Source organism: Cellvibrio sp. GW822-FHT04B05 (assembly GCF_058800985.1).
Window position 1 is genome coordinate 112822 of the sequence record NZ_JBXAMU010000003.1, and the last position, 115343, is coordinate 228164.

Annotated in this window: 91 protein-coding genes (2 of these 91 only partly in view); 50 read left to right on the forward strand and 41 right to left on the reverse strand. The window is 46.7% G+C overall.

The genetic code is table 11. The features are described 5' to 3' along the window. Positions 1–191, forward strand: partial view of a RelA/SpoT family protein gene (locus AC1RJL_RS10490; protein WP_492913675.1) — the 3' portion only. Its footprint begins 1924 nt before the window's first position; only the last 191 of its 2115 coding nucleotides appear in the window; its start codon lies off the left edge, out of view; the stop codon is at positions 189–191. Between the two features lie 62 nt (positions 192–253). Then, positions 254–637: a RidA family protein gene (locus tag AC1RJL_RS10495; RefSeq protein ID WP_492913677.1), complete on the forward strand. Its 384-nt coding sequence runs from the start codon at positions 254–256 to the stop codon at positions 635–637. A gap of 73 nt (positions 638–710) precedes the next feature. Here the strand turns inward: AC1RJL_RS10495 and lpdA are convergent, their stop codons facing one another. The 5 genes from lpdA to def form a co-directional block, all read right to left on the reverse strand. Continuing rightward, a complete protein-coding gene (lpdA, locus tag AC1RJL_RS10500; RefSeq protein WP_492913679.1) occupies positions 711–2132 on the reverse strand; it encodes a dihydrolipoyl dehydrogenase in 1422 nt (473 codons plus the stop codon). A gap of 336 nt (positions 2133–2468) precedes the next feature. Then, positions 2469–3854, reverse strand: coding sequence for a Trk system potassium transporter TrkA (trkA, locus tag AC1RJL_RS10505; protein WP_492913681.1), 1386 nt, complete (start codon positions 3852–3854; stop codon positions 2469–2471). Between the two features lie 108 nt (positions 3855–3962). Beyond that, a complete protein-coding gene (rsmB, locus tag AC1RJL_RS10510) occupies positions 3963–5261 on the reverse strand; it encodes a 16S rRNA (cytosine(967)-C(5))-methyltransferase RsmB (protein ID WP_492913683.1) in 1299 nt (432 codons plus the stop codon). Continuing rightward, a complete protein-coding gene (gene fmt, locus AC1RJL_RS10515) occupies positions 5255–6226 on the reverse strand; it encodes a methionyl-tRNA formyltransferase (RefSeq protein WP_492913685.1) in 972 nt (323 codons plus the stop codon). The genes rsmB and fmt overlap by 7 nt, the downstream gene beginning before the upstream one ends. A gap of 80 nt (positions 6227–6306) precedes the next feature. Beyond that, positions 6307–6816: a peptide deformylase gene (gene def, locus AC1RJL_RS10520; RefSeq protein WP_492913687.1), complete on the reverse strand. Its 510-nt coding sequence runs from the start codon at positions 6814–6816 to the stop codon at positions 6307–6309. A gap of 155 nt (positions 6817–6971) precedes the next feature. Here def and AC1RJL_RS10525 point away from each other — a divergent pair, with 155 nt between their 5' ends. From AC1RJL_RS10525 to AC1RJL_RS10555, 7 genes are all read left to right on the forward strand, one after another. Continuing rightward, entirely contained in the window at positions 6972–8024 is a 1053-nt protein-coding gene (locus AC1RJL_RS10525; RefSeq protein ID WP_492913689.1) for a LysM peptidoglycan-binding domain-containing protein, read from the forward strand. Between the two features lie 53 nt (positions 8025–8077). After that, a complete protein-coding gene (dprA, locus tag AC1RJL_RS10530) occupies positions 8078–9232 on the forward strand; it encodes a DNA-processing protein DprA (protein ID WP_492913691.1) in 1155 nt (384 codons plus the stop codon). Between the two features lie 95 nt (positions 9233–9327). Further along, positions 9328–9897, forward strand: coding sequence for an L-threonylcarbamoyladenylate synthase type 1 TsaC (tsaC, locus tag AC1RJL_RS10535; protein WP_492913693.1), 570 nt, complete (start codon positions 9328–9330; stop codon positions 9895–9897). A 123-nt stretch (positions 9898–10020) separates the two neighbouring features. Next, complete coding sequence (gene hemF / locus AC1RJL_RS10540; RefSeq protein ID WP_492913695.1) at positions 10021–10941, forward strand: oxygen-dependent coproporphyrinogen oxidase; 921 nt, start codon at positions 10021–10023, stop codon at positions 10939–10941. Between the two features lie 45 nt (positions 10942–10986). Continuing rightward, positions 10987–11817, forward strand: a complete 831-nt coding sequence (aroE, locus tag AC1RJL_RS10545) for a shikimate dehydrogenase (protein WP_492913698.1) — start codon at positions 10987–10989, stop codon at positions 11815–11817. A 62-nt stretch (positions 11818–11879) separates the two neighbouring features. Continuing rightward, complete coding sequence (locus AC1RJL_RS10550) at positions 11880–12308, forward strand: YqaA family protein (RefSeq protein WP_492913700.1); 429 nt, start codon at positions 11880–11882, stop codon at positions 12306–12308. Positions 12309–12472: 164 nt separating this feature from the next. Further along, a complete protein-coding gene (locus tag AC1RJL_RS10555) occupies positions 12473–13153 on the forward strand; it encodes a hypothetical protein (protein WP_492913702.1) in 681 nt (226 codons plus the stop codon). 215 nt (positions 13154–13368) lie between these two features. On the opposite strand, the gene AC1RJL_RS10560 is transcribed toward AC1RJL_RS10555, so the two are convergent. Continuing rightward, entirely contained in the window at positions 13369–14295 is a 927-nt protein-coding gene (locus tag AC1RJL_RS10560; protein ID WP_492913704.1) for a LysR family transcriptional regulator, read from the reverse strand. A 113-nt stretch (positions 14296–14408) separates the two neighbouring features. On the opposite strand from AC1RJL_RS10560, the gene AC1RJL_RS10565 reads away from it, so the two are divergent. From AC1RJL_RS10565 to AC1RJL_RS10585, 5 genes are all read left to right on the forward strand, one after another. After that, positions 14409–14849, forward strand: coding sequence for a PACE efflux transporter (locus tag AC1RJL_RS10565; protein WP_492913706.1), 441 nt, complete (start codon positions 14409–14411; stop codon positions 14847–14849). 126 nt (positions 14850–14975) lie between these two features. After that, complete coding sequence (gene ccoG / locus AC1RJL_RS10570) at positions 14976–16385, forward strand: cytochrome c oxidase accessory protein CcoG (RefSeq protein WP_492913710.1); 1410 nt, start codon at positions 14976–14978, stop codon at positions 16383–16385. Positions 16386–16462: 77 nt separating this feature from the next. Beyond that, the gene (gene mapR, locus AC1RJL_RS10575; RefSeq protein WP_492913712.1) at positions 16463–17872 is read left to right on the forward strand and encodes a GntR family transcriptional regulator MpaR; all 1410 of its coding nucleotides are present in this window, start codon (positions 16463–16465) and stop codon (positions 17870–17872) included. Positions 17873–18318: 446 nt separating this feature from the next. Then, positions 18319–19635, forward strand: a complete 1317-nt coding sequence (locus tag AC1RJL_RS10580; RefSeq protein ID WP_492913714.1) for a peptidoglycan DD-metalloendopeptidase family protein — start codon at positions 18319–18321, stop codon at positions 19633–19635. A gap of 104 nt (positions 19636–19739) precedes the next feature. Further along, positions 19740–20156 carry a septal ring lytic transglycosylase RlpA family protein gene (locus AC1RJL_RS10585; protein ID WP_492913716.1) on the forward strand — a complete coding sequence of 139 codons (417 nt, stop codon included), beginning with the start codon at positions 19740–19742 and terminating at the stop codon, positions 20154–20156. A gap of 162 nt (positions 20157–20318) precedes the next feature. Here the strand turns inward: AC1RJL_RS10585 and AC1RJL_RS10590 are convergent, their stop codons facing one another. Beyond that, complete coding sequence (locus AC1RJL_RS10590; protein ID WP_492913718.1) at positions 20319–20909, reverse strand: hypothetical protein; 591 nt, start codon at positions 20907–20909, stop codon at positions 20319–20321. Positions 20910–21023: 114 nt separating this feature from the next. Here AC1RJL_RS10590 and AC1RJL_RS10595 point away from each other — a divergent pair, with 114 nt between their 5' ends. Continuing rightward, positions 21024–25337, forward strand: a complete 4314-nt coding sequence (locus AC1RJL_RS10595; protein ID WP_492913720.1) for an RHS repeat-associated core domain-containing protein — start codon at positions 21024–21026, stop codon at positions 25335–25337. Further along, positions 25324–25677, forward strand: coding sequence for a DUF1493 family protein (locus tag AC1RJL_RS10600; RefSeq protein ID WP_492913722.1), 354 nt, complete (start codon positions 25324–25326; stop codon positions 25675–25677). The genes AC1RJL_RS10595 and AC1RJL_RS10600 overlap by 14 nt, the downstream gene beginning before the upstream one ends. Positions 25678–26484: 807 nt before the next feature. Here AC1RJL_RS10600 and AC1RJL_RS10605 read toward each other — a convergent pair. Next, positions 26485–27417 (reverse strand): LysR family transcriptional regulator, encoded by a 933-nt coding sequence (locus AC1RJL_RS10605; protein ID WP_492913724.1) that lies wholly within the window; start codon positions 27415–27417, stop codon positions 26485–26487. Between the two features lie 384 nt (positions 27418–27801). On the opposite strand from AC1RJL_RS10605, the gene AC1RJL_RS10610 reads away from it, so the two are divergent. Beyond that, on the forward strand, positions 27802–28806 hold the full coding sequence (locus tag AC1RJL_RS10610) for a hypothetical protein (RefSeq protein WP_492913726.1): 1005 nt from the start codon (positions 27802–27804) through the stop codon (positions 28804–28806). 167 nt (positions 28807–28973) lie between these two features. Further along, positions 28974–29585 (forward strand): 2OG-Fe(II) oxygenase, encoded by a 612-nt coding sequence (locus AC1RJL_RS10615; RefSeq protein ID WP_492913728.1) that lies wholly within the window; start codon positions 28974–28976, stop codon positions 29583–29585. A 41-nt stretch (positions 29586–29626) separates the two neighbouring features. Here AC1RJL_RS10615 and AC1RJL_RS10620 read toward each other — a convergent pair whose 3' ends face one another. Then, positions 29627–30775, reverse strand: a complete 1149-nt coding sequence (locus AC1RJL_RS10620; protein ID WP_492913730.1) for a PA0069 family radical SAM protein — start codon at positions 30773–30775, stop codon at positions 29627–29629. Between the two features lie 246 nt (positions 30776–31021). Between AC1RJL_RS10620 and AC1RJL_RS10625 the strand changes: the two genes are divergently transcribed. Next, positions 31022–32185: a family 16 glycosylhydrolase gene (locus AC1RJL_RS10625; RefSeq protein WP_492913732.1), complete on the forward strand. Its 1164-nt coding sequence runs from the start codon at positions 31022–31024 to the stop codon at positions 32183–32185. Between the two features lie 100 nt (positions 32186–32285). Beyond that, positions 32286–33314, forward strand: a complete 1029-nt coding sequence (locus tag AC1RJL_RS10630) for a family 16 glycosylhydrolase (protein WP_492913734.1) — start codon at positions 32286–32288, stop codon at positions 33312–33314. 23 nt (positions 33315–33337) lie between these two features. Here the strand turns inward: AC1RJL_RS10630 and lpxL are convergent, their stop codons facing one another. The 7 genes from lpxL to AC1RJL_RS10665 all read right to left on the reverse strand — a co-directional run bounded on the left by lpxL (position 33338) and on the right by AC1RJL_RS10665 (position 39318). Then, positions 33338–34294: an LpxL/LpxP family Kdo(2)-lipid IV(A) lauroyl/palmitoleoyl acyltransferase gene (gene lpxL, locus AC1RJL_RS10635; protein WP_492913736.1), complete on the reverse strand. Its 957-nt coding sequence runs from the start codon at positions 34292–34294 to the stop codon at positions 33338–33340. A gap of 106 nt (positions 34295–34400) precedes the next feature. Then, on the reverse strand, positions 34401–35579 hold the full coding sequence (locus AC1RJL_RS10640) for a helix-turn-helix domain-containing protein (protein ID WP_492913738.1): 1179 nt from the start codon (positions 35577–35579) through the stop codon (positions 34401–34403). A 44-nt stretch (positions 35580–35623) separates the two neighbouring features. Continuing rightward, positions 35624–36976, reverse strand: a complete 1353-nt coding sequence (locus AC1RJL_RS10645) for a hypothetical protein (RefSeq protein WP_492913740.1) — start codon at positions 36974–36976, stop codon at positions 35624–35626. 46 nt (positions 36977–37022) lie between these two features. Continuing rightward, positions 37023–37349 carry a YnfA family protein gene (locus AC1RJL_RS10650; protein WP_492913742.1) on the reverse strand — a complete coding sequence of 109 codons (327 nt, stop codon included), beginning with the start codon at positions 37347–37349 and terminating at the stop codon, positions 37023–37025. 23 nt (positions 37350–37372) lie between these two features. Continuing rightward, positions 37373–37729 (reverse strand): helix-turn-helix transcriptional regulator, encoded by a 357-nt coding sequence (locus AC1RJL_RS10655; protein ID WP_492913744.1) that lies wholly within the window; start codon positions 37727–37729, stop codon positions 37373–37375. A gap of 526 nt (positions 37730–38255) precedes the next feature. Continuing rightward, positions 38256–38915 (reverse strand): RES family NAD+ phosphorylase, encoded by a 660-nt coding sequence (locus tag AC1RJL_RS10660; RefSeq protein ID WP_492913746.1) that lies wholly within the window; start codon positions 38913–38915, stop codon positions 38256–38258. Further along, entirely contained in the window at positions 38908–39318 is a 411-nt protein-coding gene (locus AC1RJL_RS10665) for an MbcA/ParS/Xre antitoxin family protein (protein ID WP_492913748.1), read from the reverse strand. The genes AC1RJL_RS10660 and AC1RJL_RS10665 overlap by 8 nt, the downstream gene beginning before the upstream one ends. A gap of 198 nt (positions 39319–39516) precedes the next feature. On the opposite strand from AC1RJL_RS10665, the gene AC1RJL_RS10670 reads away from it, so the two are divergent. The 10 genes from AC1RJL_RS10670 to AC1RJL_RS10715 all read left to right on the forward strand — a co-directional run bounded on the left by AC1RJL_RS10670 (position 39517) and on the right by AC1RJL_RS10715 (position 50607). Then, the gene (locus AC1RJL_RS10670) at positions 39517–39882 is read left to right on the forward strand and encodes a hypothetical protein (RefSeq protein ID WP_492913750.1); all 366 of its coding nucleotides are present in this window, start codon (positions 39517–39519) and stop codon (positions 39880–39882) included. Positions 39883–39973: 91 nt separating this feature from the next. Continuing rightward, positions 39974–41236 (forward strand): TolC family protein, encoded by a 1263-nt coding sequence (locus AC1RJL_RS10675; protein ID WP_492913752.1) that lies wholly within the window; start codon positions 39974–39976, stop codon positions 41234–41236. Then, positions 41233–42471: an efflux RND transporter periplasmic adaptor subunit gene (locus AC1RJL_RS10680; protein ID WP_492913754.1), complete on the forward strand. Its 1239-nt coding sequence runs from the start codon at positions 41233–41235 to the stop codon at positions 42469–42471. The genes AC1RJL_RS10675 and AC1RJL_RS10680 overlap by 4 nt, the downstream gene beginning before the upstream one ends. Before the next feature lie 12 nt (positions 42472–42483). Continuing rightward, the gene (locus AC1RJL_RS10685) at positions 42484–45609 is read left to right on the forward strand and encodes an efflux RND transporter permease subunit (protein ID WP_492913756.1); all 3126 of its coding nucleotides are present in this window, start codon (positions 42484–42486) and stop codon (positions 45607–45609) included. A 194-nt stretch (positions 45610–45803) separates the two neighbouring features. Beyond that, positions 45804–46418, forward strand: a complete 615-nt coding sequence (locus tag AC1RJL_RS10690; protein WP_492913758.1) for a cation efflux transmembrane domain-containing protein — start codon at positions 45804–45806, stop codon at positions 46416–46418. A gap of 140 nt (positions 46419–46558) precedes the next feature. Continuing rightward, positions 46559–46810, forward strand: a complete 252-nt coding sequence (locus AC1RJL_RS10695; protein ID WP_492913760.1) for a hypothetical protein — start codon at positions 46559–46561, stop codon at positions 46808–46810. Next, the gene (locus tag AC1RJL_RS10700; RefSeq protein ID WP_492913762.1) at positions 46803–47129 is read left to right on the forward strand and encodes a type II toxin-antitoxin system HicB family antitoxin; all 327 of its coding nucleotides are present in this window, start codon (positions 46803–46805) and stop codon (positions 47127–47129) included. Before AC1RJL_RS10695 ends, AC1RJL_RS10700 begins: the two co-directional genes overlap by 8 nt. Before the next feature lie 28 nt (positions 47130–47157). Next, positions 47158–47835 (forward strand): YkgJ family cysteine cluster protein, encoded by a 678-nt coding sequence (locus AC1RJL_RS10705; RefSeq protein WP_492913764.1) that lies wholly within the window; start codon positions 47158–47160, stop codon positions 47833–47835. A gap of 215 nt (positions 47836–48050) precedes the next feature. Beyond that, positions 48051–49424 (forward strand): pyridoxal-dependent decarboxylase, encoded by a 1374-nt coding sequence (locus AC1RJL_RS10710; RefSeq protein ID WP_492913766.1) that lies wholly within the window; start codon positions 48051–48053, stop codon positions 49422–49424. Further along, on the forward strand, positions 49417–50607 hold the full coding sequence (locus AC1RJL_RS10715; protein WP_492913768.1) for a ligand-gated ion channel: 1191 nt from the start codon (positions 49417–49419) through the stop codon (positions 50605–50607). Before AC1RJL_RS10710 ends, AC1RJL_RS10715 begins: the two co-directional genes overlap by 8 nt. A gap of 53 nt (positions 50608–50660) precedes the next feature. On the opposite strand, the gene AC1RJL_RS10720 is transcribed toward AC1RJL_RS10715, so the two are convergent. The 20 genes from AC1RJL_RS10720 to dmeF form a co-directional block, all read right to left on the reverse strand. Then, positions 50661–51695, reverse strand: a complete 1035-nt coding sequence (locus AC1RJL_RS10720; protein WP_492913770.1) for a hypothetical protein — start codon at positions 51693–51695, stop codon at positions 50661–50663. A 185-nt stretch (positions 51696–51880) separates the two neighbouring features. After that, on the reverse strand, positions 51881–52828 hold the full coding sequence (locus tag AC1RJL_RS10725) for an eCIS core domain-containing protein (RefSeq protein ID WP_492913772.1): 948 nt from the start codon (positions 52826–52828) through the stop codon (positions 51881–51883). 71 nt (positions 52829–52899) lie between these two features. Further along, positions 52900–55926: a hypothetical protein gene (locus AC1RJL_RS10730; RefSeq protein ID WP_492913774.1), complete on the reverse strand. Its 3027-nt coding sequence runs from the start codon at positions 55924–55926 to the stop codon at positions 52900–52902. Next, positions 55927–57282 (reverse strand): ATP-binding protein, encoded by a 1356-nt coding sequence (locus AC1RJL_RS10735; RefSeq protein WP_492913776.1) that lies wholly within the window; start codon positions 57280–57282, stop codon positions 55927–55929. A gap of 23 nt (positions 57283–57305) precedes the next feature. Beyond that, positions 57306–61616, reverse strand: coding sequence for a contractile injection system tape measure protein (locus AC1RJL_RS10740; RefSeq protein ID WP_492913778.1), 4311 nt, complete (start codon positions 61614–61616; stop codon positions 57306–57308). Positions 61617–61619: 3 nt separating this feature from the next. Further along, positions 61620–64166, reverse strand: a complete 2547-nt coding sequence (locus tag AC1RJL_RS10745) for a baseplate wedge protein (RefSeq protein WP_492913780.1) — start codon at positions 64164–64166, stop codon at positions 61620–61622. Then, positions 64163–64510, reverse strand: coding sequence for a hypothetical protein (locus AC1RJL_RS10750; RefSeq protein WP_492913782.1), 348 nt, complete (start codon positions 64508–64510; stop codon positions 64163–64165). Before AC1RJL_RS10750 ends, AC1RJL_RS10745 begins: the two co-directional genes overlap by 4 nt. Before the next feature lie 16 nt (positions 64511–64526). Beyond that, entirely contained in the window at positions 64527–65306 is a 780-nt protein-coding gene (locus tag AC1RJL_RS10755) for a hypothetical protein (RefSeq protein ID WP_492913784.1), read from the reverse strand. A 12-nt stretch (positions 65307–65318) separates the two neighbouring features. Further along, positions 65319–69140 (reverse strand): baseplate J/gp47 family protein, encoded by a 3822-nt coding sequence (locus AC1RJL_RS10760; protein ID WP_492913786.1) that lies wholly within the window; start codon positions 69138–69140, stop codon positions 65319–65321. 48 nt (positions 69141–69188) lie between these two features. Then, on the reverse strand, positions 69189–69596 hold the full coding sequence (locus AC1RJL_RS10765; RefSeq protein ID WP_492913788.1) for a GPW/gp25 family protein: 408 nt from the start codon (positions 69594–69596) through the stop codon (positions 69189–69191). A 43-nt stretch (positions 69597–69639) separates the two neighbouring features. After that, positions 69640–69930, reverse strand: a complete 291-nt coding sequence (locus AC1RJL_RS10770; RefSeq protein ID WP_492913790.1) for a PAAR domain-containing protein — start codon at positions 69928–69930, stop codon at positions 69640–69642. Positions 69931–69974: 44 nt separating this feature from the next. After that, positions 69975–71765 carry a type VI secretion system tip protein VgrG gene (vgrG, locus tag AC1RJL_RS10775; RefSeq protein ID WP_492913792.1) on the reverse strand — a complete coding sequence of 597 codons (1791 nt, stop codon included), beginning with the start codon at positions 71763–71765 and terminating at the stop codon, positions 69975–69977. A 4-nt stretch (positions 71766–71769) separates the two neighbouring features. Continuing rightward, on the reverse strand, positions 71770–72447 hold the full coding sequence (locus tag AC1RJL_RS10780; protein ID WP_492913794.1) for a CIS tube protein: 678 nt from the start codon (positions 72445–72447) through the stop codon (positions 71770–71772). Between the two features lie 3 nt (positions 72448–72450). Continuing rightward, positions 72451–72639, reverse strand: a complete 189-nt coding sequence (locus tag AC1RJL_RS10785; protein WP_492913797.1) for a DUF5908 family protein — start codon at positions 72637–72639, stop codon at positions 72451–72453. A gap of 36 nt (positions 72640–72675) precedes the next feature. Continuing rightward, positions 72676–73158: a phage tail protein gene (locus AC1RJL_RS10790; protein ID WP_492913799.1), complete on the reverse strand. Its 483-nt coding sequence runs from the start codon at positions 73156–73158 to the stop codon at positions 72676–72678. A gap of 22 nt (positions 73159–73180) precedes the next feature. Continuing rightward, the gene (locus tag AC1RJL_RS10795; protein WP_435783885.1) at positions 73181–73639 is read right to left on the reverse strand and encodes a phage tail protein; all 459 of its coding nucleotides are present in this window, start codon (positions 73637–73639) and stop codon (positions 73181–73183) included. A gap of 127 nt (positions 73640–73766) precedes the next feature. Beyond that, a complete protein-coding gene (locus AC1RJL_RS10800) occupies positions 73767–75413 on the reverse strand; it encodes a phage tail sheath family protein (protein WP_492913803.1) in 1647 nt (548 codons plus the stop codon). A gap of 17 nt (positions 75414–75430) precedes the next feature. Then, the gene (locus tag AC1RJL_RS10805) at positions 75431–76240 is read right to left on the reverse strand and encodes a hypothetical protein (RefSeq protein ID WP_492913805.1); all 810 of its coding nucleotides are present in this window, start codon (positions 76238–76240) and stop codon (positions 75431–75433) included. 15 nt (positions 76241–76255) lie between these two features. Continuing rightward, positions 76256–76831 (reverse strand): Pvc16 family protein, encoded by a 576-nt coding sequence (locus AC1RJL_RS10810; protein ID WP_492913807.1) that lies wholly within the window; start codon positions 76829–76831, stop codon positions 76256–76258. Between the two features lie 171 nt (positions 76832–77002). After that, positions 77003–77935, reverse strand: a complete 933-nt coding sequence (dmeF, locus tag AC1RJL_RS10815) for a CDF family Co(II)/Ni(II) efflux transporter DmeF (protein ID WP_492913809.1) — start codon at positions 77933–77935, stop codon at positions 77003–77005. 172 nt (positions 77936–78107) lie between these two features. Here dmeF and AC1RJL_RS10820 point away from each other — a divergent pair, with 172 nt between their 5' ends. Together AC1RJL_RS10820 and AC1RJL_RS10825 are read left to right on the forward strand one after the other, a co-directional pair. Further along, the gene (locus tag AC1RJL_RS10820; protein ID WP_492913811.1) at positions 78108–82733 is read left to right on the forward strand and encodes an RHS repeat-associated core domain-containing protein; all 4626 of its coding nucleotides are present in this window, start codon (positions 78108–78110) and stop codon (positions 82731–82733) included. Positions 82734–82754: 21 nt separating this feature from the next. After that, on the forward strand, positions 82755–83234 hold the full coding sequence (locus AC1RJL_RS10825; RefSeq protein ID WP_492913813.1) for an Imm50 family immunity protein: 480 nt from the start codon (positions 82755–82757) through the stop codon (positions 83232–83234). 253 nt (positions 83235–83487) lie between these two features. Here AC1RJL_RS10825 and AC1RJL_RS10830 read toward each other — a convergent pair whose 3' ends face one another. Next, positions 83488–85032 carry a pectate lyase family protein gene (locus AC1RJL_RS10830; protein ID WP_492913815.1) on the reverse strand — a complete coding sequence of 515 codons (1545 nt, stop codon included), beginning with the start codon at positions 85030–85032 and terminating at the stop codon, positions 83488–83490. 326 nt (positions 85033–85358) lie between these two features. After that, positions 85359–86249: a LysR family transcriptional regulator gene (locus AC1RJL_RS10835; RefSeq protein ID WP_492913817.1), complete on the reverse strand. Its 891-nt coding sequence runs from the start codon at positions 86247–86249 to the stop codon at positions 85359–85361. Between the two features lie 165 nt (positions 86250–86414). Between AC1RJL_RS10835 and AC1RJL_RS10840 the strand changes: the two genes are divergently transcribed. From AC1RJL_RS10840 to AC1RJL_RS10855, 4 genes are all read left to right on the forward strand, one after another. Beyond that, on the forward strand, positions 86415–86852 hold the full coding sequence (locus AC1RJL_RS10840; RefSeq protein WP_492913819.1) for a DoxX family protein: 438 nt from the start codon (positions 86415–86417) through the stop codon (positions 86850–86852). A 75-nt stretch (positions 86853–86927) separates the two neighbouring features. After that, positions 86928–87620, forward strand: coding sequence for a pirin family protein (locus tag AC1RJL_RS10845; protein ID WP_492913821.1), 693 nt, complete (start codon positions 86928–86930; stop codon positions 87618–87620). A gap of 164 nt (positions 87621–87784) precedes the next feature. Next, positions 87785–88759 (forward strand): hypothetical protein, encoded by a 975-nt coding sequence (locus AC1RJL_RS10850; RefSeq protein WP_492913823.1) that lies wholly within the window; start codon positions 87785–87787, stop codon positions 88757–88759. Beyond that, on the forward strand, positions 88747–92961 hold the full coding sequence (locus tag AC1RJL_RS10855) for a RecQ family ATP-dependent DNA helicase (RefSeq protein WP_492913825.1): 4215 nt from the start codon (positions 88747–88749) through the stop codon (positions 92959–92961). Before AC1RJL_RS10850 ends, AC1RJL_RS10855 begins: the two co-directional genes overlap by 13 nt. 46 nt (positions 92962–93007) lie before the next feature. Here the strand turns inward: AC1RJL_RS10855 and AC1RJL_RS10860 are convergent, their stop codons facing one another. Continuing rightward, positions 93008–93703 (reverse strand): fumarylacetoacetate hydrolase family protein, encoded by a 696-nt coding sequence (locus tag AC1RJL_RS10860; RefSeq protein WP_492913826.1) that lies wholly within the window; start codon positions 93701–93703, stop codon positions 93008–93010. Positions 93704–93731: 28 nt separating this feature from the next. Continuing rightward, on the reverse strand, positions 93732–94298 hold the full coding sequence (locus AC1RJL_RS10865; protein ID WP_492913828.1) for a gamma carbonic anhydrase family protein: 567 nt from the start codon (positions 94296–94298) through the stop codon (positions 93732–93734). Positions 94299–94379: 81 nt separating this feature from the next. Between AC1RJL_RS10865 and prlC the strand changes: the two genes are divergently transcribed. From prlC to AC1RJL_RS10925, 12 genes are all read left to right on the forward strand, one after another. Further along, a complete protein-coding gene (prlC, locus tag AC1RJL_RS10870) occupies positions 94380–96446 on the forward strand; it encodes an oligopeptidase A (RefSeq protein WP_492913831.1) in 2067 nt (688 codons plus the stop codon). Beyond that, positions 96446–96697 (forward strand): YheV family putative zinc ribbon protein, encoded by a 252-nt coding sequence (locus AC1RJL_RS10875; RefSeq protein WP_492913833.1) that lies wholly within the window; start codon positions 96446–96448, stop codon positions 96695–96697. Before prlC ends, AC1RJL_RS10875 begins: the two co-directional genes overlap by 1 nt. A gap of 492 nt (positions 96698–97189) precedes the next feature. After that, positions 97190–100237 (forward strand): TonB-dependent receptor, encoded by a 3048-nt coding sequence (locus tag AC1RJL_RS10880; protein WP_492913836.1) that lies wholly within the window; start codon positions 97190–97192, stop codon positions 100235–100237. A 95-nt stretch (positions 100238–100332) separates the two neighbouring features. Then, positions 100333–101094 carry a SapC family protein gene (locus AC1RJL_RS10885; protein ID WP_492913838.1) on the forward strand — a complete coding sequence of 254 codons (762 nt, stop codon included), beginning with the start codon at positions 100333–100335 and terminating at the stop codon, positions 101092–101094. Positions 101095–101096: 2 nt separating this feature from the next. Then, positions 101097–102116, forward strand: a complete 1020-nt coding sequence (locus tag AC1RJL_RS10890; RefSeq protein WP_492913840.1) for a cupin-like domain-containing protein — start codon at positions 101097–101099, stop codon at positions 102114–102116. A 24-nt stretch (positions 102117–102140) separates the two neighbouring features. Beyond that, positions 102141–103622 carry a tryptophan halogenase family protein gene (locus tag AC1RJL_RS10895; protein ID WP_492914731.1) on the forward strand — a complete coding sequence of 494 codons (1482 nt, stop codon included), beginning with the start codon at positions 102141–102143 and terminating at the stop codon, positions 103620–103622. 8 nt (positions 103623–103630) lie between these two features. Then, the gene (locus AC1RJL_RS10900) at positions 103631–104368 is read left to right on the forward strand and encodes a DUF6445 family protein (RefSeq protein WP_492913842.1); all 738 of its coding nucleotides are present in this window, start codon (positions 103631–103633) and stop codon (positions 104366–104368) included. A gap of 235 nt (positions 104369–104603) precedes the next feature. Continuing rightward, positions 104604–105095 carry an RHS repeat domain-containing protein gene (locus AC1RJL_RS10905; RefSeq protein ID WP_492913844.1) on the forward strand — a complete coding sequence of 164 codons (492 nt, stop codon included), beginning with the start codon at positions 104604–104606 and terminating at the stop codon, positions 105093–105095. 18 nt (positions 105096–105113) lie between these two features. Beyond that, positions 105114–107144 carry a hypothetical protein gene (locus tag AC1RJL_RS10910; protein WP_492913846.1) on the forward strand — a complete coding sequence of 677 codons (2031 nt, stop codon included), beginning with the start codon at positions 105114–105116 and terminating at the stop codon, positions 107142–107144. A 10-nt stretch (positions 107145–107154) separates the two neighbouring features. Then, positions 107155–109692, forward strand: a complete 2538-nt coding sequence (locus AC1RJL_RS10915) for an RHS repeat domain-containing protein (RefSeq protein WP_492913848.1) — start codon at positions 107155–107157, stop codon at positions 109690–109692. A gap of 18 nt (positions 109693–109710) precedes the next feature. After that, positions 109711–109989 (forward strand): hypothetical protein, encoded by a 279-nt coding sequence (locus AC1RJL_RS10920; protein WP_492913851.1) that lies wholly within the window; start codon positions 109711–109713, stop codon positions 109987–109989. A gap of 243 nt (positions 109990–110232) precedes the next feature. Then, positions 110233–110634: a hypothetical protein gene (locus tag AC1RJL_RS10925; RefSeq protein WP_492913853.1), complete on the forward strand. Its 402-nt coding sequence runs from the start codon at positions 110233–110235 to the stop codon at positions 110632–110634. Positions 110635–110796: 162 nt separating this feature from the next. On the opposite strand, the gene treS is transcribed toward AC1RJL_RS10925, so the two are convergent. After that, positions 110797–114081, reverse strand: a complete 3285-nt coding sequence (gene treS / locus AC1RJL_RS10930; RefSeq protein WP_492913855.1) for a maltose alpha-D-glucosyltransferase — start codon at positions 114079–114081, stop codon at positions 110797–110799. Positions 114082–114608: 527 nt separating this feature from the next. Between treS and AC1RJL_RS10935 the strand changes: the two genes are divergently transcribed. Together AC1RJL_RS10935 and AC1RJL_RS10940 are read left to right on the forward strand one after the other, a co-directional pair. Then, positions 114609–115175: a DUF4142 domain-containing protein gene (locus AC1RJL_RS10935; RefSeq protein ID WP_492913857.1), complete on the forward strand. Its 567-nt coding sequence runs from the start codon at positions 114609–114611 to the stop codon at positions 115173–115175. A gap of 116 nt (positions 115176–115291) precedes the next feature. Continuing rightward, on the forward strand, positions 115292–115343 hold the start of the coding sequence (locus AC1RJL_RS10940; RefSeq protein WP_492913859.1) for a termination factor Rho. It continues 329 nt past the right edge of the window; only the first 52 of its 381 coding nucleotides appear in the window; it begins with the start codon at positions 115292–115294; the stop codon falls past the right edge of the window.

Consider the following 115343-nt stretch of genomic DNA (forward strand, 5'->3'; position numbering starts at 1 on the left):
TCGCCACCCTCGCCACGCGTATTACCGAGCAGGGCGCGAGCATTGAACACATCAATGTACACGAACGAGATGCGCACAATAGCGTGATCCATTTGTGTATCGGCGTGCACAACCGTATCCACCTCGCCAACATCATGCGCCGCATTCGCAACCTGAGTTTTGTGATCCGGGTAAATCGCAGTAAAAACTAGCGATAATCTTTTATACTCTCGCTCTTCCTTTTTTTTGATAACTACTCAGTAAAGGTTTTCCCATGACCAATAAAGCCACCATCCACAGCGACAATGCCCCCGCCGCCATAGGCACTTATTCGCAAGCCGTTAAAGTGAACAATACGGTTTACCTGTCCGGCCAAATTCCACTGGACCCGAAAACCATGCAATTGGTGGATGGCGATTTTGCTGTGCAAGCGCATCAGGTATTTAAAAACCTGCAAGCGGTTTGCGAAGCTGCTGATGGTGGTTTGAAAGATATCGTTAAGCTAAATATCTATTTGACCGATCTGGCAAATTTCCCGATTGTAAATGAGGTGATGGGACAATATTTCCAACAGCCTTATCCGGCCCGCGCCGCGATTGGTATTAGCCAGTTGCCGCGTGCATCGCTGATTGAAGCGGATGGTGTGATGGTTATTTAATTCATTCTGCATGCGCAAATAAAAAGGCCGATTAGTATCGCTAATCGGCCTTTTCGTTTTCAGGGCAAACGAATTACTTTTTCAGTGTTGCCTTGGGGTTGGGCAAGTCGGTAATGGTGCCTGCGCCCAATTCCGCTGCCAGTCCGACGGATTCGTGTAGGGTCGGGTGGGCGTGGATGGTGAGGGCGATGTCTTCCACGCTGGCGCCAAATTCCAGTGCCAGTGTCAGTTCACCGAGCAATTCACCGGCGTGGACACCGACCAAACCGGCGCCGAGTAAGCGATCAGTCTTGGCATCATAGATGAGCTTGGTTTTGCCTTCACTGCGGTCAGAGGCGATGGCGCGGCCGCTGGCGCTCCAGGGAAAGGCGGCGGTTTTATAGTCCAGGCCTTGTTGCTTGGCTTCTTTTTCGGTCAGGCCCACCCAGGCGATTTCCGGACTGGTATAGGCGATAGACGGGATTGCCAGTGGCGCAAACGCATGTGGATGCCCCGCGACACCTTCGGCGGCGGCGTGGCCTTCATGGGTCGCTTTGTGGGCGAGCATAGGTTGGCCGACGATATCGCCAATGGCGTAGATGTGTGACACATTGGTTTGCAGGTATTGGTTGACCGGGATAAAGCCGCGCTCGTCCACATTCACACCGGCTTTTTCGGCGCCGATCAATTTGCCATTGGGGGTGCGACCCACGGCGACCAATACGGCATCAAAATCACTTGGCGTTGCCGGTGCTTGCGCGCCACTAAACGCAACCTGGATCGCATCGGTTTTAGCGGTAACTGCCTCGACTTTGGTGGACAGCAACACTTCAAAACGGTCTTTGTTGTACTTGTTGTAAATCGTAACCAGGTCTTTATCTGCGGCGGGTACCAGTTGGTCGGCGAATTCCACGACGGTCACCTTGCTGCCTAATGCTTCATAGACTGTTGCCATTTCCAGACCGATAATCCCGCCGCCAATAACCAGCAAACGCGCCGGCACCGAGCGCAATTCCAGCGCGCCGGTCGAATCAAAAATACGCGGGTCTTCGGGGATAAACGGCAGTTTTACACTGCGTGAACCCGCCGCAATAATCGCGTGATCGAAGTCGATCAAGGTAGTTTCGCCACCATTGACCACTTGTAACTGGCGATCGCTGGTAAAGCTGCCGTGGCCTTCCACTACTTTCACTTTGCGGCCTTTAGCCATGGCACCAACACCGGAAACCAGTTTGCTGACGACCGAATCTTTGTAGGCGCGTACCCTGTCCAGATCATGGCTGACCGCGCCGATGCTCAGGCCGAGATTGCCGGCGTGTTTGGTTTCATTGATCACTTCCGCAACATGCAGCAGTGCTTTGGAGGGGATACAACCCACATTCAGGCAGACGCCGCCGAGGCTGGAGTAGCGCTCAACCAGCGTAACATCAAGGCCGAGATCGGCAGCGCGGAAAGCAGCGGAATAGCCGCCGGGGCCACTGCCGAGGACGACGAGTTGGGTTTTGATATTTGCCATGCGATGCTCCTGTGCGGTCTTGGGAAAAGGCGAAGCCGCATCATAAGGGATTCATTCGCGATAAAGCAGTAGTCGATTGTTTTTGTGCGCTTTTCACTACCGGGCTTTTTCCTCCGCCCGGAAGGCGATTGGCATACCCGGGATCGGTCGGCAAATGGCAGGTTTTTGGCGAGGCCAGGGATAAATTCGAGGTCGGGGGTGATCTTGCGCGGCGTGGTGCAACAGACTAAAGCGATGGATCTCACTCCCATACTCGTTCGACCCCCCGCCTGTTTTATCACCGTCTGTCACTCCCCTCAAACCCGCTGCCAATGTTGATCCGCAATCGCGCGCGTTTTAGAAAAAGCTGAAGCCAACCTGGAAGAGTTTTTCCACGTCGCGGATATGTTTTTTCTGCAGCAAAAACACAATCACATGGTCGCCCGATTGCACCACAACATCGTCATGGGCAATCACCACTTCATCGCCATCCGGCCCCTGCCGCACAATTGCGCCGATATTGGCTCCCTCGGGTAAATCTATATCTTCCAGCGCTTTGCCCACTACTTTGGACGACTTGGCATCACCGTGGGCGATAATTTCAATCGCCTCGGCCGCGCCGCGCCGCAATGAGTGCACGTTGACGATATCGCCGCGCCGCACATGGGTGAGCAGGCTGCCGATGGTGGTGGTTTGCGGGGAAATCGCGATGTCGATATCGCCGCCCTGCACTACATCCACATAAGCGGGATTATTGATCAGCGTCATCACTTTGCGCGCGCCCAGCCGCTTGGCGAGCATGGACGACATGATATTGGCTTCGTCGTCATTGGTAAGTGCGAGGAACACATCGGTATCTTCGATGCTTTCTTCCAGCAGCAAATCCTTATCGGAAGCACTGCCCTGGATCACTATCGCCCGCTCCAGTTGGTCAGACAAGCGGATACAGCGCGGCTTGTTGTACTCAATCACACGCACGTTGTAGCGACCCTCGAGCATCTTTGCGAGGCGCAGGCCGATATTGCCGCCGCCGGCAATGGTGATGCGTTTGTAAGCGACTTCCAGCCGGCGCAACTCGCTCATCACTGCGCGGATATCAGCCTTGGCGGCGATAAAGAATACTTCGTCATCGGCTTCGATCACCGTCATTCCGGTCGGCATAATGGCGCGATTGCGGCGGTAAATAGCCGCGACTCGCGTATCGACCGAGGGCATATGCTCGCGCAAAAAACGCAATTCCTGTCCGACCAACGGGCCGCCGTGATAAGCCTTGACCGCGACCAGCTGCACCTTGCCATCGGCAAAATCCAGCACCTGCAAAGCGCCGGGTTGTTCGATCAGGCGGAAGATATATTCGGACACCAATTGCTCCGGGCTGATCAATACATCGACCGGAATCGCCCCGGATTCAAACAGTGGGTGATGGGTCAGATAGGAGGTGGCGCGTACCCGCGCAATTTTGGTGGGAGTGTGGAACAGGTTGTCGGCCACTACGCAGGCAACCATATTGATCTCGTCGTTGCTGGTCACTGCCACCAGCATATCAGCGTCTTCGGCACCGGCTTGGGCAAGTATATCGGGATGCGAAGCTTCGCCGGTGATGACACTGATGTCGAGCCGGTCGCGCAGCTCGCGCAGGCGTGTTTCATCGGTATCCACTACCGTGATGTCATTGGCTTCGCTCGCCAGATGTTCCGCAAGGCTACCGCCGACTTGTCCTGCGCCGAGGATAATGATTTTCATAGTTCGCCTATTATTGGGTGTCGCGCTGTCTGCTTTTCTATCGTTGTTGTATGTTTTTCGCTGTTAAACCTGGTTTTTATTGCCGCAGCTTGCCTTTAGGCGATACTACTACCCGGCTTTGCGCAAGCGCGCGTAATAAAAACCGTCGTAACCATCCAATTGTGGTAACAATTGCCTACCCCGGGGCTGCGCCAAGCCCCATTCAACATCAAGTTGATCGCAGCTTGCGTCTTGCTGGCGTGCCAGAAAGGCCTCAATAATCCGGGTGTTTTCCTTGGGCATGATCGAGCAGGTGGCGTAGAGCAAAATGCCGCCCGGCTTGAGCAATGGCCAAAGGCTTTTTAACAGTTGCTGTTGCAGTTCGCCCAGCCGGTCGAGCTCCTCTGGTGTGCGCAGCACTTTGATGTCCGGGTGACGGCGGATAATGCCAGTCGCCGAGCAGGGGGCATCGAGCAGGATGCGGTCGAATTGCTCATCATCCCACCAATCGGCAGGTTTGGTGCCATCGCCACAGATGATGTCTGCCTTCACGTTGAGGCGCCCAAGGTTTTCGCGTACGCGATTCAGGCGGCGCTCGTCGGCATCCAGTGCCGTCACCGCCAGACTCGGCTCCAGCTCCAATAAATGTCCGGTTTTACCGCCGGGTGCGCTACAGGCGTCCAATACGCGCAGATTGGGCGACAACTGCAGCAAATCACTACTCAATTGCGCCGCTTCATCCTGCACGCTTAGCCAGCCTTCAGCAAAATGTGGCAGTTTGCGCGGGTCGGTCGCATGTTCAAGTGTGATGCCGTAGGGGCTATATTGGGTTGGTCTGGCATTTATACCCGCATCATTTAACAGGGCGATATAGTTTTCGCGGCTGATCTTGCGCGTATTCAGGCGGATGCTGAAAGGCGGATGCTGATTGTTGGCGGCGATCAACTGCTCAAACTGCTCCGGCCAGCATTTGCTGATCATCGCCTCCATCCACGCCGGATGATTGCTTTGAAAAGCGCGGTTCGTGCTAAGAAAGTCGTTAATTTTGATGTTATCACGCTGAAAGCTGCGCAATACGCCATTGACCAGTTTAGTGGCCCAGGGTTTATTGATATAGCGTGTGACTTCTACCGTTTCACCGATCGCAGCATGATCGGGAATACGCGTGTACAGCAGCTGATAGAGGCCCAGCAGCAACAGCGCTTGCACATCGCCATCTTTGGCGCGCAGTGGTTTGTCCAGCAGGCATTCGGTATAGGCCTGTAATCGGGGATAGAAACGGCAAGTGCCAAAGCACAGTTCTTGCAATAGTGCGCGGTCATTCTCAGCTATCTTTGCGGAAATAGCTGGTAAAAGGCTGGATAGTGAGCCTTTCATCGCGAGAATCTGCGCTATCACCTGCGCCGCCGCCGCGCGTACGGTTAACATGCTGGTTGTTCCAGTTGATCGCCCACTTTAAATAAGTCCGGGTGGCCGCGCAGGATCTCGCCTGCGCCCATGGCTTTTTTGCCGGGCAATTGCAGTTGTTCAAGGATAAGCTGCCCCTGAGCGCACGCAATCCATAATCCGTCCACTCCTATTTGGGTAATGCTGCCGGGTGCGGCGTTCGCGGTTTTGTTACTGGTTTTTGCTGCCCAGACGCGGATGCGTTGGTCATCGTCCGTACCTGCAGGTTTGGTGTGTGCCACCGGGAAGGGATTAAAAGCGCGGACTTTGCGCTCCAGTTCAAATGCCGGTAATTGCCAGTCTAATGCGGCTTCTTCTTTGCTGAGTTTGGGGGCGTAATTGGCTTGGCTGTCGTCCTGTTTTTCAGGGTTCAGCTTGCCGGCTGCGATTTGCTCGAGCGCTTCGAGCAATGCGGGAGTACCTATGGTGATGAGCTTATCGTGCAGGCTTCCGCCGGTATCATCGGCTAATATCGGACAAAATGCTTTAATCAGCATGTCGCCGGTATCCAGCCCCACATCCATCTGCATGATGGTTACACCGGTTTCACTATCGCCCGCTTCAATCGCGCGCTGGATCGGCGCCGCACCGCGCCAGCGCGGCAAGATAGACGCGTGGACATTAATGCAGCCGAGGCGCGGCGTATCGAGTACGACTTTTGGCAGGATCAGGCCGTAAGCAACGACTACCATCACATCAGCATTGAGTGATGCCAGCTCGGCTACGGCCTCGGGACTTTTGAAATTGAGTGGCTGGTAAAGTGGAATACCGTACGCAAGCGCCACTTCTTTTACCGGGCTGGCACTGAGCTTTTTGCCGCGGCCGGCAGGGCGATCGGGTTGTGAATAGACCGCAATAACGTGATGGCGGCTACCCAACAATGCTGCTAAATGCTCGGCGGCAAACTCGGGGGTGCCAGCGAAAATGATGCGTAAACCCTGGGTCATGCAAAAACCTTGTGAAAGTGATGCTGGGCATTGGCCCAATAAAAAAGGCGCTAAGCAGCGCCTTGTTATCGCCTCAAGCCTTAACGCGCTTCGGCTTTATGTTTCTTTTCCAGCTTGGCGCGGATGCGCGTGCGTTTGAACGGCGAAATATGGTCCACAAACAACTTGCCATTCAAGTGATCCAGCTCATGTTGGATGCACACGGCAAGCAGCCCTTGCGGTTCAATTTCAAACGGGCTGCCATCGCGATCCAGTGCCTTTACGCGGATATGCTGCGGGCGTACTACTGTCTCGTAAAAGCCGGGAACTGACAGGCATCCCTCATCGTATTCACTAACTTCGGCATCCAATACCTCAATTTCCGGATTAATAAACACCAGCGGCTGGGATTTATCTTCACTGACGTCTATAACTACTACGCGCTTGTGGACATTCACTTGCGATGCAGCGAGGCCGATGCCGGGAGCGTCGTACATGGTTTCGAACATATCGACGACCAACCGGCGAATATTGTCATCCACTTCTGTGACGGGTTTGGCGACAGTACGCAGCCGTGGGTCTGGAAATTCAAGGATAGGTAACAAGGCCATAGTGTTTGTGACAAACTTCTAGTAAAAAGGTAATAACCGCTGCTAACATGATGATCGCACAGGATTTATGCAGTGCAACCGGAAACAGCATGGGCTTTTAATTAACTATTATACGTCTATCTGCCTCAGGACCGAATAAAACAGGATCGGTTTCTATGAAAAAAATATTATTGGCCGTTGCGGCGGCTTCCCTCATCAGCTTCTTTTCATGGGCTGATGATGCACTGCTTAAAACAGGTCACCCCGACGAATATACCGTTAAAAAGGGCGATACCCTTTGGGATATTTCCGGCACCTTTTTGAACAGCCCCTGGCTGTGGCCAGAGATTTGGCATGTTAACCCCCAAATCGAAAACCCTCACCTGATTTTCCCCGGCGACCTGATCAAGTTGATCTATCTGGATGGCCGACCTCGCCTCACTGTTGAGCGCACCCTGAAAATGGTTCCCGGTGCGGGTGGTATTAGCGGTACCACCAAACTGAGCCCAAGCATCCGCGTGCAACACACAGATGATGCAATCAGCGCTATTCCGCTCGATAAAATCGATGCGTTTCTGTCGCGCAGCCGTATAGTTGAACCTGGGGAACTCGAAAAAAGCCCGTACATACTGGCTGGACAGCAGCAACATGTAATTGTGGGGGCCGGTGATCGTGCCTATGCGCGCGGAAACCTTGGTTCGCAGTACTCTAACTATGGCATTTATCGTAAAGGCCAATCATTTAAGGATCCGGTAACTAAAGAGTTTTTGGGCGTATATGCGCAAGGTATAGGTACTGTTTCTGTTGTAAGCAAGGGCAATGATGTTGCTACATTGAATGTGGTGCGTACTTATGAAGAAGTTCGTCCTGGCGATAACTTGCTTCCCAGTGAAGACCGTTTAGTCGACTCCATATTCTTCCCCAGTGCTCCTGATACTGACATCGATGCACAAATTATTGCAGTAGAGGGTGGTGTCACGCAGATTGGGAAATTCAATGTGGTGATGATCAATCGCGGCGACCGCGAAGGTCTGCAAATTGGCAATGTACTGGCGATTTACAAGGCCGGCGAAATAGTTACTGATCGCATCAAAGGTGGCAAAGTTGCCTTACCTGATGAGCGTGCAGGCCTGCTGATGGTTTTCCGCACTTTTGAGAAAATGAGTTTTGGATTGGTGTTGGAAGCTGATCGCGCATTGGCTATTAACGATAAGGCTCGTAATCCGTAGATTGGTTTTGTTGGCTGCCCAACTGCGGGCAGCCTGTTTCAAGGATGATGTCTATGCTCTCCCCGCTTGCTGCTACCCTGCTTATTTTGCGTCTCCCCGATACTGGCGTCGCCGGTTATTGGCGACTGCAAGAATTACTTGACCATCCGCTCCAACTTCTCGATCTGCCGATGCAGTCCCTGCGCTCCTTATTGAAGCCTGCTGCGGCCGATATGCTGGGCCAATTTCGAAACAATCCAGCGTCGAGTGAAATTGGTCGCAAGTTGGCCGCTGATCTCGCATATATAGAATCCCAGCACAACCTGCATTGTCTCGTATACGATGATCCGCTCTATCCACGCCTGCTGCGCGAAATCCCCCGCCCACCGCCGCTGATGTATGTACGCGGCGATCCAACTTGTCTCAGTCTGCCGCAATTGGCTATTGTGGGCAGCCGCAACCCCAGTGGCGGCGGAATCGAAAATGCCGAACGGTTTGCGCATTATCTGGCCGAACGCGGTTTTGCGATTACCAGCGGGCTGGCGTTGGGGATAGATGCAGCGGCGCATCGCGGCGCATTACGCGCAAAAGGCAAAACTATCGCTGTGATGGGCACCGGTATCAATTTGGTGTATCCATCCCGCCATCGTCAATTGGCGCAAGAGATTATCGATAGCGGCGGCGCCCTGGTTAGCGAATTTCCATTGGGTACTGCCTCCCACGCCTGCAATTTTCCCCAGCGCAACCGTATTATCAGCGGCTTGAGCGGCGGCACTTTAGTGGTTGAGGCGGCGGTGCAAAGCGGTTCTTTGATTACTGCATCTTACGCACTACAACATGACCGCGAAGTGTTTGCGATTCCCGGTTCGATCCATAACCCGCTCGCTCGCGGCTGCCACCAATTAATCCGGCAGGGCGCAACCCTGGTGGAAACAGCCCAGGATATTGTCGATCAATTGGCCGGGCTGTTCAGCTACAAGCGGCAGGAGTTGCGAGCTGCAGCACTGCAAGAAGAACTATTCGCCACGCCCACCGAAAAAAGTGTCGCCGAACCGCAATTGGATGAGCGTGAACAACAGCTGCTACAAGCGCTTGGTTATGATCCGCTGCCCATGGATCTATTGGCGGAGCGCACCGGCCTGGCTATCGGTAATGTATCGGCACAGCTAATTGGCTTGGAAATCAAAGGTCTGGTGCAGCAGATAGGCGCATGCTACCAACGCATCTGAGAGGATGCGAATCAGTCGTGTCCCTGGCCGATGAATGGTTGAGCTTGGATGATAGCTCGGGTAGATTGGCGGCAACTGGATAATAGGTATCACCCATGCTCGATTGGTCGCTCAACCCCCGTATTCAATTTGCCGCTCACCAGCTCAAGCTTGGCGGCGTCATTGCTTATCCCACCGAGGCAGTCTGGGGATTGGGGTGCAATCCGTTTGACGAAGGCGCGGTGCTGGAATTGCTGGCACTGAAACAGCGTCCGGTTGCGAAAGGGCTAATCCTGATCGCGGCCAACATCAAGATGTTCGCACCTTTTATCGACCATCTGGATGATCTGCAACGTCAGCGTTTAAAGAATACCTGGCCTGGACCGATAACCTGGTTAGTGCCCGCCAATGATTTAATCCCCCACTGGATCAGCGGAGATTTCAGCAGCGTTGCCCTGCGAGTGACCGATCACCCGGTTGCTGCGGGACTTTCGCGCGCCTTTGGCGGCCCTGTGGTGTCAACTTCCTGTAATCCTCAGGGCATGCCGCCGGCTACTTCGATCCACCATGTGAGACGCTATTTTGGCGATGAACTGGATGCAATCACCTCAGGTCAGGTGGGTCAGCGAACCAGTCCATCGGAAATCCGCAATTTACTCACCGGCGAGATAGTGCGTCCCGGTTGATTGGCATCAAGTTAGCGGCAGAATCCACCAACTTGTTTTCCCCTTTCAAAGGGCGCCGCGTAAAATAGCCATTGCTCTCATCAGCCGCTATTCACGCACTTAACGCATAGCCAAGGTAATCACATGACACACACCCATGGGCCGGATAAGGCCGCCGTAAAAGCCTATTTGCTCGATTTACAGGATCGCATCTGCAACGCGCTTGCTGCCGAAGATGGCGGCGCGCAATTTATTGAGGATTCCTGGACGCGCGCCGAAGGTGGCGGTGGCCGCTCGCGAGTATTGGCGAATGGCGCGGTGATCGAAAAAGGCGGTGTCAATTTTTCCCAGGTGCAGGGTACGCAAATGCCCGCCTCCGCGACGGCACATCGCCCTGAACTTGCCGGGCGCGCGTTTGAGGCGATGGGTGTTTCGCTGGTTATCCATCCGCACAACCCCTACGTGCCCACCAGTCACGCCAACGTGCGATTTTTTATCGCCGAGAAAGAGGGGGCAGCGCCAGTCTGGTGGTTTGGCGGCGGTTATGACTTAACCCCCTATTACGGCAATGAAGCTGATGTGATCCATTGGCACCAGACCGCGAAAAATGCCTGTGACCCACTGGGCGAGCATCTCTACCCGCGTTTTAAAAAATGGTGCGACGATTATTTTTATTTGAAACATCGCAATGAAGCGCGTGGTGTGGGCGGATTGTTTTTTGATGACTACAACGCAGAAAGTTTTGACCACAGCTTTGCGCTAATGCAAGCCGTGGGCGATAGCTATATTCCCGCTTACCAGCCAATCGTAAATGCACGTAAAGGTACGTCCTTTACGGAACGTGAGCGCGATTTCCAACTCTATCGTCGTGGCCGCTACGTAGAATTCAACTTGGTTTACGATCGCGGCACGCTCTTTGGTTTGCAGACCGGCGGCCGCACGGAATCGATTCTAATGTCGCTCCCGCCACTGGTGCGTTGGGAATACGACTGGCACCCCGAAGCAGGCAGTGCAGAAGCGGAACTCTACGAAAATTTTTTACCGCATCGCGACTGGCTGAAATAAATTTCCGCTAGCCTTTAAACTGTTTTAATTTTATCTGGATGATCCATGACCGATTTATATGCCGTGTTCGGCAACCCGATTAACCACAGCAAGTCGCCCCATATTCATCGCCAGTTTGCCGAACAAACTGGTCAGGATATGCACTACACCAAGCAGTTGGTCAATGAAGGTGAGTTCAAACAGGCAGTACAGGTTTTTTTTGCGCAAGGCGGCAAAGGTTTAAATATTACTGTCCCCTTTAAATTAAATGCGTTTGAGTTTGCGCAAAAGCGTACCGCACGTGCCGAGCGCGCCGGTGCTGTGAATACTCTCGCGTATTTAGCCGATGGCACTATTCTTGGCGACAATACCGATGGCATCGGCATGATTCACGATATGCATAACCTCGGGTGGGAACTCGAAGGCAAGCGCGTATTGGTCCTTGGCGCAGGCGGTGCAGTGCGCGGTATTTTGCAGCCATTATTGGAAGAAAAACCGGCTCAAGTGGTAATTGCCAATCGCACCAAAAGCAAAGCAGAAGAACTGGCAAAAAACTTTCACGACCTGGGCGATGTACAAGCAAAAGCCTTTGAGCAATTGGATGGCGAAATATTTGATATTGTTATCAACGGCACCTCGGCGAGTATGCAGGGTGAATTGCCACCGCTGCCGGATAATTTACTCGCTGCAAATTCCTGTTGCTACGACATGATGTATGGTTCAGAGCCAACAATATTTTTGCGTTGGGCAAAAGAGCGTGGTGCAGCGCAAACGGCAGATGGTTTGGGAATGTTGATTGGCCAAGCTGCAGAAGCATTTTATTTGTGGCGACAAATCCGTCCGGAAGTTGTACCGGTGATTACCGCAATGCGTCGCCAAATCGCTGAGAAAAAATAATTTTTTATCGCTCCCGTATTGTTTGGGAGCAAACCAGCCTAAACATTTTATCTCGTGGCGCTATGGTGTATCTCTCGCTGTTTTTTACCGCGCTTATCGCCGCCACGCTTTTTCCGCTTTCATCCGAAGCGCTGCTCGCTGCATTGCTCTACCAACAATATTCACCAGTGTTACTGTGGCTGGTTGCCATCAGTGGAAATACGTTGGGTTCCTGTATCAATTGGTATTTAGGAAAGCAGTGCTTGCATTGGCAAGATAAAAAATGGTTTCCGGTTAAACCTGAACAGCTTGCACGCGCGCAGCAACAATTCCAGCGCTATGGCGTATTTTCGCTGCTGTTTGCCTGGGTACCAGTCATTGGTGATCCGCTAACATTTGTCGCGGGTGTAATGCGAATGTCTTTCTGGAAATTTTTGCTACTGGTTTTTATCGGGAAAAGTTTGCGCTACATCATTGTTATCCAAATTGCCCTCGGCGTTTTAAATACTTAAAAAGAATGCCCGCCATAATCGCGCATAAAAACCCGCATGAAGCTTATTAAAATGATTTATATGAGTGTATATTTTAACGATAACTAACAGTTGCTCCTAAATTAACTGAAAATTATTTTCATTCTGATATGCTTTATGTATAACTTGAGAAAGGTGCTTTCGGGATGAATAAAATAATATTTGCATTATCAATCATTGTATCCGCCAGTGTGGGTTATTGGGTGGGGAAAAATAACCTGATTTCAGATGCTCCCTCATCTTCTTCAGTAATTTTTGAGCCGGAAAGTGTAAAAGTCTCCGCTATTGCGAAAAGCTCGCAAACGATAGCTGAAAAAAATATTCATTCCGATGTGGTCGCACCTGTTAAAGCAGAACCTTCGCTAAATCCCGAGCAGTCGGTTTTAGACCAGTCTGTACAGCAGCAAATTGATACCATTAAGGCCGGATACGAATTTGAGCAGCGTTCTGAAAAATTTACGAATTGGCTTATTAAAAATCAGAAAGAAAAATCCTGGTTTGATTTGGGGGCGGAAATGAGCGGACGATTTGAAGCGGAGGAAACTGATTATAATTGGGCTGCTGCAGAGGAGGGATATTTCCAAACGCTTTTTATCCAAGATCCATCCTTGGCTGGTATCGCACTTAAATCTACAGCGTGCAAATCTACCCAGTGTCAAATCACCGTTAGTGTGATGGATCAGGATCACGCGAATGAAACTGTAATGGCAATTAGTAAAGCCATCGGTAGTAATAAATCCACACAAATTATTGTCGATAACAAAGCCGAACAAGGCGAAGCAATTTTTTATGTCTCGCGCAATGAGAAAGGTTTTGAATTTAACTGATAATTTTTTATTGATTATTTCAATCACCTGATTGAGATATCAGATGCAAAGGTAAACCTGGGTGCTACATGGTGGTGGAATACAAAGTCCTTATTTAAAGGCATACTGCCAGTGAATGAACATCCCGCTACTGCATTGCAATAGCGGGTTTGTTATTTCTCAACACTCATTTCTGCGTATTGTTTGCGATGTCAATATCATTGTTATCCACCACGTTAACGGGTTTTCCGATACTGCTCCGCCATCAACGCAACAAATCGCTGCGCGCCTAACCCCAATGGGCGTTCGCGTGACCATACCAAATCGATCCATAATTCCTCGCCGTTGGTGAGATTTTCCAGCGGCAATTCCAGCACCATTCGGCCGTTGATCCAGGGTTGCGCCAGGGTACGGGGCAACCAGGCCCAGCCGAGTTCGGCGATTACCAATTGCAGGGCGACTTCCGGGTTATCCACTCGCCAGGAGTGTTCGGAGATAGTACAAAAGCTATTGAGGCTGCTCTCACGGCGCGGGGTTTCGCTGTTGCGGCTGCTGACTACTATCTGTCGTACCGGGCGCAATTGGCTGTCGTTGAGATTACCTTCGGCGGAGACTTGCTGCATCAGCGGATGGGTGCGGGCGATCACCGCTACCAGCGTTTCCTGCCCGACTTCCTGAAAGTTTTCCCGGCCATCGGCGGCGGGGCGTTCAAATACGAGGGCAAGCTGCGCGCTGCCGTTATGCAGTAGTTGCAAGGCGTCAGTTTGCGGAGCGGTAATGACCTGGATATCCAGCAGCGGATGCTCTTGTGCCAGCGTGCGCAACGGCTCAACCCAGGGCGTGGTTTGCAGCTCCGGCGCAATCACCAGCGTCAACCGCGTCTCCAGTCCCTGACTCAGCTCCAGCGCCTGGGTATTGAGTTGCTGTAGCTGATTCATCAATAAACGGGCTTGCGGTTCCAATGCGCGCGCGACGGCAGTGGGTTTGGGTTCGCGGCCGTTGCGATCAAATAATTCCAGCCCCAATTCGGCTTCCAGATTAGCGATCGCCATGCTGATTGCTGAGGGCACGCGCCCTAGCTGGCGGGCGGCAGCAGAAAAGGAGCCGCTATCCAGCACCGCCAGGAATATACCGATGTTCTCGGAATTAAATACTGCGCTCATGCAGCTACCACCTTTGATCTGTTTTCAATCTATCAATAAAACTGATACTAGCTAACTTTTTCTATCAATACAAAACATAGAAACTGACCTCAATCGATGTTGAGGAGGTCAGTATGCAAGGGTTAAAACGCCGCTTGGTCTATGTCGTGCTGTACGAATTTATCGCGATAGTGCTGTCAGCACTGTTGTTAAAGCTGATTAGTAGCGCCGATACCGGGGACTCGCTCGGTATTGCTGTGGCCGCATCGGCAATCGCAATTCTGTGGAACCTGGCATTCAACTACGGATTTGAGCGCTGGGAGAAATATCGTCAGTGCAAAGGGCGCAGTATCGGCGTGCGTATCCTGCACGCGCTTGGTTTCGAAGGTGGATTGGTCATATTTTTGGTACCGGTTATTGCGCTTTGGCTGGATATCAGCTTTATGGCGGCGTTGGTTTTGGACTTGGGCTTGCTGGCCTTCTTCCTGTTTTATACCTTCACCTTTAACTGGATATTCGATGCCGTATTCGGCTTACCGGCAGCGGTAATACCTGATCCTGCTCGCTGCCATTGATAATCCACCCGATTGGGCTGTTTTACCCCACATCATCTGCTATGGTTTTTTATCAATTATCTGAGTCTGTTTTTAGTACAGATGAGCATCCATAGTGAACAGTATCACTGTGGATGAGACACTATCATGAGCAACACCAGTAGCCCTCCGTTAATTCCCGCCAAAAACCTGCTCTCACCCAAAGCGGCGACCAAAATTGACGGCAAGATTTTTACCCGCAGCTTCAGCGGACGTTTCCGCAATTGGCGCCGCGGTGCTGCCGGAGTATTGGCGCTGCTGTTTTTCGGTACCTCCTGGATTAACTGGAATGGCCATCAAGCGGTGTTGTGGGATCTGGACACCCGCCAATTCCATGTATTCGGCACTACCTTCTGGCCCCAGGATTTCTTATTGCTCTCGCTGTTCATGCTGATCGGCGTGTTTTTATTGTTCGCCGTCACCATGGTTGCCGGCCGCGTCTGGTGCGGTTACACCTGCCCGCAAAGTGTGTGGACCTGGGCGTTTATGTGGGTCGAAAATATCACCGAGGGCGATCGCAACCAGCGCATCAAATTAAATGCCGCGCCGAATAATTTATCCAAACTTGCTAAACGTACCGGCAAACACGGCTTGTGGTTGGCGATGAGCCTTGCCACCGGTATCGCCTTTGTCGGCTACTTTATTCCGGTGCGTGAATTAACTGCCAATTTGCTGCAACTGGAATGGTTTACCACCAGCGCTGCCTGGGTATTTATTGTCGCCGGCCTCACTTATATCAACGCCGGTTGGGTGCGTGAAAAAGTCTGCTTGCATATGTGCCCTTACGCGCGCTTCCAAAGCGTGATGTTTGATCGCGATACATTAGTGATCGCCTACGATAGCGCACGCGGCGATGCACGCGGTGCGCGCAAAAAACACGAAGATCCCAAAGCACTCGGCTTGGGTGATTGCATCGATTGTTATATGTGCGTGCAAGTCTGTCCGACCGGGATTGATATCCGCGATGGTTTGCAAATGGATTGTATTGGTTGCGCTGCCTGTATCGACGCTTGCGACGATGTGATGGATAAAATGGGCTATGCCAAAAGCCTCGTCAGTTATACTTCAGAAGCCGCACTTGCCGGTGAACCGGTACGCATTGCACGCCCTCGCCTTTGGGCTTATAGCACGGCGCTGGTGATTATGATTGGCGCATTATGGTTCGCACTGGATGCACGCGAGCTGGTAGATATGAGCGTGGTAAAAGACCGCACTGTGTTGTATCGCAAAACCAGTGACGGCGAGGTAATGAATGTGTACCGGTTGAAAATTACCAACAAAACACAAATGCCTGCGCGTTACGAATTGAGTATCGATAAAGACGCGCGTTTATCATTGGCACGTACCTATGAAATTGCATTAAAACCAGGTGAAATTTTTGATATGCCTATCAGTGTCACAATGAAACAGGGTAGCGAAACTTCCGGCATGACCCACTTTGATTTTGTGTTGGTTGATCATGTACAACCGACTTCATCGACACGTGTGGATGCGAATTTTATTTATCCAGCGTTTTAAATGCAGGATTTGGTGGCGAGGATAAATTGAACGCAGTAATACATCGGTAAATATGCAATGAAATTCTATGACCGCTTATGAAACTCTATGAAAAGTTTGCCGATGAAATTGCGCAATTAATTCGCACCGGTGTGTTAGCCGCCAATGAAAAAGTCCCTTCGGTACGCACTGCAAGCCGCACCTACGGTGTGAGTCAGGCAACGGTTTTCCAAGCCTATTATTTATTGGAAAGCCGCGGCTTGATTCAAGCGCGCGCACGCTCCGGCTATTTTGTGCGCGCGCAAGCAAAACATGCACTGGCCGAACCGGAAATGAGTGCGGCGATTGCCGACAGCACCGATGTGGATGTCAGTGAATTGGTGTTTTCGGTGTTGGGATCAATTAGAGATCCGGACATTATCCCGCTGGGCTCCGCGTTTCCCAGCCCGGATTTATTTCCGCTCGCGCGTCTTGCCCGTTCCATGGGCAAAAGTATCCAGCAATTACCCGCGCGCGCTATTCTCGCCGATATGACCTACGGTAATCCGAACTTGCGCCGCCAGATCGCACGGCGTTATATGGTGAACGGCGTAATGAATTCGCCCGACGAATTAGTCATCACCAACGGTGCATTGGAAGCCTTGAATTTATGTTTGCAAGTAGTCACCAAACCGGGTGATCTGGTGGCAATTGAATCACCCACTTTTTATGCCGCACTGCAAATCCTTGAGCGCTTGCAATTAAAAGCGGTTGAAATTCCAGTGCACCCGCGCGATGGGATTCACTTGCCTACCTTAGCCGATAGCTTGCAGCGTTTGCCAATCAAAGCCTGCTGGTTTATGAGCAGTTTCCATAATCCGCTCGGCGCTTCCATGAGCGATGAGAAAAAGCAATCGCTTTACGAATTACTGCAACAACATCAGGTGCCATTAATTGAAGACGATGTTTATGCGGAGTTGTATTTTGGTGCTACTCCACCCAAACCGGTGAAATTTTTTGACCGTGGTGGACTGGTCATGCATTGTGGATCTTTTTCCAAAAACCTGGCGCCCGGTTACAGAGTGGGCTGGGTTTCTGCCGGGCGTTACACCGAGCAAATCCATCGCCTGAAATTAATGACGACCATTTCGCCCTCGGTGCCCGCGCAAGTTGCCATCGCCGATTATTTACAGCATGGTGGATACGACCGGCATTTGCGCAAGTTGCGCAATACACTGGAGCATCAACAACAATTAATGCTGCATACGATTGCAAAATATTTTCCTAAAAATACCCGCGTAACCCGTCCTGATGGCGGCTACTTTTTGTGGGTGGAATTGCCGCCGCAAGTGGATAGTTTGCAATTATTTTCCATGGCGCTTGCGCAAGGCATCAGCATCGCACCCGGCCCGATTTTTTCTGCCACACGCCGCTATCAGCATTGCATCCGGTTAAATTATGGCTGCAATTGGAATGCGGAAATGGATGCGGCTATGGCGACACTGGGGAAATTGATCGCCGGTTTTTAATACTGGTGAGCGTGCTATTCAGGCGCGCAAATAATTCAAAGATTGTGCAAAACCCGGCGTCGAAAAAAATCATTGAGGAGCGCTTGGATTAACGCACTGCTGATGCAGTGCGCTATATCCAAGCTGTATTTTTTCATCGACCCTAAATATAACAAAAGTCACAGAAGTTTTTACTTTTCTGACGTTGGAGATGAAAGCAACCAGATTGCAAACAAAGAAAATAAGGCAAGTGCTAAAAGTCCCATAATCCCCCCTGGAAAATTTCTGAGAAAAGCTGCTTCGTTAACCAGACTCAATGTCTGGCAGTAACCCACTCTAATGATTTTGCCGATGCCCTGAACAGGCGCTTGAAAACATATTTTCTAAGAGACCTATCGCACATAACGCGAGTATCTCGAATGAATGTCGCGGATGAATTAATTCTTTGTCGCACAGTCTTAATCAGCATGAAATATGTTCTGATAATATTGATTGTGCTTCTCGGTGCGGCCGCTCTGTACTTTAAAGACCAGGTGCTGCTGTCGCCGCACGATTCCTATTACTCCGCATTGCTGCGTGAAAATCTCAAGGCTACCGCCGAGCGTTGGAGGATGGAAGCAGAGGAATCCTTGGCCGCCCCATTACGAATATCCTTGCCCTACAGCGAGCGACACCTGCTTGAAATTGGCTATCTACAACCAATCACATTTGCGTTTGATCTTAAAATGGATGAGCTTATCCAGATCAATATTTTTCCATCAATCAATACGCGCGCGGAGGTTTTCGTGGATGTGTTTCATGTAAAGGACCCAACAACCAAACCAATGCGTATTGGTAGCATGGCGGCGAAAGAACAACAATTCCAGATAGCGGCCGACCATGCTGGCCAGTACCTGGTGCGCATACAACCATCCCACGCAGCGCAAGGATTAATGGATGTCGCCATAACGTCACCGCTACGTTATGGCTTTCCTGTTGATACCGAGCGTGAAAATGCCGTGCAGAGTTTGTTTGGTGTTGATCGCGATGGTGGTACGAGACGGCATGAGGGCATCGACATTTTTGCACCGCGCGGTACTCCGGTAATTGCGGCTGAGACAGGTCAGGTTACTCGCGTGGGGGATACACCACGTGGCGGAAAAAATGTGTGGGTCCGAAGCGACCAGCGTTCTTTTTATTATGCACATCTCGACTCAATTGCGGTTTCCCCTGGCAGCCGTGTCATGCGTGGAGAAGTTCTCGGCACCGTAGGAAATACCGGCAATGCAGTCACTACCAGCCCGCACTTGCATTTTGGGGTATACAAATTCGCGCAGGGAGCGATTGATCCTTTGCCGCTGGTTGGTCGAAAAAAATCGGTAACCACTTACGTTCCACCCCTCGTTGAACTGGCGCCGCGTTGGTTGTCGATTAGAACAGAGAACGCAAATCTGCGTAGCGGCCCTTCACTAAACACCACTACCGTCGCTTCTTTAATGCGTGCGGAATTAGTACAAGTGGATTCAATCGCCGGGGATTGGTTACGGGTTACAACAGGCGACGGCACAAAAGGATTTATTGTGCGGCGTTTGACGGAGACGCCGTCCGAATCGATATTAACGCTCACTGAAAATTACGTAGCTTTTTCTTTGCCTGATGACACTGCGCCAGTTGTCGGTAATTTTTCTGCGGGCGATAAATTAACAACCTTAGGTCGGTTTGGCAGTTTTGGGTGGGTCAAAATGCCGGGCGGAGTTTACGCTTGGGCTAAAGTGGCGAAGCAGGAAACCCCCGCACTGGATTAAAAGCTACGCACATGCAGTTAGCAGTAAGCTTCCGAAACACGCCGTTGCGAGGTAGCCGGGTCTTTTCAACGGTTTGTACAGCATGTAAGAGACGGGGGAATAACATGAGATTCGCTTTAAAAGCATTAGTTGCGTTACTTATCTCTACTTTCATGTGGGGCTGTAGCTCAGTTCAATCTACAGTTCCCTCGGCCCAACCCACGGGGACAATTAGTGGGGATCGGCCTGGTTATGTAGAAACAGGTAAAGCCTCATTCTATGCTGATGTACATCAATCTAAGAAAACCGCTAGCGGAGAAATTTACGATCATAAACTGAATACGGCAGCTCATAAGACATTGTCCTTTGGTACAAAAGTCAGGGTTACCAATATGGAGAATGGGAAAACTGTTGTTGTAAAAATTAATGATCGCGGCCCGTTTGTTAAAGGTCGAATTCTGGATCTTTCGCAATCTGCATTTAGCAGCATAGCAAGTGCATCGCCAGGTATCATTGAGGTGAAAATTGAAGTTATTGAATGAGACAAACCAACAAAATGTTATGCAGCTTCGTCCAATTTTTGTGTTTTTGTTTAATGAGACAATTCCTGATTCAAGGCCGGGTTCGGCCAAAAGCGGACATTAGTAACATCTACTGTTCATGGGTAACTCGGATGTATAACGCCACCATAAATTGCGGCTTTGTTAAGGCATAGCTTGACTAATAGCAAATTTTCTTACCGAAATACTTGATAGACGCATACCCTGAAGCCTTGTTTCCATCTCTTCAATTACAGCTGTCGAATTCTCGATAGACCACTCACTTTTCTTAAGTCTGGCTTCTCTAAGGTTGTCCTTCGCAGAGTGAAGCGCTATTAAATAAGATAAATTATGCAAAAGGTGGTTTTGTAAATGCTTTCCAAGTTCTATGTCTGACGACCGTAGTATGTTGTGTATTTCTTTAACCCTAGATTCAATGATAGAGGTTAGCGACAAGATTTCTTTATTCGCTTTTTCATACTCTTCGCTTTCTATTTCTTGAAAGAGGACCAACATCTCTAAGTAGTCTTTCTTTCGCTCAATTTCTTCAAGTTGAAACCGATACTTATCTAATAAGAGCGCATACCCTTCATATTTATTGACCACCGCATCTACTGATTTAAGACTTTTTACATTTATTGATTTACGCTCATCTGCAATCAGATTTCCTATTATTGTTGCGGCAACTACGATCACACCAAATATAAGCTTATCCCAAATAGACAATTTCAAACTTTGCTTATAGGTCATATTCATTTTGTTTTTGTGGAATGTAGCCGATTACACACTATTACAACGCATTGAAATGAGAGCCTATATCAAGCGACAATCTTTTCTTTTGGGTGGTCGTTAAATTAATAAGGAGCTGGCGTGTCATCATTAACTGGATCTTATAAAAAAATTCGTTTGCTAAACATTTCTGCCATTCGCGCTGGAGTGTTTATTCTGTTTGTTTCAAAGGGGGCGTTGGCGTTTGATACTCTTCACGAATGCCAGCAAGCTGTTCAATATGCGTGTGCGTTTACGTGGGGTGACTCTGAATTTGGATCTCACGCAAATGAATCGGATTGCTTAGCAAACGACTTACAGTATTGCCTAGGGTTGCCCGTAGTTGTAGAGGCCACGCTTGACGGTGAGTGCGAGGGATATAACTGGTACCCAGGCTGTAAAGATAGGTTAGGCGGCGACTCTGGATGGTACGCGGGTGGTGGAAATGGTTCGGGCAATGGTGGATCACAGCCATCAGAACCGCCACCTCCTCCAGAACCAGAACCGAATCCAGATGATGCATGCAATACAGCAGGAAACCCTGTAATTGTTTCTTCAGGCCAAAAAATACAGACAGAAGTTGATTTTACTGACGGTAGCGACGCAGAAATGCCTTTGGACTTTATTCGCTATTACCGAGCCGGGCAAAACGGGTCGCGAGGGATGGGAAGCATCGGTACAAGCTGGCGACATAGTTACAGTTATCACCTGAATATTACATATGAGCACGCCAATGTCATAGGAGGGAAGCTAACTCACTGTGGACCCGGTTATGGAGAATGCTACGAATGGTTTGAGGATTCCGATGATATATTCCCTGTAGAGATCGAGCGCAGGGCACCCGATGGAAGCACAATATCAGGATCAGTGACACCTTGGCAGGATTACGACTTTAACACTAGAAAATGGACGTATTGGTTGGATGATGGGGGCGTTGAGGTATACAGTCAAAATGGCACAATTTTAACAAAACACAATGCGCAAGGTGTCGGCTGGACGTTTACTTACACCAATAGCCAGCTTAACCGGGTAACTCACACCTCAGGTCGTTACATCCAATTTACCTGGAGCGGAAACAATATCGTAGGCGTTACAGATTCGGGCGGTAATTATTATTCGTATGGGAATAATACAGTCACATATCCCTCTAATACGGGCACTCGCACATACCACTACGGTGAAAACGGAGCTATCGGCAATCTTTTAACGGGAATCTCATATAACGGGATTCGTTATAGCAATTATCTTTACAGCAGTGGGCGAGTGGTCGAAAGCGCTAGAGCGGATGGTTCCTTTTCCACAACCTTCGAATACGATCCAAAATACACCATCGTGACAAATTCGAAGGGAGCACGTAGTAAATACATTTACGAAGTTGAATCGGGAATACGCAACTTAAAGCGTGTTGAGCGAAGCGGTGTGCAATCGTGTCCCGATGCTGCGGCATTGACAACTTATAATTCCTACGGTGCGATCCTTACACAAACTGACTGGAACGGTGGGCTCACAAGCTACACTTACAATCAGGGCGGCCTTGTTTCTGAGAAACGGGTCAGCAATCCAAATGATTCTTCCTTAACTCGAATTACTCAATTCTCATACGTATACCAAAATGGTAGCAAGCTAACTAATGAAAAAAGATTTGGTGCAAGTCTTTCTGATCCGATAGATGAAACCAACTTTGTTTATTACCCAACTAGCCACGCTTCAAAAGACTTATTGCAAAGTGCAACCATTTGCAATCGCCGCTCAATCGGTATTCTTAACCAATGCCAGACAACCAATTTTAGTTACAGCTTCCACAGCAACAAAGTAATGTCTCAAATGGTTGTGAGTGGAGCTGCTGGCGGTACGCGCTCATGGAATTCGCAAGGCTATCTCACCAGCTCTGCCAACTCGGCGGGACACACTACGACCTACAGCAATCACACTTCGTCAGGTTTACCTGGCACAATCACAGATCCAAATGGTTTAGTGAAAACGCTGACATATGATGCAAGGGGACGCGTTACTCAGGAAGTCATTACTGGAAGCGGTTCACCACGGACTAATTCATTTGAGTATGGTCCATTTGGAATGACCAAAAGCACAATAAACGGCGTAACGGAATACACTGATTATTCCAGCAATGGTTCAGTCAGTGGTATCGCTAAAGGAACAGCAACCTCGCGTTTTATATCGAAGTCATACACTCGCACCACTGATGGTGATGTTAGCTCTATAAGCAACTACACGGGCAGCGCACTTCAATATTATCGAAGCTACGTACGTGATGAACTTGGTCGCGTGCTCAGTGAAAATGGTAACTCAGGGCAGAGCAAAGGATTTCAGTGGGACAACAACAACAATTTAATTTCCGAAAGGGATTCGCTCAATCGTTACAGCTATCACACATACGATGTTCACAATCAGCACACCAGTATAACCAATCCGATTAATGCTTACATTCAGAGCTTTTACGATTCTGCGGGTCATGTAAAGCAGGTTATTGATGGTAAAAATAAGTCAACAAGCTACGAGATAGATGGTTTAGGTAACCATGTAAAAGTTATTAGCCCTGAAAGCGGCGTTAGTAATTATGTCTTTGATAATGCCGGAAGAGTGACGCAGATGACTCGTGCTAATTCTGTTTCAACCTCTTATACCTACGACTCATTAAATCGCGTGACAAGTGCAACGTCAGGATCCGGCTCTGGCACCCAGTCTCTGACGTGGACTTATGACAACTGCACAAATGGAAAAGGGAAATTGTGCTCAGCATACAATGCAACAATGGGCCCCGGAGCTGGCAGCAACGGTGCACCTGTCACAATCGCCTTTACCTATAACAAAGATGGTTCATTAAGCACGCAAACAACCGGTATTCAAGGCATCACAAGTTATTCAACAAGCTGGTCATATAATGCTAATGGCCGTGTATCCAACATGACTTATCCGAGCGGCAATAGTGTCGCCTATGAGTATGATAATTTGGGGAGAGCTAATGCGGTAAAAGTAACCATTGGCGGGACGCAGCAAACGCTTGCAAGTAACATCAACTATTACTCATATGGGCCAATTGCAAACTGGACTTATGGTAATGGCACTACCCGCTCGCTGACGTACGATTTGGATTATCGTTTGACCAATATCAGTAGTGGAGGAGTTCAAACGATAAGCTATGGCTATGATAGTAATAACAACATCACTAATTATACGTACGGCCCGAATTACACCGAATATTTTACATACCAATATGATGCGTTATCACGTTTAACGAACGTTAGCGGGTACATGGTAAATGATAATTACACGTACGATCTGAACGGTAATCGGTTAACAGCATCAACGATGTATGCAACTAGTAACTATGTGACCTCATCCGGATCTGATCGCCTCGGAAGTATCACCGGAGCATCACCTCGAAGTTTTCAATACAATTCTATCGGTAACCTTATTTCTAAATCGGGCTCTGGGTCATTTACCGAATACACTTATGATGCATTCAATCGAAAGTTCGCAGTGACAGTAGGCGGAATGACGAATGTATACTGGTATAACGCGCTGAATCAGCGTGTTAGAAAAACCGGCTCAGTGAACGTCAATTATGCATACACACCTGATGGATTTCTGCTGGGTGAAACCGCTAACAATTCACTTTCTTTTAATCGTGAATATATCTGGTTAAATGGGAACCTAATCGGTTTGATTCACAATGGACAATTGTATTACGTTCACACTGACCATATCGGTCGCCCCCATGTAGTCAGCAACACAAGCAACGTAGTAGTTTGGAAAGCATACAATAAACCATTCGAAAGAAGCGTAGGGGTAAGCCAAATTGGTGATTTGAACATCGGCTATCCAGGGCAGTATTACGATAACGAAAGTGGCCTCTGGTACAACTGGCACCGTTTTTTTGATGCAACAACTGGCCGATATACGCAGAGTGATCCAATTGGACTTGCGGGTGGGATGAATACTTATGCTTATGGAGAAAATAATCCAGTGATGAATACTGATCCGACAGGCCTTTTATCAAATTATGGAATACCTGATATCTATAACACAAATCAGTATGGCCCTACTGATGCGGATCCTTGTGGTTGTCTTGTAAGTGCTATAGGCCTTGATACTCTTTTAGGGGCTGGCGCAGTTGGAGGTGGTCAACCAATTTTAGACAAGCGCTTCACTCAGGTTGGAACATCACAAGGAACATCCCCGATTTCAAAGGGATTATCTAACGCTTTTCCGCAGAGAATGCCGTTCAAAGTATGGGCTCCTACAACTAATAACCCTTATGCAAGTTCGAATAAAGTTGGGCGCGTTGCTGGTCGGTGGGTTCCTTTTGTTGGTTGGGGAATCATTGGTTCAGATGTTCTAGGCTATTCACAATGTATAGAAAAATGTATGGAGAACGAATGTGGAAAAAAATAAAACTTATTCAAGTGAAGACATAAAACAGTTTGTATCAAAAAGCCTTTCGATACCAACTCATAGAATATCCGATGAAATGAGCTTGCATCACGATTTAGGCGTTGATGGTGATGACGCTGAAGAGTTTTTAGCCGAATTTTCAAAAGAATTTGATGTTAATTTGAAAGAATTCAATTTTGTCGAATATTTCGGTGGTGACTCCTCACCGACCCCATGGAAATTTGTTAAAGAAGTAGTAACAAAATCGAATCTTGCTACGAAGAAAAGACTAGAGATCCGTCACTTGTTACTAGCTGTAATTAATGGAGAGCTCAGCCCCAAAATAATTAGCCATAATTAGTATGGCGCTATCAAGAAAATCTGTTGTAAAGGGGCGTGTGGAATGATTCAAAAGAACAAATAATTCTTTCATCCTTCCTAAATTAACTGCATTTTTTGCATTAAGTGCCCCATCTAATAATTATACAGAATCATCCTGAAAGGGATTTTTCAATGCGTTAGATGGGGCAAATTTTGCCATCGAAATAGCAAGTCTTTTATTGCAAATCAACATAACAATAAGCAATGGCGCTCAGGACGCTGTATTGCTGTTTGCTTTAATGCCGATTTGAGATAACGGTAACGTATGGCAGTCACTATTGGAAAATTATTTTCGCTAGTTAGTACAGAAAAAATATCATGCGTTACCTGAATATAAGGCGTTTCCCCAATCAGAATTAACTTGGCATCGCGAAAATCGTCACCGTGAAACTTGAGTTGTCACAGATTCAATCAATAAACTGAAACTAGATCTTCACACTGAACGAAGAAGCTACAACTCATGAAAATAATTACCATACTGAGAGGGTCAGGCACCTAGATATTCTGCTTTCATGTATTAATAGTTAATTCAAGACTAATACTTAATATCCGCTTTGGGCACAAAGCAGTCCCAAGCACTGGCATTTTTAAATTTCTTTTATTTCTTTATTGAAAAAGAAAACCCCCAATGCATCAGCACTGAAAAACGCTCGGTGTGACGAGAACGTTAATTAAAGATCATGGCGTGTGTTGCGCCAGCTTGTATTACAGGCCGTTACTGCATTCTGGTAATGGTTAAGATAATGCTGCTCGGGTAATTATCAGTAGAGAGGATTAGCGCTGGGATTCAGCGCTTGGAATGCGGTGCTTGATAAAGATATTGGTTGTGATCCACCAACCACAGCTCGCGGTCACGGCAAGTGTCTACCAGGTAATCAATAAACCGGCGCACATAACCTGGCATGTATTTATCTTTCTGGAATACCAGGCTGAGGGTTTTGGTTTCCATGCATTCTGCGAGTGGCAATGTTGACAGCTCGCCGGATTGCAATTCATCGCAGCACATAAATAAAGGTAAATGCACCAGCCCGAAACCCTGGCAGGAAAATTGTTTGGCAAGGATAAATTCATTTACCACCAATTGCCGGCATTGTTGCAAAGGCCAATCGCGTCCGGTATTGGCCAAACTTTTACTGACCATAATGTAAGTGTGATGTTGCAGGTCATCAGCAGTTTGCGGCGGGCTGATTTTTTTCAGATAGCAAGGGCTGGCAACCAGCCCGTAATTAATTTCACCCAAGCGCCGTGCGACCAGCGATGAATCTTCCAACTCCCCCAAGCGAAACGCCAAATCAAAACCATCGCCTGCCGCAAAACTGCTGCGATCACACAGGCTGATATCCAGCTTGATGGCCGGATGCATTTCCATAAACGTCATAAAGTAATTGCATAGGGCTTTGCTGTTGCACTCGTGGGGCAAGCTTATTTTAATATGGCCTTCCATCACCGTTTGATGCTCTTGAACCTGGGCATTGGCCAATTCGATTTGCTGGATAATCTGGCAGCAATTTTGGTAGTAGGTTTGCCCCGCACTGGTCAGTTGGAAATGGCGGCTGTTGCGCGAAATAAGGGTTACCCCTAGCGCGGCTTCCAATTGCGCTAGTTTGCGGCTGATGGTTTGTTTGCTGCTATTTAACTGCTTGCTCGCTGCAGTGATGCTGCTCAGTTCAGACACTGCATGAAAAACATAGATGTCGTTTAAATTAACGCTGGATGCCATAAACCCCTCAACAAAAGTTGACGCAGAAAATAAAAGTACTGCTCTACTGAGTCCTGTAGAACCCGCTGCTTGCTGAGGAAAAGCCTTAGGTTGGTATTAATGACACGTAAATAGTCGAGCCAATAAATCCTGTTTCCAGAGAATGGTGCGTTGGTGTTAGTGGTGACTTGGGTTGCTTAATTCCATTTTTATTTTTAATTGTTCGACCGATTTATGATTAGCCTTTTGGTCACGGCTTATTTAACACAGCTTTTCTTTAATTGACAGTCAGCTTTCGTGTTAAAGCTGCAACTTAATGTCCCGATTATTTTACTCATCAAACTCTATTTCAGCGAATAGTATCTGCTCCTTGCTATTGAATAACAAATAAATGGGAGCATTGTGATGCAATACCAACGACTTTTATTGCTTATAGCCGGTATTTTTCCTGCTGGTGCTAATGCACACGTTAAATGGTTTGTGGAAGAAAATCACGCATTTACTGAAGCAGGTTACGTTTTTGATAGTCTTTTTGCATTTATCTTGCTGGGTGCATTTTTATTTATTGCAGGCGCCAGCCTGATGCAGTGGCAAGCCAAATATAACGCGCGCATTCATTGCTGTTTATATGCGCCCATCAATAAACACTGGATGAAAAACCCATCGCATTACATTAATGCACTATTAAAGTTTTCATTGGGTCTATTATTTCTTGCTAATTTGGTGCAAGGACATTTTATTGCGCCCAATTTTGTTGCAGACGGCAGTATTTTTAAATATGTACTCATTCAGGCGTTGCTGATTTTACTCCTGATTGTGAGCGTAAAACTGTTTGCAATTGCGCTGTTTGTTTTTTCATTATCCTTGTTTGCCTTTTTTCCTGTTACCAATGCTATCGATTACGCGTCGGAATTAATTGCTTTGAGCATCGCTCTTTTCTTTACCAGCCCGGGTTATGCCGATGGTAATTTGAAAATAAAATGGTTGCGCATGGAGCATCGCTCTTTTGCATTGGTCATTTTGCAATTGGGTTTGGGAATCCAATTAATTATTCTCACCTTCCACGATAAGTTATTGCATCCGGGTTTTGGTTTGGCGTTTTTGCAAGATTATCCGATGTTTAATTTTCCACATTATTTTGGCTGGCACAGTTTTACCGACACCCATTTTGTTTTCGGTGCAGGCATGGCCGAGTTGTGTTTTGGTTTATTGCTGGTGACCAATATTGCACCGCGAATTGCATCGCTATTGATTGCGATTATTTTCACATTGACAGGATTTGTATTGGGGCCGGAGGAATTGCTCGGCCATGTACCGATTATCGCAATGGCATTGGTTCTGTTGCTAACACCTGCGCCGGGTTCGGTAACACAGGAAGAGCAATTGGCTTCACAGTTATTGCCTGATTGATTAGCTCGATCAACCAAAAATATCCAATAGATGGCTGGAGCAATCAAAAAAGTCGCCATCTGTCTTTATTTTGCAATTAGCCGTCTCGGCGAAGAACACTTTAATAGACAGATGCCAACCGCTATCTTAATCTGCCCCAATCATTCGCCAGCGACTTATTTTTAATAATGGAAACCTCCCGAAATACCGCTGATAGCCCTTCACCTGAAGTGATACACGATCAGGAATTTATCGTTGTTTACCGTGGTCTTGATGCAGACTTATGTAAAGTAGTCATTGATTTGTTCGATCAGGACAGCAGCAAGTGGCGCGGAAAAATCGGCCGCTCTGATGGGGTTAACCATCAGGAAGAAACCAAAAATTCCTGGGACCTGGAAATAACGAACGAAGGTAAATGGCAAGATCTTTTCCAGAAAATCCATCCGCAAATCCAGGCGTGCATGGCGGACTATTTGTCACGCAGCCCGGTATTAACATCATTCCCTCTACAGGTGACGGGATACAAAATTCAGATGTATCCAAAAAATCAGGGTTATTTCCGCTGGCATGCAGATTCGTTAGGGCGCAATGCGCGCAGTCGCGTTGCAGCCATGGTGTTGTATTTGAATGATGTGGAGCGAGGGGGCGAGACAGAATTTTTCCACCAGCACATCAAGATCGCGCCAAAAGCCGGTTACCTTATGATGTTTCCTGCCGGTTGGAATTACATGCACTGTGGGCATGTACCTGAATCAAACGATAAATATATTATTTCGTCGTTTATCAAGATTAACGACTGATCTTGCCGGCTACCAAAAGCTGCACATTGTCCTCCGTCATCTCAACCAAAAATATCCAGTTGTCCGTCCGGTTTTTTCACTGCCGGGATGCTCAAAGGTTTGCGGAACAGGCTGCAATCCAGTTCGCCGTAGCGACGGCTTTTATCCAGGCCGTAACGCTTTAACCCTTTTATAAAACGTTGGCGGATCATATCGGCCCATAAGCCTTGGCCGCGCATACGGGTGGCGAAATCAGCGTCATAATCTTTTCCGCCACGCATGTCGCGGATGCGGTTCATCACCCGTTCGGCGCGTTCAGGGAAATGGGTTTGCAGCCATTCCTGAAAGAGCGGATTGATTTCCCACGGCAAACGCAACACAGTGTAACCTGCCGCTGTTGCACCGGCATCGGCAACAGCGCTCAGTACTTTTTCAATTTCCTGCTCGGTGATAAACGGAATTATTGGCGCTACGCTCACCATGGTCGGAATTCCCGCTTTTGCCAAACGCTCGATCGTCTGCAAACGCCGCGTTGGCGATGCCGCACGCGGTTCCAGAATGCGCGAAATGCGGTGATCCAGGGTTGTGATAGTGATCGCCGCTGCCGCGAGATTTTTTTGCGCCATCCCCTGCAATAAATCGATATCGCGTTCGATCAGCGCTGATTTGGTAATCATCCCCACCGGATGATCGCATTCATAAAATACTTCCAGGCACTGGCGAGTGATCTTTAACTCGCGCTCGCACGGTTGATAAGCATCCGTATTTACCCCAAAGGCGATGGGGCTCGGTTGATAATTTTTATGCGCCAGCTCGCGCCGCAATAATTCTGCTGCATTGGTTTTGGCGTAAAGGCGGGTTTCAAAATCCAGCCCCGGTGATAACCCAAGATAGGCATGGGTCGGCCGCGCAAAACAATACACACAGCCGTGCTCACAACCCCGATAGGGGTTAATTGATACGCTGAACGGGATATCCGGCGATTGGTTGCGACTCAGGATCGTTTTGGCCAGCTCGGGCGTGATACAGGTCTTCAATTCGGGATGAATATCCATGTCATCCTCGTAGGGTTTCCAGCCATCGTCCACGGTGTCGATTAATTGCGTCTCAAAACGGCCGGCGATATTGCTTATCGCCCCACGCCCCTTAAGCGCTTGTGGCTTGGCGGCAACCCAGGGAGCGGGGTCTTCGAGGAAGTCATCGTCTGCCATGAATTGCACCACGGTACTGTATGTAAATACAGTATTCTAGACTAAGGGCTGTGGTTAGGAAAGCCTTTTGACCAAGACCGGATTTGATCCATTTTATATAACCTGCACCATTTTGCGTTTAGTGCGCAAACTGGTGCGACCGGGTTTGGCAATTTGTCGATTATGGAGTGGTGGCAGCCTTGAGCCGCCACACCACAACAGTCTGCTACAGACATTAAGCGTCTAATAACGATAAAGGTATCCGCTATGTTCAAACTCAATCGCGCTATCGGCGTGCTCTTTGCGCTCGCCACCCTGATCGGTTTTACCACACCCGCTATCGCCAAGCCGTACAAGGCGGCGGAAATCTATTCGAAGCAAACCTACAAATACGGTCGCTACGAGATGCGTATGCAGGTCGCCAAAGGCAGCGGCGTGCTATCCACTTTCTTCACCTACAAGAATGGGTCGGAACAGCCGGGAGTTTTCTGGGAGGAAATTGATATAGAGATATTCGGCAAGAACAACGCCACCCAATGGCAGAGTAATGTCATTATCGGTACCAATCGCCCTACCACCAAAACCGAAGGTGTGCACACTATGCCCTATTCATTAGGCGATGGTTATCACACTTATGTACTCGAATGGACGCCAAGCTACATCGCCTGGTTTGTGGATGGCAATCAGGTCCGCCGCATTAACGGTGGGCAATTTGTCACTGGTTTGACCAGCCCGCAAGACCTACGCTTTAATCTCTGGGCCGCGAATATCGCCGAATGGGTGGGCGCATGGAATCCGAATATCCTGCCGGTGTACCAGTTCGTGAATTACATCGAATACAAACCTTACGTGGCAGCGACCAACAGTTTCGGCACCGGCTGGCGCGATGACTTTAACAGCTTCGACACCAATCGCTGGAGCAAAGCCAACTGGACCTTCGGGGAAAACCTGGCTGACTTCGAACCCAACAACGTGGTAGTTAAAAACGGCACCCTTATTCTCGCATTAACGCGTGAAGGCCAGACGGGTTACACCGGCACACCACCTGTTGATGGCGGTTCAACACCTGCGCCAAGTGTATTTATCGAAGCGGAAAGCTTTAACGAAGTCGGTGGCAGTGTGACCGTTGCAGGCGGTACTGTGGGTTATATCGATGCGGGTGAATGGTTCAAATACAACAATGTGAACATCCCGCAAACCGGTACTTATAAAGTGGAATATTTTGTCGCCTCGGCGTTGAACACGGCGCAATTTACGCTGGATAAAAACGGCGTCGGCCTGGGTACCATCAGCATACCTAACACCGGCGGCTGGGGAACTTATCAGGTGATTTCACACAATATTTACTTGACTGCCGGTGCACAAAGTTTGGCGATTTATGCCAACAACGGTGGCTTTAATATCGATTGGATCAAGCTGACCAAAATCTAGTAGTGTTTCCGCTTTGGGGTGCGGGTGACTCCCGCCCCTGTTTTTATTCTGTCGTTTTTACTTTCTGATTATTTTTGTTTTTGTTAATGAGGTAAAACTTATGCGTCGTTTGTTGTATGTGTTTTTAGCGATCACTACGGGTTTGGCTGCCCAATTTGTCCATGCCAAGGCATACAAGGGGGCAGAAATTTATAGCAACAATACCTATCTCTATGGCCGCTACGAAATACGCATGCGCGTCGCCAATGCCAGCGGTGTTTTATCCACTTTTTTTACTTACAAAAGCGGTTCGGAAATCGGTAATACGTTTTGGGAAGAAATTGATATCGAAGTGTTCGGTAAAAATAACGCAACACAATGGCAGAGCAATATTATTCTCGGTAGCTCGCGCCCGACTATCCACACCGAAGAAACGCACACCGCGAACGCATCACTTGCCGATGCTTATCACACTTATGTTTTGGAGTGGACGCCCGATTATGTTGCCTGGTTTCTGGACGGCATCGAAGTGCGACGCATTACCGGCACCAGTACAATAACAAGCCTTACCAGCCCGCAAAGTTTGCGCTTTAATATCTGGTCATCTGAATCAGTGCCTTGGGTAGGCGCGTGGGACGATTCCGTGTTACCGGTTTACCAATTCGTAAATTATTTTGAATACAAAGCTTACAACGCAACGACGAAAACGTTTGAAGGTGGCTGGCGCGATGATTTTAACAGTTTAGATACCAGCCGCTGGGGCAAGGCCAACTGGACTTTTGATATGAACCGCGTCGATTTTGTCCCGGAAAATGCGCTGGTGAAAGACGGCATTTTGATTCTCGCGCTTACCAAAGAAAACGCCACCGGTTTTAGCGGCACGCCACCGGCCGATGAACCGAGCAGCTCAAGTGCAAGTTCCGCTAGCCTTTCCAGCTCAGCAGCAAGCCTGGCGAGCAGTGGTGGTTCAAGTGCGGCGGCCAGTACAGCGGCAAGTTCGGTTACAGCAGTCAGTTCAACCGCTGCCAGTTCAAAAGCAGCCACCGGTAATTCCGGCGGTGGTGGAGGCGGTGCATTGCATTATGGATGGTTATTGGTGCTGGGTGCGTTGGTATTTGTACGCAGCGTGGGCAATCGTCATCTGCGTTAATTATTTGCGCCGCGCACAAATCATCACACTGATGGTCGTGCGCGGCGTTTTTTCTTGGGCGGATAAAAACTTGCTTCGCCGATAGGACGGGTTTTGAAACGGCGATGTACCCAGAGGTATTGGTCTGGCGCCTGGCGTATTGCATCTTCAAGGATTTTATTAATGCGCGTTGCATCAGCAACATCATCGTCGGTGGGAAAATTTTCCAACGCAGGCTGGATTTCCAAACGGTAGCGACCATGTGGTTCGCGAAAACAAAAAAACGGAATCACCGCGCAGTGGGAAATTTTTGCAATGCGCGAGGTGGCGACTACCGTTGCGGCCTGCACGCCAAAAAATGGCGCGAATATACTTTGGTCGCGACCGTAATCCTGATCCGGCGCATACCAGACAATATTTCCCTTGCGCAAATTTTTAATCAGCTGACGTGTATCGTTGCGATGAATAGCACCGTCGTTCACACGGCTGCGCGCTTTCATAATCGCATAAGACATTAACGGATTAGGATCGGGGCGATAAAGCACATCGGCAACAACGTGATATGCCATGATGCGGCCGCTGATATCAATCGTGGTCAAATGGCTGCCACACAATAAAATCCCTTTGCCGTCGGCGCGTGCTTTTTCAATATGCTCAAGGCCGGTAATGCTGTAGCGATTGCGCATTTTGTTTTGCTGGCCCCAGAGCCCCATCGCTGTTTCAGCAATACTGAGTCCGCAAGATATAATCACCCCGTGCACCATCTTTGCTTGTGCCTCTGCATCCAATTCGGGAAAACAGAGCGCGATATTAATTTCCGCATAGTGCTTGCGCGACTTGGCAACCCAATAGAGTAGCTGCCCCAAGCCGCGGCCGATTGCCTGATTAATGGCAACGGGCAGCTGTGCAATTACCCAGAAAAAACCCAGCGCCAGCCAGGTAGACCAAAAGCGGGGCAATAAAAAACTGCGGTGAAATTGGGGAAGTTTTGATTTATCCAACGTGAATACTCTTCCGTTGTGGACAGTAAGTGTCGATGCTCGGTTGGTGATTATAACAAGCCAGCGCGCTTCCGTCCCGCGCATAAATAGGCAAATACCGCAGTCGCTAGTCAGTACTCTTGCCATGGCTGCTATTTTGCGCACTGGCCGCCGCATTCTGCTTACGGAATTCTGCTGCGGACATACCTGTATAGCGTTTAAAGAAACGGTGAAATGCAGATTTGCTGTTAAATCCGGACTCCAGCAAAATATCCAGAATCGTCATCTCAGCGCACGCCGGATCAAGCAACATTACCTTGGCTTTATTGACCCGATACTCGTTTACAAATTCAAAAAAATTTGTATTAAAGTGCTTGTTGATAATGCTCGACACTTCGCGGTAATGAATCCCCACCTGCTTGGCAAAATCCTCGATATTCAAATTTTGTTTTAGATACAGCTGGTGTTTCTCCATGGTATTGCGAATGCGCGCAATCGCATCGGGTGATATTTCCGTTGCGGCTATCGCCTCTTTTTCTTTCGGTTTATCCTGCGTCTCTAATAATTGGTGCGCATATAACAAACTGTACACGAAAAGTGCATTGACCAATAAGAACGTCAGGTAATTATCAACGATACCAAAAATATCGGCGACGTTAATGCCAACTGTTTGCCCCAGCAAATGTACAATCAGCGACCAAAGCCAGTTGAACGCAAAGCCCAGTGTTAACAACATCAACCAATAAGGACCTTGCAAACTCAAACTGGAATAAAATTCTTTCAATTGTTGTTTGTAGCGATAAATTTCCAGCGCCGCCGCAAATGCATACGCCACTGGTAGAAATTTCAGGTAATGCCATAAATAATTGGTAAGTTGGATAGAATTTTCTGTATGTATGTTCGCCAAAAAGCGCAAGCGATCGCTATCCAGGCTGCCAAAAGTGACAAAACCAACAACTATAACCAAATTCAACAAATGCACTGCATCTTTTGCCCGCAGTGAAAAATTCGCTCGCGTAATCGCTATCACATATAAATATAGAAAAATGCTTTTGCCAGCTACCGCTGTCACTAATCCCAGTGACAACGCCATTTTCGAAAGCTCGCTATGCAAACCTATATAGTCATTCCACAATAATAAATTGCATAGCGCACTTGCCCCCACGCAGACAAAAAATCCCGATAACAATTGCGATGCAACGGCTTTTTGCTTGGAGAGTAACCACTGGAAAATCACCAGCAGCACGCACACTGCTACAGTGAGAATAAGAATGAGGTCGTGGATATTAAATATAGGCATTTTCATTTTTATAATTTAGCTTCAGTTGTAGTAGTGAAGAACATCCATATTTAATAAGAATAAACCAGCTGCGCATAAGTACCTTTGCTGAGGCCACTAACCGTTATTGAGCGCTCTTCCTGATTTATCACAAACGGCCTGCTCTTGTACGGGCTGGTATAGGTAGTATTCGCATCAGGTTCGTTATCCATATATTCAATGCTTGCTAACAAGCCGCTTCGGAATGCTTCCAGATCCTTGGTGCGTGTTACGTAGTTGTCATAAGCGGGAACAGCTAGCGCCAATAATATTTTTCCGACAGGATTGTAGGGATTCATGATGTAGTAGACAAACGAGCCATATTGTGAATCCTTTTGCTGATTAGATTCTTTTTGCACTGCGAATGCAGCTTCAAATTCAACTATTGGAATATCCTGTTCATCTATCAGTTTTTTAAATGTTGTTGCCGATCTATTTACCGTGTCCTGTTTTTTGAATAAGAGATTATAGGCCAACTTCTCCGGGAACTTATTGTGGTTCATTTTCTCAGTCTCATCATAAGCCTTGGACGTGAAAATCCACTCTCCGGTAAAGCAGCGCCTCATTGACAGCTCTTCATCTGTGAATATCTGCTTCATTACTCCGGGGATTGCAGCAATGCGTTCATTTTGGTCAAGTGATAGCAGAAAATGATTAGTCCATAAAAAATTATTTTTGATTGCAGCTGTTGCAACCATTTTTGCGATTAACATATCGGTATCGCGCAACACCATTCTCCAGAAGCGCAGGTCTGCATCGAGCAACTCCGTCAAGCGCGTAGTTTCACCTGGTTTTGACGCGGCAAATTCGTACATAAATGTGAGCCGCTGCGCCTTCATTACCAATCCGAAGTTCGGAATAGGCAAACTGATATCCACAGGTGCTAGCTCAAGCCAATGTTGGTGTGCAATTAATTGCGCATAGCGCTTGCCAATTAAATCTTCTGCTTGTGACCACTCGATAATTCGCGCTTTATTTTTTTCAATTCCTGCAACGCAATCTTTACTGATTATCCCGCATTGGTCGAATACTGTTTTGATTTCCTTGATAAAAGCTTCTTCAAGATGATATTCGGTGCGAAAAAGATCCTGATTGTTAGATGCAGAGCCTTTCACTATATCGTTTGACAATTGAATGCGTTTCGCTCCAACAATTTCAGGCTTGTCGTCACTTGCAGCATCAAACCCGGCTAAATAAATATAGCCATTATCAGCTGCATTAACCGGTTTCCTGTTATCCCAAGCCTGTTGGAATTCGATTGCTATTTCCGATGGGGGCCGGTCTTTACTATTAATCACAATAAAAGCCACAGCCAGGACAATGATCAACACAACAAGTGTAACAATTGTATTTCCCAGCAGTTTCAATGGTTTGCTAATCACCATAATCCCTCAATTCAGTTACACAGTTTTTGATATTGATCGTAAGCAATTATTCACTCCGCCAACCCATCACAATAATGGTCATACCCAGTAGCGCAACACTCGCGCCCACCCAATCGTAAACCGATAGTTTTACACCATCGACAAAATATAACCACAACAAGGCCACCGCGACATACACACCACCATATGCAGCATAGACGCGTCCGCTGGCAGCGGGATGCAGCGTGAGCAACCAGACAAACAGGGCGAGACTTGCTGCGGCAGGAATTAATAATAGAATCGATCCACCTTTGCGCAGCCAGAGATAAGGCAAAAAGCAGCCGATGATTTCTGCCAGTGCGGTCACGACATATAACAAGGTAATTTTGAGCATGAGTGGCCTATAGGATAAAAAGTTTAGCGCTGAAACCCTACAATTTTGCGTGAGCTATTTACAGCAGGCAGATTGTTTACGGTGTCGACCAACAGGTGCTGATGCGTCGGTAACAAGCCCAATCTTAAACCAAAGGGTTTAAACGCAGCATTTACTACACTCAGGCTTTGATCGCCTGAATCGTTTTCAATATCCGATAAAGTACGGCGACTTAAGCCTACCAATGCAGCGTAATCATTTTGGTTCATGCCGAGGATTTTTTTACGCAACCGGGTGAGGATTTTCCCCTCACTTGTTTCGCCGTTTAATAATTCTTGCAGGCAGCCGCGCAAAAAAGCTTCGCGTTCCAGAGGATCGAGTTCTTTCATAGGTAGGCTCATACCAATTGCCATCGTTTTAATTTTTCATTGAGAAAATCAAAACCAAATGTGGTATGGTGATTCTCAGATGATTTATTCAATAACGGCGTCTGATATTGGCGCGCATGATGCCATCATTGAAGCCGAGCCAGAATTCACTGTAGTAGATTGCTCATTAATAAACGGAAAAATGCAATTTAAAGGTCGGAAATCATCGCTACTCCTGTGTTCCAATTCATTAACTTGAACTTGTGTGCACTCGCATAATAGGTTCACAAATCTCTATGAGCAAAATACTGCTCAATAATAAGCTCAACGGTAAATTTTGAGCAATATATTTCTCAATTCCTTTTTCCAATCGTAAATTTGAGAAATTTTTTCCACAACATCAGATATCAGCTAGAAAGATTTTGCGCCCAGATTTCTGGGGCTAAAGGTAATTCATTGAGTTCCTTTCTCGCCTCTATCCACGTTGGGTAATGTTTATCCTATTGATTTGAATCAGGTGCGCGGGGTTAATTGTTCGTGACTAATGCCATCTCCAAGCTCAACCCACCTCCGTCACAGCAAGTACATGTGCGATCGAATTCCCATCCCAATGAAACTGGTAATGCCCCGCTTGCATAGCGGGTGGTGTTAATGCTTTCGGACGCAAGGCGGCGATACATTCACCATCGGTATGACGGACAGATTGATACAAAATCCCCATTGCATTTTGCGCTTTTAGTTGTCGGCCTATCGCTTGGGCATAAACAAAACTATCCGGGTTGTGCGCTTGCGGATCAGCGCGCACATCAACTAATGGTGCATGCACTTCGCATTGGTAACAGCGCATGGTAAGAATCTGCGGCGCTTCATTGGTGGCCTGCAAAAACCGACTGCGGCTGAAGCGCGATTCCACAATAGCGGTTTCCAAACCCAAAGCGGCGTAGTAGATGCCAAAGCGGCCATCGGTAAAGCGGCTGGCAATCCCTGTATGCGTAAAGGCTGCCATTATTGCGGTAGTGCCCGGTCCGGCAACCCTATCTTCTGGTGCGACCAATGCAATGTTGCCTGCCTGATCTTGCAGTCGATCATTAGTCAGGCTTTCGAGTGCATAAGCGGCTTCCAGCTCGTTTGCATCAAGCAGATTTTCAAACAGGGCGATAGGTGGGAAATGGCTGGGGATCAGGCGGTAAGTATTGCGGTGAACTTCCGTATTAAACATAGACCTCACCGCGCCATGCATCCAAATAGCGACGCACATCGACCAAATCCACCACGCGCCCGGCCAACATACGCTCCAGTGCCGAGGCCCCGCCAAAATCGCGGTTGGGTTTGCGCACCCAGTTTTTCCATTGGGTCGGGTCAGAGAACAGTAGCTGCACAGCTTTGTAGATTCCGGCGAGGTAAGACAAGCGCTCCAATGTGTCTTTGCCTAACTTGATCGGTTCGCCCGCCGCTAATTTTTGCCGCCAATTGTGCAGTGTGGTGCGCGTGCCGAGTCCGGCAAGGGTGCAGCGTTGCTCATCGGTAAGGCTCCATTCTTCGGCGATACCAAAAAATAATTTCACTGCGACACGGCTCAGCTGCGCTTCATTAATGTTGGGAACGGGGTGGAGGGTATTCATAGTCACACCTCTGAATTTTAGCTTTCTTTAATTGTATGTTCAAAAATGAACAAAGTAAAATAGAAATATCCCAAGTGAACATTTTATTGGTTGATGCAACGTGCTAGCTGATTTAACAAGGGATAAATCGCGCAACTGGTTTGCCGAATCATCAAGCTGCCTTTATGCTTGCTCACATCCTTATTGCAAAGAGTTCTCATGTCCAAACGCTCCTATCAATTCGCTTTTGTAGCACTCATGCTTTGGCTGCTCGGCAGCTGGCTGGGTGCCCATGGGCATTTTTGTTTTGATGGGCAGGAGCCGCCGGTATCGGTGCATATGCATATACTGGGTGATCACCCCGCACATCACACCGATGAAGACCATCAGGATGCCGATGTCGAGTTGCTGCAATCCGCTATCGCCAAATTGAAGCTGGACCAAAGTTTAATCCTGCTGGCAGTTGTCGCATTGTTGCTGGTATTCAAGCTTGCGCAAGTAATGGTCTGCCGCTATTCCCCGTTCATCCCCACCCATACTCCCTTTATACGGCCGCTATTGCGCGCACCGCCATTCACTGCCTGACGTTCGTGTGAATTGTTCTTTCTGGTGAGCTGCGAATGTAGTTCTGATGAATAACTTGCGCCTGATATGCGCAAAAGTGGCAGGATTTGTTATGAAACCCTTGGTATCTGCATTGGTATTGCTTGCCAGTGCGACTGTTGCCTGCGCGTCTGCGCAGGATGAGATCAACCTGCAGCAGGCATTAAGCCTTAGCTTGCAAAAAAACCCGCAATTAGCGGCTTATCAGTTTCGCCGTACAGCCTTGGCGGGTGAACAAACCACCGCTGGCCTGAGGCCGGAAACCCGCCTCCAACTGGAGGCGGAAAACCTTGCCGGTTCCGGCGATTATAGCGGGGCAGATGCGGCCGAACTGACGCTCTCGTTTGCCTCCATTATCGAATTGGGTGGCCAGCGGGACCGCCGTCTCGCGGTGATGACCGCCCGCCAGCAACAACTCGCCAGTGAGCAGCGGGTCGTATTGTTGGATCTGGTTGCTGCGGTGAACTATCGCTTTATCGCCTTGCTTGCGGCGCAGGAACAGGTGCGTTTGGAAGAAGAAGCGCAGCATCTGGCGCAAGGTTTGGTCGACAGTTTGGTCAAACGTGTGCAGGCCGGTAGTACTCCCCAGGCAGAGCTGATGCGTGCCCGTGCTGCCCTTGCGCGCACCGAAATTGCATTAGATAAAGCCCGCCGGCAAGCCCATGAAGAAGCGCTGCAATTGAGCGCTTATTGGGCCGATCCCACTCCGGATTTCAACCGCGCGCGCGGTGATTTGTTTGCACTGACTAACCCTCAAACCCTTGCCAGTTGGCAAATCCGCCTTGCCCAAAACCCGGATTTGGCACTGCTGGGCGATGAAACCCGCCTGCGTGCAGCAGAACTGCGCAAAGCCGAAGCCGAGGGCAAATTGGCGCTGGGGTGGAATGCCGGAGTGCGCCAATTGCAAAGCAGCAATGACACAGCCTTGGTCTTGGGTCTGAGTGTGCCGCTGGCCAGTGGCAAGCGAGCGAGCGGAGTAATAGCAGCTGCGCGCGCCGAGCAAGATGCCGCCCTATTTGCTGAAGATGCGGCCAAATTGCAGCTGGAAACCCGCTTGAACCAGACGTTTGTCACCCACCAACAAGCCTGGGGTGAAGTGCAAAGCTTGCGCGAGCGCATTTTGCCACTGATGCAGGATGCCAGCCGCGCAACCGCCAACGCTTTTGAGCAGGGGCGTTACAGTTCCCTCGAATTGGCCATGGCCCAGCGCGAATTGCTGGACGCCCGCGCTGAACTGATCAGCGCTGCCCTGCGCGCCCACGAAACCCGTATTGAACTGGAGCGTTTGACCGCGTCCGCTCCGGTGGAATCAACCCAATCCGAGATAGCCCAATGAATACCTTTATCAAAAGCCTGTTATTAGTAACCAGCCTCGGCTGTTCGCCTTTATTAGTCGCCGCTGGCGATCACGATCACGGCCATGATGAGCACGACGAGCATCATGAAGAAGAACCGGAAAAAGGCGCCCATAATGGCCGTTTGCTGGAAGATGGCGACTTTGTTGTCGAGCTGGCGATTTTCGAAAAGGACGTACCGCCCGAGTATCGCGCCTGGGCAACTATGGATGGCAAATCGCTCAAGCCCGACGCTTGGAAGCTGGAGGTGCAACTCACCCGTTTGGGCGGCAAGGTCGATAAATTCACTTTCGCCCCCAGCCAGGATTTTTTACGCGGTAAAGGCGTAGTGGAGGAGCCGCACTCATTCGACGTAAAAGTCACCGCGACTTACCAGAACAAGCGCTATCAGTGGAGCTACCCTTCATACGAGGGGCGCATCACCATGGCGGCCAACATCGCCCAGGCTTCCGGTTTGACCACCGCGATTGCGGGCGAGGGATTGTTGCAGGAGCGTATCAAACTCTACGGCAATATAGTCGCCGACCCGCTGCGGGTGAGTCACATCCAGGCGCGCTACCCCGGCTTGATTCGCTCGGTAAAACCGACCATTGGTGCGCGCGTAAAAGCGGGCGATGTGCTGGCGACCGTCGAATCCAATGAAAGCTTGCGCGAATACCCGCTGTTGGCGCCGATTGATGGTGTGGTAGTCGAGCGCCATTCCAATCCCGGGGAATTTACCGCTGACCGGGTGCTCTTCACTCTGCTGGATGACAGCATCCTGGAGCTCCATTTGCAGGTATTCCCGGCAGACGCGGGCAAGATCAAAACCGGCCAAGCCATTACCATTAACGCTAACGGCCAGCAAACACAGACCCACACTGAGTACATTACCCCACGTCACGGTGAAACCCCGACACTCGAAGTCCATGCGCCGGTGGATAACAGCACGGGTAATTGGGTGCCCAACCAGGCGGTCGAGGGCTGGGTGGATAGCGCCCGGACACCGGTCGCGCTTATGGTCGATAACCGCGCCCTGCAATCCTTTCGCGATTGGCAGGTAGTGTTTATCCGGATTGGCAATACTTATGAAATCCGCCCGCTCGAACTGGGCCGCACCGATGGTCAATTCACCGAAGTGCTCAGCGGTTTGAACGCCGGTGACAGCTATGTGGTGGAAAACTCCTTTTTGCTCAAGTCCGATCTGGAGAAATCCGGTGCGGCACATGACCACTAACGGAGAGTCATCATGATTGAATCGATTTTACGCGCGGCGATTAATCGCCGCTGGCTGGTGTTGGTCGCGGTGGTTGCATTGGTTGCACTCGGTCTGTGGAATTACCAACGCTTGCCAATTGATGCCGTGCCCGACATCACCAACGTGCAAGTGCAAATCAACACCGAAGCGCCCGGCTACTCGCCATTGGAAACCGAACAGCGTATCACCTACACGATAGAAACGGCGCTCGCCGGTTTGCCCAAACTCGCGTATACCCGTTCGATTTCGCGTTACGGTTTGTCGCAAGTTACTGTTGTATTTGATGAAGGCACCGATATTTATTTTGCGCGCAATTTAATTAACGAGCGCCTCGGCCAAATCAAAAGTGCATTGCCCGCTGAAATAGAACCGGCAATGGGACCCATCGCCACCGGTCTCGGCGAAATTTTTATGTACACGGTGGAAATAGATGATCCGGAAAAACTTGCGGCAGCAGCCCTGGGCGGCTCAGCCCTGAGTAATGAAAGTTATTTGCGTGAATTGCAGGACTGGGTAATCCGCCCGCAGCTGATGCAAGTAAAAGGTGTGGTGGAAATTAATGCGATTGGTGGCTATAACCGCCAGTATCACATCACGCCCGAGCCAACCAAATTATTGCAATGGGGACTGACCATGGACGATGTGGTGGTCGCACTCAAAAGCAATAACGACAATCGCGGCGCTGGATTTTTAGAGCGTGGCGGTCAGCAATTATTGGTGCGCACACCGGGGCAGTTGACCGGCATCAGCGATATAGAAAATGTCATTGTGAGCAACCCCAAAGGCGTCGCCGTGCGTATCGGCGATATCGCGCAAGTGGCGATTGGCAAAGAGTTGCGCACCGGCGCCGCCACCCAAAACGGCAGCGAAACTGTGCTCGGCACGGCGATGATGTTGATGGGTGAAAACTCGCGTACGGTTGCGCGCTCACTCGCCATTAAACTGGAAGAAATAAATCGTTCTCTGCCCGAAGGCATCAGCGCCCATGCCGTTTATGACCGCACACAACTCGTGGATAAAACCATTCGCACCGTGCAAAAAAATCTGCTCGAAGGTGCGCTGCTGGTAATCGCGGTGTTATTTTTATTGCTCGGCAATTTGCGCGCGGCGTTGATCACCGCTGCAGTAATTCCCATCGCCATGTTAATGACCATCACCGGCATGGTGGAAGCGGGTGTATCTGCCAATCTGATGAGTTTGGGCGCATTGGATTTCGGTTTGATTGTGGATGGTGCTGTGATTATCGTGGAGAACTGCATTCGCCGGTTGGGCGAAGCACAGCGCAATTCCAACCGCTCACTCCCGTTGACAACACGCTTGCAACTCGCCTATGAAGCTACCAGTGAAGTCATACGTCCGAGTTTATTTGGGGTGGGTATTATCACGCTGGTGTACTTGCCGATTTTTACGCTCACTGGTGTAGAAGGGAAAATGTTTCACCCCATGGCAATTACTGTAGTGATTGCATTAACGGCAGCGTTAATTCTCTCGCTCACGTTTGTTCCCGCCGCAATTGCCTTGCTGATGAATGGAAAAATTGCCGAGCATGAAAACCGTTTTATGCAGGCGGCAAAAAAAGTGTATCAGCCATTATTAATGCGAGCGTTTAAATGGCGCAAGCTGGTGTTGGGCGGCTCGGTTATTTTAGTTGCTCTCAGCCTTTGGCTTGCAATGCGCCTCGGTTCGGAATTTATTCCGCAATTGGACGAAGGTGATATCGCCCTGCATGCACTGCGCATTCCCGGCACCGGTTTGGAGCAAGCGGTGGCCATGCAAAGTTTGCTGGAGGCACGGATCAAAGAATTTCCCGAAGTGGATAAAGTCTTTGCCAAAATCGGTACCGCCGATATCGCAACCGATCCTATGCCACCTTCAGTCGCCGATAATTATGTGATTTTCAAACCGCGTAGCGAATGGCCTAATCCCGGCCGTGAGAAATCCGATGTGGTTGAGGCGATTGAAACTGCAGTGCGCGAATTGCCCGGCAACAATTATGAATTTACCCAACCGATCCAAATGCGTTTTAACGAACTTATTTCCGGTGTGCGCTCGGATTTGGGTATTAAAGTCATGGGCGATGATTTGGATCAATTGCAAAAATCGGCGGCAGAAATTTTGGACGTGCTGGAAAAAATTCCCGGTGTTGCCGATGCGCGCATGGAGCAGGTTACCGGCCTGCCAGTATTAACCGTTACACCTAAGCGCGCTCAACTCGCCGCTTACGGCTTGACAATCAGTGCACTGCAGGATTTAGTCGCCACCGCGATTGCCGGTGAAAGCGCAGGATTAATTTATGAAGGTGATCGCCGCTTTGAATTAATCGTGCGCTTGCCGGAAAAATTGCGCAACGATTTAGCAACATTGGAACGCTTGCCTGTACCCATCAAAACCGAGCCCGGTTTTGTACCCCTCAATGAAGTTGCCACTATTGAACTCGCACCTGCACCCAATCAAATCAGTCGCGAAAACGGCAAACGCTTAATGATTGTCACCGCCAATATACGCGGCCGTGATTTGGGTTCATTTGTAAGCGATGTACAAACCCGTATCGCAAGCGACGTAAAATTACCGGCAGGTTATTGGCTGGATTACGGCGGTACCTTTGAACAGCTCGAATCCGCAGGTAAACGTTTAGCCATAGTGGTGCCGCTCACATTATTCATGGTGATCGCATTATTGGTCATGGCATTTGGTTCTATCAAAGATGCGCTTATTATTTTTACTGGTGTCCCACTCGCACTCACCGGCGGTGTACTCGCACTCTGGTTGCGCGATATGCCATTATCCATGTCTGCCGGCGTCGGCTTTATTGCACTCTCTGGCATAGCGGTATTAAATGGCTTGGTGATGCTCACGTTTATCCGCCAACTATGGATGGAAAGTGGTAATTTAATGAGCGCGATAATCCAGGGTGCTTTAACCCGTTTGCGCCCGGTATTAATGACCGCACTTGTCGCCAGTTTAGGTTTTGTGCCAATGGCATTTAATGTCGGGATCGGTGCAGAAGTGCAAAGACCATTAGCAACGGTAGTCATCGGCGGGATTATCTCGTCAACGCTACTAACGTTGTTAGTATTGCCGGTGCTTTATGGGTTAGTGCATCGCAAATCCAATTAACTATTGCTAATAAATGTGTGGTGGGTCACGACTCATCCTTAGCAGGTATCATTAAGTTGATATCGGTATAGGACGGAAAAACCGCCTCCGGGCGGTTTTTTCATATTCAGGATATGGAAAGCCTATAAAAACGAAAAATGAGTCTATTTCTTGCAGGAAATAGGTGTGCCGGCGCAAAAAAACGGGAGAGAATCATGGGTGCCCACTGCTGTAATCACGATCACGAACCTTCGACTAAACCCGACCTCAAATACCGCCGTATTCTCTGGATCGCTTTAATCGTCAACTTCGCCATGTTTGTGATTGAAATTATTTTCAGTCTGCAAGCCAATTCTGTTTCACTGCTTGCCGACTCTATCGACTTCCTCGGCGATGCTGCTAATTACGGCATCAGTCTTTGGGTATTGGCAATGAGTGTCAAAGCGCGTGCAACCGCATCGCTTTTTAAAGCGGCTTGTATGGCGTTGTTCGGAATAATTGTGCTGGTACATGCCGTCTGGAATGCAATAGTCGGCGTGGTTCCCGATGCGCAAACCATGAGTATTATCGGGTTGCTCGCACTTGCCGCCAATCTCGGTGTAGCCTGGTTGCTCTACGCCTACCGCAATGGTGACAGCAATATGCGCAGCGTTTGGTTGTGTACTCGCAATGATGCATTGGGAAATATCGCTGTAGTCCTTGCTGCAGTCGGTGTTTTTGGTACGCGCACGGCATGGCCGGATTTATTCGTTGCAGTGATTATGGCTTCGCTGGCATTAACGGCCGCTTGGCAGATAGTGAAGCAGGCGCGGTATGAACTGAAGAAATAAATAAGTTACTGGAGTCATGTTGGATAGTGGAACTTTATTAACTATAAAAGTTGGAGGCCCAGTCCAATCAACCTGTTTCTTATGCACACTCAGGTAATCTGCGAACTTGTAATTGATATCAATAATGGTACTATTTAATTATGACTGCAATTAAGGACATTCTTGCCCATATGCGGGCAAACCCACAAGGGATTCGGTTTAATGATTTGTGTAAGGTCTGCGATGCCTATTTTGGTGAAGCGCGTCAATCTGGCTCTAGCCACCGTATTTACAAAATGCCCTGGCAAGGTGACCCACGCGTGAATATCCAAAATACCAAAGGTAAAGCCAAGGCTTATCAGGTTCGTCAGGTGTTACAGGCCATCGAGCGATTAGAGGTGGAAAATGGCTAAATATGTTGATCGTTATACTTATCGTGTTACCTGGTCTGAAACAGATCAGGAATATGTTGGGTTGTGCGCGGAATTTCCCAGCCTGAGTTGGCTGGAAAAAACACCTGAAAAAGCCTTATCAGGTGTTCGCAATCTGGTGAAAGAATGTATCGCCGATATGGAGGCAAATAGAGAAGAGACTCCCGAGCCTATTGCGGCCAAATCCTTTAGTGGAAAATTTATGGTCAGGGTTCCACCAGAAGTTCATCGATCACTTGCACTACAGGCTGCAGAAGCAGGCGTGAGTTTAAATCGATTGGTATCCAGCAGGCTCCATTGATTACTGTCTCTTTAGTTGTAAATTATTCATGACCGATCCCTTCCAAGCCGCCGCACTCAGCGAATACCAAAAGTCTGCATCCCAAATTGCGACCGGGAAGGATTCGGTGGCGGCATTAAAAAAATCCTATGAGCGCTATGACAATCTTATTGCCAGGGCGATTAATGACTCTACAACCAAACCTGCTTGTAAGGCAGGTTGTGCATTTTGTTGTCACTACAAAGTAGAAGTGCGCGCACATGAAATGTTGTTGATCCGGAATTATATGGACAAAACATTTACCGCCGAAAAAATCCAGACAGTACTGGCCGAAGCAAAAGCCAATGCCGCCATTATCCACACCATCACTCCCGAGCAACACCTGACTACCAATTTAAAATGTGCGCTCTTGCAAGATAACCAATGCAGCATTTATTCCGCGCGGCCATTTCGCTGCCGGAATTTCCACTCCAACGATGCCGATGCTTGTGAGCAATCCCATAATAATCCACACAATATGGAGATAGCGACTGGCATGATCGAAGATGTTGCCATGTACGCCGATGCCCACACGCAGGGTTTTGAAGCGGCAGCTGAACAAACAGGGCGCGATGCGCGTATTTACGATTTCAATACCGCGCTAATTGAAGTTTTCACCGAAGCTAATGCACTTAAACGTTACAAAACAGGGAAAAAGACATTTCCAAATGCGATAGAAGTAATTTAAAAAATTGTTATATTGCGGCTCTCCTGTCTATGGCTGGGTCCTTCCTCCGCATAGGTCGACAGTCAATCCAAACGATTTATAAAATGATCCGGGGCGCCGAATAGCCGTAATAAACTGAAATAGCCAATCCGGGTTTTTGTTGTTAGCATGCCGCCCTCAAACGAGGTAATGGCAGGGAGGCGCAACAATTAAAAACATATTCCCCTGGATTGGCTATGCCCGACGCTCATTCACTCTCACCAGAGAACCATCAGCAACAGCTTGATGACTTTATCCAAAAAACTACCCGGCTCGCCGAAAATTTTCTCGGTTACCAAACCAGCCAACATGTACAATTTGATCCCGCACTTTATCCGCTGCTTAATCTCAATCTTTTGAACCTGGGTGATGCTTACACCGAAGGCAATTTCCGCGTAAATGCCAAAGCGCAAGAACAAGCAGTGTTGGATTTTTATGCGCGCCATTGGAATGCACCTAATGTCGACAATCCCAACTGTGCAAACTCTTATTGGGGTTATGTCACCACCATGGGGTCAACCGAGGGCAATTTATTTGCCTTGTGGAATGCGCGCGATTATCTAACCGGTGGAACACCCTGGTTTACCGGGGCACAACCCAATGCACCCACACGCAAACATCTACCGCCCGTTTTATTAACCAGCCGCGAGACCCATTACTCAGTTGCCAAAGCAGCACATATTTTGGGAATTGCATTACCGTCCGGTTTTGCCTACCGCGATGAACAGGAAAATCGGGCGCCGGATTTTATCGGTTCGGATGCAAGCGGCGCGATTGCTATTGATGAATTGGTACATTGGGCTGAGCTGTTATTTGCGCTTGGCCATCCGCTTATTTTTGCACTCAATATGGGCACCACATTTAAAGGTGGATTTGATCCTGTTAAACAAATTGTCGCGCGTTTACCACAGATTTTTAACGATTCCTCTGCGCGCAATTATTGGATTCATATTGATGCAGCAATTTGTGGTAATACCTTGCCCTGGATTGAGCAGAGCCAAAAGGAAGGAGATTGGCCATTTGAATTGCAAGCTGAAAACTTTCCCCATTTTGATTTCCGTATTCCACAAGTCAGCTCAATCTGTGCAAGCCCTTATAAATGGATTGGTGCGCCTTTTCCTTTTGGGGTTTATCTCACCCGTGGGCAATTCCGGTTGCAGCCGCCGGTGCATCCAAAATATACCGGTTCACCGGACTCTACTTTTTCCGGCTCTCGCAGCGGGCTCGCCTGCGTTTATGCATGGCATTATTTCGCCACTAAAACTCACGCTGAACATTTACAAGAGGTGAGATCGCTGCAGGCGATGGTGAATTACGCCTACGCCGAATTGAAAAAACTGGAGGGACGCTTGTGGATTAGTGAAAAACCTTTTCAGGTTTTTGCACCGAATTATCTTGCTCCTATGATTTGTTTTACCCAGCCAAACAAAAATATTATCGATTTATTTTCATTGGCGAGTGAAGACACTACCCAAGGCACATTGAGCCATATGATTATCCTCAAACAAGTCACTACAACAATAATTGATCGCTTTGTTAATCATCTGAAACAAGAACATCACTATGAATAAGTTAATCCTGTTATTTGCGCTTTTGTGCCTGTGCGTAGCGGTATCAGCTGCAGATACCAATAGCCGTAAAAACCCTGCAACCGATCCCGTGATTATTGGTAATGACCAAACTATTACTATTCCGGTGCAGGAACCGGTTAAGGATTTACCTATCGATGTGCGTCTTTCGCTCAACATCAACAAAATTTACGACATTCGCCCGGTTGATGAAAGTTTTAATGTCGATGCTTATCTGGGGGCAAACTGGTTGGATGCGCGTGCCGGTTCATTAGTACCTGAAGGAAAAAATTACATCACCCTTGAGGACAGTCACGTTGATGAATGGCACGAACATGTATGGATACCATCGCTGGAAATTATCAATATATTAGGCCCCAAAGATATTTCTAATAAGAGATTAATTATTTATAAAGATGGTCGTGTATTTTACAATGAACGCTTTAATGCAACGCTACAATCTTCCATGAATTTCCGTAAATTCCCGTTCGATACACAAAATCTGCAAATAATGATCGAGCCGTTTTCTTACTCTGCTTCTAAAGTACGTTTTTCCGAGCAGAGTCGGGTTTATCCTACTGAGAATAATGCATGGCCAATGTTGGAGTGGCACGCGATTGATCGTGCCTGCCAAGTGGGTGATGCTGAATATGAATATTTAGCCGATAGCACCGCCGAGAAAAAATTTACCCAATTTGCATTCACCTTAACGGTTGAGCGTATTCCCGGATATTTTTTACTGCAGATTTTTTTGCCGCTCGCCGTAATCATGCTCTGTGCCTGGAGTATTTTCTTTGTTAAAGATGGTGCAACCCAATTATCATTGATCAGCACTCTAATGCTGACTGTTTACGCCTTTAACTTTTTTATCACCGACTCAATCCCTAAATTACCCTATGGCACTTTCCTTGGTAAAATTATTATTATTTCGTTTATCTCGATATTCCTGCAGCTAATCGTCCATCTAGTCGAACTGCGTAGCGAACGTGATTTCACCGCCAAACAAAACTTCTGGATTGCATTATTGTTTGTAATAGGTTTCGGTGCCGCAAATTGGATTAATTGGCAACATGCGAGTATGGATGCTCCCAAAAATGCAACAGGGCCAACTACTCTCAATGTGAAAAATTGCAGTCATGAACCGAGCAAGGCCGAACAAGAACGAAAGGACCTGATAATTGAATAGTACGTCATTGTTAGCGCGTATGTTCCACCAGTTATTATGTGTAGTACCACTTATTAGTTGAGTAATTCAACCATATTATTTTTACTCAATCGACTTATTAAATCTTGGGCAATGTTGCCGTCTACTTTGAACGGAATCAATTCATCGGCGTTGCAGCCTTCATGACTCTCGAAGGTTATTTCCTTGATATCCAGTGTTGTTCCACCCATTGTAGGCCATACAAAGACACCAACCTTTTTGAAACTCGCCATTAGCCGATCAACCTGGGTTCCAGTACCATTGAATGGGATCTGGTTATTCGCGTTGAAAGTGCCCAGCGCCGCCATGACTTGATTTTGTATTTCAATGTACTTATCAAGCCAAAAATCAAATGTTTCACCGGCAAGTAGTGCCTTTTCGTTTGCCCGTTCCTGAATCTGCTGCATATCTTCGGTTGAAAGTACTATGGCTTTCATGGACTCAAAGTTAATGCTTGGATAAACTGATTCAGACACATGAATAATATTAGTGTGGTTTGTCCAGTTACCTTTCTTGGAAAAAATATGTCCGGCACTATTTGATGCAGTAATGTCTACCAACCCATAAAGATCGCTGTCTGGAAGCTTGAATTGAATGTCAGGCCGTGTACCTTTCATTACATCAGTCACCTGAATGTTTACATTGGATAACTGGCTGAGAATTTTACTGTTGGCTTTACCTTCAATGACGTAACCGGCAGCTGTCGATGGGTGCATCTGATAAGCAACGCCCATTTGTATAGCCTGATCAAATTCAAATTTTCGACGCTTGTATAATGCAATCTGTGCAGGCGATGCACCAGTGTAATCATCTGCCATAAATTCTTCGTAAGACTTCATCACCAACTCATCAATTATTGCAGCATAAAAGCTTGCGACATTTTCAGGTGATGTAGTAATGTTTTGGGGTTTGTGAGTAATAAGCGCACGTTGAGCAGGAGCATCGCTCATCATTTGCTGCTGATTCAACTTTACTTTAGTCGACTCTCGATTATCCGTAAAACTACCTATCGAATTGCTATTTGATACCTGCTCCCGCTGTAATAATCGTTGTTTAGGGGCGTAATTCATTTGCGATCCTATTCATAATATTTAAATAATCCTGCAATCTGGATAAAACGTATCTCCGGCTTTTTTAAGCATGATGTTGCCCAATATCAGTGTCCACCAATCGGACTTGATTTTCTTAATTCTTCTGTCAATAAAGTATCTCTGAGGAATGGCGTCGTAACGATTTAAGTTAGCTAAAATAATTACTATTGTCCTGGAGGATTACGACGTCCGCCACGACTAAACTGCCAGCCATTACCATTAGTAAAGCCACGATCTGTGTGCCATTTCGTTGCACTCTTATGCCCCATTTTTCCACTGAAAATCCATTCACCACCATTTTGTCTTCGCCAATAATAACTGGGGGCTAATTGTGCAATTAAAGATTTTCCTTGTGTCAAACTAATGGAGGAACTGGTTTCTGTTGATTTTAACTGTAATGCCTTTGCGCCCATCACATCCGCCTCAGTCTCCAAACTCACATCATCATTAACTGAAGTACCTTTCATTTGCGTAGTGGGTTTTACTCGTCCCTGCGCCTGCTGTACAACATGCCATGCTTCATGCGGCAAATGCTGCTCTTGTCCTGGCGCGACGTGAATATCAGCTCCTTGTGCGTAAGCGTGCGCATTTAGTTGTGCAGGCTTATCGGAGTTGTAGTGGACTTTTACATTGTCCATACTCATTCCTGAGAGGGATTCAATTCCGGATTTAAGTTGATTTGGTAAGCCTGTGTTATTCGGCTTTTCCTCTAACTGCGCCGTTGCCTGGTTAGAAAATTTTCCTTGGAGTAACTCTTCATCTTCGGTGAGTTGTGCAGTGTCAAACTTTCCCTGTAGCGGTTCTTCTTCCTCCATTAACTGTGCAGCTTGGAATTTTCCTTGTAGTAACTCTTCTTCCTCAGCCAGTTGCGTTGTTTCAAATTTTCCCTGAAGTAATTCTTCATCTTCGGCACGCTGTACAGTAGCGAATTTGCCTTGCAATAGTTCTTCCTCTTCCATTCCTGCGCGCTGTACCGCACCCATCATTTCCTGTTGTTTTAGTTGTACGCTGGTTGAGGCGCGTTGGTCGGTAAATTTGGGCGATACAACTTTATTCGCACCGCTTTCAACGCGCTGGGATTCTTGCGCGGTTTGTTTGCTGGTGTAAGACATAGTTCGCTCCTGGATAATCCTTCGCAATTAATAAGGTTGAGTAAAGCTCATACTAATGCTGTTTACAATGTTTACTTATTACCATCACTTACATCCGTGTCATCTATTTCATCTGTTGCTACTGCCGGATTAATAGGTCGTTTTGGTACTCCCATCATTTTCTGGTGTTGTAATAAATTGCGATTGGGTTTTTGTTTTTTCAATTCTTTGATTGAATCCAGCACAGCCCACAACGAAAGTACGATCAGCAATATACTTAATAGGCTTGATACGCTCAGTAATGGGAATTGTTTATCAACCAACAATAAATAGTCCCACAAAATTATTGGTGGTAATAATAGAAGGATTAATGCAAATGGTTTTAACAGCCAACCAATTGAAGATGGTAATTCTCTACATTTATGTGGATAAATATAAAACGCTACCAGCACAAAAATAAGAGCGAGTATCAGCCAGATATTCATCACACTGATCAGTTGCCAGCGATAGGCGCAGAGCTTTTCATTCCAACCGGACTTTGAATAACCCGGAGCAAAATGCGTTGCGACGTAATCATTAAAGCCTTCATAACCCGGCTTGTTCCAGGTGGTGATTGGCCAGAAGCCGCCACCACCAAAACTTTCATGGATATACGCCAATTTTTTAAAGCGCTCATCGCTCGCCATACCTTTGCTTAAAGCTTCGCGTTGTTCTTGCCGGTTCATATCCGCGTAATTGGCAATCATCATCGGCATAATCACCGAGCGACTGGTACCGGAGGTCAATGCATAGATTTCATCGAGTGCGTTGTAATAGGGCTCTTCCAGAATCAGCAATACCACCGACTCAAGTCGATCCTGCATTTCAATGAGCGATAAATTAGTATCAACCAATTCCCGGGTTTTGATTAATTGTTCAAGGTTGGTGCTGGTAAATACCCCTTGGTCAGCGGTGAAATCGTTTTGCCTTACCATCAGGTTGAGGTAAATTTTGGGATTTTTCCGATGAAAGCTTGCATGCTTTTCGCTAAGCTTTCTAAGTTCTTCTTTAACCGAGATAAAAAACGCGGTGAATATTTTGTTGGCTGCATCGGAATCCGGATAATTCTTAAAATACAATGTTACACCGTCACCATTGGTGGCTTGTCCTGCAAGCCCCAAACTCAGGTAAGGCCGCAATACCGACTCGGCATCGGTAAGCGGGGTATCTAGCAAAGTCACGATGTTGAGTTTAAGATTATTCAACACTACCTCCAACTGCATCGGGTTTTCTGCAATTGATTCATTCGTAAATGTACCCCAATCTTTTTCGATCACCCAATCCACTTTGCTGCCATAACGGCGCGCCGTCGAAATAAATGCTTTGCTCTTGTCAGCATGATCATGCACTAAAGTCTGCGCTTGGCTTTTAGCATTGATCTGTACCAAATGGCCGCTTTGGTTGACCGTTAAACCAAAATAAGCGACGCGGGAAAATGTACTAAAATCGAACTCCTGTTCTTTTTCGCCCGTTGCCCAATAGGGATAAATACCATAAGCCGTGGTAGCGATTTCATTGGGCACACAACCGCAGGCATCGCCGTTCCATAAAATATCCAGCGGTTTATATTCCGGCATTGGCTCGCTGTAGACCTGCTCGATAGCGCTGCGCAATGACTTGTCGTATTCGCGCTGAATATTTTGATAGTGCGTATCGTTACAGATGGGCAATTCATTGGTATCGGTAAGACTGGAAGGAAAAATACTCGCCAGTTGTGAACGCAATTCCTCTTTTTCAGGAGCACTCAAGCGATCAACATTAATATCCAGGGTATTGGGTTTATCGACTTTGCAAATTAACAAGCCCTTAATCAATTTATTCTGTATTGCATAGTGCAATAACTCGCCTTCCGGATATTCAATGTCTTGCAAGACTTTTAATAGTTGTATGAGACGCGGGGGAAAATGGGCAATGCTGTTGATAATAGTGTGTGCAGCTTCTTTAGTGAGCATCAGGCTATTTTGTTTGCTCGCAAGAACAATGAGTAATAGGTTTGCCTTCGCCTTTTGTGCGGCGCTATTGTCACTTGTATTTTCAGTGGTAATAGCAGCAGATTTTCCACCGGGCGATGGATCTACGGATGATGCCTGAGTTACTGCCGGATTTTCTGGACTTGTAGTGTCGGCAAGTTGTGCTTTTTGTATGGCTGCGTTGACTGCAGTTTTAAAACTCGTTTCAGACGTAAACAGCGTTTGGGGTACCGCCTTTAGCTCAACAAATAAAGCGTCGCCAATACCGGATTTGAATAGTGATGCCAGAATTTCATCTGTTAATTGGTAGGTTTCCACCGTTTGTAATTTGGCAAGAATCTGCGTGCGTAAACTATTGCGCGCTTCCTCGTTTTGGTCTTTTAGTAAATCATTAATCGCATTTTCCGCACTGGTTTGATCGGCAAAGGTCTTCTTGGTCAATTGATTAACCAATGCGACCAATCCATCCGGTTTTTCCAATGCAACATAATCATCAGCACGTAATACATACAAGCTATGTGACTGCACTTTTATCGGCGTAGCTACTTTTTGCGGTGGTGGCACAGCGGGTTTTAAGCTGTCCTGATAACAGCGCAAAAGCTTTACTAATTCTGCATCACTACCGCGATACAAAATGGTGCGGATATTTAATTGACATGCATTTGGATTGGTTGTGCTCCAGAGGGCAAATTCCCTGCTCACTAATTGCGTTGTGTCTGTTGTATGCACCTTGGAAAAATTTGCCAGTGCAGTTAAGCGTTGTGGAAATTCGGTGACAATGTCTGCCGCTTGCTCAAGTGCAAAATGATTGCACAACCGTTGCATCCACGACCAGGTAATCGGCCCCAAAAAACCATCATTTAGCGGGCGTCCATGTTGGTTTGCAGTCGTTTGCCATTCTGGATCCTTCTGATAAATCTGGAATAAATCAGCTTGTATCTGATTAACCAGCTCGCGTGAATACTTTTTATAGGGCAAGTCATAACCCAGGCACTTATCTCTATTCGCCGTAGCACCTTCAGGCAAGGTTTGCGCAGCGGCAGCAAGTGGCAGTAAAAATACCAGCAGAAGCGCAAGCGATTTTAATGATGAGGCAATAGTCATAGTCAATTAGAGCGTGCGCCCCTCCTTGAGAAGTTCTTTATTGATGCCTTGTAATAAGTCGGCTTGTTCCAGTTGCTGGCGTTTCATCCGCGTCGCGCGAATTGCGGCGTAACGAACGACGTTGGTCAACGAACCGCCGGATAATTCATACTTCTCAGCGAGTAGCCCCAAGTCCACATCCTTCGCAAGCAACGATTGATTGGGCAATAAATTTTTCCATAACCGTAAACGCTCCGTTTCATCGGGCAAGGGAAAATAAATAATCGATTGAAAACGGCGCGAAAAAGCTTCGTCGATATTAGCTTTAATATTACTGGCAAGAATCACCACACCCGGAAAATCTTCCACCCGTTGCAACAAGTAGGAAATTTCCTGGTTTGCATGGCGATCATTCGAGCTACTGGTTTGCGTGCGTTTACCGAAAAGTGCATCAGCTTCATCAAAAAATAGAATCCAGTTTTTATTTTCCGCTTGATCAAATACCCCGGCGAGATTTTTTTCGGTTTCACCAATATACTTTGAAACGACCATGGATAGATCAATGCGATAAACATCCACACCCACACTTGCACCGAGCAAAGTGGCGGTTAAGGTTTTACCAGTACCCGGTGGTCCGAAAAATAAACTGCGATAGCCTGCTTTAATTGATTTTTCCAAACCCCAGCGTCTAACCAATTCTTTACCTTGATGCAGCCAGGTATGCAGATGATCAATTTCCTCCATCACATCCTGCGAGAGCACCAAATCATTCCAGGTGAGTTTGCTGGTAATCAGTTTTGCCGGAAACTCAGTACTGTAATCCGGTTTATGTACTTGCCCATGAGTACAGCAGTGCAAGAACTCTGTGGTGACTGAAATAGTTGCATTTAAAAAAGGCTCGCCGCTGGCCTGGTGCTCCAACTTAATTAGCCGCTGCTTTAAAAAATAATGCTGTTCGTCAAATAATTGCAGCGCATCAAAACGCCGGTTTAATTCTTGTCCCGCCAAAATAAAGACGGCTGTTTCTGCAGTGGGCAAGAATCCACTGTGGGCTTTACCGCGCCACCCGCCAAACTCAGTGTAAGTACGACCGGTAATCTGGCTTTGGGTGAAAAATATATCCAGCGCTTGCGGCCGCAGGTGTGGAATAAAGCAGAGAATAAACACCAGACGTTCATCAAATCCCATTCTGTATTCGCGAATGACCTGCGCGTACGTTGATTCGTCTTTATTCAAATCAGGTGGTGTGAGGCTGCGGATGTCCGCCGTTTCCTTTTGAATATCGGGTGAACCAAAATAATGGGTGAAGCGCAAATTCAGCACAGCATCAAACCAGGCAAGTTCCTGTTCGAGTGTTTTGGCATTGGCTTGGATAATAATCATTGCACAGATATCTCAAGTGATAATCAGGAATCATTGCGCCAGGAAACGCGCACCGGTTTATCCATCCATCCATGTTTTATCAGGCTAATACTCCAGGGCAGGCGGTCGAGCAGAAGATCAAATGTCTGTTCCCTCACTTTTAATCGCCAGCAATCTTCTTCCAGGATCAACCAACCTTGCCGTTGAAAAAAAGTTTCACGCAAACCGGCAATCGATGTTGAGCCCAGTACTTTCCAGTGCTGGATCATACTGGTAAGCATTTGCTCGATCAGTATTTGTTCCTGGTCTGTCACGTCAATTCCTGCACTGATAGGAATACTGGTTCCGACACCGCATAAAATTTTATTCAACACCAAATCATATTCAGGTGTTTTGCTGTCGCCAGTGACGATGAATTGCAACAGGTGTATTGCTCTGTCGGCCGCACCAGGATCAATAAACCTTCCATCACTCATCAAATTCAGTATGGAAAATAAACGGGGTAGGAATGCCGCTGCCAATACCTGGCCGGCATTATTAATATGCAACCCCGCATCCCATTGCGTTGCAGATCCATTATTTTGATGCGTAGAGGTTGTGACAATATCTTGCAAGCGCATTGATGGCTTTTGTTGTGCAGGCGGCCTGAGCAACGCAATTCGACGCTGTGTTAAATTAATCAGCCGCTGCACATCGTCAATTCCCAACGCTGCGGCAAGTCGTTCACACAATGCGTTTGATAGCTCCCTAGCATGCGCATTATTTTCGCCTTTAATGTTATTGCTGTTATCGGGTACAAATAAGTAGTTAAAAATGAATTGCCATTTCACTTGTTTAATAATCAGGCTATTGATGTCGGTAACCAATAGCGCCAAGGCTTCAATTACGGTCTTAACGACGGAGTCGAGCCAGACATAGTGATCCGGCTGCAAACGCATGACAATTTTATGTAGTAGATGCGCAGGTACTGCATTCACTAATTTCTGTGAATGTTGTGCATCCATCAATAATTGACACCACTCAGCAAGCAATTCCGGGTTTGGATGATTAAATAAAATAGTAATTTGCTGCTGTAGTGCTAATAATTGTTCCTGATTCAACGGCTGCTCTGCTGCCAATAGTTGCGCCAGGGGAATTGCCGGCTTACGCAAGGATTCGTCACTCCCTGTTAATTGTGAATAATCTACCGCTGATTCTGTTGGGTTAGCGGCGGCCGTTACCGGCCGCAAAGATTGTTTTTCGATTGTGGCCGGATTATCACCGGTGAGGTTGGCGTTATTGGTCCGGCTTTTAATAATCGGTTGATTGCTAATATCGGTTGTTGCCTGCGTAAAGGCTTCAAGGTCAATTGGTTGCTGCTCCAATAATGCTTTGGTTACCAATCGATAATAAATATTTGTATTGATTGCCTTGCGCGAGAAGCTATTGATGGCCTGCAAAAACTCATCGCCTGAATCCAAAAAAAGTGGATTCCCTCGTCGAATCAGTTCAGTAACTAACGCTTGCCATTGTGCATTATTAACATTCAATTGCTGCAAGCGAGTAGTTGATTCTGGCTCAGCCATAATTGACTGCACAACCTCACTCACATTAAGCGGTGAAATTGATGGAGATTTGAATTCCGTTGGTGAAGGTAACCTAGAGTCAATTAATCGATTGTCAATTGTTTCCTGTCCTGTTGCTGGAAATTTAACTGGATCGGTTACAGATACATCAGGCACAAATACTTTAGAAATAGATGCTTTGGATGTATCAAAGGCAGTTGCTTTAGAAGCAGATACTGTGGGTACAGATATTTTGGCTGTCTCCGCTGGTAATCTTTGTGCAAGGTCTACCGATGAGTGTGAGGCTATGGTTTTTAGGTCTTGATCGTCTTTTCTTAACTGTTCCCCGATAGCACTTAAGTCCAAATCCTTTTCGTCTACAAGTTGTTGTAATACCTTTTGATAGTAAGCGGCAGTACTGCCAATTTCCTGTACATGTTGGTGAATCGCGGCGAGTAGTTCAGCCTGCATATCCCTGGCGATAAAATTGCTTGTATAAACGTAAATATCAATTAATTGGGCAAGTCGGTCGCGATCCAGATTAAGGGATTCAAGCTGAATGCTTCCCTGCTGCAACCGGGCAGCAATAATATCCAGATGTACTTCATTAGTAGCATTGTTTACGCGCAATGCTATCGCTTCAAGATCGACTAGCTTATCTGCAATCAATACCTGTAAGACTGTTGTATAAAAGTTAATTATTGATTGTGTAGCTTCAGCTTGGGCATCGATGGCAGCAACAAAATCGGCGCAGTTTTCTGCTGTAGCACTGTGACCCAAGCGAATGTAACTGCTGATCAGGCGCCGCAATAATTCCACTTCATGGGGTAGTTGTGCCCACAACAGCGCACCACTTTTTAAACGTAAGCACAAATCAAATAATTGATGATCGCTAATATTAGTCAAACTACCTTGTCCGATGGCAGGTAATTTTTGTTCTGCATCGGAATTTTTGTTGATATCGAATAACTCATTTTCATCTGCCCGTATCACAGGCAGATTATCTTCTTGTGTTACATATCCTGTATATTCTTGTACTATTTTTTTCGATTGATAGGTCTCTGGTGTTTCGCTGCCATAGTTTGGTGCGGCAGTACACAAGGATGAACCATCTACCCTACTATCTGAAGTATTATCTAAGGAAATTATTGTGGGTCGGCCATTCAGCAGCGCAAGCCAGTTTTGTTGTAATGATTGTGGATCAATTGAATTCAATTGGGCATAGCTGGCGGCCAATGTCATTACAAATAAATTTTCGTTCGCGAGATAATCAATGTTTGGATGTTCAGTTTTGCCATTAAGTATCAAACCAATCGCAATTTCCCATAAACGACGTTGCAATTGCTCTGAAGATGATGCCGTTGCATCTGCCTTATTGCTACCGATACTACTTGATAGATTGTGCGCTGCATCAATTAACTGCCCTGCTTTATCTTGCAGCTGTAAAAATACCGGATTAAGCGCTGGTGCCAATAGCGCAACAATAGCCGCCTGCATTGCCAGAGGGAAATTCAGCATTACCTGCTGACGAATTTCTGCACTTATTAAATAATGTTTTAATGCCGCTGATATACGCTGTGGTTCGTGTGTTACCAACTGTGGCCAGGCATCCAGTAATTGACTGGCATCACCACGAATGAATGCTGTAGCAATTAACTGGCGTAAATAATCCGGATTTTTTTGTTGGTTTAACTCTAACTGATTATCTTCCGTAGTATTTCTTTCCCCGACAATGTGGTAAGTGTCAACCTGAAAGATACTGGCTGTTAGTTGTGCGATTTGGCTTTGCAGTTTTACCAAGAGGTTTCCGGTTGTACTCTCCGGTAATTGGATTGCCAGTAGATATTGCTGCAACTGATTTTTTGTGAGTGTTAATGCATCTGCGATTCTATTAAGTACTTTATCCAGCCAAAAACTCTCTCCACCAGGCTCATTTTCCAAGCCGTTAAGAATAAGTTCTTGCCAGATTACATTGTGCAACAACTCGTTACTGATGGTATTTATTTCAGCAGTGCTGGCAGAATAATGTGTAAAGTATTTCCTTTCTGCAAATTGAAGTAGATCCAACAGCGCAATTACGGTTTCCATGTGCTGCGGTATTAATTGTCGCAGTAGCTCCAACCGCTGCTGTTCGGGAAATTGTTTGAGCAAACGTTGAACCAGAATTTGTTGCTGGGGAAATTGCCGTAATAGTTCGGCAATATTGTGCTGCGCTAATACTTGCTCCAGTAACAGCTCATGAATTCCCGGCGGAGTTACTGCTTCGTTAGACCTTAATGCTTGCCCGGCTTCGCTTTCTGATTTTCCAATTTCCTGATTTTTTTCCGGCACTTGTTGTGCAACAGATTGATCCGTAGATAGACGCTTGCGTTGTTGCTGTGTTACTGCCAATGGAGCAACAGAATTTTTATTATTGCGATGCGCACGTATTTGTCCGGTTGCCAGATACTCCAAAGTTTGCGCCAACGCAGCTTGGGAGTGCTGGTTATCTTGGGCAGAAAACTGTTGTGCAGAATCAGTTGACGGCAATGCAATTAGGTGCGATTGCAGTAGCTGGAAAAATTGTGCCAATAGTTGTTCGCGAATGTGTTGCTGATAGTTGCGGCTGCCCAGGTTGCCAAAATCAAATTCCAAAGTTTCAAAACGTAGAATCTGTTTGCCGGGCGAGAAATGTGAGAATAGTTGATCCAGTGCTGGTAAAAGATCATCGCTAAGCCACTCAGTGAGTGTTACTTTTTCATGGCGAGCAAGCCTGGTTGCCGTAAACGACAAGTCAATAATCAGGTCATCGATGCGATGCTCGGCTTGCATGGTTTAAATCCAGTAGGCCGCAGAAGGCGTTTGTTGCTCAAGCCAATCACGTACTTTTTGCGCGGCTTGATTAAGGGTGGCTGTTGTACTTGCATCCGGCTCGCCGGTTAACTTTTGCTGTTCATAATCATGGAGGTATTCCAGCCAGGGCTGGTAGCAATTCTCAAATTCCTCCATCTCAGCGAGGTTCAGCCAGAATACCTGTGGAAATAAATGCGCAGGCAATTGGTTGGCCACGGTTTTTTCTGCAAAGTGACGGAAGGCCGGATTTGCGAAACGCGCTGTCCATTTTGGAAAAATAAAACTCAAGCGGCAGTTATAAAAATTATCTGTATGGGCATCTGTGCTATCTTGATTGTGGGCTTGATTGCGGGTTGAGTTGGCGCGTGCGCGCAGCAAAATATGCTCAAGCAAATAGAAACCTTCCGAACTTGCATTGATATCGGTAATAATTTTTTTGAATTTGTGCACATAGGCGATAGCCCGGTCACGCTCGACGGATTTTTTCAATGGTATCCAGCGTTTTTGTGCATGGGAGTAAAAATAGACGTCGACCTGATCGCCTTGCTCGTGGGCGCGCAGACGATAGGCATCAATACTGGTGCCATCGGTAATCATCGCAGGACTTAACGTCAGGACTTTATTGGGTGTGTAATTCCATTGCTGTAATTTTTGTTGCTGCTTTGACGTGAGTATGGGCACTGTTTGCTGTTCAAGTGCAGCTGTGTCGGCGTCATTCAGCTGTTGACCGATCTGCTCGTCGCTAACCAGATTAATATGATTGGCCCTGAAAGTTTTTGCCAAGGGTACAAGGCTGTCCGGTTGTTGGATGCCGAGCAAAATATTTAATTTTTTATGCAGGCTGCTCAGATTACTGGATTGCCAATGCCTTTCGCTGGTATCAAATGCACCTGACCGGCTATTGCTGATTTCCACCAGGTGCAGCAGATAACGCATTTTGTTATCAATGGCCCAATAATCCGGCTGCTCCTGGTGATAGTAATTAAAATGCAATAGCGCTTCTTGCGAAAACTCTTCGCCATAAATTGCCAACAAGGTATCCAGTGCGCGACTTTTTCGATCGGCAGCCGGATCATGGCGCGCCTGAACGGCTTGTATGTCAGCCAGGCTGATATTGTTATGCGTATAAAGGCCAACAAAGTTCGGGATATTATGGTTATCGAGAAACTGCGCAAAATAACTATGGTTCGGTTGTTCTTGCAAACTAAAGAGTTGCTGCAAATTCTGGATGTGTACCATCATATTTGCCAGCAACTGCTCGAAGGGATAGAGATAGGACTTGAGCTGCTGCGCCTGTATTTTGCGCTCCATCGATTCACTGCCCGGCACACCCGCTGCATTAATGCCGTAAACCACCGGGAAATGATGCTGCACTGAATAGTAACCAAAATGGCCATGAGGACGGCCTTGGGGCAGTGGGTAAAAATTGGCAGTGTTGGTTTTATTATTGCGAAAGGCGCGGTACTCAAATTCCAGCTTTTGCAGAGAACGACGGGTTTCTTCCATTAATTTTTCAACGGTTTCACCGCGCGCTTTTACTACGCCAGCAGGATCAGCCGTCTTGCCCGGATTAAAATCAATTTTAAGCCACTGTTGCTGTGCGACCTCTTCCGGAAACTTCAGGAAAAAAGAATACTTGTCGATGGTCTGGGTATCGAGCCTTTTACCCTCGCTGTCAACCAGTTCCAACCGGTATACTTTTTTAACACCGTCAATTTGGGCAACCAATCCATTTAGCTCTTCCAGCGGTTTGGTCGTCGCATGCGCATTTAAATCATCGCTGTAGATATAGCCGTGCCTGGTGAGCGGCCCGGTAAAAATATCCGCGAGATCCATTTCTTGTTGTGCGAGGGTTTCGTAGCGCTCCATACGAATGTTGGAGGAAATCTTCCGCGCTGTCTGAAAAAACACATCGGCATAAATATCAGCGTGATTGCGCTTGCCATTCGTTTCAATCACACCTTTTAAAAAGCAAGGTTCACTTTCTTCAATCGTTACACTGTCGAGATCTTCACCCAGATTGCGATTTTTAACAAATACACTTTGCACCGTGTGTACAACTTGCTGCTTTTGTTCTTCGGTATAGGCCGGCCCGGTAAGCGGCTCCAATAGTTTTATTGAAATTTGATAGAGGCAGGCACCGTAACTGCCGGGTTGATCGGCGGTGGCAACCGTAATCGCATCTATCTCCGGCACTTCATCCAATAAGCGCTTGCAGTAATCTTCCGCGGTAACCGGACGAGTAGGGAAGATGTCTTGCGGTTTGTAGAGTGCATAATGATTGAAATCAATCATGCCGCGCTCGTTGGCGAGATAATCCGCGACTGGCACGTTAGCTTGATAAGCCAACTCGGTTAAACCAAAACAAAGTTGTTCCAAAATAGTTACACCCGGATCGTGCAAGTTGTAATCCGTCCAGATATTACCGGCGAGCTCCTGCACACGTGCAATTCCGTCTGCACGCAGACTGGAAAAATCAAGACCATCGGGATCTTGTTGCGCGCGCGCAATTACTTCGGAGGAACTCATCTTTCAGCACCCTGCGCTGCAACCGCAGCTCTATTGTTTGTCGCTGGTTCCACATGCTGGGTTTGCAATTGCTGGTGCAAATTATTCAACAATTGGCAGACGCGGTTGTAAGGTAATTCGCCCAGTGATTGGATGCACAGGCTGAAATCAGCAGGAGTTAATATAAATAGCGCAGGCATATTGCGATCCGCATCTGCCTGATAAAATTGTTGCGCCTGATGATTTAATTGGCCGATGATTTCAAACACCAATTTAAACGGCCGCTCGACCAGCGCTTCAAGAACCAGGCTGCTTTGCTCCAACGTAAGATATAAGTGCAATTCGCGCGTGTTAGCGTCAGTCATGCTATTACTCACTTTGTTATTCCGGTGCCTGATTGCTTTCTAGCATCAACGGATCAAACCACAGACGCGTCAGGTGATATTTGATCCAGATGCTTTTACCGTAGGAACATTGCACACGCATTTGTAATTTAAAGTGAAATTGCCCTTGCTCTGGCACGGGCTGCCAGCGCAATGCAATGCGGTTACATTTGTTGCCGAAATGTGCGTCCTGGGTGTTGATGCTGCTTTTACCATTAAACGTATTTAATGCGATTGCGTGGAGCAACGCGTATTTTCCATCCGCATCCTGGCCACCTACACCGGCGACAACTTCAAATGCCTCACAACCGGTTAATGCGCTGGTAATGTCATGCCACTCACCGTCAGCCGGTGCTGCCATTTCGCCGCTCTTACCCATGCGCCCGGTGGATGCAATTGTGCCCTCCACATCCAGCGTTGCTTGCGGGTGTTCTTTATTGATGCCGACTGCAACACGCAAGTTGCTTTCCGCATCATCACTATGCGCATAGAGGCTTAATACCCGCGGACAATTAGGTGTACCAAAATGCAATTTGTTTTCACTGGTACTCAGTTCGAGAAACCATTGCGGGCTTTCCACGGCAATATTTTTATAAAAACTGAATAGCCTGCCTGAACCCATCAACTGGGAAATTTTCAAACCGTCGCGACTGGTTTTATCGAATCCCTCTTCGAGGATATTGACCATCGAATCAATCAAATTGGAAAAATCCTGCTCGGACGGCATCTTTCCTTTTTTGAATTTATTTTTCAGCGCATTTCTATCTAGCTTTTCCATCGTGCTGACCTATTAGGGAATAATGAAAGTGCTGCCCACTTCCAGTTCGTCTACACCCGTGCGTTGAGCATGGATTTGTTGGCGTTGATCAATTGTCTGGATGTAATGGTGTTGCAGTGGCACCATGGTGCTCCAGGCATAGGTGGGCTTGAGTGTCTGGCGGTATTTTTCGTCACCTTCTACGCTACCGGTGTCATCGAGAATAAATAAACCACCCGTTTGCGGTGCGATCCGCAAGAGCGAAAAATCAGTTACATAGTCGATGTAATCGAGGTTGTGAATAAAAGACCTGATTTCCTGCTCATTCACGTTCCAGCCAAAATGTACATTGTTACCCAGTTCACACCAGGGCGAGAGATAATCACAGAGCGCCTGATTTAATAAATTTTGGTGGCGCCCTATGTGCAAGCCTTTTTTAAATTGCACTGCGCAGCGCACTTGTACTTCTTCGTATACCGGATTCTCCACCGCAACCTGTACCACGCCAGGCGTTAAGGGGTGGATAAATTCTTTAATCGCCAACATTAAGTGGCCATCAAAATAAGGTTTGAAATTATCGCCATCATTCAAATGGCGATGGGGAATAGGAATAATTAATAATCGTCCGGGACAAACAGGTGCCGAAGGATCACTGCGCAAATTAGCGAAACATTTCACTTTATAAATGTGTGGAAATTTTTCCAGAATTAACATTTCGTAATCGAGTGGAGTCAGTGCACGATTTTTATGGCGCAGACGTTCGCTGATACGCGTGCGTAAATGAGCGAGATCTTCTGCCGGCACACCGCCAGACGAACTGGTGATTTGACTCACACCGGTAAGGCCGGCGATGGTTTGGCGTGTGCGTTTAATTGTATCTGCCGGCAATTGCATCGGATGTCCGGCAGCTGGGTGGCCACCGGAGCGCCAGCTGGCTTTTACCGCTTGTGCATAAACCGAAAACACATCGCTAAAATGATTAAGCGCTTTATTTGCGCTGATTTTTAGCCAATATAAACCACCGGGCATAATGGTATTAGCCATGGTTATTTTTTCCGGCATGGTCAAGGTAACAATACCGGAGGTCATAAAACCCTCGGTCGAATCACTTACAATATAACGCGGGTTTAACGGCCGCCATTGGTTGTCACTCAGGTATGACCAACTCACCAGTGCTGCTGGCGTTAGCGTGCGCACCCGACCGTCATCTTGTGTTTCAGCGAGTAGCTCATCACTCAATGGCAGCGAATTATTTTGCAAATGAAAATACAAACTCAACTGCTGTATATCGCTCGCCGCTACGCCGATAAATAGCGAGCCGTCATCCGGATATTGCGGCAGTAAATACAAGCGCGGATGACGCAGGGGCGATATGGATTCCCAGCCGAGTGGATGCAAATGGAAAAACTGATCCTTGAAATAGGGATCATCTTCGCGGCCGGTATCGGCGAGCGTCATAGTCGACACCGCGGAATAATTTAACCGGATCGCACTGATTTCCGGCGTATAGGGGGAATTAGGAAGAACCTGCGATAACCGCGGATGCTTGGCCCTTGTATTGTGCGTTAACACTTCTGCGAGCAGCGTAGGATATTCGCGATGACCAAATGCGCCGGGCGGCCCCTGCAAAGTAAATTTAAATAAACCGGAGCGTGTTAAGGGTGAGTAATTAAACGGACGTTTGACTTGGTATTGGTCTTGCGGCTTATAAAAAGGGATAGCACTGTTCGCCGATAAGGTTTTTGTAGCAACCAGATGAGCGGTGCCATTTTTCAACGGAAAATTAAACAGTGATTGCGTACCATTACCATCAGCTACTGCCGGTTGCCAGCGGCCATCTGCCAATACACTTACGCTGGCAACAAATTGATGATTTTCTTTTGGCAATGCATAACCGCGATACCAGGTTTTAAAACCGCCGGCGCAAGCAGGCAATCCGCTCCATTCAACATCAACAGTCAACGCGGTCAGTTGTTTACTGCGGGTTTCTTCGTGCCCAACAATAAAGTAGGAACCGACATCGGGCATTGGGCCAAATGGCGCGAAAGGTGCAAGCGGTGAGAGCTGGCCAATATTGTTGTGCAACAGCAAATCGTGACAACCTTTTACATCCACCTGGATGCGCACTTCTTTCAGTACCAACTGTTTGAGAATATCGTAAGGGTACTGCAAATAATTTTCTTTCAAAATGAAACGCAAAACCGGTAATGCCGTGGTTAAGGGATCGCCATGAATACCCGTTTTGTAAATGCAAATCGGCGGAGTGTTTTCCGGCAATACAAAACTCAAACGTATAGTGTTAGGTTTTATCGATGAATCAGTAGCCTGATATGCCGGTTTATATTCTGCAATGGCTAACCAACCTTCGGCAGTAGTGAGGCTGAGTTGAAATAATTTGCTGAAGTAGGCAAAAAATTTGGCTTTATCATCGGCAATGCTGTCTTTGATATTGGGCAAATGGCGGAGGATATTATTGAGCTTGCTCCAGGGCTGCCGCTGCAGGTCTTCAAACGTCAGATCGACAGTAATTTGCCGCTGCCCTTCGCGCAGCAGCAGTACATTACTGGCAACAGCAAATCCGATACGTGCGACAGAGGCTGAATCGCCTGCGCGACCATCACTGCCGAACGCATGACGACCGGCACCGAAAAAAGGCTGTGCGATAAATTTGTCGCGCTGTTTTTTTTCAGCTTTGGGTTGCGCATTGATTTCGTTTAACCAACAGCCCTCCGCCAGTGAAACACTCGCCCGCATGCTTGCTTTTGTGTTCTCGCGGGTTTCCCGCGTACCCTGGCTATTGCGCACGCCGAGATTGAAACGTGGAAAATACAGGCTGTACAACTGTTCGACTTGTGCATCATTGATGGTTACATCATCGTCAGAAGCGTACACAATATCGCGGCTGGCACTATCAATACCGGCAAAAAACTCTGTACCTTTTGGCAGAAATATTTCCCGCTCTTTGGCGCCGGGTTGAAATACAAGGTACACACTATCGGGTTTTATCGGGCGCGGCTTGGCCTGTAGTACCTGGGTAAAGTAGAAGTCGATAAAATCCAGCGTAAAGCGATTCAGCCGCTGCTGTAATTTTTGGTAGAGCGTGACAAACGCAACACGCAATGCCAATGCGGGATCGTGGTTTTTGCTGTGCATGGATTCCGGCAATAATTGCCGCGCGCCTACTTGCACCATATCAGCGGCTTTAAGCAGTGAAGAAAATAGCGAGCGAATATTCAACGCAACATGTGGATTTGGGTTTCCTTCATCACGCTGCTCATCCAACTCATCGCCTGTTGTAATCAGATTCATAAAATGCGCGGAAAAATAATTGGATTGTTTCACCCGCTCAGGCATCACGCCATGCACCCGATACATTTCTTTGGCTAGACCAAGGATGACACTTTCAATCAAACTGTACAGGTTTTCACCGGCATCACTTTGCGGGTGTTTTAACAGACATAACCAACGGTCCAGCATGCGCGCCAAACCCAATACCGAGGCCGGATTTTGCGCTTCGCTCAGTGCCCACTCTTCACTTTCAATTTCCTGCTGCAGGCGAGTTTTGAAACGGCGCTCCAGATCATCCACATTCAATGCGAGAATTTGCGCTATCACCACAATTTCATCGCGCGCAAATAATATGTGCTCAATATCCTCGGGTGAAAATTCTACGCCGGGCAGTTTTACCAGCCGCGCATAATCCTGCATCTGCGTGAGCAACTGTTCGAATGACATTTCATCGACATTGAAATAACCCGGTTCAAGCGCAGGCAAATAGCGACGCTGCCGACTCATGCCATCGCGGACATGCAGCTGCAGCAGCGACTCCGTCCGGGCAATGCGTGCAATGCTCATCGCTGCACTCGCAGGCTGCCCGGCAGCAGGCGCAAATGAACGTTCATATTAAAGCGAGACATTGCTGCCTTCATTAAAATAAAACGGATATACCAGGTTGTAGCGATTGTTAGTTGCCCTTACCCGATAGTGGACATGAATTTGCACTTTACCTTCACGATAGTCATCATCACTGACATCGATACGCTCAACAACGACACGCGGCTCGAAAAATAAAATCGCTTTTTCCACCGTATCGCGCATTAATGCGAAGCTTCTTTCGTCGAGCGAATCAAATACGTGCGCTTTTAAACCGCAACCGTAAATCGGTTGCATGACCCGCTCACCCGGTGTGGTGGATAACAAAATCAGCAGGCTTTCATGGATATCCTGTTCCGCATTTACTGTCACCAATCCTTTGCTGGTGAATTGCGGCGGAAAACTCCAGCCTGTGCCTAAAAAAGATTTATTGCTCATAGCGGGTATTCGCAGCTTTGGTTTAATCTCATGTTTAATCTGATTAGCCACCAATCATTACGGTTGGCAGACCCAATACAATATTGCCGCCGTGAGCCGTGGTATCACCCATGCGCGCCGCCGGTTTACCACCGATCATTACAGTGGCCGAGCCTTTTACGATAGAGTCGGGCGGGCCAACACAAACGCACATATCACCCACCACTGCTGCCGGCAAACTGCCGATTAATACCGTGGGCACACAGGGGCCGCTAATCGGCCCTCCTACATGGGGGACCGGGCCAGTGGACATGGGGCAGGCATGCATGTCAGTAATTCGTGCTGCGGGTGGCATTCATTAATTTCCTGTCCATTAAAAAATAAAATCGGGTTACCACATTAATTGATTAGCACCATCGCACCTTTAATGGTGGTAGTACCCGAGGCAGACACTTCCGCCGTCGCGCTGCCTTTGGCAGTAAAACCGACGTTGGCAGTACTGGTGATATTTAATCCGGTTTGTTTGATATCCATCTGTGCGGTTGCCTCAATATTATTGCTCGCTGTCATAACAATTTTGCCTTGCGCTTTAAGCGTAATATCTTTTGGGCTATCGAGCGTGATGCCGGCGGAATCCAGCGTGACTTTGTTGTCATTTTGGTCTTGCAACAAGATGGATTTTCCATCATCACTAATCACAATTTTATTGGCGCCGGGCGTAATGATGGTGATATTTTTTTTATCTTCATCAAATTCCATTTTCATTTTGGTGCGGGTGACAATAGCTTTGGTATTGTTCTCCGCGGCCAGCGCGTAAGGCGGTACGTTTTTGCTGCTGTAGACACTGCCGAGAATGACCGGATGCGAGGGATCATCGTTAAAAAAACCGAGCACCACTTCATCGCCAATTTCCGGAATAAAGAACGCACCAAAACTATTGGAGCTGTAAAAGTTGGCGAGCCGCGCCCAAAAGCCATCTGTTTCGGCACTCATTTCAGGAATAGAGACTTGCACACGGTGTTGGCTTTCCGGATCAGCATCCAGTTTCATCACCGTTCCCACATGCAATCCATTAATACCGGAATTAAGGCCAGCAGCCAGCGGCGCTTCCAACTCATTAGTTTCGGTAAACCAATTGGGATGCATGCCAAATTCAGTGCGTGTCGTCCAATTACCATCACTGATTCTATGATGCACTGCGCTGATAAATGCATTGCCGTTGAACCGCTCGCCGACAGCGGCAAGCTCGATTAATCCACCGGGCTTGGCTAATGCACTGCCTTGGAAACTCACCTGTCCACGAATACGCGCAAGTGCCGATTTTAATTGTTGTGCTTTGGCCCATGCAGTGAGCGCACTGGTGTCCTGCGGAGTAGTACTTTGCAAGCGAAAATCACTCAGCGCCAATACACTTGCCAGAGCAGCTGCTTCGACGTTACCTTGACCGGTAAGGGATTCCGTTGTCGCAGTTTGTTGTACAAGCTGCTGCGTCGCCAAATCCCAACCATTAGTGGTTACGCTGCTAAATTGATGGCGCGCGTCCAATTCTGCATTGAAATCAATAATGTCTATTCCGTAGGTGACTTTAATCGCGGGCGCACTGCTGACAGCAGGTGGAGCAATAGTGACTTGTCCCGCATCCAGAATTATCAGCATGCCATTGGCTTCTGCGCGCGCCAGCATAAAATCCCAGTCGCTACAGTAGAACTGCACCAGTTCTTTATGCTGGTATGTCGTTGCAGTTACAACCGCCGAGAGTCCGGCACAATTACCGATCAAGCTGGTAAGAATGTCGCTGTCTTTTTTATCAATATAGTTGGCATTTTTTCTCCCGACCGTCATGCCAATTGCTTTGTCTTTACACTCAACTATTAAACGCGCCGCATTGTTTCCACTAATTTTTACTGAGTGTTTAATAATAATTCCGCTGAAAATATCCGCTGTTTCAGTATCGTAGCCTGCCTTAATATTAATTTCTGCACCCGGTAAAAAAGTGGCACTATCGCTGCCGGGAAACTTTGCCTCCGGCATATCACCATCATTAAATATAATGGTTGCTGTATTAATCCGATTAACACAGCAACTTATGTCTATGGAAACCACTTCAAATTCGTTAGATATAACGCTGCCATTCACCAGAACATCCAGCTTAATTACACCACCAGAAGCGAGTAAGGGAGAGTCAGCCATTGCATTACACCAAGGGAGGAAAACGTAACAACTGACCGGGCTGTAGCCGGCGGAAATTGTTGAGTTGGTTAAGGCGTGCAACGGCGAGGTAATAAGAGCTGTCTTTATAAATTTGATAGCAAAGCATCGGCAAGGTATCGCCCGCTTTGACTTCTACCAGATGGGTTAAATCAGGTGATTCAAGGCTCGATTCACGGAATACTTCTTCAGTACTTTTGTATGCAGTAAAAACCAGATCCATTTTTGCACGCAGCGGTTCACCGCTGGGCTTGAACAAGGTGTAATTTACTTTCAGCGCTTCCATGCGCGCCTTGAATAAAAGCGGCCCCCAGGAAACTTCTACCACTGGCGGTTCATGCTCGGAACCATTGTAGTCGTAAACTACTTTGCGCAGCAGGGCGATCTGTTCGCGCACGCTGCTCTGCGTGCCTTCCACAACACCAGTACTATCCAATACCATTTCTTTGAATTGGATTTTATCGGGGTTGGATTTGGAATATTTTTTTTCGCTGCCGGGACCGAATGCCTGATTTTCAGCGTACACAATCGATGAACTGTGCGTATAACCGGCGGGGTTTATCAGTGCTTCAAATGCGGGATCACCGTTTACAGTGGCGATGCCATCGGCGACATCACAGGGCGATATTGTTAATTTTATTTTAGTGCCATTGGCGGAAGTCATGATTTAACGCAGCCCTTTATCGCTGAGCATTTCCACGATCAAGCGACGACATTCGCTCAATATTTCGTGTTTGATATTATCATTCATGGCATCCCTGTCTTGCCTACGCTCCTGTCCATACACTCCATGTATATCGTCATCTTCATCCACCACGGTGGATTTAATAACCAGTTGTTTAATTTCTATTGCCATTTTCCTATCCAAACTATTTTTAACAATAAGGGATAATTATTTAATGCGTTTTGAATAGGTATAACTGAAGGTTATTTTCTCAATTGCCACTTCATTTTTCGTTGAATTAAAGCCATCAACTTCCCACTTCACCGGAAATGCATTGACGAATACCCAACCGCGTAATGGCTGGGCTTTTTCATCCAATAAATAAACACGGATAGTTTGTGGTTCAATCTTCTCGATAAACCCCCGCTCCATTACCGATTGACACCAGATGACCAACGGCGATGTGCTGGGCGCTATACCGCGCTTTAATTCCAGGTTCGGATGTTTAATCGCTGTCGGCAATTTATGCACAAAACGATTCTCTCCCCCTTCGGGTACTTCTTCCGTCGACATCTCGCTGGATATACCCGAGACATCCTGGAAGGATGAATCCGGGCTATTGGCACGGTTGCCAAAAACGACTTTGAAATAAAACGCAGAAGGCGGATAAAAACCGCCTTCTGTATTTGCTGCTGTGGATGCTACTGGCATTTGTTATTGCACACTCCAACCATTAGCTATTCGCAATGGTTAAACCTTCGTGAACAATTTCAATGCTTTCGATAGCTACTTCATTTCCTTCTGCTTTTAAATCAGTGGAGGAAATTTTTGTCGGCCAGGCATTTGCCAGGGTCCATACCATTGTAGGGGCACTACTCTCATCGAGCAGGCTAATGGTGATAGGAACACGTTTGATGGTGTTTAATTTAATTTGGTTGAGCCAATCCCAAAATTTATTATCGCCCTTGAACACGCCTTTTTTCATGGTCACATTGCCGAATTTTTTCATACCCGGCATTTTGATCACGGAAAACTGCTTGCTGTCGCCCGAGCGATATTTAATTTCTTCCGATTGAATATCCAATCCACTCACTTCCTGGAAGGACATAACATTTGAATCCCATTTCACTTCAAAGTGAAACTTGGGTAGTGGCCAAATATTGGCTGATTGTGTTGAGCCGTCTTCTGCCATAGTAATCTCTACCTTAATTTATCTATGGGGTAAAAAATGTGCGAAGTCCATGCTTGCCAGCGCAATAGTGCTGGCAATCGGTTACAAAAACCTCGCGTTAACGTTATTCAGCAATACCGATAAACACTTAAGATTTTTGCATCTGCTGCTGGAAGGTAATCTCGATAAATTCCGCTGGACGGCTCAGGGCAACCAATACCGTCACACGTAAAATCCCTTCGAGGATATCTTCAGCAGTCATGGTCTCGCCCAAACCGACATGCACACTGAATGCATCTTCAGGACTTGAACCGGCCAAACCGCCACGCTTCCAAACACCGGTAAGGAAATTACTAATCATACTTTTGATGGTGACCCAGGTATTGGCAACGTTTGGCTCAAATACATAAGCTTTGCTGGCAAGTTTTACCGACTCCTCCAACATAATCATCGTCCGGCGCACATTCACGTAGCGCCAATCGAGACTATTGCCGTCGAGGGTACGCGCGCCCCATACCAAAGTGCCTTCGCCGATAAACGTACGAATTGCATTCACTGATTTACCGGCGGTATTCACGTTGAGGTCTTCTTGCTCCTCGTGATTGATATTCACTGTCGGTGAAGATACTGCGCTCAAACTGACGTTCGCCGGCGCTTTCCATACCCCGCGGGTGTTATCCACCATGGTGTAAATACCAGCCATTGCCGCACTCGGCGGCAAAAGATTAAGCTTGTGCTGCAAGCCGGCGAGAATTTTGTTGTACAGCGGACAAACTGCACTGAGGGTTTTATGCAGTTCATTATTTTCTGCGCTGCTTTTGTTCGGTGTATCGGGCAATTTTTTGATTTCAGTAATGATACTTTCCTGTTTTTTCAGGGAGGCAATTGTCTCGCGCACTTCCTGGGTCAACAGGCTCACCACATCAGCCAGACTGTCTGCGTGGATATTACGGAATGACAATTCACTCACCGGAACAACAGAGCTATTCAACCAAGGGTAATAAACTGCGCTGTAGGCCGGAAAGTTGGTAGCCATTTTGTTGCGGAAATCATCAATGCATGAATTGTCGCGGTTATCCATGAAACCCCCAAACACATCGAGGATAGCAAAGCGGTTTTTCATCTCATAACCACAGTGGGCAACCATGGTTTGCTGCAACTTGTAGCAATCTGCAGCGGCCAGGGATACTGCATCGGGAATCACCAACATCGTTGGCTCTTGCTCTTTCTTCAGCAGTTGGATGCCTTCAGACAATTCAGCTTCTTCAATGCTGTTGTCGTAGCCGCCTACCGAAACAACGTAGCAGGCGCCGCCGCCGTTTTGGAAAAACAGCATCATGCTGCGATACAGCAAGTAGTAGGAGCCTTCAAGCGAGAGGAAAAATTTATCGTCTTTGCCGATGGAAAAATCTTCATCGGCGCCGCTGAATGCATCGGAATTTTTATCTACACCGGCAATTGCAGCAACCGCCTGGCGAGCATTATTAATTTCGGTTGCGATTGTCTTTTCATCATCCGACGCGCCGGGCGAAGCAACAAAAACAGCGGGTGTAGGTGCTGCACTGCCCTTGCGGGAGATAGTAAACGTGGCTGGCGGCGGGCCTCCAAAGTAACTGATAAATTCAGCCATTGAAGAAATACGCCAAGGTTTGTTGAGCAGGCTTTTGCCTTTGTTATCGGCAAATTCCGTGTAGCCAACAAACGCCGGAACGGCGGTAGCTACTTCAACAACGGAGTTGGGAAAAGCGTCTTTTTCGAGAATGTAGACACCGGGAGTTTTGTACGCGCCAGCCATATTCTTTCCTTTAAGTGCTATTGATTTACATAAATTTCTGCAACAAGGATCTGCTGCCCCCTGAGGTCCCTGCTCTTGCCGATCAAGTTAACTCCTGCGTTGGGTAAACGCTTGATCAGGATCTTGCCCGAGTTATTTTTATCTTTTAACTGAAAGCGCTGTTTCGGTTCGCTGCTCATCGCAATCGGATGTTGCGAAATAAACGCTTTGCCATTTCGTGCGACAGGTTCATCACTTGGATAGAATTCAACTGTCGCTTGCGAACTAAGATCATGGATGTCCAAATCCGATTTCGCAAGTTCGCCAAAAAAATAATACTTCCAATAAATATCGCGTGTATTAAATTGAATAGTACACACCACCGGCACCGCATTTTGCAGCGCCGACAAGAATTCATTGCTATTTAATTCAACATCCACTACTAACAGTGGTGTTTTTGTTCCCGGCTTTGCCGACCGGATATCACGACGTTCCGATTCTGCCGGTTGTTCATTACTGATCACAAGACCGGTGTTATCTGCAGTAATATTTTTGGTTGTGCAATACAGTGGCTGCGTCCGGCCTTTTGCTTCCGCGGTGTAAAATCCGAAATAGGGATCTTGTGCGAACGCCTCAAAACGGAGCACTGCATCATCGTCAAAAGGCACCGAAAATTCCTGGTCGGCAATAATCGAAAAACCGGTTTCATTTTTTTTTACCAACAATTGATATTGCTGCAACACTCGCCGCGTAAGCGGGGTCGGCACAAATATCAAATTGGTACAGCGCCCATCGGCAAAAAAAGTATGTTCAACATCCAGTGTGAAAATGGGTTTGAAATGGGCCATAGCCGGTTACCCGAATTAACTGCGAACATCACTCTGCGGCTGCGTTGCCAGGGGCACTTGCGCCAATACGTTATCAGGATTGATGGTTACCATGCGCACACGGTAATACACGGAGGGAAGGTACTTCCCGCCCAACAAACCCCACAGATTACTTAAATCCTGAATATTCAGGTTCTCGATATCCAATACGAGTTTATCGATGCGGGAGTCCAGATCCGGTGATGAGTGTTTGTCAAACACCGGCTGCATCTGAAAAAAAGCAATTGCTTTGGAAATAAACTTCAGCGCTTCAGCATAATTACTGCCACTGAAATTCGCTGCCAATATGACCGATAAATTTAAATGAACCGACCGGCTTCCAACCAAAGTGCGACCGTCAAATCCGGCGGCGCGTGATGTATTTGATTGCGGCACTGTGTCTTTTTCAATATTAGTCAGGAGTAAGACTAATTTATTATTCGTATGTGGTGCAGCACTGCCATCACTCTCTATTAAACTCGAAACTACCACAATATCTTCAGTGAGATTATTAGTGCGTTTGAGATAAGCATTCAACTGATTCGCTAAATGACTGAGAGCAGCCTGGATCACCTGAACTCCTGACCGGTGTTATCGTTATGTTGAAAAGATGTTAGCACAAAATTTTTTTTATCTTGTTATTTTTTTAAAACCTACGCAGGCATAAAAAGGTTTGTGTTGATTTTGGCGACAAATTTTATTACAGCGTATTACAACAAGATAAAAACCGATGGTTTTTTATACTCAGCTTTTACTAATTTCAACAGTGATATGAACCAACTCTTCATGAACTTGTAATTGTTGTTTGAAAAATTCTGCATTGATATTCGTTTGTGTTGTTAAAGAGAGTACGCAAGCATATTGGTTGCGTCCAACTCGCCACACATGCAAATCGCGAATCTGTGCAGGCTCCGGACTCGCCGCAATGACTTCACGAATCTCTTCTACTACCGGCGCATCCATTTCTGCATCCAGCAATGCGCGACCACTGGTGCGCAGCAAACCTATTGCCCATACTGCTACTAATACACCACCGACAATGCCCATCACCGGATCAAGCCAATCGGCACCAAACCACTTTCCGCCGAATAATGCAATGATCGCGAGTACCGATGTGGCAGCATCAGCTACCACATGCATATAAGCTGCACGCAAATTTAAATCTTCATGTCCATGACTGTGGTTATGATCGTGAGAATGATCATGGTCGTGATGATGGTGATGCCCATCTTTTAATAACCAGGCGCAAACCACATTCACCAATAGCCCTACAATTGCAAGGGTAATTGCCTCGTTATAATGAATTTGCGCAGGATTAATGACTCGCTCCACCGAGTGATAAAACATCATCACCGCCACCAGCAACAATAAAATCGCACTGGTGTAACCGCCGAGCACTTCGATTTTCCACACCCCGAAACTAAAGCGGCCATCCGCCACCAGCTTGCGCGCAACGATATAGGTAAACAACGCCAACCCAAGCGCAACCACGTGGGAGCTCATATGCCAACCGTCGGCGAGTAGCGCCATGGAGTTGTAATACCAACCACCGATAATTTCGATCAACATCATTACCGCAGTGAGTATTAATGCGCGCAGTGTGTTTTTTTCAGCAAGCGGATTGGTTTGAGTGGGGATGGGGTGGTGGCAGGTTTTGGTGAGGACTTGTTGTAACATAATTGAGTCTACCTTGCGCTAGAGTTGCAATGACGCCAGTATATCAACTCAAACAGATATTAGCCTGCACTGATTAAATACAGTCGAAATGGGTAGGCTTCTAAAAATTTCGTTTCACAGGGTAGTAACTTTTGTTAAGGCTGCCCTCGTTAAGGCGAAAATCTTATACTTTTTGGATATTAATTTAATTAGAAAATATGGAGTTTTTATGTATTTGCTACAAAATATAATTGTGCTGTTAATTGTATGCCTACTTTCAATCGGAAACATTTTTGCGGCAGAAATTACTACTGCGCCAAGTCAATATTTTTCTATGGGAGGACGTTCCGCAAATTCTATCGGTGAGTTGGTATCAAATTATAATTCAGCGGCTGAAATAAGATTGAACAAATGTCTCTCCGTCTCATTTTCAAGCTGCGATACAAGTCGCATTACATCACATATGGTTAATAGTCAAGCGGTTTTAATGAATGGAACCCCTCATTTATATGACATTCAAACTGAACAAATTTCTTACTATAAAGACCGAGATGGAAATGTGCAGTCTCAAACTACATCGTCAATAGCGTATAGCGCAATTCTATTGGAAAAAGAATGCCCTTTTGGATTTGATTTAATTACAAATGTCTTATCTGGTGCAAATAGTCGTCAAATGTACTGCAGAAAACTAGAACAAATTTCATGTCCTGCTGATGGAAATCCTATCAATATAGGAACAGGTGATAAATTTGAAAGTGAAGTTGATTTTGAAACAGCTGATGGTTCTCTAAAAATAGAAAGGAATTATATAAATCAAGATATAGGTTGGCAGTTGCAGGAACAATACAAGCTCTCCTATGTGCTGGCAGATTCGACATCATCTATGTTGAGTGGATACAGTATTTTTAGCACTAGAACTCGTTATAGTTTAGATCCTAATAACCCTATGGGTTTGGTTTCATCGAATTACCTTGCCACTGTAAATTTTATCAATGCAACTGCCAATAATATTGTTTTTCTAACTATAGGTCATAAACGCTACCGATTTGTGGAAAACAATAATATTTTTACTGCTGATGGAATAATGGGTACTCAATTACAATTAATTCGCTTGCCTTTATTATCTGGTGAAATTGAAAAGTGGAAATTTATTGATGCAAAAGGAGATGTCTTTTATTTTTCCGACTCTGGTGTGCTTATTAAAAAGGAATTTAATACTGGTGGTTCTATTAATTATATTTACTCAAACAATAAACTTATTTCACAACAGGATCATTTAGGTCGAAAACTTATTTATATTTATGACATTTATGGTCGCCTGTCACTTATTAAGATACCAAATGGTCAAGAAGTATCCTATACGTATGGCACAGATGAAAATGCTATAGATTTTTCTCTGTTGAAAAAAGTTACGTGGTCAAATGGTGAAAGTATTAGTTATTTGTATAACGAAGTAAATTATATTGTTGGTGAAAATACTTTTAAAATGTTAACTGGAAAATTAAATGCTGAAGGAAATCGTATAGGTACCTACAAATACAAAAATCGTAAGGCTATATCAACAGAGGGTGCTTTGGATTCATTCAAGAGGTCTTTTTTGTATGGAAATCCAACAACTGTGACAGATGGTCTAAATTCACAAAGACAGTATTACTTCAATAATCTAAGTGATGGTAGTAGATTGGTAACCCGCACTACTCAACCGGCAGGTAGCGGTTGTGCAGCAGCAATGCAATCAGCAACTTATTACGCTGATGGCTTGAAGAAAACTGAAGCCAATTTCAACGACCATAAAACCCAATTTGCCTACGACGCTACCCGTGCATTGGAAACAGTAAGGGTTGAGGGTATCCCCAAAAATAATAATACAGATTACCTTCCCGTTAATGCCACGTTAGTAGCTGGTGCACACAAAATTACCACCCAATGGCACAGCCAATATCGCAAACCAGTGAAGAAAGCAGAACCAAAGTTAATTACTACCTTTATTTATAACGGCGATATAGATCCATTTAACAATAGCCAAATTACCAATTGTGCGCCTACATCTACACCTTTGCTCTGCCATAAGGTACAGCAAGGTACTACGGACACCAATGGTGCTGCCGGTGTTAATGCAACACTGGATAATGCTTTGGCGGCACGCCATGAGTTTTATACTTACAACGCCAACGGGCAGCAGTTAACCTTTGCTCGCACAGCGACGGGTACGCCGGATGAGACACGTGAATATTATGAAACCACAACAACGGATTGGACGCTCGGTGATTTAAAACAAATTACCAATGCATTGGGTCATACAACACATTTCACTCGCTATGATCGCAATGGCCGTTTACTGCAAATGCAGGATGCCAACGGTGTTGAAACCGAATTTACTTACGATGCCCGTGGCCGGGTACTCTCACAAACTATTGCTGGCGCGACAACAACGCATACTTATGATTTAAATGGTAACCGCATTGGCAGTGTGTTGCCTAATGGTGTGACCACAACTTATCACTATGATTTGGCTAAAAGGTTGATAGCAGTAGAGAATTCTCTCGGCGAAAAAATCAATTATGAATACGATGGCGAAAGCAATCTGCGTTTTGAACGTATAACTAACGCGAGTAACACAGTTACTTATACCAAACAGCATGTCTATGATGCTTTATCTCGCGTTCAAAATACCTTGAATAGTAATAATCAAGGCAGCACTTATTTATATGATGCCAAAGGTAATCTAACAGGTGAAGTAGATGCTAATACCAAAACTACCAGCCATACTATCGATCCATTGGATCGGTTAACTCGTACTACTGATGCCCTTAACGGTAAAACCGATTTTAGTTACGATGCACAGGGTAATCTGACGCAAGTAAAAGATGCGCGCAATAATGCCACCACTTATATCTACAATGCATTTGGTGATTTGGTTTCCCAAACCAGTCCGGATACCGGCACAACAACATTTGTTTATGATACAGCCGGTAATCGAACCAGCAGTACTGATGCCCGTAGTGTGGTGGTGAATTACAGTTATGATGCGCTCAATCGTTTATCTACCATTCAATATCCTGCGGCACCATCAGAAGATATCACCTATGGGTATGATGCGACTGCAAATGGAAATTATGGCATAGGTCGCTTGACCAGTATTGTTACCAGCACAACCCGTTTGGATTTTGAATACAATCCACAAGGGTTAATTACCAAAAAATATGCGCAAGCTGCCAATACTTTTGTATCAATACAATACGGTTACGATGCTGCTGGCAATCTCACCAGTATCACTTATCCATCCGGAAGAGAAATTAATTATGTATTAGATACCACTGGTCGTATCAGCAGTATTGCCACCAGAGCGAATGCAGCTGCTCCAGCGCAAACACTGATTAATGCTGTTAGCTATTTGCCTTTCGGTCCCGCCAATACTTATACCTACGGTAACAACCTGACTCATAACCAAACTTTTGACCAGGATTACCGCCTCACCGAAATTCAAGTCGGTGGTTTGCTCAATCGCACCTATGGTTATGATCCTGTTAACAACATCACCAGCATTGTTAATACTCTCAACAACTCAAATAATCAAAGCTTTAGTTACGATGCATTGAATCGTTTGCTCACTGCGAATGGTGGCTACGGTAATTTAAGTTATGGTTACGATGCTGTGGGTAATCGCCTCAATGAAACACGCAACAGCGTGAGCAATACTTACACGTATCAAACCACCAGCAATCGCCTTACTGGTATTACACGTGCCAGCGGTAATCGCAATTTCACCTATGATGCAGCGGGTAATCCTATCCAACGGACAGCTGATGATAACAGCACGCAAACTTATAGTTTTAATAATGCCAATCGTTTAAGCAGTGTCAGCGTCAACAGTATTCAGGCGGCAACCTATACTTACAATCCGTTGGGGCAGCGAGTATCCAAAACGCTTCCTGATGGATCAAAGGAGCTTTATTACTATGATGAATCCGGTCAGTTGATCGCAGTACTTAACGGCGCGGGTGTTACGCTGCGTGAATATATTTATTGGGGCAATCAACAAATTGCGTTGGTAAATGGCACCTCGATTTACTACATCCACAACGATCATTTGAATACACCGCAAGTCATTACCAACCAAAGCCAGCAGGTAGTCTGGATGGGTGATTACGAGCCCTTTGGTAAAGTCGCTGCAAATGCGAGTAATAGTATTGAAGTGTTTAGTCGCTTTCCGGGACAGTATTTTGATGGTGAGACTGGGCTGTATTACAACTACTTTCGGGATTATGACCCGTCAATCGGTAGATACATTCAATCTGATCGGATTGGTTTACGAGGTGGTATCAATACCTACGCTTACGCTTTAAATAATCCACTAAGATATTCAGATCCTCTTGGTTTGGCACCTAAGCCAGGCTGTGTAATTCAATACACTGCAGCAGGTACTGCAATTGGTGGGCAATGGGGAGCAGGTATAGGTGGAACCGCTGGGTTAGCTGGGTTTGGTGTAGGTGCAATACCTGGATCTGCTGTAGGTGCAGCTGCTGGAGCGGGAGTGGGAGCGGCTACTGGTTATATGGTTGCGCAAATTGTCTGCCCTGATAACAATAGTGTAGTGGAGAGCAGAGCAAACCAAGATCCTGTTCAAGCTAAGCCTTTCAATCCGGGTCGTGACTGCGAGGGAAAATGCTTACCTTGTCCCCCGAATCAAATGTGGCCAATAAACGAACCAGGGCACGGACATTCAAATGGATATTGGCACTCAATTGCATGGAATCAAAATCCTCAAACTTGCATGTGCTATCCAGATAGACCAAGTCAAAATTTACCAGGTTGGTAAAGATTATAGGAAGCGAAGAAAATGACTTTAGCTATTTCTGAAAGATACTCTATTGAAAAAAGTATATTAAGTTTTATCAATGATGCAGAGAAGTTAGTATCTATATATGGAAAATGGCCTAGCTTCGATAGCGCAGAAATATTAAATTTACAAATGGAAAGAGGAAATATACTTGAATGCATAAGAACGAATAGTTGGGATAATCAAATCGATGTTTCCATGGAAGTAAATTTTTACTTATTTGATACTAGTTATGCAGATAATGATCCTCGCCGAAATCCTAGGGCTGTAACCATTTTATTCAATGGGATTGATGAGATTTCTTTAGAGGGGTTTAATTATCAAAATCCCATTTGTGGTTTAGGTATACATTACGAAGTATCATCAAGACTACAAAAAAAGTTATTTCGCGTCTGTTGGGGTGGCTCGGCTTTAAACCATGATGTTTCCTTACTATGTCAGGATATTTTTATAAAAGATGTTAGTTATATTAATCCTTAGTTATTCATGGTTTAGAGTGAGCTAACATAATCCCAAAAAGTCCAGTATTCATAACTGGGCTTTTTAAAATCTATTGTGAATCATGGTCAAACCCCGACAGCAGCCCGCTCACACTTTTCCGGTTTCGCTGGTCAGCCATGCACAGCAGGCTGGTCAATCAAGTCCAGCTCACGTAAAGAAATTTTTATCAATTTATAGTTCAAAAAAACCGATCCTTTTGAGATCGGTTTTTATTTCACTTCTTAAAAATAATTTACTTTTTATAAGAGCATTTATTTGGGTTGCCACCTGGATCAGAACCAAATGCAGCAACAGTGCAGGCGATTGAACTACCAACAGTTACTTTCTTGGTGACCCACTTGCCTTTGCGGCCGAATGCTACCCAGCCATCACCAGAGGTTACGGCACAGGTCTCACCCAAATCGGCGCACTTGGAGAAGCCGCTTGGGTAGTCACCGGTGCCGCCCAGTACGGGTGCGCCGCTTGCAGAGGATGAGCTTGCTGCAATAGAACTGGATGATTTACTGGAAGATACAACTGCAACTGAACTCGATGATTTGCTTGATGAAGCAACCGGTGCAGTTGAGCTGGCTACTGAACTGGTAGCACCACCACAGGCTGACGCGGTTAATTGGGCATTGTTTTTACCTACACCGGCGTAACTCGCAAGTTTATCTTTCACGCATTGCGGTGTTACCGGTGAATAGCTGTAGGGAATGCTAATCGGGAAAGGCGCGGTGGTTGTCCAGTTGGTTGCATCAATGGTGCCGCCGCTGCTCCAGGTAATATTGTAAGTTGCAAAATCACCCGGATTGCGCACGTTGTTGTTGCGCAAATCCCAATAGCCGCAGTTGCTGCTGTCGTAACGGCAAGTCACCGGATTTTTTGCATTCTGGAACCAGTTACTTTCAATCAATGCATAACCTTTTTGACGCACGTTAATGCCGGAATCGGTAACACCGTCGTAAAGGTTGTTGTACATGTGCGTCCAACCGCCGCGCTGTAATGGCAGGCGTGCATTTACGTTGCGATAAATATTGTGGTGGAACGTAATTTCACGACCGCCAGCGATATCACTGCTGCTGGAACCATCAAGGCCGACTTTTTTGCTATCGCGGATCAGGTTGTAAGAGACGGTGATGTTGTGTGAATCTTTTTTAATGTCGATGGCACTTTCAAAGGTCAGGTCACCATCGGGTGAACCCTTGCATTCGTTGTTAACGGCAAACAATTCGTTGTGATCAACCCAGACGTTGCTGCCGCTATCGATACGGATCATATCGGCATCGTTATTCGCACCGGCAAGTGCGCCGATTTTCATATTACGCACAATGACGTTGCTGGATTTATTCACCACAATACCGAAATTAGCAGAAGAACCATTGGCACCGATGATGGTAATACCTTTGGTAAATTCCTTAATTTCTACGTAGCGATAAGCATCATTCCAACGCGGCTTGGGGCAATTGCCCGATGAATCAACCGTGTGATCTTTGATTACCTGGTTAATCAACGAATCTTCGTTACCGGTATAAGTGATGATGAGGGGATACACGCCACCAGTCACTTTACTGCCACTTGCGTTTACTTTTGCGTTGGCAATAATCGTGTTGATTTGTTCATAGGTAGATGCGGTAAAAGACTGCGCCCCTGAGACATTGCCACCATCCGTCGTTGAAAAGCCGCCGGTTGCAGCAGCAAATGCAGAACCTGCTGTAAGCAAGGCTACAGCGGCGGTAATGGATGTCAGGGTGAAGCTTTTGTCGTGCCTGGTCGTTACAATTGTTTTAGTAAACATAATTACAATCTCGTCTTAGTTATTAATTATTAAGGACGGATTGACCGATGTGCCATGCTGCAATGTAAGGAAGTACAACTTTTCCAGTAAAGACAACGCAGTGTTATTGTTTTTTTCCTGCCTGAAGACTGCCATCTGGTTATGCAGACGCTCCTGGGCGGAGGCGACGCTACGTTTGTTGCAGGTCGTGAATATTATCTTTGCATTTATATGACTATAAATCCAGTTTATCCGTTCGCGCCCGGGTTGGCCGTTTCAAATAGTTACAACACCTGATTGCGACAGGAAACAGTGTGTTTAATTAAGTCGATAACAGGCTGCAAAGATCAAAACCATTTTGCCTTCAGGCAGGCATCAATAAACCAATGCAATGCTTTGCCGTTATTGCCTTTTCGCCATGCCATATACAGCGGAATATTCGGGCGCGGCACCGAACAGTCCAGCACGACTAATTTACCGCTCGCTGTTTCTTCCTGAATTAAGTGTGCAGGTAAAAACCCCACTCCTGTTCCCATTATGTGGGCCTGGATTTTTGCATCCACATTGGCGACACGGATGATTTGTCGACTTGCCAATAAACCCGAAGACCGGGCGGGTGAGCTGAGCGATGAGTCGGCCATCACGATAGTGGGAAATGCCTGGATCGCGGCGGCATCCACCGGACCTTTATGCAAACACAGCGGATGCTCCCGCGCGACCGCAAATACAAACTCCACCTCGCCCATTAATTGATAGTCAAAAATCCCTTTGGGCAGATCGCCGCTGGCACCGAGCGCCAGATCACAACGCTCGGCAATGAGCGCATCCCAAGTGCCGCCGAGGACTTCTTCACTGATGGTGATGGCGACACGCTTATCGAGCAGGTTAAAGGCATTAATCTGCTGCAACAACGGTGCGAGCGGCAGGACGGTGTCCTTGGCAATACGCAATTGCGTCTCCCACCCCGCTTCCAACTGCTGCACCGCTTCCTCTATCGCGTTGGCAGCTTGCAATAGCTGGCGCCCTTGTTCCAGCAATAACCGCCCGGCAGCGGTTAGCTGTGCCCGCTGTCTGGTTCGATCAAAAAGATTGATCCCGAGGTCAGATTCCAGTTTTTGGACAGTGTAGGACAAGGCTGATGGCACCTTAAACAGGGCCTCGGCTGCTGCACCGAAACTGCCTTTGCGTTCAATGGCATCAAGGACTCTAAGGGCATCAAGGGTGATGGCGTGATGCATATAACTCGCTCCTGACAATGTTCAAAAAATTTGAATTAATAACTCAAAATGTTCCGCTTTTTTGTTGCTGTCCGCAAGCCTATTCTGGCAACAAGTGAGGCGAACAAGCAGTTGACACGGCGCCAAACCAACTAATCCAATATTCAAATTTTTCGGAGCATCATCATGAGCAGAATCAAAAACATCATCGCAACCAACAACAGTTACTCAGCCTTAGCCCTGCGTTTACCCTTGGGTATTATTTTCGCTGCCCACGGTGCGCAGAAATTATTTGGCTGGTTTGGCGGCTATGGTCTGCAAGGTACCGGACAATGGATGGCGTCGATTGGCCTTGAGCCTGGCGTATTGATGGCGGCGTTGTCGGGTTCAGCGGAATTTTTCGGCGGCCTGTTGCTGATCCTTGGTTTGCTGACTCGTCCTGCTGCGCTGGTGCTGGCCGTGACCATGCTGGTAGCGATCTTCAGCGTACATATCAGCAACGGTTTGTTTATGAGTAATAACGGTTATGAGTTTGGTTTGGCGTTGCTGGCCGGTGTAATTTCCCTGCTGATTTCCGGTGGCGGCCGCGCAAGTGCCGACAGTGTGATCGCAAACAAAATCTAAACCGGAATTGAATTCGCATTAAAAAAATCTGGCTCACGGCGCTTTAAAACAGCGCCGCAAAAAATGAGGTGACCTATGATCAGTATCAGAAAAAGTAACCAGCGCGGCAGCGCCAACTTTGGCTGGCTGGATAGTAAACATACATTTTCATTTGGCAGTTACTACGACGAACGTCATATGGGATTTTCGGCACTGCGCGTCATTAATGACGACCATGTTGCGGCAGATTCCGGTTTTGATACTCATGGCCACCGTGATATGGAAATTATCAGCTATGTACTCGACGGCGAAATTGCACACAGGGATAGCGAAGGCAATGTTGCGACCTTGCCACCGGGTGAGTTCCAGTTGATGTCAGCGGGCAGCGGAATCCGCCACAGCGAATTTAACCCGTCATTGAGTAAAGGGCTGCATTTTTTGCAAATCTGGATTCAGCCAAATGTATACGGCCAAGCTCCTGGCTACCAGCAAAAAGATTTTGGTAGTAAACCCGGTTTAACCCTGGCGGTAAGCCCGGATGGTGAAGCGGGTAGTCTGGTAATTAAACAAGATGCACGTCTTTATCAATTGCTGCTTGATCCAAACTCCAGTGCGGAATTGCCTGCATCCACACAACGTAAATACTACGTGCATGTGATCAACGGCGAATTGGCGATTGAAGGTGAAATCGTTAAACCAGGCGACGGTGCAAAAATCGAGGACATTAATAGTCTGGTGATGGTTGCGCAAAGTAAAGCGGTAAAGGCGTTGGTGTTTGATTTGCCATAGGCATTCACTCATTAACATAATCTCTGTCAGATTCTGACAGTTATGAGAGACAGCTAATTGGCAAGTGCCGCTGTTTAGCTGTCTCACTTAGGCTAATATGTACTATAACTAACTGATTTTAATGTGTAATTAGTGCGTAAACTGCCTTTGTGAGCCTATGGATTATGACGCTGCTGCCTGTATGTTTTGATTTGTCTCGTATTCTTAGCTTTGACCTGGAGTTGGGTCGTGATGAAAAGCTCAAGCATTTGGGTGCTGTGTTGGGCCAACAAGTATTGAGCGTCAAAGGGAAATCAGCAGAGGCCATCGCTCAAATCGAGGAGTTGTCCAAGCAAGCAGATATCATCCTGGGGCACAATATTCTTAATTTTGATTTACCTTGGCTGGCAAAGCAGTCAGTCATCCCGCATAACCTGCTCAACAAACCAATTATCGATACATTGTATCTTTCTCCGTTGGCCTTCCCGGCCAACCCTTATCATCGGCTTGTTAAAGACTACAAACTTGTACGCGATACACTTAATGATCCGGTTAAGGATGCAATGCTGGCTCTACAGATCTTTACTGATCAGCTTGACGCATTAAAAAATCTCCCACTCGCCCAGCTCCAGCTGTATCAATACTTGTTTGAGCATGGCACCACGACACACTTCAATACCCAAGGTTTGGCTCAGGTATTTGCCAAACTGACCCAGGAAAAAACGAGCAGCAGCGTCATGCTGCCTGCTTTAATTCATCAGGTAGTAGGTAACAAGGCTTGTCCACAGCAACTTAACCGGATGATTAGTGAATCATTGTTCCATCAGCAACTGCTCCCGCTAGCTTATGCTTGTGCCTGGCTTCCAGTGTCTGGCGGCAACTCAGTGCTCCCTCCTTGGATCTGGCGCCACTTCCCAGCTACCGCTGACATCATCAAGTACATAAGGGAAGAAAAGTGTACTGATGCCCATTGCAGTTATTGCCAAGAAAACCACGACGCCCGCCAGCATTTGCAAAAGATCTTTGCTCTCAACGATTTCCGCCCGCTCCCTGATGGAATGCCATTGCAGCGCGATATCGTCGAGTATGGGTTAGCCGGACAATCACTATTTTACCCACCAGTGGAGGCAAATCGCTTTGCTACCAGTTGCCAGCAATAGTTCGCAATCTGCGCAATGGTTCGCTCACTATTGTGATTTCGCCTTTGCAGGCGCTGATGAAAGATCAGGTTGACAACCTCAAGCAGAAGGCAGGTATTGAAACGGTTGCTGCCATCTCGGGCATGCTAACCTTGCCCGAGCGCGGAGCTATTCTGGAGCAAGTGCGTCTCGGCGATATTGCCTTGCTCTATTTGTCACCAGAGCAGCTTCGTAATCGGACTGTGAAGCAGGCGATTAAACAAAGACAGATTGGTGGTTGGGTTTTCGATGAGGCTCACTGTCTTTCAAAATGGGGACATGACTTTCGCCCCGACTATCTTTACTGCGCTGATGTCATTGAGGCAGTGGCCAAAGAGCAACAGGTTTCTATTCCCCCGGTATTTTGCTATACCGCTACTGCTAAACTGGATGTCATCAATGATATATGCGCCCATTTCAAGGACAAGTTACCCACTCCTCTTAAGTGTTTTGAGGGAGGTGTTGAAAGGGTTAACTTGCACTATGAAATTATTGAAAGCAGCGGTCTTAGCAAGCTCAGCCAAGTGCTCATGTTGCTGGAGCAGTTTTTCGGAGAGGATAAGCCAGGCTCGTGCGTCATTTATTGCGCTACGCGCAAATCTGTTGATGAGATGGCAGATGCACTGGGTCAACAACAATCGTTATCTGTAGCCCGCTTTTATTCTCGTCTGGAGAACAATCAGAAAAAAGAAACACTGGAAGGTTTTATTAGTGGTACATACCGGATTATCTGTGCCACTAATGCCTTTGGCATGGGCATTGATAAAGATGATGTTCGTTTGGTGATTCATGTTGAGATCCCCGGTTCGATAGAGAATTATTTGCAAGAAGCCGGGCGTGCAGGCAGGGATACAAATACTGCCCATTGTGTACTGTTATTTGATGAACAGGACATCGAAAAGCAATTTCGCTTGCAGGCCATCAGTGAGGTCAGTCATCGCGATATTGCGCAAATATTCAGGGGCATCAAGTTCAAGGCTAACAAAGACAATGAAGTCTTCGCTACCTGCGCTGAACTTATCAACCAACCCGATGTGGACGCCAGCTTTGCTGCAGACGATAGCGATGCTGATACCAAGGTAAAAACCGGCATAGCTTGGTTGGAACGGGCCGGATTTGTGGCGCGAACGGACAACATCACACAAGTCTTTCAGGGGCGTCCATTGTTCACATCTTTGGACGAGGCCAAAGAAAAACTGGTTCACCTCCATCTATCGCCACAAGCTAGCCTACTCTGGTATGCCGTGTTGCAGGCATTGATCAATGCTGATACCGACGATGGATTAAGTGCCGACCATATAGCTGAGGATGCTGCACAATATCTGACTACCCCCTCTTCAAAAACGACAACTAGCGCCAGTGATATCATGCGAATTCTGACCCAGATGGCTGATATCGGGTTGATTTCCAAAGGCTTGCTGCTAACAGCTCAACTCCGACCCAAAGGCAAAGACAACTCCATAGTCACTACACAAGTGGTACATAGCATCGAAACTGCCATGTTGGAATTGCTGCAAGAACAGATGCCCGACCCTGCACCTGGCATGGCTTATCCGTTGCATTTACGGCAACTCAACCAGCGATTAATTGATCTTGGGCACCAGCGCAGTAACCCATCACTATTACGCAATTTACTTTATAGCTGGTCACAAGATGGCCGCCAAAGTGGCCAGAAGGGCTCCATTGATTTTCGCTATGCCAGTAAGGAGCACTATCAAGTTGTGGTGAACCGCAGATGGAGCGACATTCGCAAAATCATAGAGCAACGGCATAAGGTGACGGCCGCTGTGCTGGCGTTCCTTTATCAACAACTGGACAAGAATGAGGAACATAGCGCCCGTCAAGTCACTGTTTCTTTTGCGATGGAGCAGGTCATCGATCACTTGCGCCGCGACATGGAAATTACGCAACTCCGGCACTTTAGGGAAAGTAGTACCCAGCAGAAGTGGCTGATGAAGGCAGCCGAGCGCGGGTTGCTTTACCTACATGAACAGCACGCCATCATCTTACAAAATGGTCTCGCTGTGTTTCGTTCGGCCATGAGCCTCAAATTGACCGCAGACAAGAGCCAACGTTACATCAAATCGGACTATCAGCCGCTTGCCCAGCACTACCAGCAAAAAATTATCCAAATTCATGTGATGAACGAATATGCAAGGGTAGGCCTGGCAAAGATCAAAGCAGCCCAGCAGCTCCTCAAAGACTACTTCAACATGGAGGCAGATAAATTCTTACCGCTCTATTTCAAAGGGCGCCGCAAAATTCTGGACATGGCAACTAGTGAAAGCTCGTGGAAGCGAATTGTCGAGGCACTACATAATCGAACACAGGAGCAGATTGTGCAGGCCAACCCTGAGCAGAACCTATTGGTTTTGGCGGGGCCTGGCTCGGGCAAAAGCAAGGTTATTATTCACCGTTGCGCCTACCTGATGCGTGTCAGACAAGTAGATCCACGCAAAATCCTCCTGCTTTGCTACAACCACAATGCCGCCCTGTCTCTGCGGCGACGCCTAACCCAATTACTGGGGCGCGACGGGAGCCGGGTAAACGTACAAACCTTTCATGGTCTGGCTCTGGGTTTGACTGGCAACTCAATCAACTCTCAGGAACTGAATGACATCGACTTTTCAATATTGTTAGATCAGGCCATCGCCCTCTTAAAAGGTGATGACATCCAGCTTGGGCTTGCAATGGAAGAGCAGCGGGAAAAATTGCTGGGCGGACTGCAATTTATCCTGGTCGATGAATATCAGGACATTGATGAACAGCAGTATCAGCTAATTGCCGCCTTGGTAGGTAAAAATGAAAGTGAAGAAGAAAACAAACTCCAGTTGATGGCTGTCGGCGACGACGATCAATCTATATACGGCTTTCGCGATGCAAATGTCAGTTTTATCCGGCGTTTCGAGCAGGACTATGCCGCACAGACCCACTATTTGACCTGGAATTACCGCTCCACCAGATACATTATCCAGGCAGCCAACCAATTAATTGGCCACAATCATGACCGTATGAAAGGTGAGCATCCCATAAGTATTGATGAAAATCGGCTGATGGAGCCAGCGGGAGGTCGCTGGCATAATATCGATTCCAGTAACGGAAAAGTTGTAATCCAGTCCTGTCATGATGTATCCCAGCAGGCCGCTGAAGTCATCCGTCACATTCGCTACATCCAGGAAAAAGATCCCGGCTGTCCATTGGAAAGTATTGCCATTCTGTCTCGTCAGGGAATTGAAAAGGAGGCGCTGCTATGGGTTCGCTCAGCGCTAAGCGATGCGGGAATTCCGTACCGTTACACCCTTGATAGAGATCATGGTTTCCCTATCCACTGCTGCCGCGAAGTAGTGCAATATCGCAAATGGCTTCAGCATCGTGGGTTTACTCAAATGACTCCCGCCGAACTGGCCGCCCCTCTCCCTTCCATTGAACATGCCAACCGCTGGCAACAGTTATTACATGATCTGATTGATCAATGGCAAGCCAGCCAAGGGGATATCGCTTTGCCTGCGACGCATTTTGAATTGTTTCTGAGCGAATACCTGAATGAACAACGACGGCAAATCCGCTTTGGACATGGTGTTCTTTTAAGCACCGTACATGGGGTCAAGGGGGAAGAGTTTCAGCATGTCTTGATTCTTGATGGTGCCTGGCAAGCTAGCGCCCAAAGCACGTCAGCTGAGGTAGAAGAAGAGCGCCGGATTTTCTATGTTGCGATGACTAGGGCAATATCCAGATTGGTAATTCTGCAGCGGGAGGATCAATCCCATCCATACCTTCCCTTGCTAACAGACTCGCTCCATCGAGAGCCTGCACAAGCCAGCGCCCCGGAAAAATTGCGACGTTTTGCCTTATTGGGGATGAGCGATTTATTTATCGGCTTGGCGGGACAGCGTCCCGCCCAAGATGCTATTCATCAGGTGCTGAATTCATTGCAAGTGGGAGCCTCCGTTCAACTGGAGCGAGACCCAAATGACAAGATTAAGATCTATCACCAGAACCAGCTTATCAGCCAACTTTCTAAAAACGGCATACTGGAGTGGGGCAATCGCTTATCGCAGATCAAACATGCCCAGATTATTGCCATGATTCAACGCAGTAAGCATCAGGAAAATGAAGAGTATCAAGAGCGAATCCAAGTTGATAACTGGGAGATCCCGATCATCCAAATAGAAGTTGAATACTAGGTAGTAGAGACAGGTCTATTTCGGTGTAGTAATGATCTTATCCAACTCATGACGCTCCATTTGTCTGCGTTGCGACAATATGTAATCGGAGCACTTCGGGAAACCCTTCAAGGCGGGCGACCAATTTATCGCCCACTTCTACTGACCCCACACCAGCCGGTGTGCCGGTAAAAATCAAATCGCCCGCTTCCAGTTTTATATAGCGCGATACTTCCACAATTAATTCCGGAATCGACCACACCATATCGCGCCAGTTGCCGCGCTGTACTTCTTCACTGTTGCGCGTTAATACCAAATCTCCGAATTGTTCGAGATCGGCGAGCGTGCCTTGTTGAATAGCGGTACAAGGTGCTGAACCATCGAAGCCCTTGGCAAGCTCCCAGGGGCGCCCCATTTTTTTCACTTCTTTTTGGATGTCACGGCACGTCATATCCAAACCTACGGCAAAACCACTTACATAATCGGCAGCGTTTTCGCGCGCAACTTTATGGCCGGACTTTCCAATCGCAATGACCAATTCGATCTCATGTTCGACCTGTTGCGAAAAATCCGGGTGGATAAAGTCATCGCCATTTTGCGCCAGCGCACTCTGTGGTTTAAAAAAGAAAAACGGCGGCTCGCGATCCGGGTCGTGGCCCATTTCGCGTGCGTGCTCGGCGTAGTTGCGGCCGATACAAATAATTTTGTTAACTGCAAAATTTGAATCGTCCTTGCCAATAATGGGCAGTGAATAGCGAGACATATGTAGATCCATGAATTATGAAAGAAAATTAATCGAGGCCAGCGGCGTCGAGCGTTGCGTTATTTTCAGCGATATAACTATCTTTTAACTTCACATAATTATCCGCGGAATAAGTAAAAAAACGGCGCTCGCTATCTTTGAGCGGGCGCGCCTGTTTGACCGGTGAGCCGACATACAGAAATCCGGACTCAAGCCGCTTGCCGGGTGGCACCAGTGAGCCGGCGCCGATAATGACTTCATCTTCCACCACCGCACCATCGAGCACAGTGGTGCCAATTCCCACCAGCACGCGGTTGCCAATGGTACAGCCATGCAGACAGACCGAATGGCCGACAGTCACGTCATCGCCAACAATTAGTGGGTGGCCGGCCGGGTTATAGTCGCTGACGTGGGTGATGTGCAGGACCGAGCCATCTTGCACGCTGGTGCGCGCGCCTATGCGGATTTTGTGCATATCGCCGCGGATCACCACGCAGGGCCAAACGGATACGTCATCGCCCAATACCACATCGCCGATCACGACGGCCGATTCATCGACAAAAACCCGCGCACCTAATTGCGGCGAATGGCCTTGGTAATGTCTAATTGCGCCCATAGATATGCTCCTGAAAACCTGCTCATTGATGGGTGTATGATACGTCAAACCCCGCCCGTTTTTCGCCTCACGGAGTCACGCATGACCAATCCTTTACTCGCAAGCCATACCTTGCCGCCTTTTTCCGCCATTTCTGCCGAGCAGGTCACTCCCGCCATCAGTGAGTTGATCAATCAGGGGCGCGCCCAGCTCGAACAATTGCTCGCCGCGCTTTCCACTCCTACCTGGGAAAATCTGATTGCTCCGTTGGAGGTACAGGGCGATAAACTGGATCAGGCCTGGTCGCCGGTGAGCCATTTAAATTCCGTCGCCAACAGCGATGAATTGCGCAAGGCCTACACAGAAAGTGTGGCACTGTTGACGGATTACAGTACCGAATTCAGCCAGAACGAAGCGCTTTACAAGGCCTATCAACAGCTTGCCGACAGTGAAGGGTTTGCGCAATTAACCCAGGCGCAACAGCAAACCATCAACAACGCATTGCGCGATTTTCGTTTGGGCGGTGTGGCCTTAAATGAAACGGATAAAAAACGCTTCGGGGAAATCCAGAAACGTTTGTCAGAACTTTCCACGCAATTCTCCAACAATGTATTGGATGCTACACGGGCGTGGTTTAAACATTTCGATGATGCCGATGAACTTGCCGGTTTGCCGGAATCAGCGCTCGCACAAGCTGCACAGGCCGCTGCGCAAAAAGAATTGCAGGGTTATGTGATTACGCTCGATTTTCCTTCTTACTATGCGGTCATTACCTATGCTGACAATCGTGCCCTGCGCGAAGAAATTTACAGCGCGTATGTCACTCGCGCATCGGCGCAGGGGAAAAAAGCCGATGGCAGTTCTGCTGCAGAATTTGATAACACGGGCATTATTGCCGAAACATTGGCATTGCGACATGAACTGGCCCAATTACTAGGCTTTGCAAGTTATGCGGAGCGTTCACTCGCGAGCAAAATGGCGGAGACGCCGGCGCAAGTGTTGCAATTTTTAAATGAGCTTGCACAAAAATCCAAACCCTATGCAGAGCGCGATTACGCCGAGCTGCGCGAGTTTGCTTCACGCCATGGCTGTGCCGATTTGCAAGCGTGGGACACTGCGTATGTCAGCGAAAAGTTGCGCATAGAAAAATATTCAATATCGCAAGAAGAATTGCGCCCGTATTTTCCGGCCGAAAAAGTGATCGCCGGTATGTTTGAGATAGTGCAGCGATTGTTTGGAATTCAGGTAAAACAAGTTGTCGGGTTTGATACTTATCATCCGGATGTGCGCTTCTATCATATTTTCAAAAATGACCAACAGGTCGCCAGTTTTTATCTCGACTTGTTTGCGCGCGATAAAAAGCGCGGCGGTGCCTGGATGGCAGATTGCCGCGTGCGCCGTAAAACTGAAACCGGTGTGCAATTGCCGGTGGCATTCCTGACGTGCAATTTCACCCCGCCTGTAGGTGAAACTCCTTCGCTACTCACGCACGATGAAGTGACTACATTGTTCCACGAATTTGGTCACGGCCTGCATCATATGCTGACGCAAATTGATGTTGCCGCCGTGAGCGGAATTAATGGCGTTGCCTGGGACGCGGTGGAATTACCCAGCCAATTTTTGGAGAACTGGTGCTGGGAGCCGGAGGCGATTCCGTTAATTTCCGGTCACTACCAAACGGGTGAGTCATTATCGCAAACACTGCTCGATAAAATGCTCGCGGCAAAAAATTTCCAATCCGGTTTGCAAATGATTCGCCAGATTGAATTTTCATTATTTGATTTCCGTTTGCACGCTGAATACAACCCGCAAGCACCAAAATCGGCGCAGGATGTATTGAACGATGCGCGCGCACAAGTTGCCGTCATCAAACCACCGGCATTTAACCGTTTTGAAAATAGTTTCAGCCATATTTTCGCTGGCGGTTATGCGGCAGGTTATTACAGTTACAAATGGGCGGAAGTATTGTCGGCCGATGCCTATTCGCGTTTTGAAGAGGAAGGTATTTTTAATCAATTTACCGGCGAAAGCTTCCTGAACGAAATTTTGCAACAGGGCGGCAGCCAGGCACCGATGGAATTATTTAAAAAATTCCGCGGCCGTGAACCCAACATCGATGCACTCTTGCGTCATTCGGGCATTACCGACGTGTCAGGGGAGGCAGCCTGATGGCCTACAGCACCACACGCCGGTTTGTCGCGGGCGCCGTTTGCCCGCGCTGTTCAGAAATGGACAAACTCGTTGTCTATAACGAAGAGGATAAAGATTATCGTGAATGCGTTGCCTGCGGTTATAAAGAGGAAATGCGTTTTAAACCGGTCGCGCGTGAATTGGAGACGCGCGTGAATCAAACCGAAGAAGATAAAAATGATGTGCAAGTGGTAAACATTTTATCTTTCGATAAAAACAATAAAATCTGATTTATCATTTTATAGACTGGATTTTGGTGAAAATTCCATCAGGATCCAGTGTTAATTCCTTAACGTTTTTACTGTTTTTTTTGGCTCGTCCTGCTAACAGTTCCAGCTCAACTTTTCACTGGCTTTTCAATCGATGGCTGCGTCTATTTCAGCTCAGCTCAGTCTTAATAAATGCAAATTTGTGTAAATGCGTAACAGCTCCCGAGGTTATTAGTGATCTGCATCCAATTCAACTTGTTGTCATAATGAACATATGATACTTGTATGCATGAAATCCAGAGAACTTTTTGACGCTGTCATTGCGCCCTTAACAATAACTGCAATGGCGGTAATTTGGCTGAGGCTGATATATAGCCCGGCTTCCAGTATTCGCTTTGGCTTCAAGGCGAGATTTGCCTGGTTTGTAAGCAGCTATCGCCTGTGATCAATCGGGTAAGGCAACAGCAGTACGGCAAAATCCTGACCATAACTAATCCAATTAAGGAGAGCTTCATGTATAAAACAGCAAAATTTAAAAAGAAACTCATAGCAACAGTCATCGCTTCAACAGCAGTTACCGGCTTTAGCGGCTACGCTACCGCTCAGGATGATGTTGTCGAAGAAGTCACCGTAACGGGTATTCGCGCCTCCATGGAGCGCGCGATGGACGTAAAACGCCAGTCCGCAGGTGTGGTTGACGCCATTAGCGCAGAAGATATGGGTAAGTTTCCCGATACCAACCTCGCTGAATCTCTGCAGCGCATCACCGGTGTTTCTATTGACCGTACCAACGGTGAAGGCTCTCGCATTACCGTGCGTGGATTTGGCCCTGATTACAATATGGTCACACTGAACGGAAGAACACTTCCAACGGGTAGCGCCTATGGTGGTAGCTCAGGTGCCGATGCATCAACACGTGGCGGTAACTCACGGGCATTTGATTTCGCGAACCTTGCTTCTGAATCAGTATCTGCGGTGGAAGTGTACAAAACCGGTAAAGCTAATGTTGCTGCAGGTGGTATTGGCGCATCAGTAAATATCAAGACTGCGCGTCCATTGGATAATGACGGCTTCAAGGCATCTATTGGTGCTAAAGCGGTCGCGGATACTACTAATCGTACAGGCAGCGATATCACGCCGGAAGTTTCCGGTTTGGTGAGCTGGGCTGATGACGATGACGTGTTTGGTGTGTCGCTGAGTGCAAGTTATCAAGAGCGTGACTCAGGTTACACCGGCGCTACCGTTAACGATTGGACCACTGCAGTATGGGGTGGCGGTGATAGTAGCACCATATATAACAATCCAGCCTCAAGCCCAATATTCGCTAATGCTCCCGCTGTTGGGCAGCTCTACTCTCGTCCCAATGATGTTCGTTATACATTTGCTGATCAACAGCGTGACCGTACCAATGCACAGCTGACTTTCCAATACCGACCTGTCGAGAATCTGACAGCCACTTTGGACTATACCTTCGCGCAAAAAAATCAAACCGAGCATCGTGGTGAAGTAACTACCTGGGTACAAAATGGTTCCTATCTGGAATATGTTGAATTTGATAATTCAGCTATCAAGACTCCTAAAATCATCACTGAAAGCTACAGCCCTGAGACAAGAGACATTGGTTTTGCCCAGCAATATCGTTCTCAGGAAGATACGTTGGAATCAACCGGTTTAAATCTGAGTTGGGAAGTTAATGATCAATTAACATTAAATGTCGATGTGCATGATTCAACGTTAGAAAGTATGCCTACAGGTCCAGGACATTCCGGTGAATTGGATGTTGGTGTTGGCGCTCCGATTAAAACGGGTGCAAGCTGGGAGTTCAGTGGTAGAGATATTCCTAGCTGGACTCAGACAATAAATGGAACTCTGGATGAAAATGATCTTAGCTCATCTGTTATGCGTGTGTGGTCAGCTGAGCAAGTATCTGATGTAACCCAAGCTAAAGTAGATGCTCAATGGAAATTCGATGACGGTCGTTTTGATTTTGGTATTGAGCGTCGTGAAATGGGTTCCAATACTATTAATTACAACGGCAATAATAATCAGGTGCTGGGCGGCTGGGGTGCTTCCGCTCCAGGTGAATTCCCTGCCGGATTGTTTGAGCCTTTCAATGTGGCTGGAGAGTTTAACGACGTTAGTACTGGAAATTCACCCGCTATTGGTTACCGTGCGGATGCACGTCAATTAGCTGATTTCCTGGTGGGCAAATATAACGGCGCTGAGAAAGCTTATATCGGTGTTGAGGACACCCAACTTGCCAGTGTCCGCAACAGCAAAAGTAACAACGATATTCAAGAAGATACAGATGCCGTCTATTTCCAATTAGGCACTACTGGTCAACTGGCTGGGCTTGAAGTTGATGTGTTGGCAGGTTTACGCTACGAGTCAACTAAACAAGTTTCATCATCTGATACACCGCTCTTGTCTCATTTCGTCTGGCAATCTGATAACGACTTCCAGCAGGTCTCGCTGCCAGCAGGTACCATAACCGTTGCTAAAAACAACTATGACGCATTGCTGCCAAACCTGGATCTATCGGTGAAATTAACTGACGACATCGTGAGCCGGTTTTCATATAGCAAAACGATTGCCCGTCCCGGCTTGGGATCACTTGGTGCAGCTATCAGTGGTTATGGAATTAATGGATCGAGTTTGAACGATGGTACAACCGTTCGTGCAAACGGAAATAACCCCAACCTTATTCCGTTGGAATCAAGCAACTTTGACTTGTCGGTAGAGTGGTATTTTGATGATGCCAGTTATGTGTCGGCAGGTCTTTGGGAAAAACGCGTTCTGAATTTTGTGGGAACCGAGCAAGTAGAGCGTACGATTGGTGATATTCGTGATCAGACTGCAGGCCCCAGAGCTCAAGCAGCTAGAGCGGCGCTTCAAAGCAGAGGTTTTGGCACCGATGATGGCCAGATTTTCGCAATGATGGCTGTTCTTCGCGATCCGGCTCAATTCCCGAACGGCGCTGATGATTACAGCGATGCATTAGTACAACCATTAGGTGAAGGCTGTACACAACCAAGTTGTGATTTTACCCCTAACGCTGATGATCCTTTAATGCTGTTCACCATGAGCAGTCCGGTGAATAACCAGGAAGCAAAAATTTACGGTGCAGAATTTGCTGCGCAACACTTCTTCGGTGAAACCGGGTTTGGTGTAATGGCTAACTACACCATCGTAAAAGGTGACATTAGTTTCGATAACATGGATATTACTGCAAACCAATTTGCACTATTGGGTCTCAGCGATACTGCAAACCTGGTGTTGATGTATGAAAACTATGGTGTCGAAGCCCGTCTTGCCTATAACTGGCGTGATAAGTTCCTGAATAGAACCGGCGCCGGTGCTAATAACCCTGGTTATATTGAAGCATACTCACAAATTGATGCGAACGTGACTTACCATATCACCGATGATTTGGCTGTATCACTCGAAGGTATAAACATTACCGGAGAAGATCGTCGAGAGCATGCTCGCAACAAAAACATGTTGTGGGGCTATGATGACTTGGGTGCTCGCTACCAAGTGGGTGTTCGTTATACCTTCTAAGTATTACGCTGAAGGTTGTTGATAAAAAGAGTCGCCCAGGCGGCTCTTTTTTATCGCTAAACCATAATAAATTGTTCTGCTTGCCGGTAATATTTATGCAAAAAATAGAGTTATTAAACAACATTGCCCATGAGCACTTAAGAGTAAACTCAAAATTTTCAGCTGAGTTGGGTGATAATGTTGCCAGCACCATCACCTATTTGACTGAATTTTCCGATGTTCAAAAAGAGTATCCAATTTTGTGCCGTAAAAATCCTGATAACGGTGAATACCAGGCTGTTGTATTCTTTGGATTGCAAAAAGATGAAAATTTATTTTTGACAGAAGTGGACTTGGCAAACCAACGATACTTGGGGTGGCGTGCTGACTATGTGCCGGCAGTGATGGCGAGAGGACCTTTTTCAATTGGAATTCAACGTGAAATTATCAATGGGGCAGAAACACATAATCCTGTTGTACACATAGATATGAATCACCCCAAAGCAGTGTGTGAAGATGGGCAAGCGTTATTTTTAGAAAATGGAGGCTACAGCCAGTACTTGAATCACATTTCAAAGGTACTGGACTCTATCAATGATGGAATGTATCTAACAAAGTTAATGTTTGATGCATTTAGCAAGCATCAGTTATTAGAGGATGTAGTGTTGGATATAGAATTTCAAAATCAGGATAAATTAAAAATCACTGGATTTGAAACGATCAACGTTGACAAATTATCCCAACTGAATGGAGCAGCCCTTGAGGAGCTTAATAAAGCAGGCTTTCTTGAAGCAGCTTATTTTATTGTTGCATCAATGTCTAATATCAGTAAATTGATTGACTGGAAAAATCGCAAGTTGGTAGCGGGAGATAATTGACTTTGAAAAAAACAAAGATTTTGCATGGAATTAATCCACATAATATTCCAAGGGATGTAATTACTTCCGCAGAACCTGTTGTTTTTAAACAGTTGGTTAGTGATTGGCCTATCGTACACGCGGGTCAAATTTCCGACCGGGCATCAGTCGACTACCTGAAATCATTTTATAATGGTAGTCCTACTATCGTATGTAAAATCCCTGCTGAAAATAAAGGCAGAATGTTTTACAACGAAAATTGTACCAAGCTCAATTATGAAAGTTTTAAAGGACGTATTGATGAAACCCTCGATGCTATTTTAGATGGGATGCATCAAACAGATAGCCCGGCGTATTACATTGCATCCAATATTATTGACACACATTTGCCAGGATTTAGTGAAAAAAATAACTTTGTAATTCCGAGGGATAAGCATGTTGATGCAATGGAAGAGAGAGTCAGTATATGGATCGGCGGTGCAACGACAGCCACCTGTCATTTTGATGCGTTAGATAATATAGCCTGCTGTGTTGCGGGCAAGCGTAGGTTCACACTTTTTCCCCCGGATCAAATAAGCAATCTTTATCCTGGGCCACTGGAGCCAACACCCGGTGGGCAAGTCATTAGCCTGGTTGATTTTAAAAATCCTGATTTTCAAAAATTTCCTAAATTCAACGATGCACTTTTAATTGCTCAAGTTGCCGACCTGGAGCCAGGGGATGCTTTATATATACCCGCCATGTGGTGGCATCACGTAGAGAGCCTGGAGCCTTACAATATTTTGGTTAATTACTGGTGGGAAGATGCTCCTGCCTTTTTGACGTCGGGTATGAATGCGCTGTACGCGGCGATGCTTGGAATTCGCGATAAATCTGCACATGAGCGAGAAGCCTGGAAGCACGTTTTCAATCATTATATTTTTGATGGAACTGAAAAATCCAACGCCTTTATTCCAGTAGAGGCAAGAGGGTTTTTACATACCCTGGATAGATTAGGCGTTAGAAAATTAAGAGCCTTACTTATTAATAAATTAAATCGTTGATGCCCATAAGTGACAAATAAAGAAATGATGAATAAAAAAATGAAGGTAGTGATTGCCGGAGGTGGTACGGCTGGTTGGATTGCAGCGGCTGCGCTGTCGAATCAAATGGGCGAACTTCTCGATATCACTTTGGTGGAATCTCAGGAAATAGGAACAATTGGTGTTGGTGAAGCCACCATCCCACCCATGAGAACTTTTCATCGATTATTGGGTATTAATGAGCAGGAGTTTATGAGGGCAACAAATGCTACTTTTAAACTCGGTATTCAGTTTGAAAATTGGAAACAAATTGGTGAAAAATATTTTCATTCCTTTGGTGTTACCGGCAAACAAACATTAATTACTGACTTCATCCACTTTTGGCTCAGAGGCCGGAAGCTGGGGATAGCTGATGAGTTTGGTGATTATTGCCTTGAGTATAAAGCAGCATTAAAGGATCTATTTTCTATTAATGACCAAGCCAAACTAAATTATGCATTTCATCTCGATGCCGGGCGTTACGCCAGCTTTCTCAGGGGGCGAGCTGAAGCCCGCGGTGTAAAGCGAGTGGAGGGGAAAATAGCAGAGGTACAGCAAAATCCTGAGACTGGTTTTATTGCTTCACTTAAAATGGATTCGGGCCAGGAAATACAAGGTGATTTATTTTTAGATTGCACGGGTATGAGAGGCTTATTGATCGAGCAGTCTTTGCAGACAGGGTTTGAGGAATGGGGGCATTGGTTACCCTGTGATAGTGCTATTGCAATACAAACTGAAACTACTGTTCCTGCGGTGCCCTATACAAGATCGATTGCGCATCACGCTGGTTGGCGTTGGCAAATTCCGTTGCAGCACAGAGTAGGAAATGGATTGGTTTTTTCCGGTCGTTACTTGTCCGATGATGAAGCGATCAATATGTTGCTGTCGGGTGTGGACGGGAAAGTACTCACTGAGCCTAAAGTCATAAAATTTAAAACGGGTAAACGCAAAAAAGCCTGGAATAAAAATTGTATTGCAGTGGGCCTTGCCTCTGGCTTTTTGGAGCCGCTGGAGTCAACCAGTATTCACATGATAATGACAGCGATAACCCGTTTGTTACAGCTGTTTCCGCATGGTGAGATCAAGCAGTCAATTGTTGACGAGTACAATGCTCAGGCAGAAAGTGAATTTATAAGAATCAGGGATTTCATTATATTGCACTACAAAGCGACAGGGCGGGATGACAGCCCCTTTTGGCGCTATTGTAAGGACATGGAGGTTCCTAATGATCTTAGGCATCGAATAAATATTTTTAAAGATTATGGAAAATCCTACCAGGTTGAAGGTGAATTATTCCGCCTGGATTCCTGGACTCAGGTTATGCTTGGGCAGGGAATTGTCCCCTCGTCATATCATCCTATTGTTGATTTGATGTCGGAGCGAGAATTGCAACACTTCCTGAATAATGTTGCCGCCGACGTTAATAGAAACATGGCAACACTATCAACACATCAAGATTTTGTTAATAGGTACTGCGGCAGGATGTGATTTTTAAAATGGGCGCAGATACGATGCAACATTCTCTAATATTAAAACTACACCCTGAGCTTTCCTACAAGTTCTACTCTGTTGGGAAAGAGAGAACGCCCTTACTTGTTATTGATAACTTTATTCAAGACGCACATTTATTGGTGGATTTTTGCGTAGCAAACATAGATTTTAGCAAAGTAGACAGTTTTTATCCGGGGCTGCGCATGGCAGCTCCTAACAGGTATATTCACACCATTAATTACTATCTGGCAGAATTATTGAGTAATGTATTCGGATTAACGCAAGACAAAATAGCCGGAGGAAAAGCACTTTACTCCATGGTAGTAACATTCCCGGATCAATTAGAGATCAACCAATGCCTCCCGCACATTGATTCATATGTAAGTGGTGATCTTGCCTGTATTCATTATCTCTGCGGGAAAGAAAAAGGCGGTACTTCACTGTATCGGCATAGAAAAACCGGTTATGAAAAAATCACCAGTGAAACTATCGATCATTACAAGCAATCAGTAGTAGATGAAGGTGCTTTGGAATTTTCAAGAAAATCCTACATGAACGGATCTAATAACTATTTTGAACAAATTGCGGAAGTTGATGCAATATTTAATCGCATGATTATTTATCCATCGAATATTTTACACTCGGGCAACATAGCACCAGATTTTAATTTTGATCCAAATCCGGTAACGGGGCGGCTGACATTGAACTCGTTTATCTTTAGCAAGCGCGATCCAGAAATATAATATGCATCGAGATTGGCCAAGTCATCCAAGGATCTAATGCTGATAGAGTTTGTATTTTGACGCTGCTGTGCTTTTTTATAATTTTTGTAAATTAAATTTTATAAGTGAAAATCAATAAATAAATTTTCGTTAGAATTTTTATAAGCATTGTTGTTGTGCTCTTGCATACAAGATGATCTGTGCGTCATAATAAGCTTGTTATTACAACATCTAATTCTACGCAACGGAGCTTGCTATGCTTGCATTAAAATTCCGCAGTATTTATTCCCCTGTTTCGGCCGTTCTATTTTTATATTTCACTTTTTCATCTGGTGTTTACGCCCAAACAAAAACTACCACATACGCATACGATGCATTGGGACGCCTGACCTTTGTAACCGATCCGGCAAATGGTAATCGCGATTATGATTACGACAATGCAGGTAACAGGCTTCTTGTTTCAACCAATACTGCTAGCGACGCAGCCGCTGAGCCTGGACCGGCTATCTTGCCTGCCCCCACAAACCTGTACAAATCTTTAATTGCCAGTTGCGCTTGGAAAGCCACCTGGAATCCTGTATCTGGAGCCGCTAAGTATCTGGTAAAGGATACTAACGGGGCAAGCCAATGGGTCACTGTCACCGAGGCCTATGTGGCGTGCCCTGTAGGTAATTCATCAGCCAATATGCCAAAAAGCGTAGAGGCATGTAATGTAAGTAATATTTGCGGGACTAAAGCAAATTTTTAATTAACAGGGAATAAAAAAATGAAAAAAATATTATTTTTACTGTTGGGATTTTCCTGTTCAGTTCTCGCGCTTGATGACAATCCGATTGCACCACCATCCGATGAATTGGTAGATAAATTTGGTGTGAATTTGCAAACCGGGCAGCTTTCACGACGGCTTAATACAGTTTCTATCGGCGGCGAACTTGGTTTAAGTCATCATGTTGAGCTTTACACCGATTTTTTGTCAGACGGTAATAAAGGATTTGTTGATGGTTTTGCAGGCTCTGTGACTTCAAAAAAAATCTCCGATAATGTAGTTCAGATCCTGACGAATGCTAATGGTGATGTAACTGCAATTCGTGATACCGGCACCTATCAACCTACCTTCACTCACTTGCGCGTCATGCGAGCCTATGGGCCGGCAGGTACTCAGGACTTTTTGGTGTATCAAAATGGCCTTGTGAATCATGATAATACCGCTACGACTGGATATATCTATAAGCCTGTGGGGGATACTCGTCATTCCCTAACAGAAAGTGCCGATAAAAAATACCTTACCTGGACCACCCCAAACGGTATTGAGTCAAAATACGAGAGGAGCTTAAATTCAGGCACTCAGAGTGCAGGTGCTGGTGCAAAATTAAAAGAAGTTACTTACCCTAACGGTTTTAAAGTGCGAGTAAACAGTACGGATGTTACAACCAATACTGGGTTCATGTTGAAATACCAACTGAGAACACTTTCGAGGTTAAGTACTTTTGATCAAATGGTGGCAATAAATCTTGCACACCAATACTGTGCCTCGAGTGCTGCAACTTGTTCTATAGCCGAATGGCCGTCAGCAACGTTCACATGGCCAGATGGTACTCCAGGTGTTTTCAGGCAACCCGGATTACCGCCATCCAGTTATTTAGTCAAAATGACAACTGGAGCTGGAGTAACTGACATTCAGTATCAACCAGAGAATATTTGTATAAAAGAAGGTGGTAGCGAGGATGCGAACTGCGCTGCTTTGCCGCTCGGCGGAACGAAATGGTATCCGCGCTTGCGTAGCATTAGAACACCCGAAAGCAATGTTCCCAATTATCAATACACCTATAAAAACCGAGGTACCTATAATGGCGAAGTTATAGCCTATCGCGAAGTAGATAAGAACGGCATGGATATTAATTCAGGTTTCAGCAGTGCCTACACCTATTGGAGTCTTAGTTCTACTACAGGGCAGATTACTAACGCAACACTGAATGGAACAGATTCACAGGGTTATTCCGGGCCGACTATAAACTCATATAATGCCAATGTTACTTGGGGTAATGGTGAGACCTGGGTTGTATCATCCCAGTACGAACTTAATGTGATCGAGTCTGTGACTAATAAAAAGAGTGGTACTTATTTATATCATAAGGATTCACGGCATTTTGTGGAGAAGTATTATCCAGTGGCAGGCCGAGGACCAAAGCAACATTATTATTACGATGGACCGCGCGACAATCTCAATAAAATTAATGTGATTAGTGCATCTGGCAGCGAAACTCTTTTGCAAGAGGCCGGCTATGCAAATACATGTATCTATCCCAAAATTTGTAACAAACCTTTGTGGATCAAAGATGCTCGGGGCAATGTGACCGACTACGAATATGACCCGCAAGGACGTTTTGGTAATCCGATTAAAATCACCGCTCCTGTTAATAAAAATGGTGTGCGAGCCGCTACGGTTTACAACTATGAACCTATGTATGCCTATTACAAAAAAGATGGCGAAGCTATCACCCAGGATCCAGATCCTGTGTGGATGCTGGCGAGTGAGCACACCTGTCGCACCACTGCAGCCACCAGTACCGGTTGCTTGGGTGGTGATCTTGATATGGTTAAAACGTCTTACCACTATGGACCGCAAAACGCATCACAATCTAACAATCTATTGTTGCGGGGAAAAAGTGTAACTGCCGAAAGTAACCCTTCAACCCTGGAGACACGGGTATGGTGTTATGAGTATGACAAGTACGGCAAATTGATTGGTGAAATTGCACCTAAAGGCAATTCCACTAATTTGCAAAGCTGCCAGTAAGGAGACGACAATGAAAATTTCAGGAATGAACAATAATTTGCCCGTGCTGTTTACATTTATTTTATCAGTAGTCATTTTATTCAGTGGGTTTACACAGGCTGCGCAGTATGAAGGCCAACATAAAACGGCTTATCGAACTTCAGCAACAGGTTTGCAGCTTGGTGTTATCCAGCCAGATGCAGATGGTGATTCCCTCAACTTTATTGCGCAACGTTTTATTTATGGCGACTCTGCTCGCCCTGCGTTGGTTACGCAAATTGAATCCGGTAATTTGGTTTACTGGTTGGACGATACCATTGCTCCCGCTCAATGGACGAATTACACGGTATTCACCACTCGCGGTTTTGAATATGACAATTATGGCCGCAAAATCAAGGAGTGGATAAAAGGTACGAATGGCACTATTGAAATGCTGTCCCAGTACACTTACAACCCCAAAGGGTTGGTTCAGTGTAAAGCGCGGCGAATGAATAAAGCGGTTTATAACTCGCTGCCATCCGATGCTTGTTCGCAAAGCACACCTGGGGCTGAAGGTCCGGATAGGATCACACGTTATACCTATAACGATTTGGACCAGGTGCTGACGGAAGAGCGAGCTGTGGGTACTTCACTCGCACAAGTTTATGTAACCAATACCTATCAGGATTACTTACTCAAAACCCAAACGGATGCTAACGGGAATAAAACCGAACTTAAATATGATGATATTGGTCGTATGACCCATCGTTATTATCCTTCCAAAACTGCTGTTGGTACGGTGAGCACCACGGACTACAACCAATACGGTTACGATGCCAATAACAACATTACGATGGAGCGTAAGCGCAATGGCGCGGTGATTAATTTTCAGTACGACAACAACAATCGTTTGATACTGAAAGATTACGTCAATAACACCCAAACTGCAGATACTTATTACAACTACGACCTGCGCGGCATTACTTTGCATTCCCGTTTTGGTAGTGATACCGGCGAAGGAATAATTAATAAACCCGATGGTTTTGGCAACATTATCCAAACCGATACGACCCTCGGTGGAATTACCCGAACCCTGCGCTACACCTACGATCTCAATAACAATCGCACCCGCGTCACCCACCCGGATAATGTCTGGTTCCAATACGATTTTGATAATCTGAATCGTGTTAATCGTTTGAGCGAAACTGTTATTCCCATGCTGGAGGTGACTTACCATACGGCCGGGCGTCGCAGCGCCATTTTGCGCAACTACAATGCCGGTACAGGTACGGTTGCTACACGCACGGATTATCAATTTGATAATGCCCAACGCTTGTGGAATCTGGTTCAGGATTTCCCGAATACAGCGTTGGATCTCACCAATACGTTTACCTACAACCCGGCGAACCAGGTAACGCAGCTCACGCAAAGCAATGCCTTGTACCAATACAGCGGTAATGAAAACCGCGCGGGTGCCTATGCTATCAACGGCTTGAATCAATACACCACGGTGAATGGTGCAGGAGTTGGCTACGACAACAATGCCAACCTTACCAGCGACAATGGCGCAATCTATCAATACGACGATGAAAACCGTTTGCGCAGTACCAGCGGTACGGGTATCTCTGCATCAACCTTGAAATACGATCCGCTTGGTCGCTTATATGAAACCACTATCGCCGGTGTTGTTACGCGTTTCCTTTACGACGGTGATGCGCTGGTAGCGGAATACAACAGTGCCGGTACGCTCACGCGTCGTTACGTACATGGTGACCAGGTTGATCAGCCTTGGGTGCAATACAACAGTTCTGCTACAGGCCCAAACAATTGGCGTTATTTGCATGCAGATCACCAAGGCAGCATTATTGCGCACAGCTCGGTGAACGGTGCCCAACTTGCCGCATTAAGTTACGATGCATATGGTATTCCCAAATCCACCAACAGTGACCGCTTCGGCTACACTGGACAGGCATGGTTAAAAGAGTTGGGATTGTTCCATTACAAAGCGAGGATGTATTCGCCGAAGTTGGGAAGGTTTTTGCAAACGGATCCGATTTTTTACGCAGACAACATGAATATGTATGCGTATGTGGGAAATGATCCGGTTAACCGCACAGATCCATCAGGCATGTGTTGGATTTTTACCCCGTTGTGCATAGCATTAACAACGGGCGGTGCCACTGCCACAACAACAGTTGCTGTAACTACAACAACTATCACAGCGACCGAATTGGCAGTCGGAACTGTTGCAGGTACAGCAATAGCTGCTACTGCAATAGCTGTAAAAAATGAATCGGCGGAAACTCCCAAATCTCCTGAAATAAAACCTGGTGAAGTTGCTGGTCAAACTCCTGAAAAAATTGATGAAATTGCTAAAGATAAAGGTTTAATTCCTAAGGGGCCAAATCCTCAGGCTGGTCAAGGCTCTTATACAGATCCTGTTACAGGTAAGCAAAGAATTCTTATCCACCCCGATGCAGACTGCGGGCCTCATTGCCATGTGAACGACTCAGAGGGAAATAGACTTGATGAGAAAGGTAATAAAGTTCCGCCTGAGTCACCTGAAGCCCATTTGCCATTAGGTAAATAATTAAGATGGAGACGCAAAATGCATGATTGGGTTTTTTTAGAACTTAATTTTCTGTGGCACGATGGAAGTTGTAATTTAAAATTTAAAGATGCCACATCGTCAGAAAAATTTATTACCTCTATCGGTGTGCGTAAATTGACTGTCCCTAGGCAAGAAGAGTGGGGTGAAAGTGTTTGCGTAAATAAAATTAGTGGGCCAATTCAGGAAAATGGATTTGAATTACTAAAGATAGAAATGCAATCAGGAGATCAAATAATCCTTGAAGCAGCAAAAATAAATATGCCCGAAAAAAACTAAGGCTTTTAAAAAGCGCGATTTTAGAAATAACAAAACCCACGATCAGTTTACTGGTCGGGGGTTTTGTTTTTATGAGTGTTTGGGATTTTGTTGTTACTCCGCCGTCAACACCAAACACCCCTGCATCACCCGAATCGTCATCGGTGATCATTCGTGATCCAGCCTGTTCCAGCCAATGCCTCTTGAGCTGCAACTAGGACGGTTGCCACACGCACGGATTATCAATTTGATAATGCCCAACGCTTGTGGAATCTGGTTCAGGATTTCCCGAATACAGCGTTGGATCTCACCAATACGTTTACCTACAACCCGGCGAACCAGGTAACGCAGCTCACGCAAAGCAATGCCTTGTACCAATACAGCGGTAATGAAAACCGCGCGGGTGCCTATGCTATCAATGGCTTGAATCAATACACCACGGTGAATGGTGCAGGAATTGGCTACGACAACAATGCCAACCTTACCAGCGACAATGGCGCAATCTATCAATACGACGATGAAAACCGTTTGCGCAGTACCAGCGGTACGGGTATCTCTGCATCAACCTTGAAATACGATCCGCTTGGTCGCCTATTCCAGCCAACGCCCCTTGAATTGCAACTAGGGTACCGTTCTTGTGACGGGTACTGCATCTTGCGCCGATAGTCATACACCATGCGTCCATTCTTGATCTTACGAAGGCTGGGTATAAATATTAAATTGGAGAAGAGTATTAGAAAATTGAAGTCAGGCCAGCTATTAACACTGTAAAGCTGTCAATCAATAATCGGTAACTCACCATACAATTCGGCTTCTTTATGGGGAGCATTAATTTTCCAATAAGCTTTTCACTAACTCCCACAACCCCTGCGTCGGCAAGCTTAACCAATTCGCATCGTAATGCGCTTTAAAAATAGTATTGATACGGTTATCAATGCTACACAACGCGAGTGTGGCTTCATTTTGTTGCTCAGCATGAACTGCAATTATTGATTTGGCGGTACTGCGATACTCATCATAAAATGCAGTGCGTGATAATGTTAAATAATGAATAGCCAGTTCGCTGCATTTTTCTGCTTCAGCCAATACATCCGTGGTTTTGATATTGCGGATTGCTACCGCAGCGGCGTCATCAAATGAGCAGAGCATATCGGCGACATCATTAAACGGGCTGTTGTGTAAATCGGCGGCGATACTGTGGCCGGTGCTCTCTTCTTCAAAGTTGGCAAAATAGGCATCACCGCGTACGACCAACACACGTGCTAAATGCAAATTCCCGTGGATACGTGTGCGAATACCGCCGCTTGCACGGCTGGCGAGCGTAGTAATTAATTTGGTGATTGCTTTGCTGTTGGCCTGCAATGCATCGACTATGTCGGCGCCCGCCACCGAGCGACATTCGCTGAGTAATTGCAATGCATGGGTGAAATTTTCAGTAGTATTTGCAGCCCATTCGCTCGCATCCGGTTTGGTCATTTTTTTGCTGCCGAAGCGTGGATTGTCGCTCTTCTGCGCCAGGATCATGTGCATCTCACCCAATCGTTTGCCGAGTATGCGTGCAAAATTGCACAGCTCTTCCAGCGGTGGGCATTGGCGATCCATAGAGGAACTGCCGCTGCTGGTTTGATCGCGGAAGGCGCGCTCCAAAATATTTTGTGCCCACTGCCAGGCATCGCCCTGATTACTTTCGTAACCTTGCAAAATCATTAGTGTGTGCGCGTTGTCCTGTTTGTTGACGCGGCGTACTTCACCCAGTATTGGTGGAATGTTATTGAAATTGTGCGCGATTAAATAATTGCTGATTTCAATTTCCGGATGTAATCCATCAATTAATCGGCGCACCGGTTTAAGTACCATCGCCTCGCCCACGACAACGGCACAGTTGGCTTGTTTAGTGGCGACGAGATTAATTTCTTCATCGGCTTTTTCTTCCATATCCAACAGCAGTTGTGTGGGAATGTAATGAATTTCACCGTCTTCCCATTGCTCTACCACATGGTCGCGCAGGTTGCGGATAACTTTCCGACTGAAATCGGGTAAGGTGAAGGCATCAGTCAACAATCCCACTGTGCGTTTTTGGCGCAGGCGTGCGATGGCTAATTGTTGCGATAAAGTTCCCGCCTGATTGTCCGGCACAAACGCGAGTGGCAAATAGTAATACTCGGGTGTTGCGCGACAATTTAATTCCACTTCCACCAAGAGATAAGAATTTGTTTCATCGCCAAAGGTATTGGCGTGCAGCATACGCACTTCATTTGCTGGCTCGCCGGGATGGCAAACCCAGGGGCGCTTGGGCAAATAGGCGGGTAAGGATTCCTGTTCAAGCGTAGTGCGCGCAGGCAATTGCAATAAATCCGTTAGGCCTTGCTTGATAATCAGCGTTGGCAATTCCGGCATTGTTTCAATTGGAGCTACATACCAGGCCGGCATTTGTGTTTCATCGGCGAGTAAAAACCAATAAAAACCGTAGGGCGGTAATGTCAGCAAATAATTTAATTTGGTGATGGGCGGGAATAAGGTACCACCGATCATTTCTACCGGCGCTTTGCCTGCATAAATTGAAAGATCCAATTCAGCCGCCTGCGCCGCGCGCGACATATTGGCGACGCAGAGAATAATTTCTGTCGTCCCTTCAGGGTTGGTGTATTCGCGAATATACGCGAGTATGCGCCGGTTAACGGGAGTGAGAATTTTCAGGCTGCCGCGCCCAAAGGCTTTCTGCTGTTTGCGCACTGCCAACATGCGGCGCGTCCAATTCAGCAGCGAGTGAGTATCGCGCGCTTGTGCTTCTACATTAATTGTTTGGAAGCCATAGAGCGGATCCATAATGGCGGGTAAGGTCAGGCTTGCAGGATCAGCGCGGGAGAAGCCGCCGTTACGGTCGTTCGACCACTGCATCGGCGTGCGCACACCGTGGCGATCACCGAGAAAAATATTATCGCCCATCCCGATTTCATCGCCGTAATAAATTGTCGGTGTACCCGGCATGGACAGCAGTAAACTATTCAGTAATTCAATGCGGCGACGATCGCGTTCAACCAGCGGCGCGAGGCGGCGGCGAATACCCAAGTTCAAACGCGCGCGCTTGTCGACGGCGTAGTGATTCCACAAATAATCGCGCTCGTGATCAGTCACCATCTCCAGCGTCAATTCATCATGGTTGCGCAAAAAAATGGCCCACTGGCAATTCTCGGGAATGTCGGGCATTTGCCGCAGGATATCAATAATCGGAAACCGGTCTTCCTGCGCGATAGCCATATACATACGCGGCATCAGCGGAAAGTGAAATGCCATATGGCATTCGTCGCCGTTGCCAAAATATTGCTGGATATCTTCCGGCCATAAATTCGCTTCAGCCAGTAACATGCGGTCGGGATATTGCGCGTCCAGATACGCACGGATTTGTTTGAGCACTGCATGGGTCTCGGGCAAATTTTCGTTGCCGGTGCCTTCGCGCTCGATTAAATAAGGGATTGCATCCAGGCGCAAACCATCGACACCGATATCAAACCAGAAACGCATAATGCTCAGCACTTCCTTGAGCACATCCGGATTATCAAAATTCAAATCGGGTTGGTTGCTGTAAAAGCGATGCCAGAAATATTGGCCGGCGACCGGGTCCCAGGTCCAATTGGAATTCTCGGTATCGGAAAAAATAATACGCGTACCTTCGTATTTTTGGTTGGTGTCAGACCACACATAAAAGTTGCGCGCGTTGGAATCTTTCTTTGCTTTGCGCGCTTTTTGGAACCAGGGATGTTGGTCGGAAGTATGGTTGATAACCAGTTCGGTAATGACTCGCAGGCCGCGCTTGTGTGCTTCCTTAATAAAGCGGCGCGCATCGGTCATGGTGCCATAGGCGGGATAGATAGCACGGTATTCAGCAATATCATATCCATCGTCGCGCATAGGTGATGGATAGAAAGGCAGTAACCAAATTGCATTCACACCCAGTTCGGCGATGTAGTCCAGCCGCTCGATCAGTCCGGCAAAATCACCGATTCCGTCATTATTGGAATCAAAGTACGATTTCACGTGTACTTGATAAATAACGGCATCCTTGTACCAGCTCGGATCATTTAAAAACGCATGATGCCCGGATTTTTTTGCCATAAGCTGCCCCACTTTCCCCGGTTAAATTTTCCGTGTGAATTTCGACGGTAACACCGCTCACTAAAATTTATTAAAATTGCAAATAGCAGACCAAATTGGTGCCAGAGTCATAAGCGGTAGCGGTTATAAATTAAAAAAATTATCGCCTGAACTCTTGGTTCAGCATCTTTCACTGTAAAATCACTACGTCCACTTTACCTTACTAACACCACTGTCTTCTTGCTGTTCTTCACTGCTAGCCCTTGAAAAAATTACAAATTTTGTGCGTTGAATAAGCATTAAAGTAGTAAACAGCTTTTTTCATAGAACTTCAGTAATACTCCACTCAGTGCGTCATGACACCTAATTTTCAATTAACTTCACTTAAATCAACATGCTCTGTGCGCCATCCCACTTAGCCGGGCATTATATTTTTATTAAGCCATCGTTCAGCAAATTGGCCTTGATATTGCGTAGTTACCCTTACCTTAAAATGCTAATCATTTTAACGTTTACGCAATATCAATTATTGGACGAGGTAATAAATTATGAAAATTTCAAATTTCAAATTTGCAAGCACCTTCTTTGCCGGACTTTTCTTCGCTGCATTTAGTTTGGTTGGTGCCCAGGCATTTGCTGCGGTAGACGCTGATGATTTTATTGAAGAAGCCTCTGCAAAAGGTATCGCCGAGATTGAAGCCGGTAAGCTTGCGGTACAAAAAGCTACTTTTCCGGAAGTAAAAGCGTTCGCAAAAAAAATGATTGAAGACCATGCTGCTGCCAATAAAGAACTGCGCGCACTGGCCACTAAAAAGAATGTGAAGGTCGCTGACGATGCCGAACTGCTTTCCAGAGCTAAAGCCTACGTTTTAAAACAACGTGATGGTGAATCTTTCGATGCCGCCTACGTGAATAATCAAATTGATGCGCATAAAGCGGCTATCAAATTGTACAAAGACGCTTCATCTTCTACTGATGAAGATGTGCGTCGCTTGGCAGCAACTTCCCTGCCTAAGCTTGAGCATCACTTGACTGAAGCTGAAGCATTGGTTGGTGTGCTTGCCCGTGGCAGTAACAACATCAAAGCTGACGATGGCAAAGCTGATCATCACTAGGTTGATTGGTAATACATCATTTAGCAGTAAGGAAGCGTATTTCTTAAGTCTGGCGGGTATTCCCCGCCAGATGGCATGAAGGTCAAATCAAACGAACTTGTTGAGGAGATGAAATCATGGCCACAGGCAGTAAAGCAAAATATACCGAAGCGCAAAAACGTAAGGCTC

Coding starts and splice junctions, on each gene's coding strand:
- AC1RJL_RS10685 (WP_492913756.1), top strand. CDS start 42,484: ATGATTGAATCGATTTTACGCGCGGCGATTAATCGCCGCTGGCTGGTG.
- dmeF (WP_492913809.1), bottom strand. CDS start 77,935: ATGTTACAACAAGTCCTCACCAAAACCTGCCACCACCCCATCCCCACT.
- AC1RJL_RS10895 (WP_492914731.1), top strand. CDS start 102,141: ATGATGAATAAAAAAATGAAGGTAGTGATTGCCGGAGGTGGTACGGCT.
- AC1RJL_RS10885 (WP_492913838.1), top strand. CDS start 100,333: ATGCAAAAAATAGAGTTATTAAACAACATTGCCCATGAGCACTTAAGA.
- AC1RJL_RS10680 (WP_492913754.1), top strand. CDS start 41,233: ATGAATACCTTTATCAAAAGCCTGTTATTAGTAACCAGCCTCGGCTGT.
- dprA (WP_492913691.1), top strand. CDS start 8,078: ATGCTCTCCCCGCTTGCTGCTACCCTGCTTATTTTGCGTCTCCCCGAT.
- AC1RJL_RS10840 (WP_492913819.1), top strand. CDS start 86,415: ATGAGCAGAATCAAAAACATCATCGCAACCAACAACAGTTACTCAGCC.
- AC1RJL_RS10735 (WP_492913776.1), bottom strand. CDS start 57,282: ATGATTATTATCCAAGCCAATGCCAAAACACTCGAACAGGAACTTGCC.
- AC1RJL_RS10905 (WP_492913844.1), top strand. CDS start 104,604: ATGCTTGCATTAAAATTCCGCAGTATTTATTCCCCTGTTTCGGCCGTT.
- AC1RJL_RS10495 (WP_492913677.1), top strand. CDS start 254: ATGACCAATAAAGCCACCATCCACAGCGACAATGCCCCCGCCGCCATA.
- AC1RJL_RS10610 (WP_492913726.1), top strand. CDS start 27,802: ATGCAATACCAACGACTTTTATTGCTTATAGCCGGTATTTTTCCTGCT.
- AC1RJL_RS10705 (WP_492913764.1), top strand. CDS start 47,158: ATGACCGATCCCTTCCAAGCCGCCGCACTCAGCGAATACCAAAAGTCT.
- AC1RJL_RS10700 (WP_492913762.1), top strand. CDS start 46,803: ATGGCTAAATATGTTGATCGTTATACTTATCGTGTTACCTGGTCTGAA.
- AC1RJL_RS10565 (WP_492913706.1), top strand. CDS start 14,409: ATGCAAGGGTTAAAACGCCGCTTGGTCTATGTCGTGCTGTACGAATTT.
- treS (WP_492913855.1), bottom strand. CDS start 114,081: ATGGCAAAAAAATCCGGGCATCATGCGTTTTTAAATGATCCGAGCTGG.
- hemF (WP_492913695.1), top strand. CDS start 10,021: ATGACACACACCCATGGGCCGGATAAGGCCGCCGTAAAAGCCTATTTG.
- AC1RJL_RS10725 (WP_492913772.1), bottom strand. CDS start 52,828: ATGTCTTACACCAGCAAACAAACCGCGCAAGAATCCCAGCGCGTTGAA.
- AC1RJL_RS10785 (WP_492913797.1), bottom strand. CDS start 72,639: ATGGCAATAGAAATTAAACAACTGGTTATTAAATCCACCGTGGTGGAT.
- AC1RJL_RS10660 (WP_492913746.1), bottom strand. CDS start 38,915: ATGTTTAATACGGAAGTTCACCGCAATACTTACCGCCTGATCCCCAGC.
- AC1RJL_RS10615 (WP_492913728.1), top strand. CDS start 28,974: ATGGAAACCTCCCGAAATACCGCTGATAGCCCTTCACCTGAAGTGATA.
- AC1RJL_RS10690 (WP_492913758.1), top strand. CDS start 45,804: ATGGGTGCCCACTGCTGTAATCACGATCACGAACCTTCGACTAAACCC.
- AC1RJL_RS10580 (WP_492913714.1), top strand. CDS start 18,319: ATGAAATATGTTCTGATAATATTGATTGTGCTTCTCGGTGCGGCCGCT.
- AC1RJL_RS10745 (WP_492913780.1), bottom strand. CDS start 64,166: ATGAGTTCCTCCGAAGTAATTGCGCGCGCGCAACAAGATCCCGATGGT.
- AC1RJL_RS10650 (WP_492913742.1), bottom strand. CDS start 37,349: ATGCTCAAAATTACCTTGTTATATGTCGTGACCGCACTGGCAGAAATC.
- rsmB (WP_492913683.1), bottom strand. CDS start 5,261: ATGTTAACCGTACGCGCGGCGGCGGCGCAGGTGATAGCGCAGATTCTC.
- AC1RJL_RS10770 (WP_492913790.1), bottom strand. CDS start 69,930: ATGCCACCCGCAGCACGAATTACTGACATGCATGCCTGCCCCATGTCC.
- AC1RJL_RS10835 (WP_492913817.1), bottom strand. CDS start 86,249: ATGCATCACGCCATCACCCTTGATGCCCTTAGAGTCCTTGATGCCATT.
- AC1RJL_RS10790 (WP_492913799.1), bottom strand. CDS start 73,158: ATGCCAGTAGCATCCACAGCAGCAAATACAGAAGGCGGTTTTTATCCG.
- AC1RJL_RS10560 (WP_492913704.1), bottom strand. CDS start 14,295: ATGAGCGCAGTATTTAATTCCGAGAACATCGGTATATTCCTGGCGGTG.
- AC1RJL_RS10605 (WP_492913724.1), bottom strand. CDS start 27,417: ATGGCATCCAGCGTTAATTTAAACGACATCTATGTTTTTCATGCAGTG.
- AC1RJL_RS10750 (WP_492913782.1), bottom strand. CDS start 64,510: ATGACTGACGCTAACACGCGCGAATTGCACTTATATCTTACGTTGGAG.
- trkA (WP_492913681.1), bottom strand. CDS start 3,854: ATGAAAATCATTATCCTCGGCGCAGGACAAGTCGGCGGTAGCCTTGCG.
- AC1RJL_RS10910 (WP_492913846.1), top strand. CDS start 105,114: ATGAAAAAAATATTATTTTTACTGTTGGGATTTTCCTGTTCAGTTCTC.
- AC1RJL_RS10915 (WP_492913848.1), top strand. CDS start 107,155: ATGAAAATTTCAGGAATGAACAATAATTTGCCCGTGCTGTTTACATTT.
- AC1RJL_RS10760 (WP_492913786.1), bottom strand. CDS start 69,140: ATGAGCATTGCACGCATTGCCCGGACGGAGTCGCTGCTGCAGCTGCAT.
- AC1RJL_RS10585 (WP_492913716.1), top strand. CDS start 19,740: ATGAGATTCGCTTTAAAAGCATTAGTTGCGTTACTTATCTCTACTTTC.
- AC1RJL_RS10860 (WP_492913826.1), bottom strand. CDS start 93,703: ATGTCTCGCTATTCACTGCCCATTATTGGCAAGGACGATTCAAATTTT.
- def (WP_492913687.1), bottom strand. CDS start 6,816: ATGGCCTTGTTACCTATCCTTGAATTTCCAGACCCACGGCTGCGTACT.
- fmt (WP_492913685.1), bottom strand. CDS start 6,226: ATGACCCAGGGTTTACGCATCATTTTCGCTGGCACCCCCGAGTTTGCC.
- AC1RJL_RS10740 (WP_492913778.1), bottom strand. CDS start 61,616: ATGCAAGCCGAGCATCGCATCGATGACCTGATTATTGACTTGTCGTTT.
- AC1RJL_RS10795 (WP_435783885.1), bottom strand. CDS start 73,639: ATGGCAGAAGACGGCTCAACACAATCAGCCAATATTTGGCCACTACCC.
- AC1RJL_RS10845 (WP_492913821.1), top strand. CDS start 86,928: ATGATCAGTATCAGAAAAAGTAACCAGCGCGGCAGCGCCAACTTTGGC.
- AC1RJL_RS10550 (WP_492913700.1), top strand. CDS start 11,880: ATGGTGTATCTCTCGCTGTTTTTTACCGCGCTTATCGCCGCCACGCTT.
- AC1RJL_RS10525 (WP_492913689.1), top strand. CDS start 6,972: ATGAAAAAAATATTATTGGCCGTTGCGGCGGCTTCCCTCATCAGCTTC.
- AC1RJL_RS10765 (WP_492913788.1), bottom strand. CDS start 69,596: ATGAGCAATAAATCTTTTTTAGGCACAGGCTGGAGTTTTCCGCCGCAA.
- AC1RJL_RS10720 (WP_492913770.1), bottom strand. CDS start 51,695: ATGAATTACGCCCCTAAACAACGATTATTACAGCGGGAGCAGGTATCA.
- tsaC (WP_492913693.1), top strand. CDS start 9,328: ATGCTCGATTGGTCGCTCAACCCCCGTATTCAATTTGCCGCTCACCAG.
- AC1RJL_RS10850 (WP_492913823.1), top strand. CDS start 87,785: ATGACGCTGCTGCCTGTATGTTTTGATTTGTCTCGTATTCTTAGCTTT.
- AC1RJL_RS10900 (WP_492913842.1), top strand. CDS start 103,631: ATGGGCGCAGATACGATGCAACATTCTCTAATATTAAAACTACACCCT.
- AC1RJL_RS10880 (WP_492913836.1), top strand. CDS start 97,190: ATGTATAAAACAGCAAAATTTAAAAAGAAACTCATAGCAACAGTCATC.
- AC1RJL_RS10755 (WP_492913784.1), bottom strand. CDS start 65,306: ATGGAAAAGCTAGATAGAAATGCGCTGAAAAATAAATTCAAAAAAGGA.
- AC1RJL_RS10710 (WP_492913766.1), top strand. CDS start 48,051: ATGCCCGACGCTCATTCACTCTCACCAGAGAACCATCAGCAACAGCTT.
- AC1RJL_RS10825 (WP_492913813.1), top strand. CDS start 82,755: ATGACTTTAGCTATTTCTGAAAGATACTCTATTGAAAAAAGTATATTA.
- AC1RJL_RS10675 (WP_492913752.1), top strand. CDS start 39,974: ATGAAACCCTTGGTATCTGCATTGGTATTGCTTGCCAGTGCGACTGTT.
- AC1RJL_RS10620 (WP_492913730.1), bottom strand. CDS start 30,775: ATGGCAGACGATGACTTCCTCGAAGACCCCGCTCCCTGGGTTGCCGCC.
- prlC (WP_492913831.1), top strand. CDS start 94,380: ATGACCAATCCTTTACTCGCAAGCCATACCTTGCCGCCTTTTTCCGCC.
- AC1RJL_RS10920 (WP_492913851.1), top strand. CDS start 109,711: ATGCATGATTGGGTTTTTTTAGAACTTAATTTTCTGTGGCACGATGGA.
- lpdA (WP_492913679.1), bottom strand. CDS start 2,132: ATGGCAAATATCAAAACCCAACTCGTCGTCCTCGGCAGTGGCCCCGGC.
- AC1RJL_RS10865 (WP_492913828.1), bottom strand. CDS start 94,298: ATGGGCGCAATTAGACATTACCAAGGCCATTCGCCGCAATTAGGTGCG.
- AC1RJL_RS10805 (WP_492913805.1), bottom strand. CDS start 76,240: ATGGCCCATTTCAAACCCATTTTCACACTGGATGTTGAACATACTTTT.
- AC1RJL_RS10715 (WP_492913768.1), top strand. CDS start 49,417: ATGAATAAGTTAATCCTGTTATTTGCGCTTTTGTGCCTGTGCGTAGCG.
- AC1RJL_RS10655 (WP_492913744.1), bottom strand. CDS start 37,729: ATGAGCCTACCTATGAAAGAACTCGATCCTCTGGAACGCGAAGCTTTT.
- AC1RJL_RS10800 (WP_492913803.1), bottom strand. CDS start 75,413: ATGGCTGGCGCGTACAAAACTCCCGGTGTCTACATTCTCGAAAAAGAC.
- vgrG (WP_492913792.1), bottom strand. CDS start 71,765: ATGGCTGACTCTCCCTTACTCGCTTCTGGTGGTGTAATTAAGCTGGAT.
- AC1RJL_RS10555 (WP_492913702.1), top strand. CDS start 12,473: ATGAATAAAATAATATTTGCATTATCAATCATTGTATCCGCCAGTGTG.
- AC1RJL_RS10695 (WP_492913760.1), top strand. CDS start 46,559: ATGACTGCAATTAAGGACATTCTTGCCCATATGCGGGCAAACCCACAA.
- mapR (WP_492913712.1), top strand. CDS start 16,463: ATGAAACTCTATGAAAAGTTTGCCGATGAAATTGCGCAATTAATTCGC.
- AC1RJL_RS10665 (WP_492913748.1), bottom strand. CDS start 39,318: ATGAATACCCTCCACCCCGTTCCCAACATTAATGAAGCGCAGCTGAGC.
- AC1RJL_RS10780 (WP_492913794.1), bottom strand. CDS start 72,447: ATGACTTCCGCCAATGGCACTAAAATAAAATTAACAATATCGCCCTGT.
- aroE (WP_492913698.1), top strand. CDS start 10,987: ATGACCGATTTATATGCCGTGTTCGGCAACCCGATTAACCACAGCAAG.
- AC1RJL_RS10670 (WP_492913750.1), top strand. CDS start 39,517: ATGTCCAAACGCTCCTATCAATTCGCTTTTGTAGCACTCATGCTTTGG.
- AC1RJL_RS10935 (WP_492913857.1), top strand. CDS start 114,609: ATGAAAATTTCAAATTTCAAATTTGCAAGCACCTTCTTTGCCGGACTT.
- AC1RJL_RS10875 (WP_492913833.1), top strand. CDS start 96,446: ATGGCCTACAGCACCACACGCCGGTTTGTCGCGGGCGCCGTTTGCCCG.
- AC1RJL_RS10640 (WP_492913738.1), bottom strand. CDS start 35,579: ATGAAAATGCCTATATTTAATATCCACGACCTCATTCTTATTCTCACT.
- AC1RJL_RS10645 (WP_492913740.1), bottom strand. CDS start 36,976: ATGGTGATTAGCAAACCATTGAAACTGCTGGGAAATACAATTGTTACA.
- AC1RJL_RS10625 (WP_492913732.1), top strand. CDS start 31,022: ATGTTCAAACTCAATCGCGCTATCGGCGTGCTCTTTGCGCTCGCCACC.
- AC1RJL_RS10630 (WP_492913734.1), top strand. CDS start 32,286: ATGCGTCGTTTGTTGTATGTGTTTTTAGCGATCACTACGGGTTTGGCT.
- ccoG (WP_492913710.1), top strand. CDS start 14,976: ATGAGCAACACCAGTAGCCCTCCGTTAATTCCCGCCAAAAACCTGCTC.
- AC1RJL_RS10590 (WP_492913718.1), bottom strand. CDS start 20,909: ATGAATATGACCTATAAGCAAAGTTTGAAATTGTCTATTTGGGATAAG.
- AC1RJL_RS10830 (WP_492913815.1), bottom strand. CDS start 85,032: ATGTTTACTAAAACAATTGTAACGACCAGGCACGACAAAAGCTTCACC.